Here is a 92,980-nt window from a genome sequence, read left to right as displayed (position 1 = left end):
GTTTTAAAAAGTCGTCGTTTAATAAATCGTCTTTGTTCATCGTGTATAAAATTTAAATTAATAAAAAAATATCGAGGGTTGCAACCCTCGATATTTTTAAACTTTACACACTTTGTGAGATACTACCCTTTACCCCATTCATTTTGCTATTGAATGGTAACCGTTTATTACTAACCTTATATAATTTAAAAAAGATGACCCCAAATCTAAATATATTATACATTGGTGATGCTCCAGATTTTTTTCAATTGGCAAACAACAATGAAAACACAAGAATTACTCACGTTGAAAATAGCGCTAAAGCTATTAAGCACCTTAAATCCAATAAGCCAGTAAACGCCATAGTTTGCCAATACAAATTACCGGGCAACTATGGTTTCTATTTATTCGATTGGATTAAAAAACACAGTACATTCAGTACCATTCCGTTTGTATTGTTGCTAAAAGAATTTAATAGCGATATATACAAACAAGCATTTAAAAAGCGCATAGACGATTTTTATGTAACAAACACAAGTTGTCCAAACGACATATTAAGTAGGTTACAATTTCTTTCTGCCCATAATAAAAATATTAAAACCTTTAATAAAGAAGAAACCACTAAAGAGGTTTATAAAATGCCGCTATCTAAACGTCTTTTCGATATTTTTGTGGCCTCTTCGGTATTATTGGTCGCATCTCCTTTTTTGTTGTTAATTATGCTTGCTATTCGTTTAGAATCCAAAGGCAAAGTCTATTATATTTCAAAACGCGTTGGCCGAAAAACATTCGATTTTTACAAGCTACGGTCTATGCGCACAGGTTCTGATGAAGAATTAAAAAAGCTTGCCCAAGAAAAAAATCAATATAATACCGCGCCAAAAACAACAGAAAACCCTTTTGAAACCAAATGCCCAAAATGCAGTAAGTTACCAGAAGGCGAAGCCTGTTCAACTATTATGTATTTAGATTCGCAGCAAATCTGCAATTATTGGTATACCAAGCAAAAAGCCAAAGCAGCCAAAAACAATTCAACATTTGTTAAAATTGTAAACGACCCCAGAGTAACAAAAGTTGGTAAATTTATAAGAAATACAAGTATAGACGAATTACCACAACTAATTAACGTGCTTAAAGGCGATATGTCTATAGTAGGTAACAGGCCATTACCTGTTTACGAAGCAGAACAACTTACAGGAGATGAGCTTTCTATGCGTTTTTTAGCACCTCCAGGAATTACAGGCTTGTGGCAAGTAGAGCTTAGAGGTAAAGGCGGGGTAATGTCTGAAGAGGAACGTATGCGCTTAGATAACGAATACGCCAACCATTTTAAAGGCGATAACTACTCCTTTTGGTACGATATAAAACTCATTTTAAGAACCATACCTGCTCTTCTTCAAAAAGACTCGGTATAACCACCATTAATGCATTAAATACATGAAGCTATCATTAAAACATCTTGGTCTATTTTTATTTTGTTTACTGTCTATATATTACGGTAATGCACAAAACGATATTTCTAAAAGTTCCAATAGCCTTAATGATGAAATAGGTATTCCGCCGCTTCAAGTTGTATTAGATTCTGTTTTAAAAAAAAATGCGATGCTTAAGTTCAGAAAACATCATATAGAGGTTAAAGCCACTACATTAAAATCTGAACGTACTTATTGGACCCGAAACATAGGCCTTCAAGCCGATACGCGATATGGTACCTACGATACTTACCAATCAAGTGCAGATTCGCAAACCAACTCTGTATATACAAGCTCTACCACTAGCCAAATTAATTATGGTGTAGGGGTGTATATTAAGTTTCCGATTTTTGATTTTTTAAACAGAAAAAACCAAATAAAACTTGCCAAAGCAGAGCTAGAAGAAGCAAAAAGCATGAAACAGTTTCAAGAAGATGAAATAAGACAAACTGTTATTAGGCTCTATCAAGATTTAATTTTAAAGCAAAAGTTGCTCAGAATAAAATCTGAAAGCCTCGGAAATGGAAGGGTTAATATGGAAATGGTTGAGAGGGAATTTAGAAACGGATTGGTGCCTATTGCAGAGTATGTTAGGATTACCAGCATAACTTCTAATATGGAAATGGACTATGAGCAGGCAAAGTCAGAATTTTTAACTGTTAAGCAACTATTAGAAGATATGGCAGGATTTGTATTTAGTGTAACATCTTCAAATTAAAAAAATGAAAATAATTGAATTTATTAGGCTAGTTTTAAAGCACCTTAGATTATTAATAATGGTGCCTATTTTATTGGCTTTATTAGTTATTATTCTTACCATAAACCCCACTTTTAAGTATGCCTCGCAAACCATTTTATATACTGGTATTGCTTCAGGATCATCAATCGAGATGGATAAGAAATTTAATTACCAAGCTGCTAATACCGCTTTTGATAATTTAATTAACATTATTATTTCTAGAGACACTCAAGAAGAAGTAGCCATAAGGCTGTTGGCACAACATTTAATGCTAGAAAAGGCAAACCCAAAATATATTTCTGAGGCGCATTTTAACAAATTAAAACTAAAAATTCCATCAGATTTATACAGCTATGTAGCAACCAATAATTACACTAACCTTGATTCGGTAACCTCTAGTAATGAAGGTAAAATATTGTTTCCTCCAGAAATAAACCCAGTAAATTATGAGAAAACAGTAAAAAACCTAACTGCTTTAATGAAAAGCAGTAACAGTAATTTTGTTTACGAATTACTAAACTACGAACATCCGCACTATTCTCTTAAAGCCATTTCTGAAATAAAAGCGATGAGAATAGCCAATAGCGATTTAATTAAGTTAACATACACGACTAACGACCCTGGTATTTGCCAACAAACACTGGCACTTTATAGCGAGGTTTGTATAAAAAATTATAAAAACATAAAAGAAAACCGATCTGACGATGTTGTAAAATACTTTGAAGACCAACTAGAAAAAGCCAATGAGAAATTAAAAAAAGCAGAAGACAAACTCCTTAATTTTAATAAATCTTACAACATTATAAACTACTACGAGCAAAGTAAGGCAGTTGCCAATGTAAAAGAAGATATGGAGGTAGAGTACAATACTACAAAAGCAAAATTAGCAGGTATTGAAGCAACCACGAAACGACTAGAAGAAAAACTAAATTTACAAGAGGTTATACAGCAAAAAAGCAATGCTGTTTTAGAAAAAAAGAAAGCACTAGGTAACTTAAATTATAAAATAGCAATAACCCAATCTGAAGTAGAATCTACCAACAGTGATAAGAGCATCGCAAAATTAGCTGATCTTAAAAAACAATCTGAAGCCCTCTCAAAAGATATTGAGAAAAGCATAGACGAACTGTATTCGTATCAAAACACTGTTGATGGTTTGCCTATAAGCAAAGTGCTCCCCGATTGGATGAACAATGTAGTTGAGTCTGAAAACATAAAAGCGAAGCTTAAAGTTATGGATCAGGACAACAAAAAATTTCAAGAACAATACGCCATATATGCACCAGCTGGAGCTAATATAAAGCGAATAGAAAGAGAAATTTCGGTATCTGAGCAAGGTTATCTAGAAATTCTTCACGGATTAAATCTAGCCAAACTTAAGTTACAAGATAATGCCCTAAGTGCCAATTTAAAAACAATAGATCCGCCATATTACCCATTAATGCCAATACCCACCAAAAGAAAATTATTAGTAATAGCAGCGGCATTTTTGGGAGCCATACTAACTTTAGGTATTTTAATAGTAATGGAGTTTTTTGATAATACTTTAAAAAACTCTAAAAATGCCAGTAAAATATTAAACCTTCCCGCTTTAGGGATGATTCCTAAAGTATTACTTAATCCAAAAACAATAAATCCAACATTTGTATATAATAGGTTAATTGAAATTATAAAACAGAATATAATTCAATTTATTACTCTCGAAAAACAAGAAAATAAAACAAAAACCATTTTATGTTTTAGCACCCAAGATACAGAAGGAAAAACCATTTTGGCCGGTAATATTGCAAAAGCATTAAAGCAAAGCGGAAAAAATGTTTTGTTGCTAAATTATGCCAATAATAAAGCTCCCGTTATTGAGCAAAGCAATTTTTCGATTTTTAAAAAGATTTTAGGAGCCCAAGATACAAGAATTGATTTCGAGAATCCTTTTTTAGAAGATGTTTCAAATTACTTGGAGACTTCAGAATATTACACTTATAAAATAGATAGTCAGTTTTACAAAGCAAAAAACTATTCAGATATTTTAGATTTAAATGCCATAAAACTCAACCAAACACCAGATTATGTTATTATAGAATTACCATCAATAATTAATCATAATGTCCCTACCGAGTTATTTGCACATTCAGATATAGATATTCTTATCTGTCGCTCAAATAGATTATGGTCTGAAGCAGATCAAGCAGCCTTAAATGGTTTGTTGCCCATGTCTGGTAATAAAATGCATTTTATAATAAATGGTGTAGAACTTAAAGAAGTAGAATCTTTATTAGGAGATTTACCTAAAAAGAGAACCCGATTTAGAAAGAAAATGAAAACAATTTTCAAATTTCAATTCTTTACTAAGAATCAAATTTAAAAGCTTTCTACAATGAAAAAACTAAAAAAAATTGTAAACGAAGATAATTTTCTGTCTCTAACAGGAAATGTTGTAATTGCATTTTTTGGTCTTGCAGGGTTTGCTTTGCTTGCAAGAAGTTTGTCGTTAGAAATTTTTGGAGAATGGGTTTTGTTTGTTGCCGCTGGCGGATTTGTAGAAATGTTTAGATTTGGCATTACCAATACCGGATTAATACGTTATTTATCTGGCGCAGATGCTTCTTCTCGAGTTAAACTTATAGGGTCTAATGCTTTAATAGGTTTTGGAGCTACCGTTTTAATTGCTGTTATATTAATTGCGTGCAACTTCATTTTTAATACCTCAATTAGTAATTCTGGCTATGGTTTGTTTTTTAAATGGTATCCGCTTTTAGCATTTTTAAATTTACCCTGGAATAACGCACTTGTAGTTTTACAAGCCGATAGAAAATACGGAAAGATTTTAGCAATAAAAGCAATAAACAGCGTATCGTTTTTTTTAGTGATTTTAGTTAATTTTTATTTTATAGAATTATCATTAACGCAATTGGTTGTTGCCCTAATTATTATTAATGCCACGACCTCGTTAATAAGTATAATTGCAGGTTGGGATGGCATAAAACACATTAAATCTGCCTGTTCTGAAACCAACAAAACATTGTTGAATTTCGGAAAATACACAACATTTACGCTAATAGGTACCAATATGTTAAGAAATGCCGATGTGTTAATAATAAGCCTTAGCCCCTTAGGAAGTGCAGCCGTAGCACTTTACAGCATTCCTTTAAAACTAACAGAATTACAGCAAATACCCTTACGTAGCTTTGTTGCAACGGCATTTCCAAAAATGTCTAAAGCAAGTGTTCATAATAAAATTGATGAAGTAAAATCTTTGTTTTACACCTATTCTGGCGCACTTACTTATTTGTTTGTTCTTATTAGTCTGTTCACTTTTGTTTTTGCCGAATTTTTTGTGTTCATACTTTCAGGAAATCAATATTTAGAAACAGACCCAGTTACTGGGTTTAACGTGGTTAATATTGTTCGGGTATTTTCAATATACGGCCTATTATTACCCATTGATAGAATGACGGGTATTGGTTTAGATAGTGTGAATAAACCAAGCATAAACGCCCTAAAAGTATTTGTTATGTTAATTGCTAATGTAATAGGAAATTTAATTGCCATATTCATCTTTAAATCTCTAATTATGGTAGCTATAGCATCTATTGTTTTTACAATAATAGGAATTTGGATGGGAATGTATTTTTTAAACAAAGAATTGTCCTTGTCTTTTAAAGCGATTTTTACAAGCGGCATTTTATTCTACCTAACACTTTTCAATAAGGTTACAGGACACCGCTATACACGTTTTGTTAAAATTGAAGAGAATTATTAATTATGGCCGAAAACTACAGCAATAATCCTTTTAATAACTATTCTGGTTCTGCAAACTTAAGCAAACCAGGATATATGTTGTTGTTGTTTGTTGTTGTAACTTTTTTAGCAATAACAATAGCCAAATTAGGGGTTGTTGGGATTGGATTATCTCTTGGTGTTATCTTTGCTATTGGCTATTTGTATTATTTGTTTACTTACCCCATACTTGGTTTTTATACAGCAATTGCCTTAAACTTTATATTAATTGGCTTAGGCAGATACGTAAAAGGCCTGCCATTAGGTTTTGGAATAGACGGCATACTCATTTTAACCTATCTGGCATTATTTATAAACAAGTTTAAAAGTGGTATTGACTGGACTCCAGCTAAGAAAGACATTACCCTGTTGGTAGCTATATGGTTTGCGTATAGCATTTTTCAATTGGCTAACCCTGAAGCGCGCAGCATTGCAGCTTGGATATCTGGACGCGGTATTGGCTTTTATCCGTTTTTAATGATACCGCTTACGTTGTACTTTATAAACACCCAAAAAAAATTAGATTATTTCTTTTATGTATGGGCATTTTTTTCCATTCTAGGAACACTTAAAGGCATTATGCAAATGCTTTTTGGGGTGGATTACGCAGAACAAGCATGGTTAAACGAAGGAAGCTATAAAACACATGTTTTATTTGGTAAGCTAAGAGTATTTTCGTTTTATAGTGACGCGGGGCAATTTGGTGCAAATCAAGGGTTTACCGGTGTTGTGTTTTTAATTTATTCAATGTCTCAAAAAAAAATACTTCATAAATTGTTTTTTGTTTTTGTGGGGCTCTTAGGAATATATGGCATGGTAATCTCTGGTACTCGAGGCGCTCTTGCTGTTCCTATTGTGGGCTTTATGGCCTATTTTGTGTTAAGCAAAAATATAAAAGTTTTAACTGCGGGTATCGCATTTTTAGTGCTTGTTTTTATTTTCTTTAAATACACAACAATTGGACAAGGAAATGCACAAATACGAAGAATGCGTACAGCCTTCGACCCTAACGATGCTTCATTACAGGTACGACTAGATAATCAAAAAATACTTAAAAATTATTTATCCTCAAGACCATTTGGGGGTGGCATTGGCCATGGCGGCACTAAAGCACAACGCTATTTGCCCTACGCTTTTCTTTCAAATGTTGCTACAGATAGTTGGTACGTTTTAATTTGGGTAGAACAAGGTATTATTGGTTTATTATTGCATTTGGCTATCCTTATTTATGTTATGGCTAAAGCAAGCCTTATAGTTATGTTTAAAATTAAAGACATCTATTTAAAGTATAAAATATCTGCCTTAATAGCAGGCATGTCTGGTGTAATGGTAGCATCTTATGGTAATGCGGTTTTAGGCCAAATGCCAACAGCTTTGTTGTTTTATGCTGGAATGGGAATTATATTAAATTCAAGAGTTTTTGAAACACCTAATGAAAATTCTACCACAGAATTAAGAACAAAAGTACATCAAAAAAGTTAATTAAAGACATTTGTAAAACATTAAAACAATTCTTATGAATTATAGAAATATTAGAGAACTAAACAATATAATACTTAATAAACTTAGTATTATGCCTCGTGATTTTGATTTAATTGTAGGGGTTCCAAGAAGCGGTATGCTGCCTGCAAACCTATTGTCGTTATATCTAAATAAACCATACACCGATATAGATTCTTTTTTAAACGGCCATATTTATAAAGCAGGTGCTCGAAGTCAGTTTTTTGATGGAGACGGATTTAAAAAAATATTGGTAGTAGATGATAGTATAGCTTCTGGTTCTGCAATGACAGAATGTAAGGAGCGTTTAAAGCATCTTGAATCGAAATTCGATATAAAATATTGCGCTATTTATATTATACCTGGTAAAGAAAAAATGGTAGATTATCATTTTGAGGTAGTGCCATTACCACGCTACTTCCAATGGAATATACTTAACCATACAAGCCTAGAAAAAGCGTGCTTTGATATTGATGGCGTTTTATGCCCAGACCCTTTGCCCGAGCAAAATGACGATGGAGAAAAATACATCGATTTTATTTTAAACGCCCCTCCATTATTTATACCAGGTGCTAAAATTGGCACCATTGTAACATCGCGTTTAGAGAAGTACCGAAAAGAAACCGAAACTTGGTTAAAAGCTAATAATATAAAATATAACGATCTTGTAATGCTGGATTTGCCAGACATGAAGGCAAGACAGAAAGCCAATAATCACGGCGAGCATAAAGCCAAGGCATACATGTCTAAACCCTATGTGCTTTTTGTAGAAAGTGAGCCAGCTCAAGCCATAGAAATAAATAGATTATCTAAAAAACCGGTGTTGTGCACAGAAAACTTTGAAATGATTTACGATTCTGAGTCCTTTATGTATAACCTAAAAAGCGGCAAACATTTTCCTTTTCTTAGAGAGTACGCTTTAAAGGCACGTAATAAATTAAGGCAACTTAAAAAAGTTGCAGATTAGTTCCGTAATCTATAATATGCTTTATAACCCCAAATTATATATTTAACATGCTTATATTCAATATTGTACAAATTGTTTTTCTTGTTTTAATAGGATTAGCTACCTTATACATTTTTGTATTTTCAGTAGCTGGTTTATTTTACAAACAAGCAACGTACAAATCAACAGGAAATTTAAAAAAAATAGCCGTACTAATACCGGGTTATAAAGAAGATGAGGTTATCGTAGAAGTTGCAAATTCTGCATTATTACAAGATTATCCTTCAAACCTTTACGATGTTGTTGTAATTGCCGATTCTTTTTTAGATGAAACCCTAAGTGAATTAAAAGCACTGCCAATAAAATTAATTGAAGTTAGTTTTGAAAAAAGCACAAAATCTAAAGCGCTAAACAAAGCTATGGCTTCTTTAACAGAAACATATGATATAGCTGTTGTTTTGGATGCCGATAATTTAATGGCTACAGATTTTTTAAAGAAAATAAATACTGCTTTCCACCAAGGGTTTATTGCTGTACAAGGACACCGAACAGCAAAAAACATGAATAATTCCTGGGCTATTTTAGATGCTGTGAGCGAAGAAATAAATAATCATATTTTTAGAAAAGGCCATATTGCATTGGGGCTTTCATCGGCCATAATTGGTTCTGGAATGGCTTTTAAATACAAGTATTTTAAATCGCTTATGGCAACAGTTACCGCTGTTGGTGGGTTTGATAAAGAAATTGAATTGAAAATGCTTAAAGCTGGTTATAAAATTGAATACCTTGATGATGCCGTGGTTTACGATGAGAAAATACAGAAAGCAGAGGTTTTTGGAAACCAACGAAGACGCTGGCTTTCTGCTCAAGTTCATTACTTTAGAAAAGACTTTTTAAATGCCCTTAAAGATCTTTTTCTAAAAGGAAATATCGATTATTTTGATAAAGCCATTCAGTTTATTCAACCACCAAGAATATTATTATTGGGGGCGGTTTTTATTTTTGGAGGCTTATTTATTTTAAGTAATTTTTTATTAAATAATGAAATCACATTTCCAATATACTGGCTATTAATTGCTACAGCTTGTATATTGTCTTTTATTTTTTCAATACCTAAATCATTTTACAATTTAAAAACACTTGGTGCTTTAGCAAGTTTACCAAAAGGTATGCTTACAATGTTACTATCCTTATTAAAAATAAAAGGTGCTAACAAAAAATTTATTCACACCAAACACGGAACAAGTTCAGAATAAAAAGTATTTAAAGCCAAAAAGCTATAAACCATTAGAATAAAACGATATGAAAATAGGAATTGAAGGACAAAGGCTTTTTCGTAAGAAAAAACACGGTATGGATATGGTGGCTTTAGAGTTGATTAAAAATCTACAAAAAATAGATCTTGAAAACACCTATTTTATTTTTGTAAAACCAGATGAAGACCATACGGTTTTAACTGAAACACCTAATTTTAAAATTATTCAACTTGAAGGTGGCTCCTATCCCTTTTGGGAACAAATAGCATTACCCAAAGCAGCAAAAAAATATGGCTGCGATATTTTGCATTGCACCAGTAATACGGCTCCATTTTTTAGCGATATTCCTTTAATAACAATCTTGCACGATATTATTTACATGGAAAGTAGTTATTATAAAATACTTACAAGTAGCGCCACTACGTATCAAAAATTTGGTAACGCCTATAGAAAGTTAATTGTACCGCGTGTTGTTAAAAAAAGCAACAAAATAGTAACTGTTTCTCATTTCGAAAAACGTAGAATTGCTGAATATTTCAGCATTAAAAAAGAAAATTGTTTAGAAGCTATTTATAATGGCGTAAGCACTCATTTTAAACCCATTTTTAATAAACAAGAGCTAAAAAGGGTAAAAGAAAAATACAATTTACCAGATAAGTTTTTCTTTTTTCTTGGAAATACAGATCCTAAAAAAAACACCAAAGGCACCTTAATAGCATTCTCTAATTTTTTGAAGCAAAGCAAATTAGATTACAAATTGGTTATGCTGGATTACGATACCAAAGAACTTGAAAAATTATTAACCGAAATTGGAGATAAACATTTAATAGATAGCATTGTTTTAACAGGCTATGTTGTTAATACAGATTTACCAGCAATTTATTCGTTAAGTACTATTTTCTTATATCCTTCGCTTCGCGAAAGTTTCGGAATTCCTATGTTAGAGGCTATGTCCTGTGGTGTGCCTGTAATTACTTCAAACACATCCTCAATGCCCGAAGTTTCGGGTGATGCTGCACATATTATAGATCCTTTTAAACCAGACGAAATTACAGAAGGTATTATAAAAATACTTGATAGTGAAGAATATGCCCATAATCTTCGTGAAAAAGGATTAGAAAGAAGCAAACTTTTTTCTTGGGAGAATATGGCTAAAGAATATTTAAAACTTTATAAACGTATTCATGCCGAAAATAAAAAAAACAATTAATAATGATGAAAGGTAAAAACATAATCTGTATATCTCAAACAACATGGCACGGAGAATTTACTAAATCTACGGTACAATTGTTGTCTCTTTTAGCCGAACATAATAAAATTGTTTTTGTTGAGTACCCGTTTACTTTAAAAGACGTTGTTATGAGCTTGTTAGGTAAACAGAAAGCTCAAGTTTCTAGAATGTTGGGTTTAAAAAACCGTTTAAAAGACGAAAAAACCGAAAATGGCGCAGTTGTTAAACACCTGGTAATGCCACCTGTTCTCCCCATAGATTTTATTGAAAATAAATCGATATTTAAAACCCTATTTGGAATTAATACGTATTTGTACAAACGCCAACTATTAAAAGTTATAAAAAAACAATCTTTAACAAACCCCATCATCTTAACGGCATACAATCCTATGTATGGCTTACCCATGATTGGTCAACTTAAAGAATTTCTAAATGTTTATTACTGTTATGATGGCATGGATACTAGACGGCATAAATCTAGAATTTTTAATATCGAAAAAGAATTTTGTACTAAAGTTGATGGTATTATTACGACTTCAGATTTTTTAAATTCAGAAAAGAAAATATTCAATAAAAATAGCTTTGTTGTAAAAAATGGTGTTGATTACGATTTGTTTGCTCCTTTTGCTAAAACTACAGTTTCAAAACATACAAACACAAAAAAGATAGGCTACATAGGAACCTTAGACCAGCGATTCGACATCGATATGGTTGAGCACGCTGTTAAAGAATTACCTAATGTAACATTCGAATTTACTGGTTACCTATTAAATAAAGCTATTGTAGAGCGTTTATCAAAATATCCGAATGTCTCGTTTTTTGGACCAATAAAAGCGAATGAGGTTCCAAAATTATTAGCTAAATACGACTTAGGGATTATACCTTATTTAATGAATGAGGTAAATAAAAATATTTATCCGCTAAAAATTAACGAATATCTAGCCGTTGGAGTCCCAGTAGTTATGAGCGCATTTGCCAATTTAACAGATTTTGAAAATATTGTAAACGTAGCAGATACTAAAGATCAATTTAAACAACATATAATTAATGTTTTAAAAAACGATAACAAGTCATTAATTAAAGAAAGAATAGCGTTTGCCAAACAAAATTCTTGGGATGGGAGAGCCAAAGAGTTTGGGCAGATACTAGAGCAATTTTATAAAGATAAAGCTCAAGAAAAATCATTGACATAAAAAAAATTAAAACCTACTTATTATGCTAATATTAGAAACCATTTTTTGGATATTACTATTTGTTATTGTTTACACCTATGTAGGCTATGGCATATTATTATACCTAATAATTAAAATTCGAAGACTATTCAACATGGGTAAAAAAGTAGAGATAGACCCTGCTTTCGAACCCGAAGTTACGCTATTTATTGCCGCTTATAATGAAAAAGATTATGTAGAAGCAAAAATGAAAAATTCGTTAGAATTAGAGTATCCTAAAGAAAAATTAAACATTGTTTGGGTTACAGATGGCTCTGATGATGGTACCCCAGAATTACTAAAAAAATACCCAAATACCAAAGTTTATCATTTAGATGAAAGAAATGGTAAAATTGGCGCAATGAATAGGGGTATGCAATTTGTAAAAACTCCAATAGTTATTTTTAGTGATGCAAATACACAGCTAGGAAAGGAATCTGTTAGGCGCATTGTTAACCTATTTTCAATGCCTTCTGTGGGGTGTGTTTCTGGCGAAAAAAGAATTATTGATAAAACAGCTGATGTTGCATCTGGTGCTGGCGAAGGATTGTACTGGAAATACGAATCTGCATTAAAAAAATGGGATGCCGAACTGTATTCTGTTGTTGGCGCTGCAGGAGAATTATTTGCTATTAGAACCTCATTATACCGCCATGTGGAACAAGATACACTTTTAGATGATTTTATGATTTCTTTACGAGTAGCTCAAGACGGATACACCATTCAATACGACCCAGAAGCTTATGCTATTGAAACTGCATCGGCCAACGTAAAAGAAGAATTAAAACGCAAAATACGAATCTCGGCAGGTGGCATTCAATCTGTTGTAAGATTAAGTGCTTTACTTAATATTTTTAAATATGGCACGCTTTCATTTCAATACATTTCACATCGTGTATTGCGCTGGACTTTAACTCCGCTTTGTTTACTCATATTAATACCCTTATTGTTTGTGTTGGCAATTAACGAAGGGCTTTTAGAGTTTGGTCTGTATTCAACATTATTTTGGTTACAAACCCTCTTTTACATTGCAGCGTTAGTAGGTTGGTTTTTAGAAAACAGATCTACAAGCATAAAAATTCTATTTGTTCCTTATTACTTTTTTATTATGAATTTATCAGTTGTACTAGGTTTCTTTAGATATATGAAAAAAACGCAATCTGTAAACTGGGAACGTGCCCAACGAGCCACATAAACTAATAAGACCAATTTAATTTTGTAAAGTCGTACAGAAAACCAAGTAGCTTTTTTTTGTTCTATGACGCTGCCATTGGTTTACAAGTTGTAGAAAATAAGAGCAGGGAAATAAAGCAAAAATTGAACGCGTTTGGATGCGTCATTACATGATTAAATTGGTATAAACCCAAAACCACACCTAACTATTCTGCCTATTGTAATACGTATTAGCTTATGTGCTAATACTAGCAGTAATTAAAATAATTATGAAAATAATAAAGTTAATTGCATTATTTATAGTATTGTGTTTGCTTGTTGTAAGTTTAACCCTTTTTATGCATAGAAAACCTGCATATAACATACAAACCAACGGACAACTGTATATAGTTAACAAAGTTAGTAGTAGTATTACGGTTTTTGATTTATTTACAGGAACAGAGCTTACCGAAATACCTCTAAGCATTGTGCCGTATAAACTCACAGCTTTAAAAAACCAAAACAAAGTTGTTATTACAAATTATGGGCCCAATAATACCATAGGCAAAAATCTATCTATTATTAACACGAAAACCAACAACCTAGAAAAAAATATTGAATTTACAACAAATACATCTCCTCATGGCAATAGTACTTTACCTAAACACAATAAAGTTGTAAATATTACCAATTCAGAAAATAATTTATTAGCTCTTGATGCAGTAAGAAGATTGCTTAAAAATAAAACACCAAGCCAAGAACTAGCCAGCTATCTTTTAGTACTTCACCCCAATAAACCCTTGGCTTACGTTACAAATAGTAGGTCGAATTCTATAAGCGTTATCAATATTGAAAAAGATCAAGTCATTAAAACTATTACCTGTGGTATAGGTACAGAAGGCATAGATATTACACCCGATGGATTAGAAGTTTGGGTAACCAATAACATAGAAAACTCTATACATGTTATTAATACAGAAACACACCAAATAACCAATACAATGCCAACAGGAAAAGAATCTTTAAGGTTAAAATTTTCAATAGATGGTAAACACTGCTTAGTAACAAATACTGGAGACGGCACTATTTCTGTTTACAACAGATACTCTAAAAAACAAATAAAAACAATACATATTCGCGGTAAAAAAGGCTATATGGAAAGATTTCTTTACCCTACCCCGCGGCCTGTTGATGTATTGATGCACCCAAACGGACAATTTGCGTTTATATCCAATTCTAATGCAGATAAAGTAGAAGTATTAGATATGCAATCATTAAAGCTGGTTAGTTCCATTGGCACAGCAAGAGTCCCAGATGGATTAGAACTTGTAGAGTAAAAATCAGACTTAATAATTAAGATTAGTATTGGTCTTACAAATAAATTGTAAACTCTTAATAATTTAAAACCCAACTTTCGTTTTGCATTTAGCTTAGCAGGTGTAAAAATTAAAATTTCTATTATTTACCTTGTATAATAATTAATACCATATTATATTTGCATCACTTTTAAAAAAAGTAGAATTATTTTAAAGTTCTTATCAAATAAGTTACTCGTTCAATTATCAGAATTTTGTAATTAAATGAAACTTTTTTTGATTTTTAAATATTAAGTGAATGTTGCCCAGTTTAACATTCTCGCGGTTTTTTCGTAGAAATTCAAAAACTACGGGCTCTTAGCTCAGCTGGATAGAGCACCTCCCTTCTAAGGAGGCGGTCGAAGGTTCGAATCCTTCAGGGCTCACAAAAAGCTTCACTATTTTTAGTGAAGCTTTTTTGTTTTTTAAAAATATTTGCTTATTGGTTATATTATTTATTAGTTTAGCACTATAATATCATGAAAAACCTTTGCCTACTTATCTATATCGTATTGTCGCATAGCATCTTCTCCCAAGAGGCTTCAATTGCTACGAAATTTACTGAAAACGGCACCTTGTACGATAGTTTAAACGAATCTCCTAAACCATTAGCTCAGTTTAAAAAGAACGAAAACTGCATTGTTATTAGTTATTTAGGAAAAGACAATTACAAAGTAAAATACAAAGAATGGATTGGGGTTATAAATTCTGAATTCTTGGTTATTAACGAAGAAATGATGGATTTATATTATGATTTTCAAGATAAAGCAAGAAAAAAGCTTATTGAAGAACGGGAAAATAGGAAGAAAAAATTACAAGAAATAATAAGGAATAGTCCAGAGGAAAAAGCTAAACGCCAACGCGATTCTATAGCCAAAGCCGAAGCAGCAGAAAAACAGCGTTTGGAGGCACAAGAGTTATTGCGCAAACAGGCCGAAGAAAAAGCTAAACGCCAACGCGATTCCGTTGCCAAAGCCGAAGCAGCAGAAAAACAGCGTTTGGAGGCACAAGAGTTATTGCGCAAACAGGCCGAAGAAAAAGCTAAACGCCAACGCGATTCTATAGCCAAAGCCGAAGCATTAGAAAAACAGCGTTTGGAGGCACAAGAGTTATTGCGCAAACAGGCCGAAGAAAAAGCTAAACGCCAACGCGATTCTATAGCCAAAGCCGAAGCATTAGAAAAACAACGTTTGGAGGCACAAGAGTTAATGCGCAAACAGGCCGAAGAAAAAGCAAAACGGCAACGCGATTCCGTTGCCAAAGCCGAAGCATTAGAAAAACAACGTTTGGAGGCGCAAGAGTTAATGCGCAAACAGGCCGAAGAAAAAGCTAAACGCCAACGCGATTCCGTTGCCAAAGCCGAAGCAGCAGAAAAACAGCGTTTGGAGGCACAAGAGTTAATGCGCAAACAGGCCGAAGAAAAAGCTAAACGCCAACGCGATTCTATAGCCAAAGCCGAAGCAGCAGAAAAACAGCGTTTGGCCGTACAAGAGTTTGAGCGTAAAAAGGCTGCTTTACGGGCGCTTAGGATAGAAGACTCCATAGCCAAGGTCGAAGCAGCAGAAAAGCTACGCTTGGAAGCACAGGAATTACAACTTAAACAGGCCGAAGAAAAAGCACAACGGCAACGCGATTCTATAGCCAAAGCCGAAGCATTAGAAAAACAACGTTTGGAGGCACAAGAGTTAATGCGCAAACAGGCTGCTTTACGGGCGCTTAGGATAGAAGACTCCATAGCCAAGGTCGAAGCAGCAGAAAAGCTACGCTTGGAAGCACAGGAATTACAACTTAAACAGGCTGAAGAAAAAGCACAGCGCCAACGCGATTCCGTTGCCAAAGCCGAAGCAGCAGAAAATCAGCGTTTGGCAACAGAAGCCTTGTTGTTAAAACAGGCCGAACAGAAAGCCCAAAGGTTGTTGGATTCTATCGCTAAAATTAAAGAAACCCAAAAAATCAATTCAGAAAAATCCAATATATCAAAGATCTGTAGATACCTTATTAATGAATACGATGCGTTTTACAAAGAGCAATTAATTAGGACTGAGCTTTACAAATTGAATAACAATCTAACTGCCGAGTTATATAAACAAGGCAATAAAACCTATGTGTTTCTTAACCTTTCTGAAAATTTGGGATGTGCCAGTTACCTATCGCGAAACAGGTCTTCGGTAAGAATTCAGCTTGAAAACAACCAGGTAGTAACCCTGTACCATTCCTGGAATATAGATTGCGATGACTTTAATTTTAAAGGCCGATTATCAGTTTCGCAAATTCAAAAATTAAAGCAATCTGCCATAAAATCCATTTATTTTAGAGGTACAAAAGACACAAAAACAGTCGCCGATATAAATTACCGAACTTTTTTTATAGAAAAGCTTAGATGTGTAGAGTAGCTAAAGTTTTTTAGTTGATTTTGCTGCAGATAACAACAATTTTACCATCCTTAAAATCTGTTGTAAAAAACAGGTACAAGTTGCCACCGTCTTTAATGCTGAATTTTTTTCTGATTTGTTGCACTGTTTCAGGGAAATTTCGGGTAGTAATATTGGCTTTTTTAATACCTTCTTTTTTTAATGCCTTTTTATTGAAAGGTAAAACCTTTTCAATTTCAAAACATCTTCCGGGAAAATCTACAAGTTGTTCCCCGGTGTATAAATGCGAGTGCTTATGCAGTTTAAACAGCATTATTTGATTTGAAATAGAACGAAAACCACCCGCTTTTAATATAGCCGTATTGGGCTCGTACAAATAGCTGAGCGGTTTATTGTAATGGGATGGCGCGTGTTTTTCTTCTTCTAGAAAAAAGTTGAAATGCTCGTTTTGGATCTTTTTTATGTTTACCGTTTTAATTGAAATTTTTTCTGAATAACCGCGTTTTAAAATCCATAGCAATTCTTTTACTTCGTTGTTTACGGCCACGACGTGAATGGTTTTTACATGCTTCAATTCGTTAATTCCCACGGAAAAATCCAGTAGCGGCGAGGTTTTCATTAGTATATTTTGTGAATGCTTAAAAAGCAAATCGAGATGCTCTGGTACATTGGGCAGGCAATCGTTTAAAAAAAAGACTTTGCCTTTGCTATCGTGCCGCCTTGAAGGGTCTATGTAAATCCAATCGAATGTTTTGTTGGTTGCTTTTAAATAGTTAATACCTTCAATATTATTTGTGTTGATATTTTGAATATGTAATTGTGCGTAATTGTGTTTTACAATTTCTGAAAGCGTATCGTTTATCTCACAATGTTCAACCGTTTTAAAGTGTTTTGAAAAGTAGAAGCAATCTACCCCGAAACCACCGGTTAAATCTACAATAGATTTACCTTTAATTAAATGCGACTTGTAATTTGCTGTAATTTCAGAAGAGGTTTGCTCAATATTAAGCTTATTTGGGTAGTAAATATTTTTAGTATCAAACCAGGTTGGTAATTTTTTTTCGCAGCGTTTTTTAGCTTCAATCTGTTCAATGATGTCTTTAGTTTCAACCGCATCAAACGCTATTCCTTTTAAAAGTAATTTTGAAATATCAGCCTGTAAATTTTCATTTATAAACTTTTGAATATCAGTATTTAAAATAGAATATTTCAACAAAAATTATAAGCCTTTAGTGAGTTTTTTTACAATTTTGTTTTCAGATAAAAACTCCTTTAAAATCACTTTTATAGCCGTATAAGCTGGTACCGCAATTATTAAACCAATAACGCCAAAAAGAATGCCTGTAATTAAAATGATTAAAAATATTTCCAGCGGATGCGATTTTACGCTTTTTGAGAATATAATGGGTTGGCTTCCAAAATTATCTATCAATTGCCCAATTAAAAACACAATAAGTACCCACATGGTTTTTGGCAAAATAATAGCGCTAAACGATCCGCCAAGGTTGCTTGTCATGGTTAAAGTTATCATTAAAAAGCCACCAATTAGCGGGCCAACATAGGGTATTAAATTTAGCAATGCACATAAAAATGCAATAACTATGGCGTTTTCAACACCAATAATTAAAAGCCCGATGGTGTAAATTATAAAAAGGATTAGGATTTGAAAAATAAGACCCACAAAATACCTGGAAAGTAAATCTTTTATTTTTGTTGATGAGTTTTTCCAACGCGATTCTTTATTATCTGGAATAAAGGTAAGCATGCCGTTTTCGAACAATTTGCTGTCTTTTAAAAAGAAAAATGAGATAAACAGTACCGAAAATAGGCCTATGCTAAAAGTGCCCAAACCACTAACTACTGCGTTTAAAAAGTTGGGGATTAGAGAATAATCGATTTTAGATAGAAGGTTTGAGTTTTTAATAGATTGCTCGATATCTATCTGGTTTAATTCAAAATACGCAATAATTTCTCTGTATAAATCTTCTACCTTGCCCTGAAGCTGCTCAATGTTTAAAAGCGATAAGTTTTGCCCTTGTTCAATAATTAAAGGGATAAACAAACTAACTAAACCCAGAAAAAGCCCAACTAAAATAGCCATGGTAACTATTACAGCAATGGTGTTTTTAAACTTTAACCTCTGTTGTAAAAACAACACAATGGGTCTGCCAATTAAAGAGATTACCGCGGCAATGGCCACATAAACAATAACGGATTGTATTTGGTACAAAAAGTATAACAATACCGCTATGCCCACAATAATGGCTATAGCTTTTAAAATACCGTTTGATATGGTGTTGGAATTCATGTAGTAAATATAATCATTGAAGTTGGAAGCGCGAAGACTGAGGTTAGAAGAATTTTATAATAATTGCTTCGTTATTTCATAAAGTGTAATATTGGTAGCTTGTACCACATTCATGCTACTGTTTTGCCCAAACATATCAATGTGTATGATAGCATCTGAAATTTTTAGAATAGCTTCGGATACCCCAAAATTTTCGTCGCCAATAACTAAAGCTATGGGGTTTTTGTTTGAAAATTTAAAAGTATGAATGGATTTGCTCGTCTCTGTAATTTCCAATGAAATGATTTGATGTTTTTCGTTTTTTAAGTTTTCAATAACTTTTGAAGCAGATTCGGCAATCTCGAAATCCACCACTTTTTCGGTAGCTCTTGAGGTTTTTGTTATTTTTCTACCAAGCGGAATATGTTCGCCACAGAGTATTAGTTTTTCAATACCAAAAGCATCAGCAATTCTAAATAAACTTCCAATGTTTGGAGCATTGGTTACATTATCGCAAACCAATGTTATTGGGAATTTTTGTTTTGTAAAGTTGGTGGTGTAGTGGGTGAGTTGCAATCTGTTGTTTATTTGTTAAGTCGTTTATCGTTTAGTTGTTTTTATTCCGAAATCAAAAGTATTAATCTGAAATAGTAATTGCTTCTTTACTGTTTAAAAGACAATATAGTATAATTGATATTATAAGAAGAAATATAATAACTTTTAATATTACTATCAGTAATTCCTTAAAGGTATAATCTTTATTAGAATCATTTTCAAAAAAGAATTCAATAAAAGTTAACAATAAATCTTTCATAAACATTTGTGAATTCGAGGCGGTTTAATTCTCAAAAGCATATTTAATAATATTTGCTCCCATTTTTAGTGCTTTTTCTCTAACTTCGGGCGGATCGTTGTGTACCTCGGCATCTTCCCAACCATCGCCTAAATCGCTTTCGTAAGTAAATAATAAAACCAATCTATCTTTATTGAAAATACCGAATGCTTGTGGTCGTTTGCCATCGTGTTCATGTATTTTAGGTAAACCTTTTGGGAACTTATAAATGGTATTAAATATGTTGTGAGTTGATGGCAATTCTACTAATTCTTGATTTGGAAACACCTTTTTTAATGCTTCAGCAATATAAGGTTGCATACCGTAATTATCGTCGATATGTAAAAAACCGCCAGAGATTAAATAGTTGCGCAGGTTTTCAGCATCGGTTTCACTAAAAAACACATTGCCGTGTCCGGTCATGTGCAAAAACGGATATTGAAAAATATCTGTGCTACCAACTTCTACGGTTTGTGGCTTTGGGTTTATTTTAGTGTTGATGTTGGCGTTGCAAAATTTAATAAGGTTGGGCAATGCCGTTGGGTTTCCGTACCAATCGCCGCCACCTTTGTATTTTAATATGGCTAAATCTTGAGCGCATAAACTAAAAGTTAAAAGTGAAAAGATAAAAGTGTAAAATAATTTCATGTTAAATTATTCGTTTGTAAATGCCACAGAATGACACGCAACAATTGCAGCCGTTTCTGTTCGTAATCTGGTGTTTCCCAAAGTTACAGGTTTAAATTTATTTTGAAGCGCTTGCTCGATTTCTTTAACAGAAAAGTCGCCCTCGGGTCCTATTAAAATGGTAATGTCTTTTTCGGGTTTTAGGAGTTGTTTTAAAGATTTTCTATCGGTTTGCTCACAATGTGCTATAAATAAATCGCTTTTAAATTCTTGTTTTATAAAGTTTTTAAAAGGTATAGCTTCATTTAGTTTTGGTAAATAACAACTTAAAGATTGTTTCATGGCCGATTGCAAAATCTTTTCGTAACGTTCTGGTTTTATCACTTTGCGTTCGCTGTGGTCGCAAATAATGGGTGTAATGCTATCAATACCAATTTCGGTGGCTTTTTCTAAAAACCATTCGTAGCGGTCGTTCATTTTTGTTGGTGCAACGGCCAAATGTAAATGGTAATTTCGTTGGGGTTGTTGGGTTTTAGAAACAACCGTTGCCACACATTTATTGATGTTTGGAATGGTAATTTTGGCAGTAAACAACCAACCATTTCCGTTTGTAATATGCAAAGTGTCGCCAGTGTTTTTTCTTAGCACTTTTATAATATGCCTACTTTCTTCCTTTGTAAAAGTGAATTGTGCGGTGTTTTCGATAATTTCTGGATTGTAGAAGAGTTGCATAGAGCGAAGATAAAATAATTATGTTTTTGCCACGAATTCACTAATGTTTTTTGTTAAAAAATTAGTGAGTGGACAATTTGTGTATTCGTAGCAAAACCTATATCTTTAAGCGAGCCGAAGCCATAACGCTCTGTTCAGCAAAATCCCCTTCTAAATATTTTAAATAGCCAACAATAGCAATCATAGCAGCGTTATCGGTGGTAAATTCAAATTTAGGCACATAAGTTGTCCAGCCAAATTTTTGCTCACCATCTTTTAAAGCTTGTCGTATTCCGGAATTTGCCGAAACACCACCGCCAATGGCAATGTGTTTTATACTGGTTTGTTTCGATGCGAGCTTTAATTTATCAATTAAAATACCAATAATGGTGTATTGAATGGAGGCGCAAATATCGTTTAAGTTTTCTTCAATAAAATTAGGATTAGCTTTCACTTCCCGTTGAATAAAATACAAAATAGCCGTTTTTAAACCCGAAAAACTAAAGTTTAAACCATCAACTTTTGGCTTTGTAAACTGGAATGCTTTGGGGTTTCCTTGTTTTGCACGCTTGTCAATTTCCGGTCCCGCTGGGTAACCCAAGCCTAAAATTTTTCCGCTTTTATCAAAGGCTTCGCCAACGGCATCGTCAATGGTTTCGCCAATAACCGTCATATCAAAATAACTATCCACTTTTACAATTTGTGTGTGTCCGCCAGAAATAGTCATAGCTAAAAACGGAAAGGGTGGTTTTTCAAAGCCTTCTTCATCAATAAAATGGGCCAAAATATGGGCTTGCATGTGGTTTACATCAATTAACGGAATATTTAATCCGTAAGCCAAAGATTTTGCAAACGATGTGCCCACCAACAGCGAACCCATTAAACCCGGACCGCGTGTAAACGCCACAGCGTTAAGTTTGTCTTTAGTAATATTAGCTTTTTGCAGCGCTTGGTGCACCACAGGAACTATGTTTTGTTGATGCGCACGCGATGCCAATTCTGGTACCACGCCACCATAAGCTTCGTGTATTTTTTGGTTAGCCACAACATTGCTTAAAATTTTGCCGTTGTGTATTACAGAAGCAGCAGTATCGTCGCAAGAAGATTCAATTCCCAGTATATAAATATTTTGTGAAGACATAAAAAAAATTAGGCACAATAATTGTTAATTTTGACTCTATAATCGAGACTTAAATATGGCCAGTATGGTTTTATGTAAAACATCTAGCTATATGTAAATATTCGTAATTACAAATGTAATTTATTCTTAATAAAATAATACCTTTAACCGCTATCAAAAAAGTACTAAAAATAATATCAAAAATAGCTGGCATTTTTGTGCTGCTCTTCATCATTTTGGTGTTGGTGCTTTCTATTCCGTTTGTTCAAACTAGTTTGGGTAATTATGCTACTAAAAAGCTAAATAGCGAGTTTGGCACAAATATAAATATAGATAGGGTTGGATTGCAGTTTAATGGCGATGTCGAGCTAAAAAATATTTATATTGAAGACTACAAACAAGATACACTTATAAATATTGCCGAACTTAATACCTCTATTTTAAGTTTTAAAAATCTGTACAGCGGTAAGTTGGTTTTTGGCGATATAGATATTATCGATTTGGTTTTTAACATTAAAACCTACAAAGATACTACCGATACCAATTTGGATATTTTTGTGGCAAAGTTTGATGATAACAACCCAAGGCAAGGTAAAAGTAGTTTTTTGCTATCCTCAAGCGATGTTTCCATATATAACGGGCATTTTAAATTGTTAGACGAAAATAGGGAGACTCCAAAACGGTTGGATTTTGAAAGCCTAAACATAAACGCCACCAATTTTTTAATTAACGGAAGCGATGTAAGTGCCAGAATTAACAAACTTGCTTTTAAAGACAGTAGAGGTGTTGAGGTTAAAAACCTAATGACTAATTTTAGCTATACCCTAACCAATATGACCTTTGATAATTTAAAAATAAAAACGCCAAATTCAGAATTAAAAGGCAATTTAAAATTTTCGTACAACAGAGAAGATTTACAGTTTTTTGAAGATAAGGTTTTGGTTACTGCAAGCTTTAAAGACTCCAATGTTTTACTTAACGAATTAAATACCTTTTATAACGAGTTTGGCAACAACCAATACGCCCAATTTAGTGTAGATTTATCGGGTACTTTAAACAATTTGCAAACTACAAAATTAAGGTTAACCAGTAGCCGAAACACTAAAATTTACGGCGATATAAGCTTTAAAAACCTGTTTAGTAAAGAAGAAGGCGATTTTTACATGAACGGGAAGTTTAGAAACCTGTCTTCAACCTATAACGATTTAACTGCCTTGTTGCCCAATGTGTTAGGTGCCGCTATCCCGTCGTCTTTTGATAGATTGGGCAAGTTTAAAATTGTTGGGCAATCCCAAATAACGGCTTCAACCATTAACGCAGATATTGAAATTGATACCGAATTGGGTTTTGTTGATTCTAAGCTAGAAATAAAAAAAATAAACGATATTGATAACGCATCGTACAAAGGAAAAATAATTTTTAAAGATTTTGATTTAGGTATTTTAATTGACGAGCCAAAAGTAGGGCTAACATCTCTGGATTTAAATGTAAACGGCACAGGTTTTGTTGCCGAAACCATTGATACACAGCTGGAAGGCGATGTGTTTAACATAATATACAACAATTATAATTACAGTAAAATTGATGTTGCCGGCAACGTTAAAAACAAAATATTCGATGGTAATTTAATAGTAAACGATAAAAACCTACAGCTAAATTTTAACGGATTGGTGGATTTTTCTGAAATGATGAAGAAATACGATTTTGAAGCCAAGGTAGATTACGCCAATTTAAACGCCTTGAACTTTATTGAAAAAGATAGCACTTCAATTTTTGTGAGCCGTGTAAAAATGAACATGAACGCCAGCAATCTCGATGATGCTTATGGTAGGGTGCTGTTTCAAAACACCTCGTACAAAAATCAAAAAGACACCTATTATTTTGACGAGTTTGCCATTTCCTCTCGGTTTGATAAGCAAACCCGATTTATAGAAATTAATTCGCCAGATATTATCGAGGGCAGCCTAGAAGGGCAATTTGTATTTAAAGACATTAAAAAACTGTTCGAAAACGCTTTGGGGCATATTTATACCAATTATAACCCTAATAAAGTACAAGCCAATCAAAATATCGACTTTAATTTTAAGATTTACAATAAGATTGTCGAAGTGTTTTTTCCAGAAATACAGCTTGGTAAAAACACCTTTGTTCGGGGTCGGGTAGAGAGCGAAGAAGAAGGTTTTAGGCTTACTTTTAAATCGCCAAAAATTAAATTATTAAATCATTTTGCAAGTAATATAGAATTGCAAGTAGACAACAATAACCCCTTATTTAACACCTACGTCGAGGTTGATAGTATAAGTACCAAATACTACAACGTATCTAAATTCAATTTAATTAACGTAACGGTTGGCGACACCTTGTTTATGCGCTCTGAATTTAAAGGAGGCAAGCAGAATAAAGATATATTTAATTTAAGTTTTTACCACACCATTAATGAAGATACCGAGTCGGTAATCGGGTTTAAAAAATCCGATGTTACCGTTAAAAACAATAAATGGCACATAAACGAAGATAAAGACAGATTTAATAAAATTTCATTTAACAAGAAGTTTACGTCTTTTAATATCGATAAGTTTAAAATAAACCATAACAACGAAGAAATTAAACTTTCGGGATTTTTAAAAGACTCCACACAAAAAGATTTAAAGCTAAATTTTAAAAATGTCGATCTCGCAAAAATAACACCAGATATCGATAGTTTATCGCTCGCCGGAAATGTAAATGGTAAGTTAGACATCCTTCAGAAAAACGGAAGCTATTTGCCAAATTCATCTATTATTATAGACCATTTTAAAGTCAATAATTTCCCTTTGGGCGATTTCGATGCTACCATAACGGGTAATGAAGATTTAACCAAATATAAAGTTGATGCCACCATTAAAAACGATTTTTCAAAATCTTTTAGTGCCGTGGGCGATATAACAGTAATTGGTAAACAATCAGATATTGATGTTAATTTAACCTTTAACGACTTTAACCTCCAACCGCTAAATCCTTTATTGCAAGATATTTTATCGAATATTAGAGGACTGGTTTCTGGCAAAGCCAATATTGTGGGTAATATAAAACAACCCGATATAAACGGAAAACTAAATTTAAACAGTGCTGGTCTTGGCATTCCGTATTTAAATGTAGATTACAGTTTTAACGATAATGCTTCGGTTACCTTAAAAAACCAAAGTTTTATATTTCAAAATTTACAATTAACAGATACAAAGTATAATTCCATTGGGCAATTAAACGGGGCTTTAAGCCATGTAAACCTCTCTAAATGGCGATTGGATTTAGGTATAAACACCAACCGGCTACTCGTTTTAGACACCAAAGAAACCGAAGAGGCCCTTTACTACGGCACCGGTTTTATTGGCGGAAGTGCAAGCATAAAAGGGCTGGCAGAAGAGCTAAGAATTAATGTTATTGGCGAAACCAAAAGAGGCACCGTTTTTAAAATACCATTAAACGATACAGAATCCTTTGGCGACAATTCGTTTATACATTTTATAACCAAAGAAGAAAAACTAGCAAAAGAGCAGGGTAATGGAGCGTTTTTAGAAGACATAAAAGGACTGGAATTGGATTTTGACCTAGATATTACCGAAGATGCCGAAGTAGAAATTATTATCGATAAAAATACCGGACACGCTTTAAAAGGGCGTGGTAGCGGCGGGCTTTTAGTAGAAATAAACACCAACGGAAAATTTAATATGTGGGGCGATTTCGCGGTTTTTGAAGGCGTTTATAACTTTGCTTTTGGAGGTTTAATACAAAAAGAATTTATCGTACAACCCGGTGGTACCTTGGCTTGGAACGGCGAACCCTTAAAAGCATTAATAAACATGTCTGCTACATACAAAACAAACGCAAACCCATCACCTTTGTTAGACAATCCCATTAACAGAAGCATTCCGGTAGAGTTAAACATTAACCTTACAGGGGCTTTAGAGCAACCCGATCCGCAATTTGAGTTTCAATTCCCCAATGTAAGCTCAACCATTAAATCCGAGCTTCAATACCGGTTGGAATCTATAGACGATAGGCAAAACCAGGCCTTGTACCTATTGTCAACAGGTGCGTTTTCACGAGGTTTGAACGATCTTAACTTCTCAGGTACCATTGCAGAACGACTTAATGGCATAGTAAATGGTATATTTTCCAGCGAAAACGGAAAATTCGATTTTGGCTTTAATTACGAAGTTGGAGAAAACAGGCCCGATTATAAAACCGATGACAGGTTTAGCGCATCCATTCAAACAAAAATTAGCGACAAGGTGCTTATTAACGGTAAACTGGGAGTGCCCATTGGTGGCGCTACCGAAACCGTAATAGCCGGCGATGTAGAAATAAACTTTTTGTTGAATGAAGAAGGCACCTTAACCGCAAAGGTGTTCAATAGAGAAAACAGCATTCGCAATTTTGGAGAAAAAATAGGATATACCCAAGGCGTTGGACTATCGTATAATGTAGATTTTGATACCTTTAAAGAACTTATCCGAAGCCTTTTTAAAAAACAAACAGACCAAAAAGATCAAACATCAGACAAAGCAAAAAAAGAACCCGAAAAAAACACAACTCCAAGTTTTATTATCCACAAATCTGCACCGTCAAAAAAAGATAATTAACAGTTTTTAAACTTTTTACAGCTTAAATATTTAAAAACCCCTTTTTTTTATTAACTAAATCGTTATAGTTTAACGGGCTTTGTTAAAATATGATATATGTTATAAAATTATAATATTAGTTTACTAATTTTACTTCGTAATAATAAAAAAATTAATGCCAAAAAATATAAAAAAAATAGGTGTTTTAACCTCGGGTGGAGACTCACCGGGGATGAACGCCGCAATTAGGTCGGTAGTAAGAGCATGCGCATACCATAACATAGAATGTGCCGGTATTTACCGTGGTTTCGAAGGTTTAATAGATGGCGATTTTAAACTCATGGACGCCAGAAGCGTAAAAGGAATTATAAATAAAGGTGGTACCATACTAAAAACTGCCCGTTCCAAGGAGTTTAGAACCAAAGAAGGCAGACAAAAAGCCTTTAACAATTTAGTTAAAGCCGAAATTGAAGGATTGGTAGTAGTAGGTGGAGACGGCTCGTTTACCGGGGCTATGGTACTCAATAAAGAATTCGATTTTCCGGTTGTAGGAATTCCAGGAACAATTGATAACGATATTTTCGGAACAACACATACCTTAGGTTTCGATACGGCCTTGAACACCGTAGTTGACGCTATAGACAAGATACGGGATACGGCAAGCTCGCACAACAGGCTGTTTTTTATTGAAGTTATGGGGCGCGATGTAGGGCATATTGCCTTAAACGCTGGTATTGCCGGTGGCGCCGAAGAGATTTTAATACCCGAAGAAGATTTAGGCCTGGACCGACTGGTAGATTCTTTAAACAAAAGCAGAAAATCAGGTAAAACATCAAGCATCGTTATCGTGGCCGAAGGCGATAAAATTGGAAAGAATATTTTTGAACTTAAAGACTATGTCGATGAAAACATGGAAGGTTACGATGTACGTGTTTCTGTACTTGGGCACATGCAACGCGGTGGCGCACCATCTTGTTTCGATCGTGTACTGGCCAGTAGAATGGGCGTAAAAGCCGTAGAGTCGTTATTAGAAGGAAAATCCAATTACATGGTGGGCTTACTGGGCGGCAAAATGGAATTAACCCATCTCGATAAAGCCATCAAAGGAAAAACTAAAATAAATTTAGAATTATTGCGTGTCTCAGATATTATGAGCACCTAAACATTAATACAATAATAATATTATGTCAAAATTAAAAATTGGAATTAACGGATTTGGTAGAATTGGAAGAATAGCTTTCAGAATAGCTGCCGAAAGACCAAATGTAGAAATAGTAGGAATTAACGACCTGTTAGACGTAGAGCATTTAGCCTATTTGTTAAAATATGATTCGGTACACGGTAGGTTTGATGGTACCATTGAAACCAAAAACGGAAACCTATTTGTAAACGGAAACGAAATAAGAGTTACCGCCGAGCGCAACCCAGAAGATTTAAAATGGGACGAAGTAGGAGCAGAAGTTGTATTAGACTGTACAGGTATTTTTACAACCTTAGAAGGCGCAGGAAAACACATTGCAGCTGGCGCTAAAAAAGTAGCCATATCTGCACCATCGGCAGACGCACCTATGTTTGTAATGGGCGTTAACCATAACGAGATTACTGCCGCAGATACCATTGTGTCTAACGCATCTTGTACAACCAACTGCCTAGCACCTTTAGCTAAAGTAATTAACGATAAATTCGGGATTGCAGAAGGCTTAATGACTACCGTACACGCAGCCACGGCAACACAGTTTACTGTAGATGGCCCTTCAAGAAAAGATTACAGACTAGGTCGTGCTTCATTAAATAATATCGTACCTGCTTCTACAGGAGCTGCAAAAGCAGTTGGCAAGGTAATCCCAGAATTAAACGGAAAATTAACAGGTATGGCATTTAGAGTACCAACTGTTGATGTTTCTGTGGTAGATTTAACCTGTCGTTTAGAAAAAAGCGCCTCTTGGGATGAGATAAAAGCAGCTTTAAAAGATGCCTCAGAAAACGAATTAAAAGGTATTTTAGGATATACCGAAGAAGGTGTAGTATCACAAGATTTTGTATCAGAACCTAAAACAAGTACATTTGATGCCAATGCAAGTATGGCATTAAACGATAATTTTGTTAAATTAGTGTCCTGGTACGATAACGAATACGGGTATTCATCTAAATTGGTAGATTTAGCACAGCATATCGGTTCAAAATAAAATATTAACTAATCCGCAGAATTATCGTTTGCAAACCTATTGATTCTGCGGATTTCTTTTACATTTAACTTATGATTTTAATTGTTGATAGTGGTTCTACAAAGTCTGATTGGATTGCTGTAGATAGTAACGGAAATAGATTGCTGGAAAAAATACGTACTAAAGGATTAAATCCTGCAATACTACCAGAAAAAAAACTAAAAAAAATAATTAAAAAAAACGAAGATTTAAAAGCTAACAGAGAACAGGTTACGCATATATTCTTTTACGGCGCCGGCTGTGGTACAGAGAAACCCACTGCACTCTTAAAAAGCATCTTGGAAGAAATATTTGTAAATGCCACAGTTGAGGTTAACGAAGACACCATGGCTGCCGTTTATGCCACCATTAACAGCATAGATGAAGCCGCTGTAGTTTGTATCTTGGGCACCGGATCTAACTGCAGCTACTACGATGGCAAAATTGAGCACAAACGTGTAAAATCCCTTGGCTATTCTATTATGGACGATGCCTCGGGCAATTACTACGGGCGCCAATTAATAAGAGATTATTATTTTAACCACATGCCAGAAAATGTTAAAATCGCTTTTGAAACCAAGTTTAATGTTGAAGACGATTACATAAAACACAACCTTTACAAGCAACCAAACCCCAACGCATATTTGGCAAGTTTTGCAGAGTTTATGTTTCTGCACAAAGACTCAGAATACATAATTAACCTTATAAAAAAAGGCATACGTTTGTTTACAACCAATATGATTATGCAATATAAAGAAGAACTTAAATCGGTTCCTGTACATTTTGCGGGTTCTATTGCCTTTTTCGCTAAAAACGAAATTATAGAGGTTGCCCAAGAAATGGGTTTTAGGGTTGGTAATTTCGAGCGCAGGCCCATAGATGGCTTAGTGGCATTCCATACCAAAAATTTAAAAAACTAATCTATAAAAAACATAGTTTTTGCCAGAACACCTAGCTTTTTATATTTCCAACACCGATAATAAAAACCTGCTTATTAAGCGCATTGTATCTAAAAACTTAATAGGAAAAAGCGCTGATTTAAAAGGTGCTGTGTTTTCAAAAAAAACGCTAGATAAATTTATAGACGAAGAAGTGCGCCATGGTAATTTCAATGTGGCAACCACTACAAGCAACAGTTTGTTGCACTCCTCTGAGGGCGAACGTAAAAAAGCCTTGTTGCAGCACCTTATTTCTAAAAACCCAGATTATATTATAGTAGATAATGTCTTTGGTAATTTAGATGCTAAAGCCCAAAAAGATATTGAAAAAACACTAACACGTTTAAGCCAAAATATATCAATAATTCAAATTTCTAATAGGAAAAAAGATATATTGCCTTTTATATATCAGCCTTTTAAATTAGAAAATAACAGTCCTGTTTTGTGTAAAAAAACAGAAGTGTTAAAAAATGATGAAACAAAAAATTTCGTACCAAGTTTACCAAAACCATACACTATAAATAATAATAAATACGATTCGCTAATAAAGTTCAAAAATGTTACAGTGAGTTATGGCGACCGAACGATTGTAAACAATATAACTTGGGAAATTAAACCTGGCGAATTTTGGCAATTAACAGGACCGAACGGCTCCGGAAAAAGCACCCTTTTAAGTCTTGTTTCTGGAGATAATCCAAAAGCATACAACCAAGACATTACCTTATTTGGCATAAAAAAAGGAAGCGGGGAAAGTGTATGGGACATCAAAAGAAAAATCGGTTATTTTTCGTCCGAGCATTTAAGAGGTTTCGAGCGTTTACAGGCCATAGAAAAAATGATTGTTTCTGGTTTTTACGATTCTATTGGGCTGTATAAAATACCAAACGAAAGGCAAATAGCATTGGCGCACCAATGGCTAAAATTGCTAAATATGTATCCTATAAAAGATAAAAGTTTTTTAAGCTTATCTGTGGGGCACCAACGTTTGGTATTAATAGCCAGAGCCATGGTTAAACATCCGCCATTGTTAATATTAGACGAGCCAACCAATGGTCTGGACGATAGGGATGCGGCCTTGTTTTGCAAACTTGTAAACAAAATAGCACTAGAAAGCCAAACCGCTATTTTATACGTGTCGCACAGAAAAGAAGAAAGCTTAATAAACCCCGATTTTATATTCGATTTACAACCCCAAAAAACAGGATCTATAGGTACAGTACACAAAACTTCTTAAAAATTTATAGAAATACTAATTTGTAAGTTATATCTTTGGTATTAGTACATTTTAAATTTACTTTATCTTAATCGCTGTTCATGCCCATTTTTAAAAAACAAATAAAACCCAACCAAGCAAAAATTGTATTATTTATTTTTGTTTGCATCGCATTTGCAGCAATTTTTTTTGTAGGCTTTAATTATATAGAAGATATAACGGTACTACAAAGTTTAGCCTATTTGCTGGCCATTTTAATATTGGTACTGGTGGTTATTGCATTTCAGTTTTTTAAAACTCAATACGCTAACGATATTGAAGTGCAAAACCTAAGCAATCTTACCACCGATTTAAAGCAAAAATTAAGCAGCGCATTAGATACGGCCGATTACAAATCGATTTATTTGGCCAATATGAGCTATGAAATAAGAACGCCTTTAAATACCGTACTGGGCATGCTAAATATGTTAAATCAGACCAATTTAGATGCCGACCAAAAGGCACAAGTTGAGATTGCAGAGTATTCTTCAGAGCATTTGTTGCAGTTGGTAAACATGATTATTGATAACGCTAAAGTTGACGACGGCGAAGTCGAATTGAATTTGGCCGCAATAAATCTAAAATCCGATTTATCCAGACTCATAAAGGTTTTTGAGTATCAAGCTTGGGAAAAAGGACTGGAACTAGATTTTGAATTTTTGTTTGAAGACGATAATAAATTTTACCTTTTAGCAGATATCGCCAAAATACAGCAAGTATTAATTAACCTAATTAACAATGCCATTAAGTTTACCAATTTCGGTAAAATTACAATAATTATAGACCAAACAGTTGGTATAGATGAAGACCAAATAGTTACTTTTTATGTTAAAGATACCGGTGTTGGCATGCGAGCCCATCAAGTTAAAAAAATTCTTAATACTTCGGGTAAAACCAATGTTTCCAAATTCCAGGATTTTAGAGGTGGCGGGTATGGGCTTTCCATTACCAAAAATTTGGTAAAATTAATGGGCGGTGAGCTTAAGGTTGAAAGTAAGGAAAATAAAGGCTCAACATTTTACTTTAGCCTACAACTTAAAAGGACATTAAACCTACAAGCTCCTATTGCAAAATTAAAACCCGCGTTGCTCAATAAATTTAATGTGCTTGTTGCCGAGGATAATAGGATGAACCAAAAAGTGATTAAATTTTTGTTAGAGCAACAAGGTGCCGATTGTACGTTTGCCAAAAACGGATTGGAAGCTGTAGATTTGTATGAAATACTAGATTTCGATATGGTATTTATGGATATTTACATGCCCGATTTGGATGGGTACCAAGCCACAGAAAAAATTAAGCACAGTAAAAAATATACCCAACGAAAAACCCCTATAATAGCAGTCTCTGCAAGTGCTTTTGATGAGGATATAGAAAATGCAAAACTGGCAGGTATCGATGATTTTTTAGCAAAACCCATTGAAGTAGAAAAGCTAAAAGAACTACTTGTAAAATACGCTTCAATTAATGAGCCAGCATAATCTCTACGAACAATCGTTTTTGCTAGGTTACTAATTTTGCACCATGCAGTCCCGAAAGTTATCGAGATTGTTTTAGCACCTTATAAACATGAGGTCAAAAAAATCTTTTAATAAGACCTTGAAACAAGTTCTAGGGTAAAGAGCATTATAAGATTGTTAGCGGGCAATCAATAATTACTTTACCGCAATCATGCTAATCTCAACATTTACATCTTTTGGTAATCTGGCAACTTCAACGGTTTCGCGAGCTGGTGCTGAGGCATCATTAAAATAGCTTCCGTAAACCGCGTTTATTTGTCCAAAATTATCCATATCGCTAATAAATATAGAAGATTTTATAACGTTATCAAAAGTCATATCAGCAGCTTTTAATACCGCTTTCATGTTTTCCATAACCTGTTTGGTTTCGGTTTCAATATCATCTAAAACAAGTGCTCCGGTTTCTGGGTTAAATGCTATTTGCCCTGAAGTGTATAGGGTGTTTCCGCTTAAAACGGCTTGATTGTAAGGCCCAATAGGAGCCGGCGCATCTGTTGTGGTAATAATTTTTTTCATCAATTTATGGTTTTTTTATTCCCTCGCAGGAGAGAATCTCATTGTTATTTATTTCTGTAACATGTGCTAAACTTGTTTCAGTAAAGCAAAAAAATAATTATTCAATTCATTTAAAGTTGCTGGTCTGGTTGCCTGCGTTTTTCGTATTTCAGGTCCTTTAAGATATTCGATTTTATCCCGATAAAGAAATTCCACGAAGCCCTGGTGCTAAAGGGTACCCAACTAAAATTCATGCGCCAACTTAGTAAATCGCGCTCAAAACGCAGTTGGGTATAAGTAAAACCTTTGTTTTTTAAATCGTAACCCGATGATGCGCCAACAGACCATTTAGGCGATAAATCTATGTTGCCAGAAAACATAAGCGAGTGAGACGATATCTCATTCTGCCTTCGTGTGTTCGAATAGTTTACGGCATAAGCCAAACGCAAATCCCAGGGTATTTTAAAGTTGTAAAAGGCACTGGGTTCTTCGTCTTTTTTATTTTTGCCATCGTCTGCGTTGGGCCTCGAAAAATCATCGGGTACTCCAAATAAATCATCGTCTCTACCACCGCTACGCAGGTTTTCTTCTACGGCACTGTTTTTGTCTCGGTCTTTGTCGCCATCTTTTTTACCGCCAGAAAGCGAATAGCTGGCCGTTAAGTTGGCACTGGTTAATCTAAACAGGCTGCCACCATTATTAATATTAAACTTATCTATTCTATTATTGTTATTATCTAAAGCATAAGGGTCTAGGGTAGCGCCAAAGTTTACACTTAATTTATTATCGAACAACTGCGTGCCGCCACTCATTCGCACGGGGCTCCATTGCAGCGAGTCGCCCGCAAAATTGTACGAAGTAGAAAAGTTAAGGTTATTTAGTAAAACCACTTTTTTAGGCTCTGCTACGGTACTGTCTTTATCGCGCATTTTAGCTTCAAAATTATTGGCAATAGATATGCCCATGGAGCTGGAGAAGTTTTTGTTGGGCGTGCCAAAAAGCCCTTGCTCGAAACGCGAGTATTCCAAATTGTTTTCGTTTTGTATATTTTCAATATCGGCAGCGGTCAACCCATCGGCGTTAATAACTTCGGCAGTTTCGTAATATTTATCGAAAGCGGGATTGATATTATAACTAATTGAAGGCCGAATAACATGCCGAATAGCATGTATTTTAGGGTTTTCGCCGTCTTTTTTAAAGTTGAACATGCCGTAAAGCGTAGTGCCCAAACTGGTACTGAAACCATAGGTTCTAAACGCATCGAAACCATTTACGGTTTCGGTAATCACTTTATCGGTTAAATTATCGTAAACCTTGTCAATGGTTTTAAAAGTCCATGTTTCATTAAAATTTGCCGATGTGCTTAAGCTAAAATGTTTAAATAACTTAAAGTTGGTGCTAACCGGAATGGTATGTTGGAAACCGGCCTTGGCATCGTCGAACATTTCCTTTTTAAAGAATAATGAATCGGTAGTTTGAATTCGGTTTTCACCACGAACGCTATATTGAAAATTTATATTTTGAATGATGCCTTTTTTAGATCCGTTTTTGGGCGCAAAGGGGAAAATCCTGCTTACGTTGCCTTGAAAGGTGGGGAACGTCATGTTTATTTGCTCGGTATTGGTGTTTTGAGAATGGGTTGCGGTAACGCTGTAGTTTACCGAGGGTTCGCCCTCGAAAGTTTTGGAATACGATACCGAAGACGACAAGGTGTTATTTAAAAACGCCCCCGTATTAATTTGATTTATAGATTGCCTGTAATATGTGCTACTACCCAAGTTTACCGATGCCGAAAAGCGCGAACTGGGGCTTGCTTTACTGTCTTGGCTGTGTGACCAGCGCAAGTTGTACACCGTAGATCTTCCGTAATCCGGAAAACCACGTTCGCTGGTAATCAGGTTTTCGTACCTAAACCCAACATTGCCCCTAAATCTATACCGTTTGGCATAGGTGTTTTCCAAACGTAAACCATAGCTTCCGTTGGTGTAATAATCGCCTAAAACAGCTAAATCCACATAATCGTTTATGGCAAAATAATAACCTCCGTTTTGTAAAAAATAACCGCGGTCGTTTTGCTCGCCAAAACTAGGTATTAAAACCCCCGAGGTTTGTTTTTCGCTTTGCGGAAAAAAGGCAAAAGGCACACCAATGGGTGTTGGTACATCGTAAATAAAAAGATTAGCTAAACCGGTTACTATTTTTTTGCCCGGAACTATTTTGGCTTTTCTTAACAATATGTAATATTCGGGGTCTGTTAAATCTTCGGCGGTGGTGTATTTTCCGCGGTGAATAAAATAAACCGAATCGTTTTCTTTTTTTGTAAGTTGGGCAATAACGGTGCCACCGGATTGTTCGGTTTTAGAGTTGTAAATTAGCGCTTTTTCGGTTTGGGTATTAAAAACAATCGAATCGGGTTCAACTATATTTTGACCTTGTGTAAATACAGGTGCTTGGGTATAGCTGCCAACAGAATCTAAAATACCTTTGGCATAAACCGTATTGGTGCTGTAATCTATAACAATACTGCCCGATTTAATATTAATGTCGCCATAGTCTATTTCGGCATCATTGTATAAATATAGTTTTTGCTTTTTTTGATTGAACGAGGTATAGTCCGTAGCCCTGTACCTTACAACATGCTCTAAGGTTTCTTTTTTGGGTTTAACAGAATCTGTAGCTGTTGTGTCTTGTGCTTTTTCAGATGGGGCTTCTATTTTAATTAAGTCTTTAGCATTAACAACCAAGCTGTCTTTAACAGTGGGTTTAATGCTGTCTGTAGGTTTCGGGATATCTTGAGCGAAGCTAAACGTGTTGATAAACACTGTAAAACTTAATGCAAAAAGTATTTTAAAGTTGTTTGTACGCAACGCTTTTAAATGTATTTTTGTAAAAGTATGGCTCGGTTTTTGAAATGCCAAAATTACATATATTTTTCTGTGATAGTTTATTATTCAACAGAAAAAAAATAAAATTAAAAACAGACCTAACTTGATAGTATAATAAATCAAGATTTTTAGCCGTTAAAACCCTTATGAAAACGTCCAGAATATTACTTTTCGTATCTTTTATAATAGTATTAACATTTACTGGTTGCAATCATGTCTTTGGGCAATCTGAGGTAGAACCGTTTTTGATAATGATTGACCCTGGGCACGGTGGAAGAGATGGGGGAACACCAGGAACAGGACGCTATAAAACCACAGAAAAGCACATTGCCTTAGATGTTTCTTTGGCATTGGGGAAAATGATTGAAAGCAAATTGCCAAACGTAAAAGTGCGATATACACGAAAAAAAGACGTTTTCCCGTCTTTAAATGACAGAGCAAGAGTGGCTAATCATAGCGATGTGGACTTATTTATATCCATACATTGCAATGCACAACCCGGTAAAAGAGGAACCGCTTATGGCTCTGAAACTTATGTGTTGGGTATTACAAAAAACAAACAAAATTTAGAGGTGGCAAAACGTGAGAATTCGGTAATCTCGTTGGAAGATAATTATGAGGAAACCTACAAGGATTTCAACCCAAACTCACACGAATCTACTTTAGCTCTTATGCTTGCTCAAGAAGATTACCTAGACCATAGTATAGAATTGGCAAGCTATATTGAAAATGAGTTTAAGCATACTGCTAAACGCAAAACCAGAGGTGTAAAGCAAAATATATTTTATGTTTTGGCATATACCTATATGCCAAGTGTTTTGGTGGAATTAGGTTTTCTTACTCATAAAAAAGAGGAAGATTTTTTAAATTCCAAAAAAGGAAAAGCTGTTATGACAAAGTCATTGTTTAACGCGGTTAAAAAATATGTAAAAAACCATGCTCAAGCGGTTTCAGTATCAGAAAATAGTACAGAAACCAATAGCGGTAACCGTGAAATAACTAATGCAGATAACTTAATTTTTAAGGTTCAAATAGCGGCAAGCTCAAAATCGTTAGAAACAAAACCTTATAATTTTAAAGGATTAAACAATGTTTCCAGAGCTAAAGAAAACAATTTGTATAAATATTTTTATGGCGAAACTTCAAATTACAATACCATAAAAAAACTGGAAGAAGAAGCCAAAACCGCAGGTTTTAAAACAGGATATATTGTAGCATTTAAGAATGGTAAAAAAATATCTTTAACCGAAGCTTTAAAAACAACCGCCAATTAAGTCTGTTCTTTTTAAATTTATCTTAAATTTGTTTATCTAAACATATTTATTTTGAAGATATCAAAAGAAGTCAAAACAGCAATATTAATCATATCGGGTATTTTCCTTTTTATTTTCGGATTCAATTATCTAAAAGGGCAAAACCTGCTCGACTCTTCCCGTACCTTTTATGCCGTTTACGATAATGTTGAAGGTTTAACAGCATCAACACCAGTAACCATTAACGGTTTAATTGTTGGAAAAGTGATTAGCATAGGTTTTAAAGGAGATGGCTCTGGCAAATTATTGGTAAAACTTTTAGTGGATAACGATTTTCAGTTTTCAAAAAACAGCAAAGCGGAACTTTATGAAACCGGTTTAATAGGCGGAAAGGCCATTGCCATTGTCCCTGCCTTTGATGGTGCCGAAAACGCCGAAAAAGAGTCGTATTTACAAGGTTCGGTAAAAGCAGGATTAAGCGAATTGGTTAATCAAAAACTCACACCGTTACAAGGAAAGATTGAAAATATGATGGTGAGTGCCGATAGTTTGTTGAATAATTTAAACCAAGTTTTCGATGCGCAAACCAAAGCAAACCTAAAAAAAAGCATTGCCAGTTTAAGTGCTACAATAAATTCGTTTAAAAGCACGTCGTTATCCCTAAATCATACCATAAAGAATAACCAAGGTAAAATAGACAGCGTATTAACCAATGCCGAAAAACTAACCGGCGATTTGGCGAAAATAACACATACCATTTCAGAATCTGATTTAAAAAAGACCATAAAAAACTTAGAATCAACCCTTAAAAACTTCGATAAAATTATTGCCAATTTAGAAAACGGCGAAGGCTCAATGGGTAAATTGCTAAAAGACGAAGGTTTATACAAAAACTTAGAAGGCGCCACCCTGCAATTAGAACAGTTGTTGGAAGATATGAAGCTAAACCCAAAACGTTACGTACATTTTTCATTGTTCGGAAAAAAACCAAAACAATACGATGCCCAGGGCAACGAAATTAAACAACAAGATTAAGGCTTAAAAATTATGAACTACCTACCAAACGTACTTTTTGCAATAGTTTTAGTTATAGGTATTGGTTACTTCGCAAAAAACGTAAAAAAATTAATTCGTAATATAAAACTTGGTCAAGCGGTTAATGTTAGCGATAACAAATCGCAACGCTGGAAAAACATGACCATGATTGCGCTGGGGCAAAGTAAAATGGTGCGTCGTCCCATTGCTGGATTTCTGCACATAGTTGTTTATGTGGGCTTTATCATCATCAATATTGAAGTGTTAGAAATCATTATCGATGGCTTATTTGGCACACACAGAATTGGCTTAAAAGTATTGCCAGTATCGGTTTATGGGTTTTTAATCGGTGCTTTCGAAATATTAGCTGTTTTAGTATTTATATCGGTAATTATTTTTTGGATACGCAGAAACACTATAAAACTAGCGCGTTTCTGGAAAAACGAAATGACCAGTTGGCCAAAAAACGATGGCAATTACATTCTGTATTTCGAAATGGTGTTGATGGCACTGTTTTTAATTATGAATGCTACCGATGTTAGTTTTCAAGAATTAAACTCCGGTAACATTGTTAGTCAATTTATAGCGCCTTGGTTTGGTGGTTTATCAGAAACAACTCTTAATATTATAGAAAGAGCTGCTTGGTGGCTGCACATCATAGGTATTTTAATATTTTTAAATTACCTGTATTTTTCAAAACATCTTCACATTTTATTGGCATTCCCAAACACGTATTACGGTAAATTAAAGCCCCAGGGGCAATTTAATAACCTTGAAGCCGTAACCAAAGAAGTGCAATTAATGATGGACCCCGATGCCGACCCTTACGCAGTACCCGAAGACGACACCGAAACACCAGCAAAATTTGGTGCCAGCGATGTGCAAGATTTAAACTGGGTACAATTACTAAACGCCTACACCTGTACAGAATGCGGACGCTGCACCAGCGAATGTCCGGCAAACCAAACCGGTAAAAAACTATCGCCCCGAAAAATAATGATGGACACCCGAGACCGTTTAGAAGAAGTCGGTAAAAACATAGATGCCAATAAAGGCGAATTTAAAGACGACGGCAAACAACTACTAAACAACTATATAACAACAGAAGAACTTTGGGCATGTACATCGTGCAACGCTTGCGTAGAGGCTTGCCCCGTAAGTATCGACCCACTGTCAATCATTCTCGATATGCGCCGCTATTTGGTAATGGAGCAATCGGCGGCACCAACCGAACTCAATACCATGATGACCAATATAGAAAACAACGGCGCACCATGGCCATACAATCAAATGGACAGATTAAACTGGAAAAACCAATAAATTTATTATGCAAAAACACCTAAAAACAAAAAACGCCTTTAAGCATATTTTATATAGCCTTTTAATGCTAATCTGCCTAAATACTTTGGCGCAAACCAGCAGCAAAAACCTAAAAATCGTAGATAGTTTGGCAAACAAAATGTTTGTCGATATGAACAATAGAGACTACGATGCCATATTGGATATGATGCACCCAAAAGCCTTCAATATGGTACCCAAAGAAACCTTAAAAGAGCTTTTTAAATCTACCATCGAGGGCAACGAGGAATTCGCTATCGAAATCCCCAAAACCATTCCAAAATACAAATTATCAGAAGTATTTAAAAGCGAGAAAAACAATTTGCAGTATGCTTTTGTCTCTTACAATATGAAAATGAACATGACCTTCCATAAACAAGAATTCGACGACGAATCAAAAAAAATGATGACAAACGTAATGAAAGCCAAAGAGATGGACGTTAAGTTCATTACAAACAACAGCTTAGAAATTGTAATGAATAACAGGGTAACCATTATCCTAAGAGACGACACCACAAAAAACAAATGGGTTATGGTAAATTACGACCCCGACTCGCCATTATTCTATCAAATAGTACCCGAAGGCCTGCTAGAAGCTGCCAAAACCTACAAGCAAGATTTAATGTCAGAAAGCAAAAAGAAAACAGAAACCGATAATTAAAATAATATGGGCGTTACCCTAAAAAGGGTCGGGCTTTCCGCTATATCTTTTTTGCTTTTAATGGCAAAAAAGGATGCCGCATCAATCCCTAACGCAAAACCCAACACAAAACCATAAGCTTGCAAGATATTAAATCCCGAAGCTTTGGGAGTAGCTATTAAACTTTAAACAATGAGCGAAACAATAAAAGTACCAACCATGGCAGAATTTATGGCCCAGGGTAAACAACCCGAAGTTTTGTTTTGGGTAGGTTGCGCCGGTAGTTTTGACGATAGAGCAAAAAAAATAACCAAAGCCTTTGTAAAGCTTTTAAATAAAGCCAATGTAGAATTTGCCGTATTGGGCACCGAAGAAAGCTGCACCGGAGATCCGGCAAAACGCGCCGGAAACGAGTTTCTGTTTCAAATGCAGGCCGTAACCAATATAGAGGTTTTAAACGCCTACGAAGTAAAAAAAATAGTAACCGCTTGCCCGCATTGCTTTAATACCATAAAAAACGAATACCCAGAATTAGGTGGTAATTATACTGTAATGCACCATACACAATTCTTAAAATCTCTTTTAGAAGAAGGGCGTTTAACCATTCAGGGTGGCAAGTTTAAAGGCAAGCGCATCACCTTTCACGACCCCTGTTATTTAGGTCGCGCCAATAATGTTTACGAAGCACCACGAGAACTCATTCAAAAGTTAGAAGCAGAATTAGTTGAAATGAAAAACTGCCGCCGCAACGGATTGTGCTGTGGGGCAGGAGGCGCACAAATGTTTAAAGATGCAGAACCAGGGAACAAAGAAGTTAATATAGAACGCACCGAGCAAGCCCTCGAAATAAAACCAGAGATTATAGCAGCAGGCTGCCCATTTTGCAATACCATGATGACCGACGGCGTAAAGGCCAAGGAAAAAGAAAACGATATAGAGGTAATGGATATTGCAGAACTTATTGCCAATGCACAGGATTTGTAAGTTTATTTTATTCCTGAAAAGGCAAGAATCCAATACCTAAATTATCAAATAAAATGCTTGTGCTAAACATAGTCAAAGCATATTATAAACAATACTTAAAAACATGCTAGTAGAATTTAATACATTACCCCAAGAATCGCGTGTTTGGATTTACCAAGCCAACCGCTCGTTTACCAAACAAGAATTAGAAGAAATACAAGAAAAACTAAATGTTTTTATAGAAAACTGGACGGCACACGGTAGCGATTTGCAAGCTGGCTATACCATAAAATACAAGCGCTTTATCGTGTTGGGCTTAAATCAAAATATAGCAAAAGCTTCAGGCTGCTCTATCGATGCCTCGGTTCATTTTATCCAACAATTAGAAAAAGAATACAAGGTCGATTTAATGGATAAAATGAACGTGTCTTACAAACAAGGTGAATTTGTGGCTTACAAAACCTTAACCGATTTCAGAAAAATGGCCAAAGATAAAGCGGTTTCCAAAAACACCATTGTTTTTAATAATTTGGTAAATAATATTGCAGAATTTAAAGAAAATTGGGAAGTTCCGGCAAGCGAAAGCTGGCACAGCCGTTTTTTAAATTAAAGAGCCTTTAAATACTTTTTATAGCTTTTTTGTTTTGTGAAATCCAGATAAAAATATTGCCAATATTTACCTGCTAAAACAAAACACAAATCATTTAACCAAAAAAACAGTATTTTGTTGTGGGTTCTAAAAAGCATAACGGTATGTGGTATTCAAATAAAACAGCAAAAACTTTTATATCTCAAATAGAATAATGATTTTTACGTCCCGATTACCATCGGGATATAAAAGCTGAAAATTACATTATGACTAACGAGATTTTCCTATTAAAAATTTCAGGACAAGATAAACCTGGTTTAACCTCTGGCTTAACCGAGGTTTTAGCAAAATACGGCGCTAAAGTGTTGGATATTGGGCAAGCAAATATTCACGATACTTTATCTTTGGGTATTATGTTTGTTATCGAGCGGGGTAAAGAATCGGCACCCGTATTAAAAGATTTGCTGTTTAAATCGTACGAACTTGGTATTAAAGCTAAATTTATTCATATATCGCTCGAAGATTACGAGAAATGGGTAACCCTTCAAGGTAAAAACCGTTACATTGTAACCATTTTAGGTGAAAAACTAGCAGCCGAACAAATATCTGAAGTTACCAAAATCATTTCAGAAAAAAACTTAAATATTGATTCAATAAAACGGCTTACAGGACGCTTGTCGCTTGTAAACAAAGAAGAATATCCTAGAGCTTCAATACAGTTATCTATTCGAGGGGAAATTGGCGATAAAACAGAATTTACCGAAAAATTCATGCAAATTTCCAGGGAATTGGATGTCGATATCGCATTTCAAGAAGATAATATCTACCGCCGAAACAGGCGTTTAGTGTGTTTTGATATGGATTCTACATTGATTCAAACCGAGGTTATCGATGAATTAGCAGAATTAGCTGGCGTTGGCGAACAGGTAAAAGCCATTACAGAATCGGCAATGAACGGCGAAATAGACTTTAACGAAAGTTTTAAACGCCGTATGAAACTCTTAAAAGGTTTAAGCGAAGATGTGTTGCAAGATGTTGCAGTAAATTTACCAATCACCAAAGGGGCACGCCGATTAATAGACACCTTAAAAAGCTACGGATTTAAAACCGCTATCCTTTCGGGAGGTTTTACCTATTTTGGTCATTATTTGCAAAAAGAATTGGGTATAGATTATGTTTATGCCAACCAATTGGAAATTAAAGATGGCCACTTAACTGGCGGTTACCTTGGCGAGATTGTAGATGGTAATAAAAAAGCCGAATACCTAAAGGACATCGCAAAAAAAGAAGGCATAGATATTAGCCAGACCATAGCAGTTGGCGACGGAGCAAACGATTTGCAAATGCTTAACCTCGCTGGCTTGGGCATTGCTTTTCATGCCAAACCAAAGGTAAAAGATAACGCGCAGAGTGCAATATCTAGCATAGGTTTAGATGGCGTTTTGTATTTGTTGGGCTACCACGATAGGCATATCGATTTGTTAGAGTAGCACAATCATTATATTTGTGTATAATGGCATTACAATTTTGGTTTTTTGGCGAATTTTAACGCATCATGGGTTTTCCGTGAGGTAGTATATTTATAATTCTATCTTAAAGTCTTTTTTTCTTCTTTTTAAAAGTAGTAATTTGGCACAGTTTTTCTGCCGAAATATTTTTCTGCTATTAATCAAAATTAACCTGTTATATGCGTCATTTAGTACTCTCAATACTTACATTTTTTATCGTAATCTTTACCTTTGGTCAAACCACCTCAAACCCTTTATTACATGAAAATGCAGAAGCACAGCAAAAATGGGTAGATAGTGTATATAGCTCTTTAACCCTAAAAGAAAAAATTGGGCAGTTGTACATGATCATGGTTTTTACCAATCAAGATAAAAAAGCCATTGATGCCAATGTAAAGCTTATTCAAGATCATAAATTGGGAGGTGTTATCTATTCCCTTGGTGGTCCGGTAAAACAAGCCAAATTAAACAATATGCTGCAAGCTACGGCTAAAGTGCCGCTTTTGGTTGGTATGGATGCCGAATGGGGATTGGGCATGCGACTAGATTCTACCTATTCCTTTCCTTGGAACATGACACTTGGTGCCATAAAAAACAACACCCTAGTTAAACAAGCCGGAAAGCATATTGGCGAACATTGTAAACGATTGGGCGTACATTTTAATTTCGCCCCTGTGGTAGATATTAACACCAACCCCAAAAACCCCATTATTGGCAACCGCTCCTTTGGGGAAGATAGAGATAATGTAACCGCTAAAGCTTTGGCCTTTATGGAAGGTATGCAAAATGCCGGTGTTTTGGCCAACGCAAAACATTTTCCTGGGCATGGCGATACAGACCAAGATTCGCACAAAACCCTGCCAACCATTAATTTTAGCAAAAAACGAATAGATTCTGTTGAGTTGTATCCCTATAAAAAACTAATTAACAAAGGACTTTCCAGTGTTATGGTGGCGCATTTAAACGTGCCTAGTTTAGAGTCGCGCTCCGGGTATCCCTCATCATTATCAAAACATATTGTTACAGATATTTTAAAGGAACGTTTAGGTTTTGAAGGCCTTATATTTACCGATGCTTTAAATATGAAAGGCGCCTCGGATTTTGATGAATCGGGAGCCATAGATTTAGCGGCATTTAAAGCCGGTAACGATGTTTTGTTAATTTCTGAAGATGTTCCAAAGGGCATTTCAAAAATAGCAAAAGCCTATGAAAAAGGCGAGATTACCGAGGCGCGTTTGGCACATTCGGTTAAAAAAGTGCTTCAGGCCAAATACAAAGTAGGATTGCACAACTACAAACCCATCGGGCTCCATAATTTAAACAAAGATTTAAATAGAATTCAAGACGATGTATTGTACGAAGACCTAATTGAAGATGCCATAACCATAGTAAAAAACAAAAACAATTTGTTGCCTTTACGACAACTGGAAACAAAAGCCATAGCTTATGTAAAAATGGGAGACGATAGTGGTAAACCGTTTTTTAACGAACTAAAAAAATACACAAAAGTACATGCCATTGAAGCTGAAAAGTTAGATGATTTAATAAAAAAATTACAACCCTACAATACGGTTGTGGTAGGTTTACACCGCTCTAACGATAACCCTTGGAAACCTTATAAATTTACCGATAAAGAGTTGGTTTGGCTGCACGAAATAGCCAGAACACATACCGTAATATTAGATGTTTTTGTAAAACCCTATGCGCTTTCAGATTTAAAAACCATCGAAAATATTGAAAGTATCGTAGTGAGTTATCAAAATAGCGAAATTGCGCAACAAAAATCGGCTCAAATTATATTTGGTGCTATCGCCGCAAAAGGCGCATTGCCAGTATCTGCAGGCGAATTTTTTAAAGTAGGAGATGGCATTAATACCTTTTCAATAAAACGATTGGGATATTCCACTCCAGAGCGTGTGGGGATGAATTCGTTAAAATTAAATAAAATAGATGCCGTAGCTCAAATGGCGGTTGACTCGATGATGACTCCGGGAATTCAACTCTTGGTGGCAAGACACGGTAAAGTAATTTACAATAAAAACTTTGGAAAACACACCTATAAAGGCAAAGAAAAAGTAGCTTTTGATGATGTTTACGATGTCGCCTCACTAACAAAAATATTGGCAACATTACCCATTCTTATGCAAATGGTAGAGCAAGGATTGGTGTCTTTAGATAGTAAACTATCTGAGATTTTACCAGAGTACAAAAAATCAAACAAAAAAGACATAACCATTAAAAAAATGCTATCCCATTATGCCCGCTTAAGACCATGGGAACCCTTTTACTATAAAACACTCGATTCGGTTACAAAACGCCCAAGCTCCAAATATTATCGAAAAACCAAAAGCGACAAATTTAATATTGAAGTGTCTAAAAATTTGTTTTTACGAACCGATTACAAAGATTCTATAAATAGTATTATTAAAGATTCTCAACTGTTAGATAGACTGCGATACCGTTACAGCGATTTCCCCTATTATATTTTAAAGAAATTTATTGAAAAACATTACAACAAAGGCTTAGACGAAATCGTGCAAGATCATTTTTATAAACCCTTAGGAGCCAATTACACCCTGTACAATCCGTACCATAAAATAAGCAACAAAAAAATTGTTCCAACTGAAATTGACGACTACTATCGCTACCAAAAAGTACATGGTTTTGTACACGATATGGGAGCCGCTATGCAAAATGGAGTGGGCGGTCATGCCGGTGTGTTTAGTAATGCCAACGATGTTGCAAAGATTATGCAAATGTACCTGCAAAAAGGCTTTTACGGTGGTAAGCGGTACCTAAAACCAGAAACCGTTAATAGGTTTAATACCTGCTATTTTTGTGAAGATGATAATAGAAGAGGTGTTGGTTTCGATAAACCCCAATTGGGCGAAGAAGGGCCAACTTGTGGTTGCATTTCTATGACCAGTTTTGGGCATTCCGGGTTTACCGGAACTTATACTTGGGCAGACCCCGAAGAAGAGATTATTTATGTGTTTTTGGCAAATAGAACCTATCCAAGAGCAGGTAAAAATATTTTGCTGAAAAAGAATATAAGAACAGATATACAACGTTTAATTTACGAAGCGATTGAAGATTAAATAATCCTGCAAGGGTTTTAATAACTTTGTAGGTATAAACAAGAGATTCCCGTCTGCGCGGGAATTAAAAAACAGGAGTTAATGAAAATAGGCATTGTTTGTTACCCAACATTTGGCGGTAGTGGCGTTGTGGCCACAGAGCTTGGTTTAGAGCTTTCTAAACGCGGGCACGAAATTCATTTTATTACTTATAAGCAACCCGTTAGATTGGAGTTGTTAAATAACAAGGTGCATTACCACGAAGTAAATGTGCCAGAATATCCCTTGTTTCATTATCAACCTTACGAGCTTGCATTATCAAGTAAATTAGTAGATATGGTTAAGCTTCATAAAATAGAAATTCTACATGTACATTATGCCATTCCGCATGCTTATGCGGCATATATGGCCAAAAAAATGCTTATCGAAGAAAATATTTACGTGCCAATTGTAACCACATTGCACGGTACCGATATCACGCTTGTAGGCAGCCATCCGTTTTATAAACCCGCGGTTACTTTCAGCATTAATAAATCGGATGCCGTAACAGCGGTATCCAAAAGTTTAAAAGAAGATACTTTGCGCTTATTCGATATTAAAAATGAAATACATGTTGTTTCCAATTTTATTGATTTAAGTAAATACAAACAGAATTTTACCGATTGCCAACGTAGTATGATGGCAGATAATGATGAAAAGATAATTACCCATATTAGTAATTTACGGCCAGTAAAGCGTATTGAAGATGTTATTACTGTTTTTTATAACATTCAAAAAGAACTGCCAGCAAAATTAATGCTGGTTGGCGAAGGGCCAGTGCGGGAGAAAATGGATTGTCTATGCCAAGAATTAGGTATTTCCGATAAGGTAGTTTTCTTCGGAAAAAGCAACGAGATACATAAGATCCTTTGTTTTAGCGACTTGTTTCTGTTGCCATCTCAAACCGAGAGTTTTGGTTTAGCAGCACTAGAAGCCATGGCCTCTGGTGTGCCGGTAATTTCTAGTAATGCAGGAGGCATACCAGAAGTTAACGTACATGGTGTTTCTGGGTATTTAAGCAATGTGGGCGATGTGGACGATATGGCCAAAAACGCATTACATATTTTAAGTGATGAAACTAGGTTAAAAACCTTTAAAAACAACGCCAGAAAAGAATCGTTTAAATACGATTTGCATAGCATTGTACCTCAGTACGAAAAAATTTACCAAGACACCTTGGCAAAATGTATGGTGCTGTAATTTTTAATCTTCCTCTGGAAATATTATATGTTGATAGGCGCCTAAATCTGGAGAGGTGGTTCTGTTTACATTTAAAATATCGGTAGGTACTTGACTTGAAAAAGCCACATTTCCTTTATTAATAGCGGCAGATTCATCGCCAATTAATAGTTGGTTTAGTGCCGTATCTTTAAAGTTAGGGTTTTCGTTAAATATGTTGTTTTCGTAATGGTTAATATTGTTTAAATCGTAATTGGCCCCTGTAAAGTTGTTGTTGTTATCTTCAAAACGGATTAAGCAATTGGTAAACTTAAAGTTAAACACCACTGATGTGTCTTCAATTTCATCTAACAAAATCTCCGGATTATCATTGCCGTAAATAATGCAATTGTTAAAATTGGCTTCGGTTAAATCTGCAATAATAGCATTATTGTCTTGGTCTGTTACAAAATTGTTGAGTAAAACAGAAGGGAATTGCCTAAAGCCAGCATCCCAATAATTGGCAATAGTACAATGCGTAAAGTTATATTTTCCGCCTAAAGTTCCTGCAAACGAAGATTGGCCAGCATTGTTTACAACCACATTTTCTGCGGTTATTGAGGTGTTGCGCCCAAGAATGCCAAAATTGCTGGAATTGTAAATTTGGGAATTGGTAATTTTTAGTTTTTGGGTAGCTGCGTTTGGGTTGCCATCGCTTAAAATACCAACGCTTGCATTTTTAATTGTTGCGTAGTTTATGGTGTTATTTATGCTGCCATCTATCAACCAAATAGTGCCCCATTGCCCTGGTGTATCAGAGAAATTGGGTTCTAATCTATCGCCTTCAAAAACAACTTCATTTTCTAATACATCTTGGTCGTTACTATATGTGCCATTAACATTTATTGTTGCACCGTCAGAAACTATTAACCCGGAATTTGAATGAAAGTGTAATCGTGCGCCAGCATTTACGGTTAGTGTTTCGCCGTTTGGTACTGCGGCAAACCCGTAAATAACATAGGGTTTTTCGTTTGTAAAAGTGAGTTCTGTGGGCAATAATTCGCGACCTTGTAATTCGGTTTCAATTAATTCGCCACCAATGTTAAGCGTTAGTTTTTCAATAACTTTTGTGGTGTTATCTCTATTGGGATAAATAAAAACGGCATCTTGAACAAGCGTTACAAGTTCTACTTTTTGCAAGTTTGAATTGGAATCGAATTCAATTTGATCGGTATATAAATACTTGCCGTTGGGGTTTGGGAAGTTGTTAATATCTATGGTGGTTTCAACAAAAATAAATAAACTGTCTTTAGCTAAAACCTGAATGTTTTCAAATGTTTTTCCAGAAATGCCATCAATATTCAGTCTGTAATTAGATGCGTTGCCCAAACCCAATTTAATACTGGGTATTACAATATCATCATCACTTTTATTGTAAACCTTTAAATTATAAGTGCTAGAGCCAATATTGGTAAATACGGTGTCTAAATACACAGTGTCTTTAGAAAATTGAAGGGTTCCGGTACTAGGCGAAAATTCAAAATCTTTACGGCAAGAACTCCAAAGCATTAAAAAACAAATGGTACATATAAAATAAAGAATATTGCGTTTCATAAATTGAGTTGAAGAATATAAATAACAGTAAAAATAGATAATTATACTTTAAGCGTTAAAAATATAACTTTTGAATATATGAATTAGTATAATGTTTCATGTTTTTCGTAAAATGAGTATATCTAAGAGATACTGAAAAAAATAAATCCTTGCGTTATTTACAAGGATTTTTTGTTGAGAAAGAAGAATTGTCCAGAACATATTATTTCCTGTTATAGAGTGTTTTTTGAAAGTTTATGTTTTTAATGCCATAACTAACTTGTTTTTAAGAAAATTTGTAAAAAATATAATTAATCGAAGTGCTTTTTTAAAACACTTTTGGAAGCTGCTACACCAATATTGTAAAGTTCTTTTCTGTTTTCGGCATTGCTCATTTCAATTAAACTTTCAACATCTTTATTGTTAAACGTTTTTCCTAAGTCTAATCCATTTAAGTCATTTTCGGTAATTGGGAAGTTGTATCTCAAATATTTAATTAGTGCTTTGTTACCTATAAAATCATCTTTTAACGATTCGATTTCCATATCAATGTATTGCGCAGTAGGCGAGTTTGAAAGCCATTGCAAAATAATCTGGTTTTGCCAACTTGCATCTTGCATTAGCATATTAGGAATATTTTCCGCCCAAGTTTTTAACCATGCTTCTTCAATTTCTTGGGTTTGTTTTTTTGAATATACTATATCCGGTACCTACAGAAACTACGGTTAACTTGTCCTCGCCCATATCCCATTTAAACGGAAAGCCTTTTAGGGTTGCAACCATTAACAACGTTAGTGCAGGATTATTGGCCATACTAACTCCGCCATCAACAAATGCAGCACGTTGCCCATCGCCAACATCAATCATTTGAGGCGCAAAATAAGTAGGGGCAGCACTACTTGCCCTTACGGCTTGCCAAAGGGGTATGTTTTTATTCTTTCCAATATTGGTGTCGTAAAATTTACCTTTTGGATGATTGATGATGGGCCACACACTATTGGTATCGGCTCTTTTGGCAACAATGCAAAGCCCAGTTTTAATTTGATCACTACCTAAGGTTATTTCGCCAAAAGCGTTTTTTAAGCTTTGTTCCAATGCTTTGTAATCGTAGCCAGCCTTTAAAAATTTCCATGTTTCCAAGGGATTCCAGAAACTTCTCTTTTTTCCGAATATTTTTCCGCCTAAATCCATGTATAGGCTTACTATTTCATCAACCGATTTTCCAACGGCCAATGCCCCAGCAATAATTGAGCCCGTTGAGGTGCCTCCAATTAAATCGAAATGGTCACAGAGCAGATAGTCGTTTCCGTGTTTTTCGCGTAAAATGGTTTCGATTTTTTTTAAATAGCCTAGGGTTAATGCACCTCTAATTCCTCCGCCATCTAATGAAAGAATGTTTTTTGAACCGGAATTTGGGTCTAGGTGTTCTTGGAATGTTTTTTTCATTTTATTGATTTATTGGTTGGTTATTTTTTTGCAATGTCTCCAGTTGTTATGGCAGATAATGGTGGGTGTCTTATTTAAAATTAATGTTTAAATCTTTAATTTTCTCTTTTTGTTCGGTGTAAGCACTTATGGCAAAGGTGTCGTTTTTTGCTTTGGCCATGTCTTGTGCTTTATTTTCGTAAACTGCCATTAAATCGTCAAGACCTTTGTAATGATAGGCCTCGGCAATGGAGAGTAATATCCAAATGGCATCTTCTTTTGCAGAAAAATCTGGTTCTTTTTCTAAATTCAAAGCGATTTCCAAAACCGTATTTCTGATGTAATCGGCTTTTAATTTTAAATCTTCCCAAGGCTTATGTTGTGATTTTAATAAATCGGTTTTTTTATAAAGCATGAATGCGGCGTTGATACCGTTGTAATAATCTTTTTTTAATTGAAATCCTTTTTCATAAGAAACAATGGCATTTTCTAAATAATTGGGGGTACTGGTTAATTCATATAATCGTTTATTTATGGCACCTGTTAATCCTAAAACCTCAAGGTCGTTACTTTGCAACGGTTGCAATTCCTCTAAAATAATTTTTGCATTAACCAAGGCTTCTAGCTCGTTGGGCTGTTTGGATTTATAGGTGCATAATGCTTGTCGGGTAATAATAAATGCAAGATTGTCTTTTAAAGTCATGTTTTTTTCGGCATGCTCTTTAGCAACAGCAAATAGTTTGAGGGCATTTGTAAAGTCTTTTGCTTTTTTTGCTTCTTCGGCCTTATCCAACAGACTTGCAAAGGATTCGGGGTTTTGTTCGTTTTGTGATACATCTTCGGTTATGTTCATTTTAAAAGCTTTGAGTTCGTTTTCTAAAAAAGTAAATACGGGGCTATCATTTAATTTTGGTTCTTGATTGAGTACACCCTTTATTATATTGGTTAAGTGCGCTCTAAACCGTTCAACCTCTTTATAGGGAATGCCTTGATCGGAATGGGTATATTGGTGAATTACAAAATGACCTACATCAAAGGGGATGCTTCCCATTTGTTCTTGTTCGCAAATCATGATGGTGTGATTTGGTCTTAGGGCGTGCCTAACACCAAGCTCCCACATTACATTGGCATTAAGCGTTGAGATATCTACCAGGGCAATGTCTGCATTTTTAATTTCCTGAAGCATCAATTTGTCTATACTTCCAGAAAGGTTTTTATCAATAGCCCTATAACACGAAATGTTCAAGGCATCAAAAACAGGTTTTATGAGTAGGGTATAGGTTTCATCCAAATCCAGAACCCTCATTTTTCCGTTGGCGTAACTGGTTTTTTTGCCAAACCCGATAATGACGAAACATGTTAAATCTTCCATACTCTTAAATTTGTTATTATGGTTTTTTGTAGGCTGGTTTTAAGGTTTGGATGGGAGTGTTTTTGGGTTTTACTAATTTAATGAAAAAAGGATTAAGGTTGTGGCTTGGGTTAACTTTATTTATTAGCTAAACCTAAAAACACTAAAGGTATTTGTTTTTATTAGCGTTATAAACTTAGGATTTATCAGCCTCCAAAACCTTATAAAGTCGCTTAAAAGAATCGAGGTAATGTTGGCGGTGAAGCAGGCCATTTGTACCGCCGTTAATACGTTTGGTAACCATATGGATGTCGTCGTCATCGGCGTACCTATTAATGTTGTTTTTTTTCCAAAACCAACAGGCGGAAGTAAGTGCCAATTCAGGGTCGAGAATTAAATCAGGGTTGTTTACACAATCAACGCCGTGGTCGTGAGCAAATTTTTGATAGTTATTTTTTCCTGTAAGTTGTATTAAACCTCGACCTCGAAATTTCCAACCATCTCCACTTGCTTCATCACCATTACCCATCCTGTTTCCGTAAACCCTATTGGCAATTTTTTCGGGTTTGCGAGCGTAGGCTTCTGCAATTTCGTTTGTTTTAAAATACTTTCCAAACACACTCCTTAAAGCTTTCGCTGAATAGTTTAGGTTTTCCTGATTATACTTAAGTCCACCACTTTCGTGTGCTAGTTGAGACAGAAAATGAGCTTTCCTGAGCGGGGTGTCTATGCCAAAGTTAGGTAGCACTGTATTTACATGTGGTAAGTAAAATTCTGCTTTTTTCCAATTCATGTCGGGGATAATGGTCTGCATTTGGTTGGTGGTTATCATAATTGTTGTATTTATCTGGTTTTGAAGTTGTTATAAAGGTAAAGAATTTTATAGTGGTTTAGAGCTTTTCGCCAATTTTTAATTTGGTCAAGGATATTAAAGTGTTATTTTCTGAATAATTGAATAACTGGAAATTATAATCAAGTAATACGCTTTATAAGTTTTATTTTATCAATTGAATAATAGATATGGACTTCAGGTAATTTTATAGTATCAACTATAATATAAAAAAAAGTCCCATAAACATTGAGTTTACAGGACTTTCGTCGATTTTGAATAAATCTTGGCGGAGAAAGAGGGATTCGAACCCCCGGAGGTGTGACCCTCAACAGTTTTCAAGACTGCCGCATTCGACCACTCTGCCATTTCTCCTAGTGAATCTCATCAGGTATTCCCTGAATGCGGGTGCAAATATAGAACCCTTTTTTATTTCTTTCAAATAAAACATCTACTTTTTTAAAATAAATTTTATCTCGCCCTTTATAAGTTTATTTTATTCCATTTCGTGGCCAAAACAAAGTTACAAATCCTATTTTTGCACAAAGTCTTGTAAAAATATGGATACAATAAAACAGCTGCAATGGCGCTACGCCACAAAAAAGTTTGATCCCCAAAAAAAACTAACCCAAAAAAAGCTAAACATCTTAAAACAAGCTTTTAACCTAACGGCAACCTCCTATGGCCTGCAAACCATAAGCTTGTTAATTATAGAAAATAAAGACATTCGCGCCACATTAGTAGCCCATTCCTACAACCAAAAACAAGTCTTGGAAGCCTCACACCTAATGGTTATCTGCATACAAGACAACATAAAAACCACCGATGTAAACAACCTTTACCACAACATAAAAACCATACGTAACACTCCCGAAACTATATTGGAACCCTACAGAAAAGATCTCTTGGAAATGCTAAACAACATGTCTGTAAAGCAACGCCAGCAATGGTCCACAAACCAAGCCTATATAGCCTTGGGAAATTTAATGACCGTCTGCGCCATAGAAAACATAGATTCCTGCCCCATGGAGGGATTCGTCTCAAAACAATACGATAACATACTAAAATTGCCACAAAAAGGATTAAAATCAGTATTATTGTTGCCCGTAGGGTATCGAGCAGAAAACGATATGTTCTCAACCCTCAAAAAAGTAAGAAAACCAATTAAAGAAACCATAATAGAACTATAAATTATTTGGGCGTTACCAGTCCTGAAGTTTCGTTAAGTCGGGCGTTCGGCAGTCGCTATCTCTCCCGAAGCTTCGGAATCGAGGAGCATTAACAACTTGTGCTGAGCATAGTCGAAGTATCCCTCAATCACTAACGTAAAAGCAGCGTTCTATTTAACAATAAATAAAGAAACACACATTATGCCAGGATTCGAATTATTCAGCAATTTAGAAAGAAACGAAGTAAATGATGTTTTACAAAGCGGCGTGCTTATGCGCTACGGTTTTGATGGCATGCGCAATGGCCATTGGAAAGCCAAAGAATTAGAATCAGAATTGCAAAACACCCTGCAGTCCAAACACGTGCAATTGGTATCTAGCGGTACAGCAGCAGTATCGGTAGCATTAGCAGCAGCAGGCATTGGTGCCGGAGATGAGGTTATTATGCCAACATTCACTTTTGTAGCCAGTTTCGAGGCTATTATGATGCTGGGAGCTATTCCGATTTTAGTTGACATTGATGATACCTTAGGCTTAAACCCAGAAGCTGTCAAGCAAGCCATTACCCCAAAAACAAAAGCTATTATGGTGGTTCAAATGTGCGGTAGCATGGCCAATATGGATGCACTGCAAGCCATTTCAAACAAGCATAATTTGTTATTAATTGAAGATGCTTGTCAAGCCATTGGTGGTACTTACAAAGGCAAGCCATTGGGCAGCATTGGCGATTTGGGTTGTTTTTCGTTCGATTTTGTAAAAACCATAACCTGTGGAGAAGGCGGTGCAGTAATAACCAACAACAAAGCCTATTACTTAAATGCCGACCACTACAGCGATCACGGCCACGACCATGTGGGTAACGACAGAGGCGCAGAAACCCATCCGTTTTTAGGCTATAATTTCCGCATTTCTGAACTTCACGCAGCCGTGGGTTTAGCCCAAGTAAAACGCTTGCCCGAGTTTTTAGCCATTCAAAAAAAGAACTATAATATTTTACGCGATGCCTTGTCGCAAATACCCGAAGTTAACTTTAGAACGGTTCCCGATGGCGGAGAAGAAAGTTATGCCTTTTTAAGTTTCTTTTTGCCAGATGCAGAAATTGCCAATACGATTTCAAAAGCATTTAATGATAACGGCGTTGATGCTTGTTGGAATTATTATAATAACAATTGGCATTACATTAGAAACTGGAACCATCTAAAAGATTTAAAATCATTATATCCAATTTCCACGGAAGTGAAAAAAGGTTTAGAATATCTTCAAACCAAAACCTTCGAAAAATCAGATCATTATATTTCTAGAAATATATCCTGTTTAATAAAATTATCGTGGACAGAAGAAGAAGTGAAAAATAGAGCTAATACAATGGTTAACATTATAAGGTCTGCTCTAAAGGCTTAATTTGTGGGTTTTTATTTTTATTTTTTAAATAAAATTCATAGTTTTAGTCCACTCTCAATCTCCATTAATTTTTTCCTTGTCGATGCCATTTTAAAAAAGCTTCGATCTTGATGTTGTAACCATTTTTTTTAATTAATAGCTATTGGTAGTTTGGTGTGTATGTACTTTTTCTGCCTTTAAATTTTGTTTAAAACATCTTGTGTTTTGATAATTAATGCTCACATTTTTTATCTTTTCCGATGTATATATATAAACCATTTAAAGCTATTATCAATGAAACAACTTTTACTTTTTCCAGCAATTATTTTAACTTTTCTGATGACTTTTTCGGGTTTTTCGCAGTCTTACAAGATTGACGAGCGACGAATTTATAGTTGGGACCCTAATAAAGTACCAGCAGATTGGGAACTAGAAGCAACCGAAATATTAACTTATGCCAATGGGGGCAATAAGGAAACCAAAATTGTAGGCTATGCCATGCCTGGTATGGAGCTATCCTACCAAAATATTAAAACCTATAATGTTAATAACGATATTGAAACAGATTTAAAGCAAATTTGGAACAACATTTCCATGCAGTGGATAGACACTTCTCAAGATTCATATACCTACTATGCAGGTACAAGCAATGTTAAAGATATAACTACCTATAGTTTTATTTTAGGTTATAATACAAGCAAAGAACTCTACGAATTTTCCGGTAATGATATTACCAAGATAACTTATCAAGAAGCGGAGTTGGGGACTTTGGTAAATACCGAAAAATCTGAATATGCTTATTTAGCACCCGGGCAACCCAACCAAGAGTTAGAATATGAATGGAATGGAAGCGATTGGGATTTAATTGAACGATCAACAGCCACTTACTCTCCAGGTTTGCGCGAAGTGATTGTTGAAGAGTACAACGGGAGCAGCTACAATTTGTTTGAAAGATATTTAACATATTACACCATTTCTATTGAAAAAGATGACGAGCATGTACAACAATCCTGGAACGGATCGGCTTACGTAAACTCCGATAGGGAATTAAGTACCTATAATGCTAATAACAATAAGGAGGTATATGCTTTCCAGACATGGCTATCTAATGCATGGGTTAACGAAGCTAAATTTGAAATGGACTATTCGGTCGCTGCTCCTTTAAGTACCGAATCTTTTGAAAACGAAAGCTTTAAGGTGTTTCCAAATCCAACTTCTGATGTTATAAATATAGCATCTAAAATAGCTATTGATAAAGTGGAACTGTATAATGTTTTAGGCAAAAAAGTAATGCAATCAACCAACACCAAACAGCTTAATGTTGAAAGATTAGGGGCTGGAATTTATGTGTTAAAAGTATTTAACAGTAATAAAAGTGCAACAAAAAAAATAGTAATTAAGTAATTTAAAAAAGCAGCTATTAATTTGATGAAAAGGAGGTTTAATACTTAGCGGTATTAGCTTCCTTTTTTAATATTTAACATATTCTACAATCTCTAAACCATAGCCAATTAAACCTACACGTTTGGTCTGTTCGGTGTTGGACATAAGGTTTAATTTATGGATGTTTAGGTCGTGCAGAATTTGGGCACCAATACCAAAATCGCGATTATCCATATTTACCTTTGGTGCTTTCGATATTGTATTGGGTAGCTGATTGTCCTTTATAAACGATAAGCGTTTTAAAATATTCATAGACTGAGACTCTTGGTTAATAAACAAAATGGCGCCTTTGCCTTTGCTGTTAATAAGCTTAAACATATTGTCTAATTGCTTATCTACATTATTGGTAAGCGTACCAAGAATATCGTTGTTAATTAAGGTAGAATTAATTCTGGTAAGCACGGGCTCCTGGTCTTTCCATTGGCCTTTGGTTAAAGCAATGTGCACTTGGTTGTTGGTGGTTTGCTGGTAGGCTCTTAGCCTAAAAGTTCCAAAACGGGTCTCTATATCAAAATCTTCTTTTTTATCAATTAAAGAGTCGTGTTGCATTCTATAAGCCACCAGATCTTCAATAGATACAATTTTTAAGTCCAACTTTTTTGCCACTTGAATAAGCTGTGGCAAGCGTGCCATAGAACCATCTTCGTTCATTATCTCAACAATAACGCCAGCGGGTTTTAAGCCTGCCAAACGTGCAAAATCTATGGCGGCTTCGGTGTGTCCTGTGCGTCTTAAAACACCGCCTTCTTTGGCAACCAACGGAAAAATATGCCCGGGTCTGCCCAACTCAAAAGGTTTGGTGTTCGGGTTAATTAAGGCCTTAACCGTTTTTGCTCTATCGCTGGCCGAAATTCCAGTGGTTACGCCATTGCCTCGTAAATCTACAGATACGGTAAACGCCGTTTCCATAGGGTCAGTGTTGTTGTGCACCATCATGTTAAGTTCCAGCTCTTTGCACCTGTTTTCGGTAAGTGGCGTACAAATAAGCCCCCTGCCATGGGTTGCCATAAAGTTTATCATTTGCGGGGTAACCATATCGGCGGCGGCCACAAAATCGCCTTCGTTTTCTCGATTTTCGTCATCTACAACAATTATCACTTTGCCATTTCGTATATCGTCTATGGCTTCGTGGATGGTATTTAGTTTAAATTCAGAGGTTTTATGTGTGGTCATGGGCTGTAAAATCATGCGGCAAAGATATTGCTTATTTTAAACTATATAAAAAGTTTTGTTTTAGGTCTTCGTTAATCTTCACATTTAAAAAAGGATATAATAGCATATATAAAGGTGTGCCGAGTATTAAAAGAATACTGTTGGGCGACTTTTCTTTTTTATTGATATGGCTATAAAAGCGGTTTAGATTAAGGATGGATTTTAAATAATAAATGATGAATAAAAACAGCGAAACGGCACTAAGTTGAATGGAAGCCGATTGTAACGATGGCATTTTATTGTTTTTAAATACAAAGAACAATACCAAAAGAACAACACCAATACCATACAGGGTAATAGCAAATTTTGAATGTGTTTTATAGTTTGCAAATATGTTTTTTGAAGCATCAAATGTGTTGTCTATTAGTACATTTTCATTTCTTAATTCGCCTATTTTTACACCTCTAGAGTTAAGAATTTTAAGCGCTTCAAAAGCTGTGTTTTTTTCGTGCCCCAGCGAATCGAAATTTTTAATGACATGAATGAGTTCTTCATTTTTGTAAGCCGAAAGAAATTTATAATTAACACTGTCTTTAGCTTTAATATTGAAAATCTTTTTTAAGGGTTCAATAATATTGCCCATTTCAAACAAGCCTTTATCGTCGGTTGCTCTTTTAGTTAAAAACACACCCAACGGCAGCATAACGAGTGTAGAAAACCAACTGGCGAGTATAGGGTTAAAATCGCCACTTTTTGCACTATTTATGGCAAAAATACCTATAAAATGATAGGATAAAAACAACAGTATGGCAATTACCATGGGTAAGCCAATACCGCCTTTGCGTATTAAGGCGCCCAGTGGTGCACCTACAAAAAATAAAATAACACAGGCAAACCCAAGGGCTAATTTTTCGTGATAAGAAACAATGTGCTTATTGTAATTGCTTTTAGCTAACTTTTGTTCTACTTTTTTAGATTCAATAATTTGCTTGGTGCTTGTTATGTTTCTTAAAGCCAAATCTATAAGTTGCGATTTGTTTTTTGTTTCGTACAAATCTAATATGGCACCGCTGTAAATAGAGTCGTTTTTGGGTTTTGCAATGTTAACGCCATTTAGCCTGGTGATATTACTGCGCTGGTGTAAATTTTTAGATAGCGTTTGGTGTGCTTTATTGCGTTTTTCTGTAAGCGAATCAATGGTGTAATCTAGCTCGCTTAAATTAAGCATATTGTATTTGTTTGAATACGATTTGTCATCAATATCCACGTTGTTGTTTAATTCAGATAAATCTATATTTATAATGTATTTTTCAAAAGTACTTTTGGCAAAGGGTTGTTTCTTTCTTTCTTTTGGGTTTTTACGATGGATATCGTTGTAATAATTTCCGTCAAATAAAATAAGCTTTAAAACATTCGAGGTTTCTTTACCTATAAGTTCTCCAGAAACCGATTTAATGGTGGTTGCATTTTTACGTTTATCGGTTCCTTTAACATGGATAATTACATCGTTAAGAAACTGCCCATTGTCGCCACTTTTGCTGGCAAATTTTATATTGTAGTCTCCAACTTCGTTAAACTGTCCTTCGGCTAAAAGCATTGCGGGTTTTAATTTGGCAATGTTTTTTCGCAAGTTTAGCGAGTTGTATTCTGCCCACGGAATTACATTGTTCGAAAACATAAAGGTTGTAAATCCTAAAACCACAATAAATATGCTTAGTCCAGACATGGCACGCTGCAAGGAAATCCCGGTAGATTTCATGGCGGCAAACTCATAATTCTCGGCAAAGCTGCCAAATACCATAATAGACGATAATAATATGGTAAGCGGGATAACCAGCGGAATAAGCTTGGGCATAAAATAGGCCAAAAACTTAACCACAACAACCATATCTAAATCTTTGCCGGCCAACTCTTTTATGTAAAGCCAAATGGTCTGCAAAACAAAAATCAGCATGAGAATTATAAACACGCTGAGAAAAGTTTTAAGATAGGTGGTTAGTATGTAACGGTCAAGAATTTTCACAAAAGGGCCTAATCTAGTTTGTTGATGTAATACTCTTTGTATTTATTGGCATCAAAGGTAAATAAGCTTTTCGATAAAGGTTCGTTTGTTTTAAAAGAATTTACGGTAAGCGTCGTTTTTGTGCCGTTTTTTCCAATTTGAATCAGGTTATAAATATGTTTGGTTTGCTTATCAATACCTAAAAGAATGTGCTTAATTTCAGAGTTGGAATCTATTGGTGTTAATTTTACATACTGTACTTTTCGGCCTTTTATGTTTTGCTCAATATCCATGGCGTAGGTGTATCCATCTTCGTAAAACGATAGCATTTTACTTGGGGTAATGTTGTCTTCCTCGTCGGTATTATCAGAAGAAATGGTAACTTCTTCGTCTTCTGGACTAATGCTGTACGTGGTTTTTCCGTCGAAAAGACGCGTAATCCCAAGAATGTTCAATCTATATTTTTCACCTTGCATCACCACATCGCCACGGGTTTCTTGTTTTATGTTTTCTGAAGTGTTTTCAAGGATGTATTTAAAATCTATTGCAATATTATCGTAGCTTTTTACTTTAGCTGAAACCTCTTGTAATAAGGCTTTGCCTTTGTTTTGGGCGAATGCACTAATTGAAATTGTGAGTAGTAAAATACTAAATATTTTTTTCATTGAATAACTTTTTTTTCGCTTTCGCGGAAATTCTAATTATACTTCGTTTTCTAAATGCTGGTCGAGCGCCAATAAATCGGGTATTAAAACCTGTCTGGCTTTACTGCCTTCAAACGGGCCAACAATACCGGCGGCTTCTAATTGATCGATAATCCTGCCGGCCCTATTGTATCCTAATTTTAATTTTCGCTGTAACAAAGAAGCCGACCCTTGTTGCGCGGTAACAATAACCACAGCGGCGTCTTTAAACAGTTTGTCTCTGTCCGATATATCAACATCAATACTTGTGCCACTTTCTTCGCCAACATACTCTGGCAATTGGTAGGCTTCGGGGTATGCTTTTTGAGAGCCAATATACTCGGTAATACGTTCTACTTCTGGTGTATCAACAAAGGCGCATTGAATACGAGTAATGTCATTTCCAGAGGTATAAAGCATATCACCGCGCCCAATAAGTTGGTCGGCGCCAGAGCCATCTAAAATGGTTCGCGAATCTATTTTGCTGGTTACCCTAAATGCAATACGCGCAGGGAAATTGGCTTTAATAATACCCGTAATAACGTTAACCGACGGACGCTGCGTGGCAATAATTAAGTGAATGCCAATGGCACGCGCCAATTGTGCTAAACGTGCAATTGGGGTTTCAACCTCTTTTCCGGCAGTCATTATTAAATCGGCAAACTCATCAACTACCAAAACAATGTAGGGTAAAAATTGATGCCCGTCGTTAGGGTTTAATTTTCGGGCTTTAAATTTGGCGTTGTATTCTGCAATGTTTCTACATAAGGCATTTTTTAGCAATTCGTAGCGGTTATCCATTTCAATACACAACGAGTTTAATGTATTGATTACCTTTGTGTTATCGGTAATTATAGCTTCTTCGCTATCGGGTAGTTTTGCTAAGTAATGACGCTCGATTTTATTGAAAAGCGTAAGCTCTACTTTTTTAGGATCGACTAAAATAAACTTGACTTCAGCAGGGTGTTTCTTATATAATAGCGATGTTAAAACGGCATTTAAACCTACCGATTTTCCTTGTCCAGTGGCGCCAGCCATAAGTAAGTGCGGCATTTTTGCCAAATCGACCACAAAGGTTTCGTTGCTAATGGTTTTGCCCAAAGCAACAGGCAATTGCATGTTGGAAGTTTGAAACTTTTTTGAAGCGATTACCGAACGCATCGACACAATGGTAGAGTTTTTATTGGGCACTTCAATACCAATAGTGCCTTTCCCGGGGATGGGTGCAATAATACGAATACCAAGTGCAGATAGCGATAAGGCTATATCGTCTTCTAAATTTTTGATTTTTGAAATGCGCACACCGGCTTCGGGAACAATTTCGTACAATGTAACCGTTGGGCCAATGGTAGCTTTTATGCTGGCGATACCTATTTTGTAATTGTTTAAGGTTTCAACAATTTTATTTTTGTTTTCCTCAAGCTCTTCTTGATTGATGGTAATGCCTTCGGTATCGTATTTTTTTAGAAGATCGAGTGGCGGAAATTGATAGTTGCCCAACTCTAAAGTAGGGTCGAATTGTCCAAAATCTTCAACCAGTTTGTTGGCTAGATTATCGGTTTCCGATTGTTCTTCGGCTAGGGTTTCAACCTTCATTTCCAAATCTGGTTCTTCTTCTTTTTCTTCTTCTTCGGCAACCTTAAACTCCAAAGGCGTTTCGGTTTCCGTTTGGGTTTGTTTTGTTGCTGTGGGCTTATTGTTGTCTAACGGAATATCAAAAGCGGTTTTTATGGCTTCGGCCTCTTCAGATAAATTATTGTCCAACGCAATAGAAAATTCATCATTGGCTTGCGAGAGTTCATCTTTTATGTCCTTTTTTGCAGATGTAAATAGTTTTGCTATACTTTGAAAAGTGAGTTTAAAACGGATGGCCAAATACGTGATTAAGCCAAATAAAAGCAAGAGCGATGTGCCTATTTTTCCTATATAATCTTGTAAAAAGGTGTTTACCTCGAAACCAATAGTGCCCCCAAGAATGTCGTTTTTATCACCAAAGAAACCAAAAAGAACAGATAGCCAAATAACGATTAAAGTACCCCAAAACCAGTGTTTGCGCAATTTAGATTTGGCAATGTCCATAAGTACATAAACGCCAGAAAGGAAAACCAATCCGGATATTATAAAAGCCGATACGCCAAAGCCACGTTGTATAAATAAGTCGCTTACCCAAGCACCGCTTTTACTTAACCAGTTTTGGGTTTTGGTTTCGCGAGAGGTAAAATTAGATAAGCTGCTTTGGTCTGCTTCGCCGGTAAAGAAAAACGAGATAAATGCAATGCAAAGCACGATGCCCAAAATAGCCAAAAAGCTACCTAAAACCAGTTTTTGCTGGCTTGATAACTTTAAATTTGGTTTTTTAATTTTGCGTTTTGGTGCTTTGTTAGCCTTTGTTTTTTTCTTCGCCATTAATGGTTTGTAATATCAAATTGAGATGCTGAAACAAGTTCAGGGTTGCATCGTTAAAAACGATTGAGCAAAAATACAAATTACTAACGTTTATCCTAAGGGTAATCGTATATTAAAAAATCTTAGGAAGGTAAATTATAAACCCAATAATAATAGCAAAAATACTAGCAATAAAAACCGCACCAGCAGCAATATCTTTTATAAAGCCAATTTTTTTATGGTGCTCCGGATGTATAAAATCTGCAATAGCTTCTATGGCGGTGTTGATGCCTTCAATGCTAATAACCATGCCTATTGCTAAACATTGCAACATCCATTCGTTAGTTGAAATATTGAAAACGAATCCAGCAACAGTAACAATAACGGCGATGATAAACTGTATTTTTATACTCGCTTCTGTTTTTAAAAGGATAAGAGCACCTTTAAAAGCGTAACCCACGCTTTTTACGCGATTTACTAAAAAAGACTCTTTTTTTTTAGTCATCCATTAAAGCTTCTAAAGCTGCTTTGTAGTTGGGTTCATCAACGGTTTCGCTAACTTGTTCGGTGTATTTAACGTTGTGATTTTCGTCTAAAACCACTACGCAACGCGAATGTAAAGCTTCCAATGGGCCATCAATAAAGTTTAAACCGTATGCTTTACCGAAACTACCATTTTTATAATCAGACAAGCTAATCACGTTTTCTAAACCTTCGGCGCCACAAAAGCGTGCGTGTGCAAATGGCAAATCGTGCGAAATACAAAGTACTTTAGTGTTTTCCAGTACGCTTGCTTCTTGATTGAAGGTTCGTACAGATTGTGCACAAGTACCTGTGTCAACACTTGGGAAAATGTTTAAAACCAATTTACTTCCCTTATAATTACTTAGGCTATGCGTTGATAAATCTGTTGCCGTTAGTAAAAAATCTGGTGCTTTAGTGCCCGTTTTTGGTAAATTTCCTGAGGTGTTTATTGGGTTTCCTTTTAATGTAACTGTTGCCATAATTTTATTTTTTTATTAGAGCATCTAAAATAGGAATATTTAATAGCTTATTCTTATTAATTTAAATTTTGTTAACATTTAAGCTTAATTTTTGTATCGTTATAAACTTATATCTTCATATCTTAAAACTATCAAATATATAATAATGATAGGTTTTATCAATTTCAATATCACTATTAAGAATAAGGGTTTTGTTTTTACAGTGTTTTAAATTATTAATTTTAAAAACATATTCTATCAACAATCATAAAAACTAAACTAATATGGACAAAAACATTAATAACGGTGAAGCATGGGACATAAATGAGTCTAATGCCGGTAAATGCCCTTTTTTAAGTGGAGACCAAAAAAAAACCGCTGGTCGTGGCACAAGCAACAGAGATTGGTGGCCTAACGAGCTGAAGCTAAATATTCTTAGGCAAAACGCAGCAAAATCAAATCCTATGGGGTCTGCTTTTAACTATGCAAAAGCCTTTAATAGCATCGATTATTTTGCTTTAAAACAAGACCTTATCGATTTAATGACAGACTCTCAAGATTGGTGGCCAGCAGATTATGGGCATTACGGAGGCTTAATGATTAGAATGGCTTGGCATAGTGCAGGAACCTACAGAGTTGGAGATGGTAGAGGTGGAGCCTCAACCGGAAATCAGCGTTTTGCACCTTTAAACAGTTGGCCTGATAACGGAAATTTAGATAAAGCCCGTTTATTGTTATGGCCAGTAAAAAAGAAATATGGAAATAAAATTTCTTGGGCAGATTTAATGATTCTTGCAGGAAACTGCGCTTTAGAATCCATGGGTTTTAAAACATTTGGATTTGCCGGCGGACGCGAAGACGTTTGGGAGCCAGAACAAGATATTTATTGGGGAAGCGAAACCGGATGGTTAGACAACGATGAGCGTTACGACACTAGCGATGGTGATTTAGAAGGGCATTTAGGGGCTGTACACATGGGCTTGATTTATGTAAACCCTGAAGGGCCAAATGGGGTACCAGACCCCTTAAAATCTGCTCACGATATAAGAATTACCTTTGGCCGTATGGCCATGAACGATGAAGAAACAGTAGCACTAGTTGCCGGTGGGCATACTTTTGGAAAGGCACACGGAGCTGCAAACCCCGATGAATATGTTGGTAAAGAACCCCATGGCGCAGCTATTGAAGAAATGAGCACAGGTTGGAAAAACACTTACGGAACTGGAGTTTTAGATGATGCCATTACAAGCGGCTTAGAAGGTGCGTGGACACCAAACCCTACGCGTTGGAATGAAGAGTATTTTGATGTCTTGCTAAATTATGACTGGGAATTAACCAAAAGTCCGGCCGGAGCGCATCAATGGACTCCAACAAACCCAGATGCTAAAAAAGCACCCAAAGCCGGAGACCCAAACGGCAAACAAGCCTTAATGATGACTACCGCAGATATAGCCCTGAAAATGGATCCAGATTTCTTAAAAATATCCGAAGGTTTTCATAAAGATCACAAAGCTTTTGAAGATGCTTTTGCACGTGCGTGGTATAAATTAACACATCGCGATATGGGACCAATCCATCGCTATCTTGGGCCAGAGGTGCCTAAAGAAGAGTTGTTGTGGCAAGATCCAATTCCTGAGGTTAATTACACCTTGGGTGAAGCAGATATAGCTAAATTAAAAAAGATGGTTTTAGCATCTGGTTTATCGATTTCGCAATTAATTAAAACAGCATGGGCTTCGGCTTCTACGTTTAGAGGATCGGACATGCGAGGAGGGGCCAACGGTGGCCGTTTGCGCTTAGAACCTCAAAGAAGCTGGGAAGTTAATAATCCAGCCGAATTAAACAAAGTGTTAAACACCCTTGAAGCTATTCAAAACGAATTTAACGGTACCATTTCTATGGCAGATTTAATTGTTTTGGCAGGAACGGCTGCGGTAGAAGAAGCTGCAAAAAGAGCAGGACATCAAGTTTCGGTACCTTTTACTCAAGGCAGAGGCGACGCGTCTCAAGAACAAACCGATATAGAATCTTTTGGATATTTAGAGCCCTTGGCTGATGGATTTAGAAATTATATGAATTCAAAATTAAAAGCCGTCGCCGATGAAGATTTATTGGTTGACCGCGCAAACCTATTAACGCTTTCTATTCCGGAAATGACCGTTTTAGTTGGTGGCTTACGTGTGTTAGGAGCAAATTATAACGGGTCTGATTATGGCGTTTTCACAGATAATGTTGGAAGCTTAACCAACGATTTTTTTACTAATATTCTTGATTTTACCTATACTTGGAGCGCAACTTCTAATGATGATAAGGTTTTTGAAGGGCGCGACCGAAGAACCGGAGCTGTAAAGTTTAAAGGCACTCGTGCCGATTTGATTTTTGGCTCTCATACTGAACTTCGTGCTATTGCTGAAGTTTATGCCGCTAGCGACGGACAAGAAAAATTTGTAAACGATTTTGTTGCAGCCTGGACAAAAGTGATGAACTTAGATCGTTTTGATTTAAAATAAAATGTTAATTATCTTTTAAGCGCAGTCGAAAGCTTGTTAAGCCCAAAACTGGAAAGGATTCGGCTGTGCTCAAACTTATTTGTAATAAATTAATGAACGAAATAGAGCTGTTTTTTAATACCATTCAGCAAGGTAAAATAGAGCATGTAAAAGCTCAATTACAAAGAAATCCAAATTTAGTTAGTACAAAAGATACCAGAGGATTTACGCCTTTAATCTTCGCTTCTTATTTTAATAAAAACGATGTTGTTGAAACACTATTAAATTTTAAGGCTGAAATAGATGCTACAGATAGTTCTGGAAATACCGCCCTTATTGGCGTTGCTTTTAAAGGAAATACAGATCTAGCTGCTTTACTAATACAAAAAGGAGCAAACCTAAATGCTAAAAATAACCAAGGAATAACCCCGCTTATTTTTGCAACTATGTACAATCAAACAAAAATGGTTGCAATGCTGTTAAAGCATAAAGCCGATGTAACTTGTAAAGATAAAACTGGTAAAACAGCTTTAGATTTTGCAAAAGAAAAAGGCTTTAAAGCTATTATAGCCCTTTTTAATTAGTGATTAAGGGGTTTTCAAATGCTATCAACAAAATCTAAAAAAACCTTTTTATGGCGTTCTAAATCCATATCAGGAGAAAGCGCAACACGAGCTATATAATCTTTATCTCCTTCTTTGGTGGTGCCTTGGGTAGATGTAGCGGGTATGGTCCAATAACAGCCTTTTAATTGTCCGTAACTTACACAATGCTTGCTTTGGTTGGGGATTTTGCTAATCATTAAACGAATGAGTTTATGGTTTAATGCTCTTTTATGGGCTTCTTTTTCTTCTGCGGTATCTCCTTTTGTTGGAAGATCTAATGAAAAAACAGAGGGTGTAAAACCCTGTTTTGCTAGTTCTTGGGAAACAAAATTGATTTTCGCATTTGGTAAGTTTTTACCAATAAAGTTTACAAATTCGCGGGTGTTTTTATAAGCATCGATTATTCGCTGATTCATTGTGGGCAGTTGTTTTGCCAATATTTTCATTTGAGTATCTGTAGCCTCATTATCGCAAAGTTTCAGATGTAATTCTATCTTATCCATTATAATTTCCGTTTTTTTATTTCCTACGCAGTAGCCAGCAGTACACAGCCCGCCACTTGCAAATTTAGATCCGCTAGCATAAGAAATGGTTTTAAGGGTTGAAAATATTTTTCCTTCACCTAAAAATTGAACATTAGGACAAAATGTTTGATCTAAAATAAAAACAGGGTTTATAGCCAATGTACCTTTGCTTGTTTTGCGTTTTGCACTTAAAACAGCTTTTAGTTGCTTCAGGTTTGGGACTTCAACTCTTGGGTTTGTTGGTATTTCGGCAATTATAAAAGGTACAGCATCTTCTATGGCGATTTGGTTTAAAACGGTATCAAGGCTTTCTACCATATTATTGTCGCCATCAACGGGTAAATCTACAATTTCAACAAGCTTGTTGCAAGTGGCAACACGTCTTGCTTGGTCGTTTGTACCGCCATAACAGTTTGGTGGAACTATAAATTTTATGGTCTTTCCTTTATGCTTTTCCAGTGCATTATCAATAAGTCCCATCATAATCGCATATTGAATAGATAAACCGCTAGAAGCAACAAGTGCTTTTGTTTTCGAGCCTGAAATGGTTGCAATAGCATCTAAAACAATAGCTTTGTTTGTTTTGTAATGTGCCAATTTATTTTGTGAAGATGGATGTGTTAGCCGTTTTAAAGCTGAAAGGCAATTGGCTGGTGTCATGGCAATAGTCTCTCTTCTTCGTACATGCTGAATGTTTGGGATATAGTGGTTGTTTTGTTTGCCGTTTACAACTAATATGCTTCCAAAGTGCTGGTGGGTATTAATGAAAAAATCGATATTTGGGTTTAAATTAAAATAAGTTATATTGTCTTGCTGAGAAATTAATATGGTACTATTGGCATGCTGAAAGTTTTCGGGACTTGAAATGGCCGATAGGTTTTCAATTTTTCTTAGAGTAAATTTATATCCATAAACTTGTTTTATCACTTCGGCATCAAAACACTTTGGTAATTCGCCATTGTACAAAATTTGGGTGTTTTTGTTAGCTAATAAATTGTTTCTTAAAATGGCTAAAATAGGCATGGTTTTAGATGAAAAACCAATAACTTGTTCTGGTTTTATATGGTTTAATTTAGCCACGGCCCATTCCAATACGCAAGATAAGGGATGGCCCAGTCTAACATAGTCGTAAGCAGTTGGTAATTGATGGAGGGCTGATAATTGAGAATTATTGGTGTTGAATAAGGTTTCAAACTGCTCTAAAAATTCTGTTTTTGCCAATTGCTCGTTGTAAATATCTAATCGATGTGTTGTTAGGTTAAGCCAATCTGCGGGCATGTTTCCCAATACGTCTTTAATATAGATTAGCATTTTGTTTTCCTTCATAATTTCTGTTTTTAGAAAGGTTGGTAATATACATTAATTAGATTTTTTATTAAATCGATTTAAAGTTTTTAGTTATGCATTTAAACAGATTTTAGTTTGGCACAAAATAAAAAAACCACTCTGCTTTAGCAAAGTGGTTTTGTAAACTGCAATTTTTCTTTTTCAATTTTTATTTGTCTATAGACCCCATTACGCGGCCCATAAAACTATTTAATGCTTCTTTTTTCGGGGTGCCGGTTTTTGTTATTTTGTTAACCTCTATGGCACCATACATGTTGGAAATAAGTTCGCCAATAACATCGAGTTCTTCATCTTTTAAAGATGGCACTTCGGTTAAGGCTTCTAAGGTTTCAATGGTTTCAATAACGAAATCCTCGTCGTTGTCCTCAATAAACTGCGTTAGGTGTTTAATAACTGGTAGCTTCATTAATAATTTATTTTTAATTTCCGCGAAAGCGAAAATCTTATTTGTTTTTAAATAACTTCTTCTACAAGTTGCTTTAAAACCTCAAATTTGTTGGTTTGTACTTGGTTTACAAAGTTTCCGTTTTTAAAGGTTGCAAATGTTGGTAAATTATCAACAGTTGCTAATTTTCTGCTTTCTGTGAACTTTTCCGCATCTGCGATAACAAAAGTAACACCTTCAATCTCTGAGGCTAGTTTTTTTACTTTTGGTTTCATAATGCGGCAGTTACCACACCAAGTAGCTGAATATTGTACAACCACAGTTTGGTTTTCTTTTACAATGGTTTCTAAATTGTCTTGTTCTAATTCTTTTACCATGATTTAATTTTTTGTTTAGAGCGGCTATAATAAACCATCTTAATAAAAATGTATTAAGATGGTTTAATTAGGCTTGTAATTGATTTTATTTTTTAGTTTGCATGTGCAGCTAAATACTCTGCTGTAGCTTTAGAGTTGGCGCCCATGGCTTCTTTACCTTCTTCCCAGTTTGCGGGACAAACCTCGCCTTTTTCTTGTACGTGCGTTAAGGCATCTACCAAACGAATGTACTCGCCAACATTTCTGCCAATAGGCATGTTGTTGATGCTTTCGTGTTGCACAATGCCATCTTCGTCAATAATGTATGTAGCTCTGTAAGTTACGTTATCGCCCTCAACTTGAACGGTTCCTGTTTCTTCGTCGTAAGTTTCGTTGGTAATGTCTAAAATACCTAATATGCTAGAAAGGTTTCTGTTGCTGTCTGCAAGAATTGGGTAGGTTACGCCTTCAATTCCACCATTGTCTTTTGCGGTGTTTAACCATGCAAAATGAACTTCTGGAGTATCGCAAGATGCACCTATTACTAGGGTGTTTCTTTTTTCGAATTCGCCTAATGCCGCTTGAAACGCATGTAATTCTGTTGGGCATACAAAAGTAAAATCTTTTGGATACCAAAACAGCACCACCTTTTTCTTGTTGTTTACTGCTTCTTCTAATACGTTTACTTTAAAAGTGTCGCCCATTTCGTTCATGGCGTCAACGTTTAAATTCGGGAATTTTTTTCCTACAAATGACATGTGAATTTTATTTTAATTGTTAATGATTTCTTTGGTGCAAATATAGAATTCCAATACATTATTAAGCAGAAATAAAATTCAATTTTCTTATTTATTAATAGATATTACTTATAGTTAAAAATAGTTTTGATAACTATGTTTTATTAGATTTTAGTTGTTTGATTTTTATTGAAAAAGCAGCAAAAAGTAAGGTGATAAAAGGGCTTAATATGCTAAAAAACGCATACGGGATATAAGCAGTGGCACCGGCATATCCAAATAGAACTTTAGAGTGGTAGGCGCCACAGGTATTCCAAGGAATTAATACGGAGGTTACCGTACCAGAATCTTCAAGTGTTCTGCTTAAGTTTTCTGGTGCTAAACCTTTGTCTTCATAAGCTTTTTTAAACATTTTTCCGGGTACAACCAAGGCGAGGTATTGGTCTGATGCCGTTAAGTTTAGCGCCAAACAACTGGCTACGGTACTGGCAAATAGCCCAAATGTTGAATGGGCCATTTTTAAGAGCGATTTTGTAATTCTTGATAATGCTCCAATGGCATCCATAACACCGCCAAAAACCATAGCGCATATTATAAGCCAAATGGTGCCCATCATGCCTTTCATGCCTCCGGCTGTAAATAAATCGTTAAGTTCTGCGCTACTTGTAGTTACGGCAGTATCTACCGTTAAGGCGTCCATAACGCCTTTGTAAGCAGATTGCAGGTTTAAGGTTTTTGCACCTGCAATGTTAATTACAATTTCGGGTTGGGTTATTATGGCCGCTGCGCCACCTAAAAGAGCACCTAACAAAAGGGCGATAAGCGGTGGTTTTTTTTTAACTATTAAAAAAATTACAAATGCAGGAACAATAAATAACCAAGGGCTAATATTAAATGCGGCATCAATGGCATCTAATTTATCTTGAATAAGTGGTGCGCCGGTGGTGTCTAGATTAAAACCGATTATTATAAATATTAATAGTGTAATTACTATGGTTGGAACTGTAGTTAGGGTCATGTATTTTATGTGCGAAAACAATTCGCTTCCAGCCATGGCGGCCGCTAGATTTGTAGTATCGCTTAACGGCGACATTTTGTCTCCAAAATAAGCACCCGATAGCACCGCCCCAGCTGTCATTCCAACAGATATGCCTAAGGTTTCGCCTATACCTATTAGTGCAATGCCTACTGTAGCCGATGTGGTCCAAGAGCTTCCGGTAGCAATAGATATTATGGAACAAATAACAACACTAGCTGCCAAAAAAATAGTGGGGTTAAGTATTTGTAAACCGTAATAAATCATGGTTGGTATAATACCGCTAATTAACCAGGTTCCGGCCAACGCGCCTACCATGAGCAAAATTAAAATAGCTCCGGTAGTGGATTTTACGTTTTCAGCAACTTCGGTAATCATTCTTTTATGAGGTACTTTGTTTCTGTAACCAACAATTGCAGCCACGGCGGCTCCTAATAAAAGGACAAATTGATTACTGCCGCTTAGGGCATCATCTCCATAAATATATATATTAAAGGCAAGCATGCCAACTAGTGCAAATACAGGTATTAGAGCCTCCCAAATGTTTAATTCGGTATGGTCTATAATGGTTTGGTCTTCTATTTTAATTTCCGAAATATTTTTTTTGTCTTGCATTTACTTTTTTTTTTGCCTCGTAATGTTACGACTTTAAAGGGATGTATGCAAATAGTATAAAAAAAATGGGGTTTAAGTGTATTTATGCCAGTGCTTAAGCATAAAATTATCTTTTAAAAAATAATTGTTAAAACAAACAGGATTAAAATTATTCTAGCAGGTATAGATTAGCGCAATGCGAAAAAGTGTTTAAATGGTATTTTAAGCATTTGCTTTAGCTTAATAAAAAAGTAGGTATTAATTGCTGTTAAAATCTTAAATTGTTGATTGTTAGGTGTTCTGTTGCCTTCATGTTTTGTAGTTTGATTTATTGCTGCTTTTATTTTTATAAAAGTGCATAAAATATTTATAAAAGACTTTGTAGAAAAAGGGAAATCAATTACATTTGCACACGCATTACAAAATGCAAGTAACAGGTTCACTTTAGTAAATTGGTTAAAGTACTCCTTTTATAAAATACTTTTAAAGTTTTATAATAAAAACACATGGTGGTTGTAGCTCAGTTGGTTAGAGCATTGGTTTGTGGTACCAAGGGTCGTGGGTTCGAATCCCATCATCCACCCAAAAGTAAAAGCCTTTCAAGACATTGAAAGGCTTTTTTTGTTGAATTAAATTTACTCTTTTAACGTGAATTTGTTATTTGTCTCTATAATACATTCATAATAATGTTTTACCGGCTTTTTTTTCAAAATTCTTCTTGAAAGAAAGAAAATCCCAAAACCAAAACCTTTTGAATATGAGCAATTTAATGTCTTTTTTCTTTATGTTGTTTTATATATTTCGTCAAATTTAAATATATAAATAAGAATAACTATAACTATAACATGGCAATTGCATAAGTGTAAACATAGCTATAGAACAAAGAGTTCCGTTACCTCCGAGTCTGTTTTTAGCTATTTGATAAAGTTTAATATTTAAGTTTACATTTATATTATCCTCAACAATTGTGAATAATTCAGATGATTTCAGAATTTCAACTTCCTTTTCCAATCTTGGATTAGTTATATACGCTTTTAACTGCTCATTTGTATTTTCTAATTTTAGAAATTCTTTAGGTTGGATTCTAGAAGAATAGTAAGAGTTTAAAAGTATAATTGAAAGAGCTAAGAGTATAAAAGTTCTTTTTTTTCAAAATTGTTGAACAATAAGATTTTAACATTTAATAATTAAGTAGATTTTAAATCTACCTTAACCCGCTCATCTCGATTAGCCAATTCCCAAGCCGTATAAAATATGAGTTTTGTGCGTGTTTCTAGAAATTCGTAGTTTATTTTATCTGGCGTGTCCGATGGCCTGTGGTAGTCGTCGTGTGTGCCATTAAAATAAAAAATAACGGGTACATTGTTTTTTGCAAAGTTATAGTGATCCGATCGGTAATAAAAGCGGTTTGGGTCGTTAATATCGTTGTATGAATAATCTAAATCCAGATTTACATATTTTTTGTTAGCAGCTTCAGATACCTCGTGCAGTTCTTTGCTCAATCTGTCCGAACCAATTAGATACAAGTAATTATCGCCGTTTTCGTGTTTTTCATCTACGCGACCAATCATATCTAAATTTAAGTTAGCTACGGTATTTTCTAAAGGAAAAACAGGATCTACATCGGTGTAATACCGCGAACCGAACAACCCAATTTCTTCACCTGTTACATGTAAAAAAAGTACAGAGCGTTTTGGTCCGTTACCGTCTTTTTCGGCTGTTTTAAAAGCTTCAGCAATTTCTAAAATGGCAACGGTGCCAGACCCATCATCATCTGCTCCGTTGTTTATTTCGCCATTTGATGATATGCCAATATGATCTAAATGCGCCGAAATTACAATAACTTCGTCTGGTTTTTCAGATCCTTTTATGTAAGCCAAAACGTTTTCTGATGCTTTGGCTTTACCATTAAAATAGGCTTCAGGGATTTCTTGATAATAATCGCCCTCTGCAATTGGCGATGGTATTTTATTGTCTTGATAGTGTTTTTTAATAAACTCGACCGCTTTTTTTTGCCCGGGCTCTCCGGTATTTCTACCTTCAAACTCATCGGAGGCATAGGTATAAAGCATATCTTTTAATTCGTTTACGGTAATGGTTTTTGCATAATCTGTAACATCTTTTTTAGCGTTTTTGTTATGCGAACTGCTACAAGAAACCATTAAAATGCTTATATAAATAAGGAAACCTAATTTTCTCATGGTATTTAAGTGTTTGTTTTATGTTACTATATTACAAAAAAGCCGATAAATATAAAGTTAAATAATATTGATTTTTTTAGATTTCTCTATTGTTTTAGCAGTCTAAGTTAAAATGCTAGTTTTTTACGTTTTAAAAGCTTTAATATAGCTATTTGCTAAATCTATAAGATTATAGGGATTAAAAATGTAGCTTTAATTGTTTCTATTTACATTAGTGCTCTACTAATTATGTTACAATTGATATTTTTTTAAGGGTAGAAAAATAAAATAAAACATAAAAAGGCCAATTTATAAACGGACAATCTTATAGGCCTGTATCTTCAAGTTCAATCTCATCAATATCTAGCTCGTTTAATTCTTCAATGGCTTCTTCTTCAGACTGTGCTTCTTTTATTTCCAGAGCCTTGGTATTGCTAATCTTGGAAGTGTTAAACAATGATTTGTAACCGCTAATGGCCAATGCAATTAGGGTTAACAAAAACGTGAATTGGATAATTTTTTTTACTTCGCCCCTTTTTCTTGATAGGTAAAACGCCACCAATCCGGAAATTAGTGCGATGGTGCATGGTATTATTGCTAGGTTCGATAGAGGAAGAACCGAAATTATAATGGCCAACACCGAAGCTATTATAGCTAGAATTGTAAATGTTTTTTTCATTTTTTTAATGCATTAAACCAGTGGCAGATTTTATTTTTAACTCGCCGTTGCCTACTGGGATTTTAAATTTTCCGTAAACGGGAATTTTGTTTTCATCGGCTGTAAGCCATAAAAGATTGCTGTTTTTTCCTTTTAAAACTTGGGTTTGGCTGGATCCAATAGCTATTTTGTAGCATGTTTTTTTTCCAATGGCAGTTGTTAGGGTTTCTTTTCCTAAATAGGTAATTTGGCCAGTAAACTCTTTACGGTCAAAAATGATGGTTAGCGTTTTACTGGAGCCAACGGGCATGTTTTTAAAATCGAATAAGCGTATTTTATATAGCGATGTTACAATATCTTTGGTTTCAGGGTTTATGCTAAAAGTTTTGTTCTCCTCGTAATTGTTTTTCTTTTTTAATTGCGATTTTACAGTTTTGGTTTTGTGGCTAAATACATATTTCATGTATTTGTAGTAGTTGCCCTCGTTAATATCGCGCTTGTACAGATATGGCAAAAGGTTTTTTGGGTTTACATAACTTTCGTACAAATCCCTAATCTTAAAAAAATGGTCCCATTTGCTATAGGTTGCCGCGGTAAATTTTAATCGCAATAATGTTGCATTTGTTGTTTTTACGCTACTGGTTTCCATGTTAACCTCGGCAATATCGGTTAAAATACCAGACATGTTATAGGCTGCGCTAAACGTAAGTTTTTCTCCAGCTGCAATGCTATTGTTTTGGGCGTTTAAGCTTAGTGCTAAAAAACCAAAAACAGTAAAAAAACGGTAAATCATATAAAAAATAATTAAGGCTTATTGTATTTATAAGGCCTGTATTTGGTGGAAAAATACAATCCTTTACAATATTATGCTAATTTTTTTTTGCTTTACGGCGAAGTTGGCTTTGTAACTGATAATTGTCATAGTTTAATCTTTGTTGCTGTAATATATTTACAAAGTAATGCAGTTCTATGTTTTATTAATTAAACCAGTGCATTAAGTGTATTTTAGGCCAAATGCCAAATGGTTTGTTACATCTTAGCAAATAAAAAATTAACAAATGAAAACCATCCTATTGCCAACAGATTTTTCTAAAAACTCAATAAACGCCATTAATTATGCCGTAGCTTTATTTAAAGATGTTGAGTGTCGTTTTTACTTGTTAAACGTTCAAAAAGCATCGTCTTTTATATCGGATGATATGATGGTGGTATCGGCATCTGCGACCATTTACAAAACTTTAATTGATGCTGCCAAAAAATCTATTTCCAATATTATTTCAGAGATAGAAAAAAAGCACTCTAATAAAAAGCATCGGTTTTACTCTGTGGTAGATTACGATAATTTTATTGATGCCATTAAGCAAGTGTGCAAAAAAAACAAAGCCGATTTGGTGGTTATGGGTACAAAAGGTGCAACGGGTTTAGAAAAAATAATTTTTGGTAGCAATACCGTTAGGGTTATACAGCGCTGCAATTTGCCCGTACTTGCCGTACCAGATGGTTGCAAGTTTAAAAGTATTGACAAGATAGCTTTTGCAACCTTGAACTCTAAGCTGTTTAAATCCAGCGAATTTAAACCGTTAAAGGATATAATAACCCTAGCGAACTCTAAATTAGATGTGCTTCATCTGGCAGACCAAAACCATTTGGCCAATAATGCTTTGGATAATATGGAGTTTTTCAATGCCAATTTTAACTCTGCCAAGCATGAGTTTATAGATACTAATACTAAAGATATGTTTAAAACCGTGCATAATTACATAGCAGAAAAAGGCGTTGATGTACTGGCCATGATGAACAAGCGGCACTCTTTTTTAACCCGCTTATTTAAACGGCACGAGGTAGAAACATTTGCCTTTAATATAGATATTCCGTTTTTTGTTATTCAAAGTAAATAAGGCTGTTAATTATATCACCCTAATGTGGCCGTTTCTATTAGCTCTTTGGGCAAAACAAAAATTTCCTTTTTAAAAATAACCTACAATAAAAGGTGTAACATTATTTGGTTTTCAGCGTCAAATACATATCAATCGAAAAAAAAAGCAAATATCATGAAGAGACAAGATAATCAACTTATAGTTATTACGCATTTAAGCCAGCTTATAACGCTTGTTTTGGGTTTTGGCAGTTTATTGTTGCCACTCGTGCTTTGGCTTACCCAAAAAGAAAAAGTATATAAAATGGATGTACATGGCAAAAGCATTATAAACTTCCAGTTAAGCTTAATTATATATGCCATTATATGTGTGCCGTTAATATTGTTGTTTGGTTTGGGTATTTTAGGCTTAATGGTTTTGGGTATTATATCGGTAGTGTTTCCAATAGTAAACGCCATAAAAGCAAATAAGGGCGAAACCCCAAGTTACCCATTAACCTTCAATTTTATTAGTTAAGCATTACAAGCAAAAATGATAGCAAAAGTTATCGATTTTCAGTTCTGGCCTTTAGAGTTTTTATAAATTCTTTCTCCGCTATGGAAATAATTAAAAAAATTAGTCCATTAAAGTCAATTGCATCTAAATATTAAAAATGAAAAAAAGTGGGGCGAAATTATATTTTATTTGGAGCGTTCTTCGTTAATTATTTTTTTGATAATATCTAGCAAAAGATCTATCTGTTCGAGGTGGGTTCTAAATTGCACAACGGCTATTCGTATCCAAAATACATCGTTTATGTTGGTTGACGATAGAAAAATACGACCATCATTTTGGATGGCTTCAATTAATTTTCGGTTAAATTCGTTAGCATTTCCAGCTTTAGGAACATACCTAAATATAGCTACTGATAATTCTGGTTCAGGCCCAACTTCAAAACCTTCAATTTTTTTTATTTCATTGTAAAAATACTTTGTTAGATACAGTTTTTCTTCTAAAGCGGCTCTAAAAGGTTTTAAACCAAATAGTTTTAATGGCAACCATACTCTTAGGCCTCTAAAGTGTTTGGTTTGTTCTACGGATATGTCTGCAGGCGAAATCTCATCTTCTTTACCAACTACGTCTTGCATATAGTCGGCTAAACAATGGTAGGCCTTTAGTAAATGCGTTTTGTTTTTTATAAGTATGGCACCTGTTCCGTAAGGCAAAAACAGGGTTTTGTGCGGGTCTAATGTGATGGAATCTGCCTGTTCTATTCCTTTAAGTTTTGGGTGTAATTGTTCTACTAATTTAAAGAAACCGCCATAAGCTGCATCAACATGAAACCACACCTTATGTTTTTTGGCAATAGCAGCAATGGGTTCTAAAGGGTCGATGGTTCCTGTATTGGTTGTTCCAAATGAGGCATTTATATAAAAGGGGATGAGACCATTGTTTTTATCTTCAATAATCGCTGTTTCTAAATGCGTTGGAGACAGTTTTAAATTATTGTCTAAGGGTATATATCGTAACTGTGCTTCAGAGAGTCCGGCAATGCGAATAGCTTTCAATATAGAGTGATGTGCTTGCTCAGTAAGGTAAATAACAGCACGCTCAAAATCTCGAGCTTTAAGGGTATGCACTTCTCTAGCTGTTACCAGTGCCATGAGATTGGCAATAGAACCGCCTGAGGTTAAATTACCAATAGCATCTTGTGGATAATCCATTAAACGACACATCCATCTAATAAGCATGTTTTCTAAGCGAACCGCTCCTGGTGCTGCATAATATACCCCAGCATAACGATTACTAACGGCTGCAATAAAATCTCCTAGAGCCGACGGATAAAGGCCACCACCGGGAATGTAGCCCATGTGTCCGCCCGAAGCAGGATTTATGCCTACGCCATCGATGTTCTTTTTTGTGCTTTCTAACAATGGCGCTAAATTTATGGCTTCTTCTTCTATATCTAGATTCGATATGGCTTTACCGTTTTCTTCAGACTTCACATAAGCTTTCGAGGCGTTTATGTTATTTATAAAGCTATTAGAATACTCTAAAACTTCAGCATTCCATATTTCTCTTTGGCTCGCTTTGGGGTCGAGCTGTCGAGCCAATTTTTCTAAAGACTTTATTTTGTTAATCATAAATTTAAAATGCTTTAACTATTATTGTTTTTCTTGCTTACGCAAAACTTTAAATATAGGTATTTATCTTGATATTGAACCCATCTGATACGTTTTCTGGAAGCAGAGATAGTATATTGTTTATAGAAGTTTTAATAAGACTTAAGCCCTTTATTTTAGAGTGTTTTTTATCCTTTTAATCTTATACCAATTTAACCTCAAAATGTCGCTATAAATAGTTTCTTTTTTTTTCCATCTTTAAAAAATAAAACCGTAGCTATGGCTATGCTGATATTTTTTGCCTTGTTAAAACAAAAAATAATTCGATTTATCATCACGACATTTTAAAATTAAATTGGTATTAACAGTTTTTTTAAGTTTATTCGGTTGTATTTATACAACACCGAATTAGCTTCTTAGCACATTTATATGAACGTTTTGATTTTGTTATGTAGAAACAAAAACAGATTGAGACATCTCAAACCTCATGTAATTGCATTATTGCATATTATGCGATTTCTCCTGTCGTCGAAATGACACACGTTGTTGTGTAATTTAAAACCGTAGTGTGAATCTATAATTTTTTCTGTGCCTCTGCACATCAAAAAAAAAACAGCCATCTCATTAAAGATCGCTGTTTTTTATATTATGAGATTCCCACCTTCGCGAGAATGCTTAGCTATTGAGCATCACTGGCATAACAAGCATGGTAATATGTTCGCCTTCATCTAAACCATCAATTGGGGTTAAAATTCCAGCTCTGTTGGGCATGCTCATTTCTAGTTGTACTTCGTCCGAATTCAAGTTATTCAACATTTCGGTTAAAAAGCGCGAGTTAAAACCTATTTGCATATCATCACCTTGGTAATCGCAGGTTAAACGCTCTTCGGCTTTATTGCTGTAATCTACATCTTCGGCCGAAATATTAAGTTCTGCACCAGCAATTTTTAAACGAATTTGGTGCGTGGTTTTATTTGAGAAAATAGAAACACGACGTACAGAATTTAAAAATTGTGTGCGGTCTATAGTTAGTTTATTAGGGTTTTCTTTAGGGATTACCGCTTCGTAATTCGGGTATTTGCCATCGATTAATCGGCAAATCAATTCTGAGTTATCAAAAGTGAATTTGGCATTGCTTTCGTTGTATTCAATAGTAACATCGTCTTCACTTGCTGCTAAAATTCCTTTTAAAAGATTTAGAGGTTTTTTAGGCATAATAAACTCAGCTACTTGATTGGCTTTAATGTCTTCTCGAGTGTATTTAACAAGTTTATGCGCATCGGTCGCTACAAAGGTTAAACCTTCGGTTGAAAACTGAAAAAAAACACCACTCATTACGGGGCGTAAATCGTCGTTTCCGGCAGCAAAAATAGTTTTGCTAATCGCTGTAGCCAATACATCGCCGGTAACTACGGTTTTACTTGGGTCTTCTAAAGCCACAGCTTTTGGGAATTCGTTTCCATCGGCGTAAGCCAAAGCATATTTACCGTGATTTGAGCTAATTTCGATAGTATTGTTTTCTTCTACAACAAAAGTTAACGGCTGCTCGGGAAATGTTTTTAAAGTATCGAGTAACAAACGCGCAGGAATTGCAACGCTACCTTCGCTATCGCTTTCAACATCTAGGGTAGAAGCCATAGTGGTTTCTAAATCGCTGGCAGAAACAGTGAGTTTAGAATGGTCTAATTCAAACAAAAAATTATCTAAAATGGGTAGGGTATTCGAGCTGTTAATTACACCACCTAAAACTTGTAGTTGCTTTAACAAATAGGTACTTGATACTATAAATTTCATGTATTTATAATGTGTTTTAATTTTGAGTATATGCTACTTACAAATATATTCTATACCATTTAATATAAGAAACAAACTTATTAACATTTAAGCGGCATATTTTTTCTTTCTAAAGAAGTTGAACATGAAACCAAAAAGCGCCAACAAACCTAGTGGTAACGCTATATTAATGAGCTGCCATTTGGTTTTTTGATTGTTTATTTTTTGCTGATTTAAAAACGCCACAGCAATTTCTTTAGACCGAATGTTTATAAGTCCGTTATCGTCTAGCAAATAATTAACGGCATTTAGTAAAAATTCTTTGTTGCCATAGGTTTGTCCGGTCCATCTATCGAACCCTAATTCTTGTGGTGTATTTTTAATCACATCGTTTTTAATAACATCGCCATCGGCAACAACAATCATTTTGGTTGGTAAGCTTTTGTTTTTTTCTTCTAAAAGTTTAAACGGTTTAATACGGTTATTGTAAACGCTTGTAAATTCGCCTTCTAATAAAACGGCTAAAGGTTGATTGCCTTTATTGAATAATTCAGGATTTTGTTCCTGTGTTACAATATCTAAACTAATTTCTCGTGGCGTACCCTCTAATTTTGTTAGCGGTGCACTTTCTAAAAGAATGGTTTTGTTAATGTTGTTTTTTAAGGTGTCTATTTGATTGGCAAAATCGAACTTTACCAAATTCAAATTATTAACAATAGGGTGCTTGCTATGGGTTGAAGCCAAAGGCGAATACGGCCAGCGTAAATTTTGAAATTGCGAGTCGCTACCTTCGCCAATAGCTAAGGTAATAGGAGCGGAGTAGAGCGTGCTTACAATTACAGGATTGATGCGAACACCGTATTTAAAAAAGAAGTCGTTTAAGTTTAAATCTCTTTTAATCGCTATATTCGAGCCTGTAGCGTTGTATAAACTGTCCTTTTCCATGGCCACATTATCGATTAACCATAGGCTTTTTCCGCCATTCATGGTAAACTGATCTAAAACCAGTTTTTCGTTTTCTGTAAAAGTTTCGGTGGGTTTTGCCGAAATAATTAAATCGAATTTATTTAAGTCGTTAAGTGTTTTTTGAGGATTGCTTGCAACACTATCTAAAGTAAACGGTGCAATAAAATAATACTCGTTTATTTTTTTAATAAAGTCTGCAATGTATTTATCTTCTAACTGTTTGTTGCCTTTTAGTACGGCAATTTTTTTCTGCTTTGGCGTGGTTAATTTGCTAAAGCCATCGGCAAAAGCATATTCTAAATGTTGCACCGAATTGGTTACCAAATCTTGCTGCGATGCGCCAATTTTATTTTTTACTAAAGGGATGGTAATGGTAACATCGTTATAACTAGCCAATGCCCACGGAAAAATAATGGCTTGCGACGAGCTGCCGCTTTCCTGTACGCTTAATTGCATGGGTGTTAACCCGCGTTGTGTAAGTTGTTGTATGTTGCGTTGGCGAGTTGCTTCGTCTTCTAAAGGATTTATAAAGTTGAAATTAATGTTGTTGTTTTTAGCCGAAAACTCTTCAAGTAATTGCTTGGTTTCTCTTTGAAGGCGTTTAATTTCTGATGGAAAATTATTGCCTTTTAAAAACACATCAACAATTATAGGTGAGTCCACATCATTAATAATTTGTTTTGAAGCTTCGCTTAACGTGTAGCGCTTATCTTTGGTTAAATCGAATCGTTTGTGAATAGAAGCAGATAAAATATTTATAGCTAATAACCCAATTGGTAAAGCTAAAAGTGGAAGCCATTCTTTTTTAGAAAATGCCTTTGTTTTTATACCTCTAGTGGTTAGTGCAATAAAGAAAATAGTTACACTTAAAAAATATAAAATGTTGCGCGTATCAAGCACACCGCGACTCATGCTATTAAAATGATAGCTCATACCTAATTGCTCGATAAATAGGCTTGATGTTATGTCTGAAACGCCTTCAAAACCAATATAAAACAAGAAACATAAAAAGACAGCACTTATAAATGCCACAATTTGGTTATCTGAAAAGGTGGAGCAGAATACACCAATAGCCGTGTACGATGCTATTAAAAATAAGAGCCCAAAGTAAGAGCCAAGGGTGCTGCCAACATCTAAATTCCCTGCAGGATTCCCTAATTTATAAACCGTGTAAACGTAGAGTAAAGTTGGTAAAAGCGCGATTAAAATTAAAACAAATGCCCCGAAATACTTACCTAAAACAATGTTGGTGTGCGATATGGGTTTGGTTAATAAAAGCTCTAAAGTGCCTTGTTTTTTTTCATCTGAAAAACTGCGCATGGTTACAGCAGGAATTAAGAAAATTAATATCCAAGGTGCTAATAAAAAGAATACTGATAAGTCGGCAAAACCATAATCTAAAATATTAAAATCGCCCTTAAATACCCATAAAAACAGACCATTGAGTAACAGGAAAATGGCAATTACCAAATAACCAATTGGCGATGCAAAAAACGAGTTTATTTCTTTTTTTAAAATTGCTAACATTTATTTTTGTTTTGTACGTCATTACGAGGAACGCAGTGACGTGGTAATCTTTTTATATTTAAGAGATTGCTATACTTCGACTTCGCTCAGTAAAGCTTTAAATTTATTAATTTGTCTCGCAATGACGTTTTATGTTTTTACTGCAAACTTTCCAATTTATCAACACTCCAAGCCTCTGGTTTTGCATTAAAAAGTGGCTTGGTTTTACTCCAAACGCTTTTAAATAAATCAGATTTTCTGTATGTTTCTAAATCTGTTTCAGTGTCCCAATAACTATAAGTAAAAAAAATATTTGTATCGTTTTTGTCTCTATATAATTCTAAATAGTTACAGCCTTTAAACGCTCTAATTTTATGCTTATTGGCATTAAAGTTTTTAAGAAAAACATCAATTTCGCTTACATTAAAACTCATTTTTACAATTCTTACAAACATTTGTTTTAGTTAAAAGTTAAAAAGTGATAAGTTGAATTTCTCTATTCTCTATTCTTTATTCTAAAAAAATTAACACTCACAGCATCCATAATGCCCAATCCCATTAAAGACGATGCGCTACCAACGGTAGTGGTATTGCTTTTGTAAACTGCAATTTCTAAAAAGCCACCCGAATTAAAAACCACCAAGCCCTTGCCTTCGTCGTGCCTTTTTTCTTCGGGAATTTCAAAATTTACAACATCGCTGTATTTATGGCGTATTTTTTTAAATTTATAGTTGCGTGCCGAAATCTCAAAATCTCGTCCTTTTTGTATGGTTTCAAAAAAATCGCGTTTAATATTGGTAACCACATTTCCGTAATTATCAATATAAATAACACTACCAATAATTTGGGTTTTATCGTCATTAACAAACGGTACAATATTCTTAATAGGCTTTATGTTGTTAATTGTTTTTCCAATAACATCAAGTGTGCCACCGCGAGCTATGTGGCAGGCCACTTTTACAAATACATCTAAAACAGGAAAGCTGGTTTGTATCCTGTCGTGAATGTTTATCTCAACGATTTTTTCGGGTGCAATTTCAGAGCAAATCATACTCATAATACCATTGTTGGCACATATAAAATAATGGTCGTCCAACTTTAGTGCAATATGTTTGTTTTCAACATTCAACTCAGAATCTATACCAATAATATGTATAGAGCCTTTAGGGAAGCAGTTGTATGCATTTTGAATAATATAAGCCGCCTCGGGAATGCTAAATGGCGATACAGAATGAGAGATGTCAACAATTTTAACATCGGGCAACTCGCTATAAATCGCGCCTTTTGTTGCACCCGCAAAATAATCTTTTTCTCCAAAATCTGTAGTTAAGGTAATTATCGCCATTGGCAAAATTGTTGATATGTTTTTAATGTTTGATCGCTCAAATTTATGTATTTTTGAGCTTAATGAATGTGTTTTACAAACCTACATAAATTTTCGTTTTCGTTTTTATAATTTAAATGAAAATTAAGTAGATTTATCAAGACTTTTTCAATTAGAAAAAAGAGATTCAAAAAAAACTAAAATTACACCTTTGAACGACATTGCAATCGAACTTAAAGACATAACTCCAAAAGAATTTTTTGGAGCACAAAACACCAATATAGAACTCCTAAAAAAACACTTCCCCAAGTTAAAAATCGTTGCCAGGGGCAATACCATAAAAGCCTACGGCGACGATCAATTACTAGAAGAGTTCAACCTAAGGATTTCTATGCTCTTAAAGCATTTTGCCAAATACAACAAGCTAGACGAAAACGTTATCGAGCGTGTTTTAACCAGCCAAAGCAGTGCAGATTATACCACATCTAAGCAAAGTGGCGAAGTTATAGTGCACGGTGTTGGCGGCAAACTTATAAAAGCCCAAACCGCAAACCAGCGCAAACTTGTAGAAAGCATGCAAAAAAACGATATGGTTTTTGCCATTGGTCCAGCCGGAACAGGTAAAACCTACACCGGTGTTGCATTGGCGGTACAAGCCCTAAAAAACAAAGAAGTTAAACGTATTATTTTAACAAGACCTGCGGTTGAAGCTGGCGAGAATTTAGGCTTTTTACCAGGCGATTTAAAAGAAAAACTAGACCCGTACATGCAACCACTTTACGATGCGTTACGAGATATGATAGCCCCAGAAAAATTAGCACATTACATAGAAAACGGCACAGTACAAATTGCACCATTAGCCTTTATGCGCGGTCGCACCTTAGACAATGCCTTTGTAATTTTAGACGAAGGGCAAAACACAACACACGCCCAAATGAAAATGTTTTTAACCCGTATGGGAAAAAACGCAAAGTTTTTATTAACAGGCGATCCCGGGCAAATAGATTTACCGCGCCGAACCATTTCGGGCTTAAAAGAAGCCTTATTGATTTTGAAAAATGTAGAAGGCGTTGGCATGATATTTTTAGACGATAAAGACGTAATTCGCCATAAACTCGTTAAAAAAGTAATCGCAGCCTATAAAAGTATTGAGAATATAGACTAGTTAGTTTGCAGTCTCAGTTTTCAGTAAAACAAAAATAATTTGAAGCTATTTCCCGCTTAGAGTTTATCTTGAGCGAAGTCGAAAGGCTTATCATTTGCTTTTAATGGCAAAAAAGGATGCCGCATCAATCGGGGCTAAGCATAAAGATTAAGGTCATTGCGAATCACACTTTTTTTGTGTGATGTGGCAATCTGTTAAAGAGGAAAAGATTACCACGTGGCAAAAAGCTCCTCGTAATGACGCATAAACAATAATAGAAATTAAATTGTCATTCCTGCGAAGGCAGGAATCCACAGCAAAAAATAAATAGAAATAAAAACATTCGTGAATTCGTGGCAAAATCAAACAACACCCTAACAGACACCAATTTCAATTTTCCAAACCAAAAAAGCGTTTACAAAGGAAAAGTAAGAGAGGTTTATAATATAAACAACGAGCAATTAGTAATGATTGCAACAGATAGACTATCTGCATTCGACGTGGTGATGCCAAAAGGCATACCATATAAAGGGCAAATACTAAACCAAATTGCCACAAAAATGATGGCAGCAACCCAAGATATAGTGCCCAATTGGTTATTGGCAACACCAGATCCAAACGTTGCCGTTGGCCATTTATGCGAGCCTTTTAAAGTAGAAATGGTCATTCGTGGGTACATGTCCGGACATGCCGCACGCGAATATAAAGCAGGTAAACGCATGCTTTGTGGCGTACCCATGCCAGATGGGATGAAAGAAAACGATAAATTCCAAAAACCCATAATAACTCCGGCAACCAAGGCCGAAATGGGCGAGCACGACGAAGATATTTCTCGTGAAGATATTTTGAAACGCGGCATCGTATCAGAAGAAGATTATAAGGTTTTAGAAGATTACACACGTAAACTATTTAAAAGAGGAACCGAAATTGCAGCATCTAGAGGTTTGATTTTAGTCGATACCAAATACGAATTCGGAAAAACAAAAGATGGACAAATAGTATTGATTGACGAAATACACACCCCAGATTCGTCGCGGTATTTTTATGCCGATGGCTATCAAGAGCGTCAAGATAATGGCGAAACCCAAAAACAACTCTCCAAAGAGTTTGTGCGCCAATGGTTAATAGCCAATAATTTTCAAGGTTTAGAAGGTCAAACCGTGCCTTTTATGAGTGATGACTATATTGAAAGCGTAAGTGAACGCTACATTGAACTTTATGAAAATATTACAGGCGAAACTTTTGAAAAAGCTGATGTATCGAACATTCAAGGGCGTATTGAAGCAAATGTTTTGGGGTATTTAAAGTAAATGTAATTACTCTTTTTAGAAGGTTCGTTTAACGGTTGGGCTATGAGTAGTTGCGTGGTTTAGCACTTAACTTTGCAAGTACACACCAAGTTGGAAATTCCGCAGGAATTTCCAAAGTAGGCGAGAACAAGCAATTACTTATAGCCATTGTTGGGTGTAGTTTTTATTATTCGATTATTCTTTTTTTCAAGTCCATTCGCTCGTGTAAAATTCTGACTACTTCAATTCTTTCATCCGAAATAGCTTTGTAAAATATGATATGTTTTCCAGACTTTAATCCTAGTAAATTATTACTAATTCCATCATATTCTTTTCCAACCTCTGGATTTTGTCCAATTCCGTTACAAGTCAACTTTATTGTCGTATAATATTTGTCCGCTTGATTTGCTGACCACTTTTCGAAAGTGTAATCCCAAATGTCATTCAGGTCATCAATGGCTTTTTGTCTTAAAATTACTTTAGCCATTCTTTCTTTTTTCCGCTTTTAGTCTTTTTAGGTTTTCGTCAAAGTCAAAATCTTCTACTAAAGGACTATTCAGACCTTCTTGTATAGCATTTCGCAATGCAATTACTTTACTTTCTTCATTTTCTAAAAGTCGAAGTCCAGCTCTGATTACTTCACTCACATTTTTGTATCGTCCAGCAGAAACTTGAGTTTGTACAAACTGGTCAAAATAATTTCCGAGCGATATTGATGTATTTTTCATTCCGTTTTAATTTTATTCAAATATACCAAATTTTGGTAAAAAATCAAATTTCAGGATTTCGCTCAAATTACACACAACAATTGAATTTGAATATCGATTGTTATAAATTATCGATATTCAATCGTTAAACGAAGTTATCTTTTTTTTCTCGCAAAGTCAAGTTTGGGTAATACAATTTCAAATAAACTTAAATTGTAAATTAACAATCTGTTAAATGCACACCAACAGCCAAACCGCCTTCGCTGGTTTCCTTGTATTTGGTGTTCATGTCTTTAGCGGTTTCCCACATGGTGTTTACCACTTTGTCTAAAGGTACTTTTACGTTTTTAGGGTCGGTGTCCAATGCTAATTCGGCAGCATTAATGGCTTTAATAGCCCCCATGGCATTACGCTCTATACAGGGTATTTGTACGAGTCCGCCAATGGGGTCGCAGGTTAAGCCAAGGTGGTGTTCCATAGCAATTTCGGCGGCTACTAAAACTTGTTCTGGCGTGCCACCAAGCAGTTCGGTTAATGCGCCAGCTGCCATGGCCGACGATACGCCAATTTCAGCCTGACAACCACCCATGGCGGCACTAATGGTGGCGCCTTTTTTAAAGATGCTTCCTATTTCGCCTGCCACTAGTAAAAAGCGTTTAATGTCCTCAAAATCGCCATCGTGGTTTTCTATAACCAAATAATACATTAAAACCGATGGGATAACACCCGCACTCCCATTGGTTGGTGCGGTAACTACACGACCTAAAGAGGCGTTAACTTCGTTAACCGCTAAGGCGAAGCAACTTACCCATTTAATAATTTGCCTAAATTTTACCTCGGTATCTCTTATGGAGTAAATCCACTCTACCGGCGTATTATAAGGCTTTTCTCCTTTTATATTTTGGTGCATATCGTAAGCGCGTCGCCTTACGTTTAAGCCACCGGGGAGATGCCCTTCGGTATGGCAGCCAATGTACATGCATTCTAGCATGGTGTTCCAAATACGCTTTAGTTTGCTATCGATTTCTTTTTCTTCGCGGATGGATTTTTCATTTTCTAAAACCACTTGCGAAACCGGTAAATTTAAGTCTTTGCAAAACTTTAAAAGCTCTGTGCCTTTGTTTATAGGATATGGGAAAGTGCATTTAATTTCAAAATTTCGTTTATGGTTTGTGCGTTCTTCTTTTACAACAAATCCGCCACCAATAGAGTAGAAGGTAGATTTTGATTTTTGCCCGTTAATAATTGCTGTAAAAATGATACCGTTAGAATGAAATGGTAAAAATTTTCTGTTGAAAACAATATCGGTTTCTGGGTTAAATACCAAGGTTTTTTCGGCATTAAAGTGTAGCGTTTTTGTGCTTTTTATGGCAGCAATTGTTTTATCAATAGTATTGGTAGGTATTGTTTCTGGGTCGGCACCGCTTAACCCAAGCATAACGGCATAATCTGTGGCATGACCTTTTCCTGTTAACGATAGGGAGCCATAAAGATCGACAGTAATGGCCTCGACTTTATCGAACTTGTTTGCGGTTTTAAGTTCTTTAATCCAGCGTTGGGCGGCACGCCATGGCCCAAGGGTGTGCGAGCTTGATGGGCCAATGCCTATTTTTAGCATATCGAAAACCGAGATACTTTCCATAATTACGCAATCGTTTAAGTTAAGCAAATATAGAGAGATTGTTTTTGATTTATAATTTTTTTGATACGGATTTCACCGATTTTAACGGAAGATTTACGCTTTTCGAATTTTACACGCAAAGACCCTAAGACGCAAAGTTTTGGTATAAAAAGAAACCAAGCGGTTTATTACTGTTGCTGCGAGCTGGTGCGCAAGGGATTGCAGCGGAAGCGTTTGGCGAGGCGCGCATCGAGCCAAAACTATTAGCGGAAAGCCCGACCTGACACCCTGAGCGCAGTCGAAGGGCAAAGGTTGCGCCCAAATAATATTTGCGATTTTAGATTGATGATTAACGATTGTTGAGCTCTACTTTAAACCGCTTACTGCCGACTGAGAACTGAAAATATGACACTGTGTCATGCTTTTTGGGTTGGCACAAAGATTGACTTATACAAACCGAATATAAAAACGAACATTCACACAAATAAAATATTATGAGTAAAATTATTGGAATCGATTTAGGAACAACCAACTCTTGCGTTTCTGTTATGGAAGGTAACGATCCCGTTGTTATCCCAAACGCAGAAGGTAAACGTACTACACCATCGGTAATCGCTTTTGTTGAAGGCGGCGAGATTAAAGTTGGTGATCCTGCGAAAAGACAAGCAGTAACCAACCCTACAAAAACGGTTTATTCTATTAAGCGTTTTATGGGCAATAAATATTCTGAGTCTAAAAAAGAAGCAGAACGCGTACCTTACAAAGTGGTTAAAGGTGATAACGATACGCCACGAGTTGATATTGATGGCAGATTATATACGCCACAAGAATTATCGGCAATGATTCTTCAAAAAATGAAGAAAACCGCCGAAGATTATTTGGGAACAACAGTAAGCGAAGCGGTAATTACCGTACCTGCTTATTTTAACGATGCGCAACGCCAAGCCACTAAAGAAGCTGGTGAGATTGCCGGTTTAAAAGTGCGTCGTATTATTAACGAACCAACCGCAGCTGCACTAGCTTACGGTATGGACAAAAAAGGTACAGACCAAAAAATTGCTGTATTTGATTTTGGTGGTGGTACACACGATGTATCTATATTGGAATTGGGCGATGGCGTTTTTGAAGTATTATCTACTGAAGGCGATACGCATTTAGGTGGTGATGATGTTGACGATAAAGTAATTAATTGGTTGGCAGACGAGTTTAAGGCTGAAGAGTCTTTGGATTTAAGAGAAGACCCCATGTCTTTACAACGTTTAAAAGAAGCTGCCGAAAAAGCTAAAATCGAGTTGTCTTCTGCAGAGCAAACAGAAATTAACTTACCTTACATAACAGCAACTGCAAGTGGGCCAAAGCACTTAGTGCGCACATTAACACGCTCTAAATTCGAGCAATTAATCGACGATTTGGTAAAACGTACTATCGAGCCTTGCCAATCGGCATTAAAAGCTGCCGGTTTAAGTAAAAACGATATAGATCAAGTTATTTTGGTTGGTGGATCTACACGTATCCCTGCCGTACAAAAAGCGGTAGAATCTTTCTTTGGTAAAGCACCAAGTAAAGGCGTAAACCCAGACGAGGTGGTATCTTTAGGTGCCGGAATTCAAGGTGGTGTTTTAACTGGCGATGTTAAAGATGTATTGCTTTTAGACGTAACACCTTTATCGCTTGGTATTGAAACTATGGGTAATGTAATGACAAAGCTAATTGAAGCCAACACTACAATACCTACCAAAAAATCTCAGGTATTCTCAACGGCTGCCGATAATCAGCCATCAGTAGAAATTCATGTATTACAAGGAGAGCGCGCTATGGCAGCCGATAATAAAACCATTGGACGTTTCCATTTAGATGGTATCCCTCCGGCAAGACGTGGTACCCCGCAAATTGAAGTAACTTTTGATATTGATGCCAATGGTATCATAAAAGTATCTGCGGAAGATAAAGCTACGGGTAAAAAACAAGATATTAGAATTGAAGCATCTTCAGGATTAACAGAAGAAGAAATTGAAAAAATGAAAGCAGATGCAGAAGCTAATGCTGAAGCAGATAAAGCGGCAGTTGAAAATGCTCAAAAATTGAATGAAGCAGATTCTTTGATTTTCCAAACAGAAAAATTATTAGAAGAGTCTGGAGATAAATTGTCTGCAGATAATAAATCTAAAATTGAAGACGCTTTAGCAGAGTTAAAAAAGCAATTTGAAACTAAAGATTTAGCTTTAATTCAACCTGCTTTAGATAATTTAAACGAGATTTGGAAATCAGCTAGCGAAGAAATTTATAAAGCTCAAGCTGAACAGCAACAAGCTGGCGGTAGCGCACAACCTGGACCAGATGCTTCGGGACAAAACGGACAAGCCGAAGGTAGCGATGTTGAGGATGTTGACTTTGAAGAAGTAAAGTAAGTAGAGAACCACTTTTTGCTTGAGCAAAAAGAGAGTGAATCGCTTATTCCGAACTTGTTTCGCAGTCTGTGAAGCTAAAAGCAAAAAACGCAATCAGAAATGGTTGCGTTTTTTTTGTTTAATATCACACAAAACGTTGAATTTTTGGTTCGTCCCGATAGCTATCGGGACGCATCAAGTTAAAGTGAGCAGATTAAATCGTTTCTTTGTAAATCCAATTTTTTATAAATTATACATTTAATGTCTTTTTCTCAAAACATAAAATCCAATTACATTCCCAAACGCTTAGCAGTAAAACTTAATGCAAAAGGCGAGCAGTTTGTTGTAAAAGGGCATCCGTGGGTTTTTTCAAATAATATTGTAAAAATAAGCGATAATGCCAAAACAGGAGATTTGGCTATCATTTTTGGAAAAAACAAAAATCGGGTTATTGGTTTGGGCTTGTTTGATGCGAATTCGCCCATCCGAATTAAAATGCTTCATAGCAGTTTAGAAAAAGCAGAAATCAATGCTAATTTCTTTCAGCATAAAATAGAAAAAGCTTTTAAATTAAGGGCATCGTTATTACAAACAAATACCAATAGTTATCGTTTACTATTTGGTGAAAACGATGGGTTTCCGGGGTTAATAGCCGATGTTTATGCTACCGTGTTGGTGGTTAAGGTTTACTCTGAAATTTGGCTGCCTTATTTAGAAACTATTTTTCCTAGTTTACAGCAAACCTCAAAAGCAGAAACCGTTGTGCTTAGATTAAGCAGAGGTTTAGAGCAATCTAAAAACCATCAATTTAAAAATGGCGAAGTTGTTTATGGTGTTTTAGATAATGAAGTTGTTAAGTTTGTTGAGCACGGTGTTAATTTTTCAGCCAATGTTATTAAAGGTCATAAAACGGGTTATT

The 92,980-nt window shown here is 35.3% G+C and carries 73 protein-coding genes and 3 tRNA genes (1 of these 76 only partly in view); 40 read left to right on the top strand and 36 right to left on the bottom strand.

Going from position 1 to position 92,980, the window contains the following annotated elements; translation table 11 throughout:
• The first annotated feature begins 194 nt into the window (after positions 1–194).
• From ACFSQS_RS05110 to ACFSQS_RS05050, 13 genes are all read left to right on the top strand, one after another.
• The gene (locus ACFSQS_RS05110) at positions 195–1,394 is read left to right on the top strand and encodes a sugar transferase (RefSeq protein ID WP_388015088.1); all 1,200 of its coding nucleotides are present in this window, start codon (positions 195–197) and stop codon (positions 1,392–1,394) included.
• A gap of 22 nt (positions 1,395–1,416) precedes the next feature.
• The gene (locus ACFSQS_RS05105) at positions 1,417–2,169 is read left to right on the top strand and encodes a TolC family protein (RefSeq protein ID WP_388015085.1); all 753 of its coding nucleotides are present in this window, start codon (positions 1,417–1,419) and stop codon (positions 2,167–2,169) included.
• Positions 2,170–2,173: 4 nt separating this feature from the next.
• Positions 2,174–4,552: a GumC family protein gene (locus ACFSQS_RS05100; RefSeq protein ID WP_388015082.1), complete on the top strand. Its 2,379-nt coding sequence runs from the start codon at positions 2,174–2,176 to the stop codon at positions 4,550–4,552.
• Between the two features lie 12 nt (positions 4,553–4,564).
• Entirely contained in the window at positions 4,565–5,950 is a 1,386-nt protein-coding gene (locus ACFSQS_RS05095) for a lipopolysaccharide biosynthesis protein (protein WP_388015079.1), read from the top strand.
• Between the two features lie 2 nt (positions 5,951–5,952).
• Positions 5,953–7,449 carry an O-antigen ligase family protein gene (locus ACFSQS_RS05090; protein WP_388015076.1) on the top strand — a complete coding sequence of 499 codons (1,497 nt, stop codon included), beginning with the start codon at positions 5,953–5,955 and terminating at the stop codon, positions 7,447–7,449.
• 34 nt (positions 7,450–7,483) lie between these two features.
• Positions 7,484–8,434, top strand: a complete 951-nt coding sequence (locus tag ACFSQS_RS05085) for a phosphoribosyltransferase family protein (RefSeq protein WP_388015073.1) — start codon at positions 7,484–7,486, stop codon at positions 8,432–8,434.
• Positions 8,435–8,481: 47 nt separating this feature from the next.
• Positions 8,482–9,669, top strand: coding sequence for a glycosyltransferase (locus tag ACFSQS_RS05080; protein ID WP_388015070.1), 1,188 nt, complete (start codon positions 8,482–8,484; stop codon positions 9,667–9,669).
• 46 nt (positions 9,670–9,715) lie between these two features.
• Positions 9,716–10,879 carry a glycosyltransferase family 4 protein gene (locus tag ACFSQS_RS05075; RefSeq protein WP_388015067.1) on the top strand — a complete coding sequence of 388 codons (1,164 nt, stop codon included), beginning with the start codon at positions 9,716–9,718 and terminating at the stop codon, positions 10,877–10,879.
• Between the two features lie 2 nt (positions 10,880–10,881).
• Positions 10,882–12,093 (top strand): glycosyltransferase, encoded by a 1,212-nt coding sequence (locus tag ACFSQS_RS05070; RefSeq protein ID WP_388015064.1) that lies wholly within the window; start codon positions 10,882–10,884, stop codon positions 12,091–12,093.
• 22 nt (positions 12,094–12,115) lie between these two features.
• On the top strand, positions 12,116–13,306 hold the full coding sequence (locus tag ACFSQS_RS05065; RefSeq protein WP_388015061.1) for a glycosyltransferase family 2 protein: 1,191 nt from the start codon (positions 12,116–12,118) through the stop codon (positions 13,304–13,306).
• Positions 13,307–13,553: 247 nt separating this feature from the next.
• Positions 13,554–14,600, top strand: coding sequence for a YncE family protein (locus ACFSQS_RS05060; RefSeq protein ID WP_388015058.1), 1,047 nt, complete (start codon positions 13,554–13,556; stop codon positions 14,598–14,600).
• A gap of 330 nt (positions 14,601–14,930) precedes the next feature.
• Positions 14,931–15,004 (top strand) — tRNA-Arg (locus ACFSQS_RS05055).
• A 93-nt stretch (positions 15,005–15,097) separates the two neighbouring features.
• Positions 15,098–17,011, top strand: a complete 1,914-nt coding sequence (locus ACFSQS_RS05050; protein WP_388015055.1) for a hypothetical protein — start codon at positions 15,098–15,100, stop codon at positions 17,009–17,011.
• Between the two features lie 10 nt (positions 17,012–17,021).
• On the opposite strand, the gene ACFSQS_RS05045 is transcribed toward ACFSQS_RS05050, so the two are convergent.
• From ACFSQS_RS05045 to tsaD, 6 genes are all read right to left on the bottom strand, one after another.
• Complete coding sequence (locus ACFSQS_RS05045; RefSeq protein ID WP_388015052.1) at positions 17,022–18,203, bottom strand: THUMP-like domain-containing protein; 1,182 nt, start codon at positions 18,201–18,203, stop codon at positions 17,022–17,024.
• A 6-nt stretch (positions 18,204–18,209) separates the two neighbouring features.
• A complete protein-coding gene (locus ACFSQS_RS05040) occupies positions 18,210–19,298 on the bottom strand; it encodes an AI-2E family transporter (protein WP_388015049.1) in 1,089 nt (362 codons plus the stop codon).
• Positions 19,299–19,352: 54 nt separating this feature from the next.
• A complete protein-coding gene (locus tag ACFSQS_RS05035; RefSeq protein ID WP_388015046.1) occupies positions 19,353–19,853 on the bottom strand; it encodes a TrmH family RNA methyltransferase in 501 nt (166 codons plus the stop codon).
• 262 nt (positions 19,854–20,115) lie between these two features.
• Positions 20,116–20,757, bottom strand: coding sequence for a DUF4159 domain-containing protein (locus ACFSQS_RS05030; RefSeq protein ID WP_388015043.1), 642 nt, complete (start codon positions 20,755–20,757; stop codon positions 20,116–20,118).
• A gap of 6 nt (positions 20,758–20,763) precedes the next feature.
• Entirely contained in the window at positions 20,764–21,468 is a 705-nt protein-coding gene (locus ACFSQS_RS05025) for a 16S rRNA (uracil(1498)-N(3))-methyltransferase (protein ID WP_388015040.1), read from the bottom strand.
• A gap of 97 nt (positions 21,469–21,565) precedes the next feature.
• Entirely contained in the window at positions 21,566–22,588 is a 1,023-nt protein-coding gene (tsaD, locus tag ACFSQS_RS05020) for a tRNA (adenosine(37)-N6)-threonylcarbamoyltransferase complex transferase subunit TsaD (protein ID WP_388015037.1), read from the bottom strand.
• A 197-nt stretch (positions 22,589–22,785) separates the two neighbouring features.
• Here tsaD and ACFSQS_RS05015 point away from each other — a divergent pair, with 197 nt between their 5' ends.
• The 6 genes from ACFSQS_RS05015 (at position 22,786) to ACFSQS_RS04990 (ending at position 33,040) form a co-directional block, all read left to right on the top strand.
• Positions 22,786–27,189: a translocation/assembly module TamB domain-containing protein gene (locus ACFSQS_RS05015; protein ID WP_388015034.1), complete on the top strand. Its 4,404-nt coding sequence runs from the start codon at positions 22,786–22,788 to the stop codon at positions 27,187–27,189.
• A 154-nt stretch (positions 27,190–27,343) separates the two neighbouring features.
• Positions 27,344–28,330 (top strand): 6-phosphofructokinase, encoded by a 987-nt coding sequence (pfkA, locus tag ACFSQS_RS05010; RefSeq protein WP_388015031.1) that lies wholly within the window; start codon positions 27,344–27,346, stop codon positions 28,328–28,330.
• Between the two features lie 22 nt (positions 28,331–28,352).
• Positions 28,353–29,354, top strand: coding sequence for a type I glyceraldehyde-3-phosphate dehydrogenase (gene gap, locus ACFSQS_RS05005; protein ID WP_388015028.1), 1,002 nt, complete (start codon positions 28,353–28,355; stop codon positions 29,352–29,354).
• A gap of 71 nt (positions 29,355–29,425) precedes the next feature.
• Complete coding sequence (locus tag ACFSQS_RS05000) at positions 29,426–30,292, top strand: BadF/BadG/BcrA/BcrD ATPase family protein (RefSeq protein ID WP_388015025.1); 867 nt, start codon at positions 29,426–29,428, stop codon at positions 30,290–30,292.
• A gap of 19 nt (positions 30,293–30,311) precedes the next feature.
• Positions 30,312–31,544: an ATP-binding cassette domain-containing protein gene (locus tag ACFSQS_RS04995; protein WP_388015022.1), complete on the top strand. Its 1,233-nt coding sequence runs from the start codon at positions 30,312–30,314 to the stop codon at positions 31,542–31,544.
• 80 nt (positions 31,545–31,624) lie between these two features.
• Entirely contained in the window at positions 31,625–33,040 is a 1,416-nt protein-coding gene (locus ACFSQS_RS04990; protein ID WP_388015019.1) for a response regulator, read from the top strand.
• 174 nt (positions 33,041–33,214) lie between these two features.
• Here ACFSQS_RS04990 and ACFSQS_RS04985 read toward each other — a convergent pair whose 3' ends face one another.
• Positions 33,215–33,595 (bottom strand): RidA family protein, encoded by a 381-nt coding sequence (locus tag ACFSQS_RS04985; RefSeq protein ID WP_388015016.1) that lies wholly within the window; start codon positions 33,593–33,595, stop codon positions 33,215–33,217.
• Between the two features lie 110 nt (positions 33,596–33,705).
• On the bottom strand, positions 33,706–36,492 hold the full coding sequence (locus ACFSQS_RS04980; protein ID WP_388015013.1) for a putative LPS assembly protein LptD: 2,787 nt from the start codon (positions 36,490–36,492) through the stop codon (positions 33,706–33,708).
• Between the two features lie 113 nt (positions 36,493–36,605).
• On the opposite strand from ACFSQS_RS04980, the gene ACFSQS_RS04975 reads away from it, so the two are divergent.
• From ACFSQS_RS04975 to bshA, 9 genes are all read left to right on the top strand, one after another.
• On the top strand, positions 36,606–37,733 hold the full coding sequence (locus ACFSQS_RS04975; protein WP_388015010.1) for an N-acetylmuramoyl-L-alanine amidase family protein: 1,128 nt from the start codon (positions 36,606–36,608) through the stop codon (positions 37,731–37,733).
• Between the two features lie 51 nt (positions 37,734–37,784).
• A complete protein-coding gene (locus ACFSQS_RS04970) occupies positions 37,785–38,747 on the top strand; it encodes an MlaD family protein (protein ID WP_388015007.1) in 963 nt (320 codons plus the stop codon).
• 12 nt (positions 38,748–38,759) lie between these two features.
• The gene (locus ACFSQS_RS04965; RefSeq protein WP_388015004.1) at positions 38,760–40,067 is read left to right on the top strand and encodes a 4Fe-4S dicluster domain-containing protein; all 1,308 of its coding nucleotides are present in this window, start codon (positions 38,760–38,762) and stop codon (positions 40,065–40,067) included.
• Positions 40,068–40,074: 7 nt separating this feature from the next.
• Positions 40,075–40,746, top strand: a complete 672-nt coding sequence (locus ACFSQS_RS04960; RefSeq protein ID WP_388015001.1) for a hypothetical protein — start codon at positions 40,075–40,077, stop codon at positions 40,744–40,746.
• A gap of 171 nt (positions 40,747–40,917) precedes the next feature.
• On the top strand, positions 40,918–41,709 hold the full coding sequence (locus ACFSQS_RS04955) for a (Fe-S)-binding protein (protein ID WP_388014998.1): 792 nt from the start codon (positions 40,918–40,920) through the stop codon (positions 41,707–41,709).
• Between the two features lie 103 nt (positions 41,710–41,812).
• Positions 41,813–42,298, top strand: coding sequence for an ABC transporter ATPase (locus ACFSQS_RS04950; RefSeq protein WP_388014995.1), 486 nt, complete (start codon positions 41,813–41,815; stop codon positions 42,296–42,298).
• 245 nt (positions 42,299–42,543) lie between these two features.
• Positions 42,544–43,767, top strand: a complete 1,224-nt coding sequence (gene serB / locus ACFSQS_RS04945; protein WP_388014992.1) for a phosphoserine phosphatase SerB — start codon at positions 42,544–42,546, stop codon at positions 43,765–43,767.
• 197 nt (positions 43,768–43,964) lie between these two features.
• Positions 43,965–46,883 (top strand): glycoside hydrolase family 3 N-terminal domain-containing protein, encoded by a 2,919-nt coding sequence (locus ACFSQS_RS04940; protein ID WP_388014990.1) that lies wholly within the window; start codon positions 43,965–43,967, stop codon positions 46,881–46,883.
• 81 nt (positions 46,884–46,964) lie between these two features.
• Positions 46,965–48,101 carry an N-acetyl-alpha-D-glucosaminyl L-malate synthase BshA gene (bshA, locus tag ACFSQS_RS04935; RefSeq protein ID WP_388014987.1) on the top strand — a complete coding sequence of 379 codons (1,137 nt, stop codon included), beginning with the start codon at positions 46,965–46,967 and terminating at the stop codon, positions 48,099–48,101.
• A 3-nt stretch (positions 48,102–48,104) separates the two neighbouring features.
• On the opposite strand, the gene ACFSQS_RS04930 is transcribed toward bshA, so the two are convergent.
• From ACFSQS_RS04930 to ACFSQS_RS04905, 6 genes are all read right to left on the bottom strand, one after another.
• Positions 48,105–49,673 (bottom strand): hypothetical protein, encoded by a 1,569-nt coding sequence (locus ACFSQS_RS04930; RefSeq protein ID WP_388014984.1) that lies wholly within the window; start codon positions 49,671–49,673, stop codon positions 48,105–48,107.
• 290 nt (positions 49,674–49,963) lie between these two features.
• Positions 49,964–50,278, bottom strand: a complete 315-nt coding sequence (locus ACFSQS_RS04925; RefSeq protein ID WP_388014981.1) for a hypothetical protein — start codon at positions 50,276–50,278, stop codon at positions 49,964–49,966.
• 40 nt (positions 50,279–50,318) lie between these two features.
• Positions 50,319–51,098 (bottom strand): patatin-like phospholipase family protein, encoded by a 780-nt coding sequence (locus ACFSQS_RS04920; RefSeq protein WP_388014978.1) that lies wholly within the window; start codon positions 51,096–51,098, stop codon positions 50,319–50,321.
• Between the two features lie 70 nt (positions 51,099–51,168).
• Positions 51,169–52,449 (bottom strand): tetratricopeptide repeat-containing protein, encoded by a 1,281-nt coding sequence (locus tag ACFSQS_RS04915; RefSeq protein WP_388014975.1) that lies wholly within the window; start codon positions 52,447–52,449, stop codon positions 51,169–51,171.
• Between the two features lie 175 nt (positions 52,450–52,624).
• Positions 52,625–53,260, bottom strand: coding sequence for a glycoside hydrolase family 19 protein (locus ACFSQS_RS04910; protein WP_388014973.1), 636 nt, complete (start codon positions 53,258–53,260; stop codon positions 52,625–52,627).
• A 284-nt stretch (positions 53,261–53,544) separates the two neighbouring features.
• Positions 53,545–53,632: transfer RNA gene (locus ACFSQS_RS04905), tRNA-Ser, on the bottom strand.
• A gap of 185 nt (positions 53,633–53,817) precedes the next feature.
• Between ACFSQS_RS04905 and ACFSQS_RS04900 the strand changes: the two genes are divergently transcribed.
• The 3 genes from ACFSQS_RS04900 to ACFSQS_RS04890 all read left to right on the top strand — a co-directional run bounded on the left by ACFSQS_RS04900 (position 53,818) and on the right by ACFSQS_RS04890 (position 57,210).
• Entirely contained in the window at positions 53,818–54,447 is a 630-nt protein-coding gene (locus tag ACFSQS_RS04900) for an NAD(P)H-dependent oxidoreductase (RefSeq protein WP_388014970.1), read from the top strand.
• A gap of 180 nt (positions 54,448–54,627) precedes the next feature.
• A complete protein-coding gene (locus ACFSQS_RS04895; RefSeq protein ID WP_388014967.1) occupies positions 54,628–55,827 on the top strand; it encodes a DegT/DnrJ/EryC1/StrS family aminotransferase in 1,200 nt (399 codons plus the stop codon).
• A gap of 273 nt (positions 55,828–56,100) precedes the next feature.
• Positions 56,101–57,210 carry a T9SS type A sorting domain-containing protein gene (locus tag ACFSQS_RS04890; RefSeq protein ID WP_388014964.1) on the top strand — a complete coding sequence of 370 codons (1,110 nt, stop codon included), beginning with the start codon at positions 56,101–56,103 and terminating at the stop codon, positions 57,208–57,210.
• 66 nt (positions 57,211–57,276) lie between these two features.
• On the opposite strand, the gene ribB is transcribed toward ACFSQS_RS04890, so the two are convergent.
• From ribB to tpx, 6 genes are all read right to left on the bottom strand, one after another.
• Positions 57,277–58,422, bottom strand: coding sequence for a 3,4-dihydroxy-2-butanone-4-phosphate synthase (ribB, locus tag ACFSQS_RS04885; protein WP_388014961.1), 1,146 nt, complete (start codon positions 58,420–58,422; stop codon positions 57,277–57,279).
• 31 nt (positions 58,423–58,453) lie between these two features.
• Positions 58,454–60,424 (bottom strand): LptF/LptG family permease, encoded by a 1,971-nt coding sequence (locus ACFSQS_RS04880; RefSeq protein ID WP_388014958.1) that lies wholly within the window; start codon positions 60,422–60,424, stop codon positions 58,454–58,456.
• Positions 60,425–60,432: 8 nt separating this feature from the next.
• Positions 60,433–61,068, bottom strand: coding sequence for a LolA family protein (locus tag ACFSQS_RS04875; protein ID WP_388014955.1), 636 nt, complete (start codon positions 61,066–61,068; stop codon positions 60,433–60,435).
• Positions 61,069–61,104: 36 nt separating this feature from the next.
• Entirely contained in the window at positions 61,105–63,492 is a 2,388-nt protein-coding gene (locus ACFSQS_RS04870) for a DNA translocase FtsK (RefSeq protein ID WP_388014952.1), read from the bottom strand.
• 112 nt (positions 63,493–63,604) lie between these two features.
• Complete coding sequence (locus ACFSQS_RS04865) at positions 63,605–63,976, bottom strand: diacylglycerol kinase family protein (RefSeq protein WP_388014949.1); 372 nt, start codon at positions 63,974–63,976, stop codon at positions 63,605–63,607.
• The gene (gene tpx, locus ACFSQS_RS04860) at positions 63,969–64,475 is read right to left on the bottom strand and encodes a thiol peroxidase (RefSeq protein ID WP_388014946.1); all 507 of its coding nucleotides are present in this window, start codon (positions 64,473–64,475) and stop codon (positions 63,969–63,971) included. Before tpx ends, ACFSQS_RS04865 begins: the two co-directional genes overlap by 8 nt.
• A 263-nt stretch (positions 64,476–64,738) precedes the next feature.
• On the opposite strand from tpx, the gene katG reads away from it, so the two are divergent.
• Positions 64,739–66,964, top strand: a complete 2,226-nt coding sequence (gene katG, locus ACFSQS_RS04855) for a catalase/peroxidase HPI (protein ID WP_388014943.1) — start codon at positions 64,739–64,741, stop codon at positions 66,962–66,964.
• Positions 66,965–67,056: 92 nt separating this feature from the next.
• Positions 67,057–67,527 carry an ankyrin repeat domain-containing protein gene (locus ACFSQS_RS04850; RefSeq protein WP_388014940.1) on the top strand — a complete coding sequence of 157 codons (471 nt, stop codon included), beginning with the start codon at positions 67,057–67,059 and terminating at the stop codon, positions 67,525–67,527.
• A 14-nt stretch (positions 67,528–67,541) separates the two neighbouring features.
• On the opposite strand, the gene ACFSQS_RS04845 is transcribed toward ACFSQS_RS04850, so the two are convergent.
• The 5 genes from ACFSQS_RS04845 to nhaC form a co-directional block, all read right to left on the bottom strand.
• Complete coding sequence (locus ACFSQS_RS04845) at positions 67,542–69,398, bottom strand: cystathionine beta-synthase (protein WP_388014937.1); 1,857 nt, start codon at positions 69,396–69,398, stop codon at positions 67,542–67,544.
• Between the two features lie 169 nt (positions 69,399–69,567).
• Positions 69,568–69,825: a DUF6952 family protein gene (locus ACFSQS_RS04840; protein ID WP_388014934.1), complete on the bottom strand. Its 258-nt coding sequence runs from the start codon at positions 69,823–69,825 to the stop codon at positions 69,568–69,570.
• Between the two features lie 47 nt (positions 69,826–69,872).
• Positions 69,873–70,181, bottom strand: a complete 309-nt coding sequence (locus ACFSQS_RS04835; protein ID WP_388014931.1) for a thioredoxin family protein — start codon at positions 70,179–70,181, stop codon at positions 69,873–69,875.
• 92 nt (positions 70,182–70,273) lie between these two features.
• The gene (locus tag ACFSQS_RS04830; RefSeq protein WP_388014928.1) at positions 70,274–70,918 is read right to left on the bottom strand and encodes a peroxiredoxin; all 645 of its coding nucleotides are present in this window, start codon (positions 70,916–70,918) and stop codon (positions 70,274–70,276) included.
• Positions 70,919–71,051: 133 nt separating this feature from the next.
• The gene (gene nhaC / locus ACFSQS_RS04825) at positions 71,052–72,548 is read right to left on the bottom strand and encodes a Na+/H+ antiporter NhaC (RefSeq protein ID WP_388014925.1); all 1,497 of its coding nucleotides are present in this window, start codon (positions 72,546–72,548) and stop codon (positions 71,052–71,054) included.
• 488 nt (positions 72,549–73,036) lie between these two features.
• Between nhaC and ACFSQS_RS04820 the strand changes: the two genes are divergently transcribed.
• Positions 73,037–73,110 (top strand) — tRNA-His (locus ACFSQS_RS04820).
• A gap of 604 nt (positions 73,111–73,714) precedes the next feature.
• Here the strand turns inward: ACFSQS_RS04820 and ACFSQS_RS04815 are convergent.
• The 3 genes from ACFSQS_RS04815 to ACFSQS_RS04805 all read right to left on the bottom strand — a co-directional run bounded on the left by ACFSQS_RS04815 (position 73,715) and on the right by ACFSQS_RS04805 (position 76,158).
• Positions 73,715–74,728 carry a M28 family metallopeptidase gene (locus tag ACFSQS_RS04815; protein ID WP_388014922.1) on the bottom strand — a complete coding sequence of 338 codons (1,014 nt, stop codon included), beginning with the start codon at positions 74,726–74,728 and terminating at the stop codon, positions 73,715–73,717.
• A 304-nt stretch (positions 74,729–75,032) separates the two neighbouring features.
• A complete protein-coding gene (locus ACFSQS_RS04810) occupies positions 75,033–75,386 on the bottom strand; it encodes an FUSC family protein (RefSeq protein WP_388014919.1) in 354 nt (117 codons plus the stop codon).
• 4 nt (positions 75,387–75,390) lie between these two features.
• Positions 75,391–76,158 carry a DUF3108 domain-containing protein gene (locus ACFSQS_RS04805; RefSeq protein ID WP_388014916.1) on the bottom strand — a complete coding sequence of 256 codons (768 nt, stop codon included), beginning with the start codon at positions 76,156–76,158 and terminating at the stop codon, positions 75,391–75,393.
• A 265-nt stretch (positions 76,159–76,423) separates the two neighbouring features.
• Between ACFSQS_RS04805 and ACFSQS_RS04800 the strand changes: the two genes are divergently transcribed.
• Both ACFSQS_RS04800 and ACFSQS_RS04795 read left to right on the top strand, forming a co-directional pair.
• Complete coding sequence (locus ACFSQS_RS04800; RefSeq protein ID WP_388014913.1) at positions 76,424–77,263, top strand: universal stress protein; 840 nt, start codon at positions 76,424–76,426, stop codon at positions 77,261–77,263.
• A gap of 153 nt (positions 77,264–77,416) precedes the next feature.
• Positions 77,417–77,758 carry a DUF4870 domain-containing protein gene (locus ACFSQS_RS04795; protein ID WP_388014910.1) on the top strand — a complete coding sequence of 114 codons (342 nt, stop codon included), beginning with the start codon at positions 77,417–77,419 and terminating at the stop codon, positions 77,756–77,758.
• Positions 77,759–77,922: 164 nt separating this feature from the next.
• Here the strand turns inward: ACFSQS_RS04795 and ACFSQS_RS04790 are convergent, their stop codons facing one another.
• The 5 genes from ACFSQS_RS04790 to ACFSQS_RS04770 form a co-directional block, all read right to left on the bottom strand.
• On the bottom strand, positions 77,923–79,365 hold the full coding sequence (locus ACFSQS_RS04790; RefSeq protein WP_388014907.1) for a pyridoxal phosphate-dependent decarboxylase family protein: 1,443 nt from the start codon (positions 79,363–79,365) through the stop codon (positions 77,923–77,925).
• A gap of 654 nt (positions 79,366–80,019) precedes the next feature.
• Complete coding sequence (gene dnaN / locus ACFSQS_RS04785) at positions 80,020–81,138, bottom strand: DNA polymerase III subunit beta (protein WP_388014904.1); 1,119 nt, start codon at positions 81,136–81,138, stop codon at positions 80,020–80,022.
• 87 nt (positions 81,139–81,225) lie between these two features.
• Positions 81,226–83,610: a gliding motility-associated ABC transporter substrate-binding protein GldG gene (gene gldG / locus ACFSQS_RS04780; protein WP_388014901.1), complete on the bottom strand. Its 2,385-nt coding sequence runs from the start codon at positions 83,608–83,610 to the stop codon at positions 81,226–81,228.
• A gap of 137 nt (positions 83,611–83,747) precedes the next feature.
• Complete coding sequence (locus tag ACFSQS_RS04775; RefSeq protein ID WP_388014898.1) at positions 83,748–84,044, bottom strand: putative quinol monooxygenase; 297 nt, start codon at positions 84,042–84,044, stop codon at positions 83,748–83,750.
• A 41-nt stretch (positions 84,045–84,085) separates the two neighbouring features.
• The gene (locus tag ACFSQS_RS04770) at positions 84,086–84,934 is read right to left on the bottom strand and encodes an SAM hydrolase/SAM-dependent halogenase family protein (protein WP_388014895.1); all 849 of its coding nucleotides are present in this window, start codon (positions 84,932–84,934) and stop codon (positions 84,086–84,088) included.
• A 190-nt stretch (positions 84,935–85,124) separates the two neighbouring features.
• Between ACFSQS_RS04770 and ACFSQS_RS04765 the strand changes: the two genes are divergently transcribed.
• Both ACFSQS_RS04765 and ACFSQS_RS04760 read left to right on the top strand, forming a co-directional pair.
• Positions 85,125–86,078 (top strand): PhoH family protein, encoded by a 954-nt coding sequence (locus tag ACFSQS_RS04765; RefSeq protein ID WP_388014892.1) that lies wholly within the window; start codon positions 85,125–85,127, stop codon positions 86,076–86,078.
• Between the two features lie 332 nt (positions 86,079–86,410).
• Positions 86,411–87,367 (top strand): phosphoribosylaminoimidazolesuccinocarboxamide synthase, encoded by a 957-nt coding sequence (locus ACFSQS_RS04760; protein WP_388014889.1) that lies wholly within the window; start codon positions 86,411–86,413, stop codon positions 87,365–87,367.
• Positions 87,368–87,533: 166 nt separating this feature from the next.
• Here the strand turns inward: ACFSQS_RS04760 and ACFSQS_RS04755 are convergent, their stop codons facing one another.
• The 3 genes from ACFSQS_RS04755 to ACFSQS_RS04745 all read right to left on the bottom strand — a co-directional run bounded on the left by ACFSQS_RS04755 (position 87,534) and on the right by ACFSQS_RS04745 (position 89,695).
• The gene (locus tag ACFSQS_RS04755; protein WP_388014885.1) at positions 87,534–87,833 is read right to left on the bottom strand and encodes a type II toxin-antitoxin system RelE/ParE family toxin; all 300 of its coding nucleotides are present in this window, start codon (positions 87,831–87,833) and stop codon (positions 87,534–87,536) included.
• The gene (locus ACFSQS_RS04750) at positions 87,826–88,074 is read right to left on the bottom strand and encodes a type II toxin-antitoxin system ParD family antitoxin (protein WP_019036946.1); all 249 of its coding nucleotides are present in this window, start codon (positions 88,072–88,074) and stop codon (positions 87,826–87,828) included. The genes ACFSQS_RS04755 and ACFSQS_RS04750 overlap by 8 nt, the downstream gene beginning before the upstream one ends.
• A gap of 199 nt (positions 88,075–88,273) precedes the next feature.
• Entirely contained in the window at positions 88,274–89,695 is a 1,422-nt protein-coding gene (locus ACFSQS_RS04745) for an L-serine ammonia-lyase (RefSeq protein ID WP_388014881.1), read from the bottom strand.
• 473 nt (positions 89,696–90,168) lie between these two features.
• Between ACFSQS_RS04745 and dnaK the strand changes: the two genes are divergently transcribed.
• Positions 90,169–92,082: a molecular chaperone DnaK gene (gene dnaK, locus ACFSQS_RS04740; protein ID WP_388014878.1), complete on the top strand. Its 1,914-nt coding sequence runs from the start codon at positions 90,169–90,171 to the stop codon at positions 92,080–92,082.
• A 240-nt stretch (positions 92,083–92,322) separates the two neighbouring features.
• Positions 92,323–92,980: the 5' portion of a class I SAM-dependent rRNA methyltransferase gene (locus ACFSQS_RS04735; RefSeq protein ID WP_388014875.1), read on the top strand. It continues 572 nt past the right edge of the window; 658 of the gene's 1,230 nt are visible here — the first part of the coding sequence; its start codon is at positions 92,323–92,325; the stop codon falls past the right edge of the window.

This window comes from Gelatiniphilus marinus (assembly GCF_042684345.1).
GTDB classification, from domain to species: domain Bacteria; phylum Bacteroidota; class Bacteroidia; order Flavobacteriales; family Flavobacteriaceae; genus Gelatiniphilus; species Gelatiniphilus marinus.
This window is presented reverse-complemented; position numbering and strand designations above follow the sequence as displayed.

Coding starts and splice junctions, on each gene's coding strand:
- ACFSQS_RS05110 (WP_388015088.1), top strand. CDS start 195: ATGACCCCAAATCTAAATATATTATACATTGGTGATGCTCCAGATTTT.
- ACFSQS_RS05105 (WP_388015085.1), top strand. CDS start 1,417: ATGAAGCTATCATTAAAACATCTTGGTCTATTTTTATTTTGTTTACTG.
- ACFSQS_RS05100 (WP_388015082.1), top strand. CDS start 2,174: ATGAAAATAATTGAATTTATTAGGCTAGTTTTAAAGCACCTTAGATTA.
- ACFSQS_RS05095 (WP_388015079.1), top strand. CDS start 4,565: ATGAAAAAACTAAAAAAAATTGTAAACGAAGATAATTTTCTGTCTCTA.
- ACFSQS_RS05090 (WP_388015076.1), top strand. CDS start 5,953: ATGGCCGAAAACTACAGCAATAATCCTTTTAATAACTATTCTGGTTCT.
- ACFSQS_RS05085 (WP_388015073.1), top strand. CDS start 7,484: ATGAATTATAGAAATATTAGAGAACTAAACAATATAATACTTAATAAA.
- ACFSQS_RS05080 (WP_388015070.1), top strand. CDS start 8,482: ATGCTTATATTCAATATTGTACAAATTGTTTTTCTTGTTTTAATAGGA.
- ACFSQS_RS05075 (WP_388015067.1), top strand. CDS start 9,716: ATGAAAATAGGAATTGAAGGACAAAGGCTTTTTCGTAAGAAAAAACAC.
- ACFSQS_RS05070 (WP_388015064.1), top strand. CDS start 10,882: ATGATGAAAGGTAAAAACATAATCTGTATATCTCAAACAACATGGCAC.
- ACFSQS_RS05065 (WP_388015061.1), top strand. CDS start 12,116: ATGCTAATATTAGAAACCATTTTTTGGATATTACTATTTGTTATTGTT.
- ACFSQS_RS05060 (WP_388015058.1), top strand. CDS start 13,554: ATGAAAATAATAAAGTTAATTGCATTATTTATAGTATTGTGTTTGCTT.
- ACFSQS_RS05050 (WP_388015055.1), top strand. CDS start 15,098: ATGAAAAACCTTTGCCTACTTATCTATATCGTATTGTCGCATAGCATC.
- ACFSQS_RS05040 (WP_388015049.1), bottom strand. CDS start 19,298: ATGAATTCCAACACCATATCAAACGGTATTTTAAAAGCTATAGCCATT.
- ACFSQS_RS05030 (WP_388015043.1), bottom strand. CDS start 20,757: ATGAAATTATTTTACACTTTTATCTTTTCACTTTTAACTTTTAGTTTA.
- ACFSQS_RS05025 (WP_388015040.1), bottom strand. CDS start 21,468: ATGCAACTCTTCTACAATCCAGAAATTATCGAAAACACCGCACAATTC.
- tsaD (WP_388015037.1), bottom strand. CDS start 22,588: ATGTCTTCACAAAATATTTATATACTGGGAATTGAATCTTCTTGCGAC.
- pfkA (WP_388015031.1), top strand. CDS start 27,344: ATGCCAAAAAATATAAAAAAAATAGGTGTTTTAACCTCGGGTGGAGAC.
- gap (WP_388015028.1), top strand. CDS start 28,353: ATGTCAAAATTAAAAATTGGAATTAACGGATTTGGTAGAATTGGAAGA.
- ACFSQS_RS05000 (WP_388015025.1), top strand. CDS start 29,426: ATGATTTTAATTGTTGATAGTGGTTCTACAAAGTCTGATTGGATTGCT.
- ACFSQS_RS04990 (WP_388015019.1), top strand. CDS start 31,625: ATGCCCATTTTTAAAAAACAAATAAAACCCAACCAAGCAAAAATTGTA.
- ACFSQS_RS04985 (WP_388015016.1), bottom strand. CDS start 33,595: ATGAAAAAAATTATTACCACAACAGATGCGCCGGCTCCTATTGGGCCT.
- ACFSQS_RS04975 (WP_388015010.1), top strand. CDS start 36,606: ATGAAAACGTCCAGAATATTACTTTTCGTATCTTTTATAATAGTATTA.
- ACFSQS_RS04965 (WP_388015004.1), top strand. CDS start 38,760: ATGAACTACCTACCAAACGTACTTTTTGCAATAGTTTTAGTTATAGGT.
- ACFSQS_RS04960 (WP_388015001.1), top strand. CDS start 40,075: ATGCAAAAACACCTAAAAACAAAAAACGCCTTTAAGCATATTTTATAT.
- ACFSQS_RS04955 (WP_388014998.1), top strand. CDS start 40,918: ATGAGCGAAACAATAAAAGTACCAACCATGGCAGAATTTATGGCCCAG.
- ACFSQS_RS04950 (WP_388014995.1), top strand. CDS start 41,813: ATGCTAGTAGAATTTAATACATTACCCCAAGAATCGCGTGTTTGGATT.
- serB (WP_388014992.1), top strand. CDS start 42,544: ATGACTAACGAGATTTTCCTATTAAAAATTTCAGGACAAGATAAACCT.
- ACFSQS_RS04940 (WP_388014990.1), top strand. CDS start 43,965: ATGCGTCATTTAGTACTCTCAATACTTACATTTTTTATCGTAATCTTT.
- bshA (WP_388014987.1), top strand. CDS start 46,965: ATGAAAATAGGCATTGTTTGTTACCCAACATTTGGCGGTAGTGGCGTT.
- ACFSQS_RS04930 (WP_388014984.1), bottom strand. CDS start 49,673: ATGAAACGCAATATTCTTTATTTTATATGTACCATTTGTTTTTTAATG.
- ACFSQS_RS04925 (WP_388014981.1), bottom strand. CDS start 50,278: ATGCTAATGCAAGATGCAAGTTGGCAAAACCAGATTATTTTGCAATGG.
- ACFSQS_RS04920 (WP_388014978.1), bottom strand. CDS start 51,098: ATGAAAAAAACATTCCAAGAACACCTAGACCCAAATTCCGGTTCAAAA.
- ACFSQS_RS04915 (WP_388014975.1), bottom strand. CDS start 52,449: ATGGAAGATTTAACATGTTTCGTCATTATCGGGTTTGGCAAAAAAACC.
- ACFSQS_RS04910 (WP_388014973.1), bottom strand. CDS start 53,260: ATGATAACCACCAACCAAATGCAGACCATTATCCCCGACATGAATTGG.
- ACFSQS_RS04900 (WP_388014970.1), top strand. CDS start 53,818: ATGGATACAATAAAACAGCTGCAATGGCGCTACGCCACAAAAAAGTTT.
- ACFSQS_RS04895 (WP_388014967.1), top strand. CDS start 54,628: ATGCCAGGATTCGAATTATTCAGCAATTTAGAAAGAAACGAAGTAAAT.
- ACFSQS_RS04890 (WP_388014964.1), top strand. CDS start 56,101: ATGAAACAACTTTTACTTTTTCCAGCAATTATTTTAACTTTTCTGATG.
- ribB (WP_388014961.1), bottom strand. CDS start 58,422: ATGACCACACATAAAACCTCTGAATTTAAACTAAATACCATCCACGAA.
- ACFSQS_RS04875 (WP_388014955.1), bottom strand. CDS start 61,068: ATGAAAAAAATATTTAGTATTTTACTACTCACAATTTCAATTAGTGCA.
- ACFSQS_RS04870 (WP_388014952.1), bottom strand. CDS start 63,492: ATGGCGAAGAAAAAAACAAAGGCTAACAAAGCACCAAAACGCAAAATT.
- ACFSQS_RS04865 (WP_388014949.1), bottom strand. CDS start 63,976: ATGACTAAAAAAAAAGAGTCTTTTTTAGTAAATCGCGTAAAAAGCGTG.
- tpx (WP_388014946.1), bottom strand. CDS start 64,475: ATGGCAACAGTTACATTAAAAGGAAACCCAATAAACACCTCAGGAAAT.
- katG (WP_388014943.1), top strand. CDS start 64,739: ATGGACAAAAACATTAATAACGGTGAAGCATGGGACATAAATGAGTCT.
- ACFSQS_RS04850 (WP_388014940.1), top strand. CDS start 67,057: ATGAACGAAATAGAGCTGTTTTTTAATACCATTCAGCAAGGTAAAATA.
- ACFSQS_RS04845 (WP_388014937.1), bottom strand. CDS start 69,398: ATGAAGGAAAACAAAATGCTAATCTATATTAAAGACGTATTGGGAAAC.
- ACFSQS_RS04840 (WP_388014934.1), bottom strand. CDS start 69,825: ATGAAGCTACCAGTTATTAAACACCTAACGCAGTTTATTGAGGACAAC.
- ACFSQS_RS04835 (WP_388014931.1), bottom strand. CDS start 70,181: ATGGTAAAAGAATTAGAACAAGACAATTTAGAAACCATTGTAAAAGAA.
- ACFSQS_RS04830 (WP_388014928.1), bottom strand. CDS start 70,918: ATGTCATTTGTAGGAAAAAAATTCCCGAATTTAAACGTTGACGCCATG.
- nhaC (WP_388014925.1), bottom strand. CDS start 72,548: ATGCAAGACAAAAAAAATATTTCGGAAATTAAAATAGAAGACCAAACC.
- ACFSQS_RS04815 (WP_388014922.1), bottom strand. CDS start 74,728: ATGAGAAAATTAGGTTTCCTTATTTATATAAGCATTTTAATGGTTTCT.
- ACFSQS_RS04810 (WP_388014919.1), bottom strand. CDS start 75,386: ATGAAAAAAACATTTACAATTCTAGCTATAATAGCTTCGGTGTTGGCC.
- ACFSQS_RS04805 (WP_388014916.1), bottom strand. CDS start 76,158: ATGATTTACCGTTTTTTTACTGTTTTTGGTTTTTTAGCACTAAGCTTA.
- ACFSQS_RS04800 (WP_388014913.1), top strand. CDS start 76,424: ATGAAAACCATCCTATTGCCAACAGATTTTTCTAAAAACTCAATAAAC.
- ACFSQS_RS04795 (WP_388014910.1), top strand. CDS start 77,417: ATGAAGAGACAAGATAATCAACTTATAGTTATTACGCATTTAAGCCAG.
- ACFSQS_RS04790 (WP_388014907.1), bottom strand. CDS start 79,365: ATGATTAACAAAATAAAGTCTTTAGAAAAATTGGCTCGACAGCTCGAC.
- dnaN (WP_388014904.1), bottom strand. CDS start 81,138: ATGAAATTTATAGTATCAAGTACCTATTTGTTAAAGCAACTACAAGTT.
- gldG (WP_388014901.1), bottom strand. CDS start 83,610: ATGTTAGCAATTTTAAAAAAAGAAATAAACTCGTTTTTTGCATCGCCA.
- ACFSQS_RS04775 (WP_388014898.1), bottom strand. CDS start 84,044: ATGTTTGTAAGAATTGTAAAAATGAGTTTTAATGTAAGCGAAATTGAT.
- ACFSQS_RS04770 (WP_388014895.1), bottom strand. CDS start 84,934: ATGGCGATAATTACCTTAACTACAGATTTTGGAGAAAAAGATTATTTT.
- ACFSQS_RS04755 (WP_388014885.1), bottom strand. CDS start 87,833: ATGGCTAAAGTAATTTTAAGACAAAAAGCCATTGATGACCTGAATGAC.
- ACFSQS_RS04750 (WP_019036946.1), bottom strand. CDS start 88,074: ATGAAAAATACATCAATATCGCTCGGAAATTATTTTGACCAGTTTGTA.
- ACFSQS_RS04745 (WP_388014881.1), bottom strand. CDS start 89,695: ATGGAAAGTATCTCGGTTTTCGATATGCTAAAAATAGGCATTGGCCCA.
- dnaK (WP_388014878.1), top strand. CDS start 90,169: ATGAGTAAAATTATTGGAATCGATTTAGGAACAACCAACTCTTGCGTT.